The organism is Mycolicibacterium sp. XJ1819, assembly GCF_053483675.1.
On record NZ_JBEFST010000006.1, the window covers coordinates 113,764 to 226,252 of the forward strand.

Consider the following 112,489-nt stretch of genomic DNA (forward strand, 5'->3'; position numbering starts at 1 on the left):
AGGGCTCTCTGCGCTTCGGTGACAAGGTCGTGCTCGGCCGCGACAACGTCATCAACACCTACCTCGACATCGAGTTGGGTGACTCGGTGCTGATGGCCGACTGGGTGTATGTGTGTGATTTCGATCACCGGATGGACGACATCAACGTCCCGATCAAGGATCAGGGCATTCTCAAGGGCCCGGTGCGTATCGGCCCGGACACCTGGATTGCCACCAAGGTCACCATCCTGCGCAACACGACCATCGGCCGCGGCTGTGTGCTGGGGTCGCATGCGGTGGTCAAGGGCGAGATCCCGGACTACTCGATCGCCGTCGGCGCTCCGGCCAAGGTGGTCAAGAACCGCAAGCTGTCATGGGAGACGTCGGCGGCCCAACGCGCCGAACTCGCCGCCGCGCTGGCCGACATCGAACGCAAGAAGGCCTCGCGCTGACGTCGGCACGCGTCCGCCTGACTAGCGGTCGGGCAGCGCGTGCTCGACGATCATCCGTCGCCGGTGCGGTTCGCGCTCACGGCGTTTGGCCGCCAGGTAGACCTGTGCGGTCTCGTCGGCCACGGTGTGCCAGTCGAAGTCAGACGTGAGCCGCTCGCGTGCGGCGACCGCCATGCGCTGTGCGCCTTCGGGATCGTCGAGCACCGCGCGCACCGCGGCGGCCAGACCCGTGATGTCCCGCGGCGCGTGCGACATCCCGGTCTGCCCGTCGATCACCGCTTCGCCCAACCCCCCGACGTCGGAGGTCACCAGCGGAACTCCGGTCGCCGCCGCCTCCAGCGCCACGATGCCGAACGGTTCGTAATGGCTTGGCAGCACGGCGGCGTCGGCGGAGTGCAGGAGCCGCACGAGCTGTTCATGGTCCAGATGGCCGGCAAACGTTATCGCCCGCAGCACCTTGTGTTTTCGCGCCTGCTCGAGGAGCCACTGCTGTTGGGTGCCGGTGCCCGCGATGGTCAAGGTGGTGCCGGCATGGGTACGCCGGATGCGGGGCAGCGCGGCGATCAGGTCGTGGATGCCCTTCTCGTACTCCAACCGGCCGACGTAGACCAGGTGCGCGTGACCACCGCGGGGTCGCCGCCGCGCGAACGGCCACAGCGCGGCGTCGATGCCGTTGCGGATCACCCGGATCTCGGCCAGACCCGGGCCGAACAACTCGGTGATCTCGTCGCGCATCGACGCCGAACAGGTGATCAGCGAATCGGATTCGTGAACGAGCCAGGATTCCACCGCATGCACCTGGCGGCTGATGCGACCGGACACCCAGCCCGAATGCCTGCCGGCCTCGGTGGCGTGGATGGTGCACACCAACGGCACGTCGAAGAATTCGGCAAGGGCGATCGCGGGATGGCCGACCAGCCAGTCATGGGCGTGCACGACGTCGGGACGCCAGGGCCGCCCGCGATCGTCGGTGATGGCCAGGCCGGCGCGCACCATCGCGTGGCCCATCGCCAGCGTCCACGCCATCATGTCGCTGCCGAAGTCGAATTCGTGCGGATCCTGGGCGGCGGCGACGACCCGAACCCCCTCGGCGATCTCGTCGCTGGACGGGTGGGTGCTGGGGTCGGTGCCACTGGGCTGGCGGCTGAGCACGACGACCTGGTGGCCGGCCGCCGCCAGCGCGGTGGCCAGGTGATGCACGTGCCGGCCGAGCCCGCCGACCACCACGGGCGGGTACTCCCACGACACCATCAGGACTTTCACGGGCGCACGATTCGGGGCGGGGGCGTCATCGGGGCAACCTTCGTGCGTCCAGGGCGCCGAACAGTCCGTCGGCGCGATTCCAACCCTCGGCAAGCCGCTGCGCCTGCTCGGCGCGGCCCGAGGCCACGGCGTCGGCGATCTCGCGGGTCGCATGCGCGTGCAGATGCGCACGGTAGCGCGCGTAATCGGCGGCGGTGTCCTTGCTGACCATGAACGGCCAGTCGCTGGACACCGTCAGCAGCGTCTCGCGCAGGATCTGGTCGGCGACGAGGTTGCGCGCGGGCGGCGTGTCCGTCTCGCCCAGCGCCTTGTCCACCGTCGAGAGCGCGGTGTCGACGACCTCGTTGTTCAAGTGCACCAGGTCGGCGACCTGCTCACCGGCCCACACCTGCCAGTCCTTACCCGAACCCCAAGAGCTGGGCGGTAATTCGACCGAGGCGCCGATGTAGCCGTCGGCCACCGCATCGGAGAGCGTGCCGAGGCGGACACCGGCTTCGGGCAGCGCGCGAAGCACCCGGGCCAGCCACACCGGACCCTCATACCACCAGTGCCCGAACAACTCGGTGTCGAATGCCGCGATCACGTGTGCGGGTCTGCCGATTCGCGCGCTCTCGCTGACCAGGCGGCGCCTGACCACGTCGACGAAGTCGGCGACGTGCGCGTCGACCGCACGGTCGGCGCGCTGGGGGTCGTAGGGGGCCTTGGCATCCGAGGCCACATTGCGGCCGGTGACGCGCGCGGGCTTGAGCCCGGTGGTGTGGTCATAGGTGTGGAAGTCGCGGTAGGCGGAGTGGCCGGGATAGCCCGACTTCGGCGACCACACCCGGTAGCTGACCTGCAGGTCGCGACCGAACGCGATGACGTCCGACGAGGTCACCGGGCGCCCCAGTGCGGTGTCGCCGTGCAGCGACGGCCCGTCGACCATGAAGTGCCCGACACCGGCTGCGGCATAGTCGAATTCCATCCCGGGCGCGTATGCGCATTCTGGCGCCCAGATGCCCGCGGGGGTGTGGCCGAAGCGCTGGCCGGCGTCGGCCAGGCCTTCGCGCAGGGCGAACTCCCGCAGCCGCGGGTTCAGTAGCGGTTGGAACGGGTGGGCCAACGGCCCGCCGAGCAATTCGATCGTGCCGGCGTCGACGAGTTCACGCAGCAGCGGGCCGCCGCCGTGCGCCCACAGCGCCGCGAAGTCGTCGATGGCCCGCTCGGCCTCTTCGCACTCGCGAATACCGAACTGGCGCAACGGGTCACCGAGGGTGGTGGCCTCCAGGGCCCGCAACTGCCAATTGGCCAGCCAGTGGTGCATGCCGGTCAGGCAGTACGGGTCGTCGAGTTGGGCCGTCAGCACCGGTGTCATGCCCAGGGTCAACACGTGGCGGCGGTCCTCGGCGGCAAGCGCGCGAAGAACCCGCATCAGCGGGATGTACGCCGCCGACCAGGATTGATAGAGCCATTCCTCGCCGACCGGCCACCGGCCGTGGTGGGCGAGCCACGGCAGGTGGGTGTGCAGGACGAGCGTGAACTGCCCGGGAACGGGTTCGGTGAAGGTCACGGCCGCACCGCAATCGCCACCAGATCCAGGCTTTCGTCGATGTCGCGATCGGCCGCGTCGATCAGGTCGAAGTCGTCGATGCTGACCGACGCGACGTCGGCGAGCAGGTCGGCGGGCCAGGTTTGGTCGGCCAGGGCGCGGGCGATCTGGGCGTCGATCAGCGAGCCGCCGTGGCGTTCGTCGAGTTCGGCCAACCGCGGGCCGTGGAACACCCCCAACATCGTCTCGACGCAAAATCCTGCGGTGGTGAGCAATTCAGTCAGCTCGGTGGCGTTGAGCTCGCGGGTGTGGAACGGGTTGACTGGGGTGTCGCGGCCGGGGGAGAAGGTGATCCGGTTCGGTGTCGACATCATCAACTGGCCATCCGGTCGCAGCACGCGGAAGCATTCTTCGACGAATTGTGGCTGGTCCCAGAGGTGTTCGATGACCTGAAAGTTCACCACCGCATCGACGGCACCGTCCTCGAGCGGAAGTTCGGCCAGGTTTCCATGGCGCATCTCGATTCGCGGATACCGGGCGCGGACGTGGGCAACCGTCGCTTCGTCATAATCCAGCCCGATCACGTGGCGCGCCACGTCGGCGATCAGGTCGGCGCCGTACCCCTCGCCGCAACCGGCTTCCAGCACCGCGCGATCCGCGCAGCGGTCGGCCAGCCGCCGGTAGACGACTTCGTGGCGACGGAACCAGTAGTTCTCCTCCGCCAGTCCCGGAACCGTGCGTTCCCCGGTGAGGGGCAGATCCGGCGTGGTGGCAGCCCGGGGCCCCTCGCCGGCCGTCCCGGTTACGAATGCGCTCATCGCAAGGCAGGCTAACCCGGATCGGCCCGCCCGCGAACGGTTCATGGCCTACGTGCTGCTAGAACGCGAACTTCGACCCGCTATTGTGTTCCTGCGAACCACCATAGTTACCGGTCAGTAACATGGTGCTAGTTGCTTCAAGCGTGGTAGTGCAGGCCGGCCGCCCCGGCCTCTTCAAGGAGGACGAACCAGACTCATGACGAACATCGTGGTCCTGATCAAACAGGTCCCAGACACATGGTCGGAGCGCAAGCTCAACGAGGGTGACTTCACCCTCGACAGGGAGGCCGCCGACGCCGTGCTCGACGAGATCAACGAGCGCGCCGTCGAGGAGGCGCTCCTGATCAAGGAGAAAGAAGCCGCCAACGGCGTCGAGGGCACTGTGACGGTTCTCACAGCAGGTCCCGAGCGCGCGACCGAGGCGATCCGCAAGGCCCTCTCGATGGGCGCGGACAAGGCCGTACACCTGGTCGACGAGGGCATGCACGGCTCCGACATGGTGCAGACCGGTTGGGCCCTGGCCCGTGCGCTGGGCACCGTCGAGGGCACCGAACTGGTCATCGCCGGCAACGAATCCACCGACGGGGTGGGCGCCGCGGTGCCCGCGATCATCGCCGAGTACCTCGGCCTGCCCCAACTCACCCACCTGCGCAAGGTGTCGGTCGAGGACGGCAAGGTCACCGGCGAGCGCGAGACCGACGACGGCGTGTTCACCGTCGAGGCGCCGCTGCCCGCGGTGATCAGCGTGAACGAGAAGATCAACGAACCGCGTTTCCCCTCCTTCAAGGGCATCATGGCCGCCAAGAAGAAGGAAGTGACGACGCTGACGCTGGCCGAGATCGGCGTGGAGGCCGACGAGGTCGGTGTCGCCAACGCGGGCTCGCGTGTGCTGTCGTCGACCCCTAAGCCGCCGAAGACCGCGGGCGAGAAGGTCACCGACGAAGGTGACGGCGGTACCAAGATCGCCGAGTACCTGGTCGCTCAAAAAATTATCTAGCAGACATTCCTCCAGTACTTGAGAAACGAGACATAGCAATGGCTGAAGTACTTGTGCTCGTCGAGCACGCAGAAGGTGCACCCAAGAAGGTCACCGCCGAACTGATCACCGCCGCCCGGGTGCTGGGCGAACCGTCCGCCGTCGTGGTGGGTAAGCCCGGCACGGCCGAGCCCCTGATCGACGGACTGAAGGCGGCAGGCGCCGCCAAGATCTATGTGGCCGAGTCCGACGACGCGGAAAACTATCTGGTCACACCGTTCGTCGACGTGTTGGCGTCGCTCGCCGAGTCGGCCAGCCCCGCCGGTGTGCTGCTGGCGGCCTCCGCCGACGGCAAGGAGATCGGGGGCCGGTTGGCCGCCCGGCTCGGCTCGGGCATCCTCACCGACGTCGTCGAGGTCAAGGACGGCGCCAAGGGTGTGCACTCGATCTTCGGTGGCGCGTTCACCGTCGAGGCCGAGGTCACCGGCGAACTGCCCATCTTCACCGTCCGTCCGGGCGCCGTCGAGGCCGCGCCGGCCGACGGTGCCGGCGAGGTGGTCAACGTCGAGGGGCCGGCCCAGGCCGAGAATGCGACGAAGATCACCAGCCGCGAGCCCGCGGTGGCCGGTGACCGTCCGGAGCTCACCGAGGCCAGCGTCGTCGTCTCCGGCGGCCGTGGCGTCGGCAGCGCCGAGAACTTCTCGGTGGTCGAGGAACTGGCCGATGCGCTCGGTGGCGCGGTGGGCGCCTCGCGTGCGGCGGTCGACTCCGGCTACTACCCGGGCCAGTTCCAGGTGGGCCAGACCGGCAAGACCGTGTCCCCGCAGCTCTACATCGCGCTGGGCATCTCCGGTGCCATCCAGCACCGTGCGGGCATGCAGACGTCCAAGACGATCATCGCGGTGAACAAGGACGAGGAGGCGCCGATCTTCGAGATCGCCGACCTGGGCATCGTCGGTGACCTGTTCAAGGTCACACCGCAGCTCACCGAGGCGGTCAAGGCTCGCAAGGGCTGATCGTCAGCACGCACACCACGGAAACGCCCCGACGACCGTCGGGGCGTTTTCACATTCCGCGGTCGGTGATCACCGACTACGGATTTTCAAGGGTTCCGACGGCCGGCACCGGGTGCCACTGTGGTCGTGAACCAACGAAAGGGTGTTGACGATGAAGATCACAGTGTTCGGCGCTACCGGTCTGATCGGCTCGCAGGTGGCCCCGCGACTCACAGCGGCCGGCCACACCGTGGTTGCGGCCGTGCGCGACACCGGGGTGGACGTCCTCACCGGCGAAGGCCTGGCCGAGGCCCTGTCGGGCGCCGACGTGCTCATCGATCTGACCAACTCGCCGTCCTTCGCCGACGACGCGGTGCTCGAGTTCTTCACCACCTCGACCACCAACCTGGTCAAGGCGGCGACCGCGGCGGGAGTGGGCCACTACGTGGCGTTGTCGATCGTCGGCGCCGACGCCCTGCCGCAAAGCGGCTACATGCGTGCCAAAGTCGCTCAGGAGTCCATCATCGGGGACTCCGGCCTGCCCTACACCGTCGTGCGAGCCACCCAGTTCCACGAGTTCGCCGAATCCATCACCGAATCACTGACGGTCGATGGTGAGGTGCGCGCCCCCGACGGCCTGATCCAGCCGATCGCCGCCGAGGAGGTCGCCGCCGCGGTGGCGCAAGCCGCCCAGGAGCCCGCCCGCAACGGCCACATCGACATCGGCGGACCGGACAAGATCTCCTTCGCCGACCTCGCGACCACGGTGCTGCGGGCCAAGGGCGAGGACCGGCCGGTCGTCGTCACCTCGGACGCCACGTACTTCGGCACCCCGGTCGACGATTCCAGCCTGGTCACCGGGGGCGACGCGACGATCGCGTCGATCCGGTTCACCGACTGGCTCGCCCGTCGATGACCCGCGCCGGCAGCGACCTGAGCCGGGTTGTCGCCGAGCGCCGATCCATCCGGAAGTTCCTGCGCCACAAGCCCGTGCCGCGCGAGCTGCTCGACGAGGCGCTCGCGCTGGCGATGCGTGCGCCGTCGAACTCGAACATCCAGCCCTGGCGACTGATCTTGGCCACCGGGGCACGCCGGGACCGGCTGGCCGGGGCCTTGTCGGCGCGGGCGGCACAGGGGTTTCCGCAGACGATGGGTCTGCCGGAGAGCTTCGCGCCGTGGCGGCGCGAACTGGGCGCCCTGCTCTACGGTGCGATGGGAGTCGCGCGCGACGACCTCGAGGCGCGCCGCACCGCCCCGCTGCGCAACTGGGAGTTCTTCGGCGCACCGGTCGCCGGGGTGGTGTGTATGCATCGTGAGCTGGGGCTCGTCGACAGCCTCGGGGTCGGAATGTTCTTGCAGACGCTGGTCCTGGCGCTGACCGAACGCGGGTTGGGGGCGTGCGTCCAGGTCTCCATCGCCCACTTCCCGGACGTGTTGCACGAGCAGTTGGACATCCCCGACGAGCTCCGGCCGCTCTGCGGCCTGTCGATCGGGTACGCAGACTCCACCTTCGCGGCCAACCATCTGAGCATCCCGCGCAATGCGGTCGAGGAGAACGTGGTATTTCTCGGCTGAGGCCCGCAAACGGAGCCCGCGGAGCCGCCGTGCGGGGCGGGCGGCCGAAGCGTCTGCAACGGCATGTGCCGGCCGCCTGACCGCGCGATCAGGGGCGCCGACGGTCGGTGGCTAGAATTGAACGGTTATGGCCTCCCCGGAGTCGGTCTATCTCGATCACGCTGCCACCACCCCGATGCACCCCGCTGCTCTCGAGGCGATGACGGCGGTGCTGGCGACGGTCGGTAACGCGTCGTCGCTGCACGGAACGGGCCGGGTGGCCCGCCGCCGGATGGAGGAGGCACGCGAGGCGCTGGCCAAGCTGCTGGGCGCGCGGCCGTCGGAGGTGGTGTTCACCGCCGGCGGCACCGAGAGCGACAACCTCGCGGTCAAGGGCATCTACTGGGCCCGGCGAGACGCTCATCCGCGCTGTCGGCGCATCGTCACCACGCCGGTCGAACACCACGCGATCCTGGACTCGGTGCAGTGGCTCGCCGAACACGAGGGCGCCGAAGTCACCTGGCTGCCCGTCGAACCCGACGGTTCGGTGACCGCCGGCGCGCTGCGAGCGGCTCTGGAGGAACACGACGACGTCGCGCTGGTGACCGTGATGTGGGCCAACAACGAGGTGGGCACGATCATGCCGATCGCCGAATTGGCCGCGATCGCCGCGGAATTCGACGTGCCGATGCACAGCGACGCGGTGCAGGCCGTCGGCCAGGTCCCCGTCGACTTCGCCGCGAGCGGCCTGGCGGCGATGAGTGTCACCGCGCACAAGTTCGGTGGTCCCACCGGTGTGGGCGCGTTGCTGCTGCGCCGTGACACCGAGTGCGTGTCGCTGTTGCACGGTGGTGGCCAGGAACGGGACGTGCGTTCGGGCACACCGGATGTCGCCGGCGCCGTCGCGATGGCCGCCGCCGCGCAGGTGGCGGTCGGTGGGTTGGAAGCGCACAGCGCTCGGGTGCAGAAGCTGCGTGACCGGCTGATCGACGGAGTGTTGTCCGGGATCAAGGACGTGCATCTCAACGGGGCGAGAGGGACCGGTCGGCTGCCCGGCAACTCGCACTTCACCTTTCGTGGCTGCGAAGGCGATTCGCTATTGATGTTGTTGGACGCCAAGGGAATCGAGTGCTCGACCGGCTCAGCCTGCACCGCGGGCGTGGCGCAGCCGTCGCATGTGCTCACCGCGATGGGGGCCGACCCGGTCAGTGCGCGCGGTTCACTGAGGTTTTCGCTCGGTCACACCAGCACCGAATCCGACGTGGATGCCGCGCTCGCCGTGCTGCCCGGCGCGGTGGAAAGGGCGCGGCAGGCGGCGTTGGCCAGTTCGGGGGTCGTCGACTGATGCGGGTGCTCGTGGCGATGAGCGGCGGTGTGGACTCCTCGGTCGCCGCCGCGCGGATGGTCGATGCCGGACACGACGTCGTCGGCGTGCACCTCGCGCTCTCGTCGGCGCCGGGAACACTGCGGACCGGATCGAGGGGGTGCTGTTCGAAGGAGGACGCCGGCGATGCCCGACGCGTCGCCGATGTGCTCGACATCCCCTTCTACGTCTGGGATTTCGCCGACCGGTTCAAGCAGGACGTGATCGACGACTTCGTATCCTCCTACGCCCGCGGCGAGACCCCGAACCCGTGTGTGAGGTGCAACGAGCGAATCAAGTTCTCCGCCTTGGCGGCTCGCGCGCTGGCGTTGGGTTTCGACGCGGTGGCCACCGGTCATTACGCACGGCTGTCGGGCGGCCGGCTGCGTCGCGCCGTCGACGCCGACAAGGACCAGTCCTACGTGCTGGCGGTGTTGACCGCCCAACAGCTTCGGCACGCGGTGTTTCCGATCGGTGACACGCCCAAACCGCAGATCCGCCAGGAGGCGGCGCGCCGGGGTCTCACCGTGGCCGACAAGCCCGACAGTCACGACATCTGCTTCATCCCCTCCGGTGACACCAGGGCGTTTCTCGGCTCGCGGATCGGGGTGCGTCGCGGTGCGGTCGTCGACACCGGCGGCACGGTGCTGGCCGAGCACGACGGCGTACACGGCTTCACCATCGGACAACGCAAGGGGCTGGGCATCGCGGGGCCGGGCCCCGGCGGCGGGCCGCGCTATGTCACCGGCATCGACGCCGAGAACGGCACCGTGCGCGTCGGTGACGCCACCGACCTCGACGTGTGGACGCTGACCGGTGAGCGGCCGATCTTCACCTCCGGTGTGGCGCCCACTTCTCCGGTGGAGTGCCAGGTACAGGTCCGCGCGCACGGTGGCATCGCCGACGCCGTGGCCGAGGTGCGTGACGGTCGGCTGGTCGTCGACCTGCGTGCGCCGCTGCGCGGGGTGGCGCCGGGCCAGACGATGGCGTTGTACCGGCCCGACCCCGATGGCGACGAGGTGCTGGGCAGCGCGACCATCAGCCGCTGACAATCCCCGGTCAGTCGGGCACGTTGGCCAGGATGTTGGTCATCACGATGTCTGGCACGGAGCTGGGGAACCGGCACGCGGTGACCTCGGCCAGCACGACGTTCTTCACCCGGTAGTGGCGACCGCAGGCATCCGACGGACGCAACTGCAGGATGTCGGCGCCCGCCGACCAGTCGCCCACGAACATCGGCCCCAGACTTGTTGCCCCACAGTCATCGACGCGGGCCACCAGGTCGTCGAACGCGCGGCGCGCGGTGGCGCGATCGCGGTAAGCCGCCGCGCCCGCCGAGATCAGCCCGCCGCCAGGCGGGTTCTGGTAGGTGGTCTTGTGGAACTCCTCGACGTCGGGACCGAAGGTCTGCGTCTCGGCGAAAAACCATTGGCATTGTCGCGGTGTGGATTCGGTGAGCGGTTGGATGTCGACGGGGGACTTGTTGTCCATGCTCGGTATGACCGTGAGATCCTCGCCGGCCCCGGTGATCGCACGCATCTGATCCTGGTCGAGCATGATGGTCTCGACGTCGATCGGTGAGGCGGAGTCCTCGTCGATGCCCGGTGTCGCCCGCGTCGCGCCGCCGTGAACGGTTTGGGTACAGCCGACGGTCAAAATCGCCGCCGCGCACCACAGGACGACCTGACCGGCCGATACGGGCATGGCGCTCCCTCCACCCTTGCGGATCGAGACTATCCCGATCGAATACTGTCGAACGAGTGAGCGCATTCGCCGCCGCCACCGGCATCGGATCGTGGCCTGGGACGTCGGCACGCGCCGCCGCCGAGGTGATCGTCGGCGAATTGCATTCGTTGCCGCACGTGGTGGAACTGCCCCAGCGCGGGGTCGGTGCGGACATGATCGGCCGATGCGGCGCGCTTCTCGTCGACATCGGCATCGACACCGTGCCGCGCGGCTACCGCATCGCGCCGGGCCGACCCGCGGTGACCCGGCGGGCCGCGAGTTTTCTCGACGAGGATCTCGACGCGCTCGAAGAGGTCTGGGAGAAGGCCGGGCTGTCCGATGCCCAGAGAACCGTCAAGGTGCAGGCGAGCGGACCCATCACGTTGGCCGCTCAGCTGGAACTGCCCGGTGGCCACCGCGCCATCACCGATCACGGCGCGGTCCGCGACCTGGCCGCCTCGCTGGCCGAGGGGGTCGCGCGGCACCGCGCGCAGGTGGCCCGTCGGCTGGGCGCGACCGTGGTGGTGCAGTTCGACGAACCCGTCCTGCCCGCCGCGATGGACGGCCGGTTGACCGGGGTGACCAGCCTGACGCCGGTGCACCCGGTGGAGGAATCGGTGGCCATCGCCCTGCTCGACGATTGTGTGGCCACCGTCGGCGGCGAGGTGATGGTGCACAGCTGCTCGTCGGGCCTGCCGTGGAAAGTACTGCAACGCACCGCGATTCACGCTGTGTCGGTGGACATTTCGGCCCTGGCCGCCGCCGACCTCGACGGTGTCGCGGAGTTCGTCGATTCGGGGCGAACGGTGATGCTCGGTGTGCTGCCTGCGACCCCACCGGAGATCCACCCGTCGGCAGGCGAGGTCGCCGAGGCGGCGGTGGCGATCACCGACCGGCTGGGTTTCGCGCGCTCGACCGCACGCGAGCGGATCGGCGTCGCCCCGGCCTGCGGGCTCGCGGGCGCAGGGCCGACGTGGGCCCGGCGCGCCATCGAGCTCGCCCAAAAGGCCGCCGATGCCCTCGACGAAGATCCGGAGGCGGTCTGACCGGCGACATTGGCGGCGTCCGCGAACTCTGCCGCCAGATGTGGCAATCACATGCAAGAATGGCATCTACGACCACGTCATTAATCCTTGCCCGTCGCAGGAGCGCAATGGTGACCCGAACGAACCCTCGCCTGGTCGCAGGTGTCGGTGTGGTTTCGGCGTTCCTGCTGCTGGGCGGCCCCGCCGTCGCGACGGTGACCGCCGACCCCGGCGGCCCGCGAAACGACCGCGGAAGTTCGGACTCCCGCGGTGGGCCGGATCGCGGCCAGTCGAGGGGCAACGGCCCGAGGACCAACAGCGCAAACCGCGCCGATCGGCGCGACAACGACAACAGTGACAACGGCCGAGTCGTGGGCCCCGGCGCCCAACGCGGCGTCGTGCCGGACAACAACAGTGCCCGCGGTCCGCAGGTGTCACAAGCCCCGCCGGCGCGCGTGGGGTCCGGCCGGGACAGCCAGGAGGTCTTCGCGCCGAGCGTCCCGATCACCAGTGGCGGCTCGGGCGCCAGCGGTGACTCCGGCCCGGGCGAACCCTCCGGTTCAGACCGTCAGACCGGCGCGCAGACCGCCTTCGAACCGCCGCGCGTGACGTTCGGCAACGGACGCTCGCCCAGGATGCCCGAGGCTCGGCCCGAGCCGCGCTGGCAGGCACCAGCGCCGGTGCCCGCGCCGCCGCCGGCACCGCCGCCGGCGCCCCCCGCCGTGCCGCCGCCGCCACCGTCGTGGGTGGAACGGATCTCCTCCCCGCCGGCCATCACCAAGCAGTTCGGCGTCGTTTCGAACGCCGACTGGTCCGACCCGCTGTGGGGTATCGCAGGCCTGCTGCTGATACCGGCCGCCGGCGCCGCGCTCGGGTACCGGCAGGCCCGCGCCGCCCAAGCCGTGGACCGGTTACGACAGGGCTGAGCTGGTGCGCAGGTCCTTGCGCAGGATCTTGCCCGACGCCGACTTCGGGATCGCCTCGATGAACTCGACCTGGCGCACCTTCTTGTACGGGGCCACCTGACCGGCGACGAACGCCATCACCTCGTCCTCGGTCAGATCGGCTCCGGTCTGCTTGACCACGAACGCCTTTGGGATTTCCTCGCCCTCGTCGTCGACCACCCCGACGACCGCGGCGTCGGCGATCGCCGGATTGCTCAAGAGCACCGCTTCGAGTTCGGCCGGTGGCACCTGATAGCCCTTGTACTTGATCAGTTCCTTGAGCCGGTCGACGATGTACACGCAGCCGTTCGAATCGACCTGAGCCAGATCGCCGGTGTGCAACCAGCCGTCGGCGTCGATGGTCTCGCGGGTGGCCTTCTCGTTGTTGAGGTAGCCGGCCATCACGTTGGGCCCCTTGAACCAGAGTTCGCCGGTTTCGCTGAGACCCTGTGCGGGAACGGGGATCACCTCGCCGGTCTCCGGATTGACGATCTTGGACGCCGCATTCGAGATCGTCCACCCCACCGAACTCAACGGTGCGGTGGCGCCCATCTCGTGGGCGCCCGCGTCGAAGGGGGTGATGTGGCTGACGGGGCTCAACTCGCTCATCCCGTAGCCCTGCACCACCCGGCAGCCCAACCGCTCGGCGACGCGGTGGCCGAGGTCGGCGTCCAGCGGCGCCGCACCGGACATGACCACCTGTAGCGACGACAGGTCATAGGAGTCGACCAGCGGATGCTTGGCCAGCGCCACGGCGACGGGCGGGGCGATGAACGCGATCGTGCACTTGTGATCCTGGATGGTGGCCAGGAACTCGGCGAGGTCGAAGCTCGGCATGACGGCCAGCCGGGCGCGGGCGTGCAGCGCGGCGTTGAGCAGCACCGTCATCCCGTAGATGTGGAAGAACGGCAGCACCGCGAGGATCACGTCGTCGGCGACCATGCCGTGCAGGGGCTGGATCTGCGCGACGTTGGCCACCAGGTTGCGATGGGTGAGCATCACCCCCTTGGGGTTGCCCGTCGTGCCGGAACTGTAGGGCAGCACCGCCAGATGCGACGACGGGGCGAAGCTCACCCGCGGGGGCGGGGCGCCCGCGGCCAGCAGGTCGGCGGCGTTGGGGTGACCGGTGGCCGCCTGGCCGTCGCCATCGAGGACGACGAGGTCCGTGTCGGCGAAACCGACTGCGGCCGCAGCCTTTTTGGCCTGTGCCAGCAGCGGGGTCACGGTGATCAGCATCGTGGCCTTCGAGTCGGTCAGCTGCTTGGCGATGTCGTTGGCGGTGAACAGTGCGTTGATGGTGGTGGCCGTGGCGCCCGAGCGCAGGATGCCGTGGAAGGCGACGGCGAACGCCGAACTGTTGGGTGCCAGCAGGCCCACCACGTCCCCGACACCCTTGCCGCGGGCGGCCAGCGCGCCTGCGAAGGAGTCGATGCGGGCAACCATCTCGCGGTAGGTGGTCTGGCGACCCGACTTCGTGTCGACGAGCGCGACCCGGTCGAGGTCGGCTTCGGCATCGGGGTGGGCAAGGCCGCCGAACAGGAACTCGTAGACGCTGGTGGACGGGATGTCGACTTCGGGGAAGGGGCTGGCGAAGCTCATGGCTCCGATCGAACCATGGCCGACGCGTCGACGGTCACGCTTCGTCGAGCTGTCGGACGAGCTTCTTCGGCGCGACCATGCGGTAGGACGCGTCGACGAGTTCGCGCACCTCGTTCCAGTCGATTTCGGCGGCGGTGAGGTCCAGGCCCAGCCAGCCCGACGGGCCCAGGTAGGCCGGGTAGAAGAACCGGGGATCCTGCTCGAGGGCCCTGCGGTCGCTCTCGTCGACCTTGATCAGGATCGAGTGCGGGTACGGCACGTACTGGCCCTTGGTCTGGGTCTTGGCGTTACCGCCGTACATCGCGAACATCTTCGGCGCGCAGAACACCGGTCTGCCCCAGGAGACCTTCTCGAAGGCCTCGGGGAAGCCCAGCGCGATCGTGCGGACCTGCGCCAGTCCGGGGTCGTCGTCGCTGAACATGATCGGGTGCGGCATGGGGTCAGGGTAGCCAACCCGCCTGGTCGCGCGGGCGGCGCAGCCGGGCTGTCGCCGCCCTGGATTAGCCTGCGAGGGTGAGTTCGAAGGCAACCTCAAACCCCGAGACCACGCTGGCCGAGCAGTCCGAAGAAGCCCCCGACGCCGACCTGCGGCGGCGCTGGCAGGAGCTGGCCGACGAGGTGCGCGAGCATCAGTTCCGCTACTACGTGCGTGACGCCCCGGTCATCTCCGACGCCGACTTCGACGCGCTGCTGCGCGAACTGCAGGCCCTCGAGGACGAACACCCCGAGCTGCGGACCCCGGACTCGCCGACGCAGTTGGTGGGCGGCGCCGGTTTCGCGACCGTATTCACCCCGGCCGAGCACCTCGAGCGGATGCTCAGCCTGGACAACGTCTTCACGCCCGAGGAGCTGGCCGCGTGGGCTGCGCGCATCAGCGGCGAGATCGGTGACGACGCGCATTTCCTGTGCGAGCTGAAGATCGACGGTGTGGCGCTCTCGCTGGTCTACCGGGACGGCCGGCTGGAGCGGGCCGCCACCCGCGGCGACGGGCGCACCGGCGAGGACGTCACGCTCAACGCCCGCACCATCGACGACATCCCCGAAAGGCTCACCGGCACCAAGGAATTCCCGGTGCCGAAGGTGTTGGAGGTTCGCGGGGAGGTGTTTTTCCGGGTCGCCGACTTCGAAGAGCTCAACGCCGGCCTGGTCGCCGAGGGTAAGCCGCCGTTCGCCAATCCCCGCAACAGCGCCGCGGGGTCGCTGCGCCAGAAGAACCCGGCCGTCACCGCCAGGCGCAAGCTGCGGATGATCTGCCACGGCATCGGCCACACCGAAGGCTTCCGTCCCAAGACCCTGCACGACGCCTACCGCGCGCTCAAGGCGTGGGGGCTGCCGGTGTCGGAGCACACCGCGCGGGTGCGGGGCATGGCCGCGGTCACCGAGCGCATCGCGTACTGGGGAGAGCACCGGCACGAAGTCGAGCACGAAGTCGACGGGGTGGTGGTGAAGGTCGACGACGTGGCGCTGCAGCGCCGTCTCGGGTCGACCTCACGGGCGCCCCGGTGGGCGATCGCCTACAAGTATCCGCCCGAGGAGGCCCAGACCAAGCTGCTCGACATCAGGGTCAACGTCGGGCGCACCGGCCGGGTGACACCGTTCGCCTGGATGGAGCCGGTCAAGGTCGCCGGTTCCACGGTCAGTCAAGCCACCCTGCACAACGCCTCGGAGGTCAAACGCAAGGGTGTGCTGATCGGCGACACCGTGATGATCCGCAAGGCCGGCGACGTGATTCCCGAGGTGCTGGGGCCGGTGGTCGACCTGCGCGACGGCTCCGAACGCGAATTCGTCATGCCCACAACGTGTCCGGAGTGTGGCACCACACTGGCCCCCGCCAAGGAGGGCGACGCCGACATCCGCTGCCCCAACACCAGGTCGTGCCCTGCGCAGTTGCGGGAGCGGGTCTTTCACCTCGCCGGCCGCGGGGCCCTCGACATCGAGGGTCTCGGATACGAAGCGGCCGTCGCGCTGTTGAAGAGCGAAGTGATCACCGACGAGGGTGACCTGTTCACGCTCACCAGTGAAGACCTGTTGCGCACCGAGCTGTTTCGCACCAAGGACGGCAACCTGTCGGCCAACGGCAAGCGACTGCTGGTGAACCTGCACGAGGCAAAGTCGCGTCCGCTGTGGCGGGTGCTGGTCGCATTGTCGATCCGCCATGTCGGCCCCACCGCCGCGCGTGCGCTGGCCACCGAGTTCGGCAGCATGGAGGCGATCATGGCTGCCTCCGAAGAGCGGTTGGCCGCGGTCGAGGGGGTGGGCCCGACGATCGCGGCCGCGATCACCGAATGGTTCACCGTCGACTGGCACCGCGCGATCGTCGACAAGTGGCGCGCGGCGGGGGTGCAGATGGCCGACGAGCGCGACGACAGCGTCGAACGCCACCTCGAGGGCCTCTCGATCGTGGTCACCGGTTCGCTGGCCGGCTTCTCCCGCGACGACGCGAAGGAGGCCATCGTCGCGCGCGGCGGTAAGGCGTCGTCGTCGGTGTCGAAGAAGACGGCCTATGTGGTGGCGGGGGATTCGCCGGGTTCCAAGTACGACAAAGCCGTCGAACTCGGGGTGCCCATCCTTGACGAGGACGGCTTTCGCCGACTGCTGGAGGACGGTCCGGACGGCGTCTAGGGCGCTGGCGGCACCAGGCGCCGAAGCAGCGGTCGCACCACCAGAAGACAGACCACGACGACAGCCAGCATCGTCAGGGCGGGCCACGGTCCGACGAGGGCGCGTTGGTTGATCCAGACCGCCGCCACCGCGGCCGTGGCGAGCACCAGCACCGCCATGGTCACGTCGATACAGCGTCGGTAGGACCTGGGCGTGACGCTCGAACGGGCCGAGATCGCAATCACTGTCGCCGTCAACAGCGCCACCGGAAGTCCCAGCGCCAGCCCGACGAACGGTCCGAGGACGGTGCCGAGAACCGGAATCCCCGCCGTCCCACTGGCGGCCCCGGTGACGGCGGCGATGACAAGCCCGTAGAGAAACGTGCGCAGAAACACCCCGGACACGGCCATCCGTGCGGGCGGGGGTTCGAACCGGGGATCGGGGTGCCAGCCCGCCGCCGGTGTCCCAATTGTCATGCGCGTCAGTATCGCGCTCGGAACGCGATTTCGTCGGAAAACCGTGCGTGCGGGCCGTGCCTGCCGGCGTTTGTCGCCGGCACCGGCGGGGCACCCTGGAACGAACGGACAAGGAGAACTGATGGCGATCTGCGATACCTGTGGCAACGACTACGACAAGGCGTTCACCGTGACGTGGCCCGATGGGCGCAGCGCGACTTTCGACAGCATCGAATGCGCGGCGGCCGTAGTGGCGCCGGAGTGCGCGCACTGCGGGTGCCGGATCCTGGGGCACGGCATCGAGACACCCGAGGCGATATTCTGTTGCGCCCATTGCGCCCGCAAGGACAGCAACGCCGATGTCAACGATCGCTATCCGGTGCCCGCTGGCGGCTGATCAGCGGTAGCCGCGCCGCGTGTCCTCGACGATGCGGGGGTGCTCCAGCGTCGAGGGCGCCAATGACTGCGGGCCCATGTCGCCGGCGAACACCGTGGCCGCGTCGAGCACGCGTTGGTCGAGAAACCGCAGAGCGGGTGCGTCGGCCGGAACCGTGGGCGTCGGCGCGGTCGGGCCGCGGCGGGCCAGCGCGAAACCCCAGTCCCCGAACGTCGGAACGTGCACGTGATACGGGGTGACCGAGTACCCCGCGGCACGCACCGTCGAGATCGTGCGCCAGAACGCCGTCGGCGTGGAGAACGCGCTACCGGCCTGCACGGTCATCAAGCCGTCGGCGGCGAGCACCCGACGGACAAGCGCGTAGAACTCCACCGAGTACAGGCGGCCCAGAACGGGGGTGTCCGGGTCGGGCAGATCGACGATGACCGCGTCGAAGCCGGTGGGCGGCACGGCGCCGGGCGGCGGGTCACGCAGCCACCTCATCGCGTCGGCGATCACCACGTCGACGCGCGGATCGTCAAGTGCGCCGGCGTTCGCGTCGCGCAGCGTGGTGCGCGCGACCTCGACCACCGCCGGGTCCAGTTCGACCTGCACGATGGTGTCGACGCCGGGTTGCCGCAGCAGTTCTCGGGCCGCGAGCCCGTCGCCACCGCCGAGCACCAGCGCTGACGACGCCCCGTCGGCCAGCGCGGGATACACCAGGCTCTCCGTGTACCGGTATTCGTCGCGAGTCGAGAACTGAAGTCCGCCATCGAGATACAGCCGCATATCCGCACCGCGGCGGGTCACCACGATCTCCTGATAGGGCGAACGCTCGAATGCGACGATCGGGTCGGCGTACAACCGTTGGCGGGTGGAGGTCTGGATGCCGTCGGCGCGCGCCAGCAGGGTGACCAACAGCGCGAGCGCCGCAGCCAGCACGGCGACCGACATCGCGAACTCGCGGGCGCTGACCAGGCCCCGCAGCAGGAACACCGCCACCACCGTGGCGGCCACCACGTTGATGACGCCGGTGGCGGCGGCGCCGCGGATCATGCCCAGTTGCGGCAACAGGATGAACGGCCAGAGCAGACCCCCGATCAGCGCGCCCAGATAGTCGGCGGCGTTGAGGTTGGCCAGCACCCGTCCGGTGTCGGCCGCGCCGGTGGTGCGGCCCCGCTGGAGCAGCGTCATCAGCAGCGGCACCTCGGCGCCGACCAGGCAACCGATCAGCACCGTGCCCACACCGAGTACCCACAGGGAACCGCCGACGAAAGCGAAGGCGACATAAAGCGCCGCGGCCGACAGCCCGCCGATGACCGCGAGCAGCGTCTCGACGGCGATGAATGTCACTGCGGCGCGGTGCAACAGCGGTTTGACCAGCAGGGCCCCGGCGCCCAGGGCAGCGACATAGCCGGCCACGATCAGCGACATCTCGACGATGCCGCCGCCGTGCAGGCTGGCCGACAGGGTCAGCAACGCCAGTTCGTAGACGATGCCGCAGGCCGCGCAGGCCGCCACGGCCGCGAGCAGCAGCGCGCGCCAGCGGCCGGCGGATCCGGTCAGGCGCGGAGGTGTCTGCTCGGTCGCCGTCATGACAGCGCCGCGGCGTTCACCCCTCCCACCGCCAGCAGCGTCACCGCGGTGGCGATCGCCGCGGGATGCAGTCGATCCTCGTTAATCAGATCCCGAAAGCGACCCGGCACCAACGCTTCCAGCACCACCAGCGCGAGGCCCTGCAGCGCCACCCCGACCAGGCCGTAGACCGCCGCGTCGACCAGGCCCTGGCCCAGTTCGTTGGAACTGCCGACGATCGCGGTCACCACCACGATCGCCAGCGCCGCGTACATACCGCAGGCCACCGCCACGGCGTTGGGTCGCCGCTCGACGAAGACCAACCGGCGCAGGCTTCCCGGGGTGAGCAGGTCGGCAAGCACGAAGCCGGCCACCAGCACGGCGGCGCCGACGACGAAGTACAGCAGCGCGGCGAGCACGTTCTGCGCCAGGCTTTCGGTGCTGATGGTGCCGAACTCGACGGCCGTTGCGTACATCGGATCTCCTTCGTGGATTGGCTGGGTTGGTCTCGGTGAGCCGTTACTTGCTGCCGCCCGGACCGCCGGGGCTGCCGCCCGCACCGCCCGACGGGGCTCCGGGATAAAAACCCGGCCCCAGGAAGATGAATCCGCCCCCGCTGTATCTGCTGCCGCGGACGTCTTCGGCGCGGATGGTGCACGGGCGGTCGCCGTCGGGTCCGACGATCACGATGTCGTCGTCGTAGCGCAGGTATTCGACACCGCGATCGGTCGCGCGGGCTTCGGGTCTGCTGTAGGCGGCCAGCCGGTCGGCGACCTCGGCGGGCGATCCGGTGCACTCGTAGCTGCTGGCTTCCGCGCCGTGCGAGTACGCGGCGTAGTTCTCGGCCACGTGGGTGCGAATGTCCTTGTTGATCATGGAGATTCCGCTGAACAGGCAGATCAGGCCCGCGACGGCCAGACCGCCGGCCAGCCAGAACAGGCTCACCCGGCTCACAGTCGCCACCGGCTGTTCGTGTAGACCACCGTTCCGCCGCCCGACGATTCGGGGTACAGGTGCCACGTCTGCCAACGCCACCCGGCGCCGACCACCTCGGCGGCCAACACGGTCAGCGCAAAGTCGTCGCCGGGAAACGCCGCGCCCAACCAACCGGGCTCGCGCTCGCAGCGGGTGCGCAACCGTGCCGCGAAACTGCCGAAGCGCGACGGGGTGAGCGCCGCGGTGCGCGAGTGCAGCCGGTACCCGGGTGCCACGGCACGCTCGGGCAGCTTGGAGGCGGCCCGTGCGGTGCACGAAACCTCTTCGGAAAAAAGCTCATTGGAGCCGGTGACGGTGACGACGTGGGAGGCGCCGAGCACGCCGAGCACCAACTCACCGCCGTCGGGATGGGACAGTCGGGCGCTCACCAGGGGAGTCGAGGCCTCAGCGTTGAGCGCCAGGCGCAGCCCGGCCCCGGACACATCGACCGCGTTGACGGCCAGTTGGTGCAGAGGCAACGATGCGTCCTAAGTGGTCGGTGGCGGCGCGGGATACACAGTGAGTTCGCCGGGCAGCACCGGCTTTCCCACCGACACCTCCCAGGGCATGTCGGGCGCCCATCGTTCGAAGCCGAGCAGGCTCGTCTCGTTCTCGGCGGTGTAGTCGACGAACTCCATCTCGCCGCCGGCGGGCAGACCCGTGGTGCCTTCGGTGGTGTAAGAGGCGCGGCCGCGTTCGGTCTCGCGGTAGTTCACCCCGTCCACCGCCACGGCGCCTTCGGGCCGCAACGCGGGATCGCTGCGCCGCTGCCACATCACCAGTTCGAGGCGCCCCTCATCCTCCTCGACGCTCAGCCACAGCGGTTCGGATCCGCCCTCGAGGAGGTGTTCCCACCAGACGAACGGCCCCTGCCGCAACGTGACCGATCCGCGCACGACGTAGTCGATGCCGCCGTGGGCCACGATCGCGCCCGGTCCGAGTTGGCGCGGACCGAACTGCGGCATGGTGGCGGCGAACTTGAGCGGATCGTGGCGCTGCGCAGGAGGTTCGGGACGTTTCGGTCGGCGCAACGCGACCACCAGGACGACGATCGCCGCCGCGAGCAAGACGATGGCGAGCAGGATCAACAGGATGTCCACGCGGGGCCTTCCGTACAGCGTGCCGGGGCGATGTGGTCGTACGCCAACCGTAACAGCCGCGAGGCGGGGAAATTCAGCGCAGAAGTGTGGCGACGATGCCGGACAGATAGCCCAGCCGGGCCACCTCGGAGGGCCGGAATTGCGGGCCGCCTGGGCGGGCCAGGACCAGCGCGGTGCGGGGGTTGCCGAGGGGTGCCGCGGCCAGCGTGGTGTCCATATCGCGCCACAGTTGGGGCACCCAGTCGGCCTCGGCGTCCAACGCCTGGGCGTACTCGATCGGCAGCCACGGCGTTTCGGCGGTCTGGGTTTCGGGGGCGCCCGCGCTGCCGGCCACGCGTTGGGGACCCGACTCGGTCAACCGCAGCACGCTGCACCATCCGACCCGCAGCACCCGCGGCGCCCCGTCGACGAGCGCCTGCAGTTTGGCGCTCTTGGTGGTCGCCGCGGCGACCTGGTCGATCAACTCGAGTTCGCGGTGCGCCTCGAGCAGCCCGGTGTGCGGGCGGATGGAGTCGACGTACACACCGGTGAGCTGTTCGGCGGCGGTGATGAGCATGTCGGGCATCGCACCGGCGGGAAGCTCGACCACCAGATCGTCGATCGCGTATCCACCGGCGCGTTCCACCACGTCCAGCGACAGGATGTCGGCGCCCACCTCGCCGAGCGCGACCGCCAGTGAGCCGAGGCTGCCCGGTCGGTCCTCCAACTGGACCCGCAGCAGATAGGAACGCACGCGCAACACTGTCGCACAGCGGCCGTCGGACAGCAGCGCGAGCGCCGCTGTGGCGGTGACTAGGGTTGACGGCGTGTCAAAGATCTCCCGCGACGAGGTAGCCCAACTGGCGCGGCTGGCCCGCCTCGCCCTGACCGAGGACGAGCTCACCGGCTTCGCCGGTCAGTTGGAGGCGATCCTGAACCATGTGAGCCAGATCCAGGCCGTCGACGTCACCGGTGTCGACCCGACCGGCAACCCGCTGACCGACGTCAACGTGTTCCGTCCCGACCGGGTGCAGCGGTCGCTGTCCCAGGAGGAGGCGCTGGCGCAGGCGCCCAAGGCCGTCGACGGCCGGTTCGCCGTGCCGCGGATTCTGGGGGAGGCGCAATGAGCGACCTCATCCGCTTCGACGCGGCGACGCTGGCCGAAAAGATTGCCGCCAGGGAGGTGTCGTCGGCCGAGGTCACCCGCGCCTTTCTGGATCAGATCGCCGCGACCGACGACCGCTACCACGCGTTTTTGCACGTCGCGGAGCACCGCGCGGTGGCGGCCGCGGCGACGGTCGACGCCGCGGTGGCCGCGGGCGAGGACCTGCCGTCGCCGCTGGCCGGCGTGCCGGTGGCGCTCAAGGACGTGTTCACCACCGTCGACATGCCCACCACCTGCGGGTCGAAGATCCTCGAGGGCTGGATGTCGCCCTACGACGCCACGGTCACCGTGCGGTTGCGCGCGGCGGGCATCCCGATTCTGGGCAAGACCAACATGGACGAGTTCGCGATGGGCTCGTCGACGGAGAACTCCGCCTACGGGCCGACCCGCAACCCGTGGGACGTCGAACGCGTGCCGGGAGGCTCGGGCGGGGGCAGTGCCGCCGCGCTGGCGGCTTTCCAGGCGCCGCTGGCCATCGGCACCGACACCGGCGGCTCGATTCGCCAGCCCGCGGCGCTGACCGCCACCGTCGGGGTCAAACCGACCTACGGCACGGTGTCGCGCTACGGGTTGGTGGCGTGCGCGTCGTCGCTGGACCAGGGCGGGCCGTGTGCGCGCACCGTGCTCGACACCGCCCTGCTACATCAAATCATCGCGGGGCACGACGCCAAGGATTCGACCTCGCTGGGCGCCCAGGTGCCCGATCTGGTCGCCGCGGCCAGGGCCGGGGCGACCGGCGATCTGGCGGGCGTGAAGATCGGCGTGGTCAAGCAACTGCGCGGGGACGGCTATCAGCCCGGTGTGCTGGAGTCGTTCCGCGCCGCGGTGGATCAGTTGACCGCGCTGGGCGCCGAGGTCAGTGAAGTGGACTGCCCGCACTTCGAGTACGCGTTGTCCGCCTACTACGTGATCCTGCCGTCGGAGGTGTCCAGCAACCTGGCCAAGTTCGACGCGATGCGCTACGGGCTGCGCGTCGGCGACGACGGCACGCGCAGCGCAGAAGAAGTGATGGCCCTGACTCGCGCCGCCGGGTTCGGCCCGGAAGTCAAGCGCCGCATCATGATTGGCACATATGCACTGTCGTCAGGGTATTACGACGCCTATTACAACCAGGCGCAGAAGGTGCGTACGTTGATCGCCCGCGACCTCGACGCGGCATATGAGAAGGTCGACGTGTTGATCTCGCCGGCGACTCCGACCACGGCATTTCCGTTGGGGGAGAAGGTCGATGATCCGCTGACCATGTACCTGTTCGACCTGTGCACACTGCCGCTGAACCTGGCGGGCCACTGCGGGATGTCGGTGCCCTCGGGTCTGTCCCCCGAGAACAACCTGCCGGTGGGGCTGCAGATCATGGCGCCGGCGCTGGCCGACGACCGGCTCTACCGGGTCGGCGCGGCCTACGAGGCGGCGCGCGGACCGCTGCCGTCGGCGGTGTAGCCGCTGGACTGCTCGCGTCGGCAGGGGGCAGCGGGCAAGATGGACGTCATGCGTATCGGAGTGTTGACCGGTGGGGGCGACTGTCCGGGGCTGAACGCGGTGATCCGGGCGGTGGTCCGCACCTGTGACATGCGGTACGGCTCGTCGGTGGTCGGGTTTCAGGACGGCTGGCGGGGGCTGCTGGAGAACCGTCGCATCCAGTTGGCCAACGACGACCGCAACGACCGACTGCTGGCCAAGGGCGGCACGGTGCTGGGCACTGCTCGGGTGCATCCGGAGAAACTGCGCGCCGGACTCGACCAGATCAAGCAGACCCTCGACGACAACGGCATCGACGTGTTGATCCCCATCGGCGGCGAGGGCACGCTGACCGCCGCGCACTGGCTGTCCGAGGAGAATGTGCCCGTCGTCGGGGTGCCCAAGACCATCGACAACGACATCGACTGCACCGATGTGACGTTCGGCCACGACACCGCGCTGACCGTGGCCAGCGACGCCATCGATCGCCTGCACAGCACCGCCGAATCGCATCAGCGGGTGATGTTGGTGGAGGTGATGGGCCGCCACGCCGGCTGGATCGCGCTGAACGCGGGCCTTGCCTCCGGGGCGCACATGACCTTGATCCCCGAGCAGCCGTTCGACGTCGAAGAGGTGTGTCGGCTGATCAAAGGACGGTTCGTCCGGGGTGATTCGCACTTCATCTGTGTGGTGGCCGAGGGCGCCAAACCCGCCGAGGGCTCGATGCAGTTGCGTGAGGGCGGGCTCGACGAGTTCGGCCACGAGCGCTTCACCGGCGTCGCTGCGCAACTCGGGCTCGAGGTGGAGAAGCGCACCAACAAGGAAGTGCGGGTCACGGTTCTCGGGCACGTGCAGCGCGGCGGCACGCCGACCCCGTTCGACCGCGTACTGGCCACCCGTTTCGGGGTCAACGCCGCCGACGCCGCCCACGCCGGCGAGTACGGGATGATGGTCTCGCTGCGCGGGCAGGACATCGGCCGGGTGTCGCTGGCCGACGCCACCCGCCAACTCAAGCTGGTGCCGCAGAGCCGCTACGACGACGCCGCCGAGTTCTTCGGCTGATCACATCGTCGGCATCGCGAGTGTGAGCACCGCGATGTTGAGCACCAGAAACGCGATGGCCGAAACGAACTGCGGGCCGTAGTCGCCGGCGAGGACATGGGTGTAGACCGCGCACACGAAAAACAGGACGAGGCCAACCGCCGCGGCGACACCGAGCGGGTGAATCAGCAATCCGGCGGCAAGTCCGGCCGCGCCAACGGTTTTCAGCGTTCCGATCGGAAAACTCAGCCATGACGCCGGAACCCCCGCTTTAGCCATGCCGGCGAGGATCGGCTGAAAGTGGGCGAGTGCTGCCAGTCCCGAGAAGGCATTGGCTGCGATGGCAACGAGCGTCACCGTGACGTATGCGGTGGTCATGTCCGCTCCTCGGATAGTCACGTGCAGATGATTGTCACAATAAGTGATTATCACTTGCAGTGCTAGAGTTGGCGGGGTGAGCCACTTGACCGGCATCGCCGAGTTGCATCGTCGGATCCCGTTTCTGCTGTCTCAGCTGGGCGCGCACGTCGCCGAGGATTTTCTGCGTCGGCTTGCGCCCTACGGAGTTCAGCCACGCGCTTACGCGGTGCTCCAGGCGTTGACCGAGGAGGACGGGCAGTCGCAGCGGCGGTTGTCCGAACGGCTGGGCATTCACCGCAACGTGATGGTGACCATGGTCGACAAGCTGGAGCGGCAAGGGCTCGTCAAGCGGATGCCGCATCCGGCCGATCGGCGGGCGTTCGCCGTGACGCTCACCGAGCGTGCTCGTGAACTGATGCCGGCGCTGGACGCGGAGGTCAGCGCGCAGGAGGACGACATCACCGCGGGCCTCACCAGCACCGAGCGCGAAGGAATGTTGACCTACCTGCAACGGGTTTCTGCCCAGGCCGGGCTCATCCCCGGTGTTCACCCGAAGTTGGGCTGAGGACCCCCAACTAGACTCGGTGCCATGACCGTCGCCTCCGCCTCTGACCTGATCGACTACGACGACGTCATCGCCCGCTACGAGCCGGTGCTCGGACTGGAGGTGCACGTCGAACTGTCCACGGCCACCAAGATGTTCTGCGGGTGTGCCAACAGCTTCGGCGCCGAGCCCAACACCCAGGTGTGCCCGGTGTGCCTCGGACTTCCCGGCGCGCTGCCGGTGATCAACGAGGCCGCGGTGGAGTCGGCCATCCGTATCGGCCTGGCACTCAATTGCGAGATCGTGCCCTGGTGCCGATTCGCCAGAAAGAACTATTTCTATCCGGACATGCCGAAGAACTACCAGATCTCGCAGTACGACGAGCCGATCGCGATCAACGGTCACCTCGAGGTTCCGCTCGACGACGGCACCACCTGGCGCGTCGAGATCGAGCGGGCTCACATGGAGGAAGACACCGGCAAGCTCACCCACCTCGGCAGTGAGACCGGCCGCATCGAGGGCGCGACGACCTCGCTGATCGACTACAACCGCTCGGGTGTGCCGCTGATCGAGATCGTCACCAAACCGATCGAGGGCACCGGAGCGCGGGCGCCCGAGATCGCCCGTGCCTACGTCACCGCGCTGCGAGATCTGTTGCGCGGTCTGGGCGTATCCGATGTGCGCATGGACCAGGGGTCGATGCGCTGTGACAGCAACGTCTCGCTCAAGCCGATCGGCCAGAGGGAGTTCGGCACCCGGACCGAGACCAAGAACGTCAACTCTCTGAAGAGCGTCGAGGTGGCGGTCCGGTACGAGATGCGCCGCCAGGCAGCAGTTCTCGACGCGGGCGGCCATGTGTTACAGGAGACCCGGCACTTCCACGAAGACGGCTACACCTCACCGGGTCGCAGCAAGGAAACCGCCGAGGACTACCGTTACTTCGTCGAACCGGACCTCGAACCGGTGGCACCCGATGCCGAATGGGTTGAGCGGCTTCGCAAGACGATTCCCGAGCTGCCGTGGGTGCTGCGCAAACGCATCCAGCAGGACTGGGGGATCTCCGACGAGGTGATGCGCGACCTGGTCAACGCGGGCGCGGTCGAACTGGTCGCGGCCACGGTCGCCGAAGGCGCATCCAGCGAAGCGGCGCGGTCTTGGTGGGGCAACTTCCTGGTGCAGAAGGCCAATGAAAATGGGGTAGAACTCGACGCGTTGCCGATCAGTCCGGCCCAGGTCGCCGCCGTCATCAAGCTCGTCGAGGGCGGGCAGTTGTCTCACAAGCTGGCCCGACAGGTCGTCGAGGGGGTGCTCGCCGGCGAGGGCGAACCCGAGCAGGTCATGAAGGAGCGCGGCCTGGAGGTGGTGCGCGACGACTCGGCACTGCAGGCCGCGGTCGACGAGGCGCTGGCCGCCAACCCCGACATCGTCGAGAAGATCCGCGGCGGCAAGGTGCAGGCCGCGGGGGCGATCGTCGGCGCGGTGATGAAAGCCACCAAGGGGCAGGCCGACGCCGCCCGGGTGCGGGAGTTGGTCCTGGAAGCCTGTAGCTAGGGCAGTCGTCTAGCCAGTGCCGATGCCCAGTGCGGTGCGCGCGAACTGCTCGAGGCGATCACGCGGGTAGGTGTCGGGATCGGAGGCGGCCAACCGGCCCAGCATCTCGGCGAACGAGAGCATGGTGTGGCCGAGCAGCACCGGGTCCAGGTCGGCCAGCCGGGGGTCCAGCGCGATACCGGCCTTGGCGAGTTGTTCGGCCTGCTCCAGGATCGCCGACCGGGCCCGACGCAGATCGTGGCGATATTCGCGGGGAGCGCTGTCAGGCAGCGTGAGGATCAGCCGCCAGCGGGTCGGATTGGCCAGCACCCCCTCCAGAAACGCCGAGATGGTGGCCGCGTAGGCACCGGTGGGCCCGAGCACCGTCAAATCGTCGGGCATGGCCGCGCGCACCTGGGCCACCCCACGTTGATGTTCGCGACTCAGCAACGTCGCTACCAGCTCCGCACGCGTCCGAAACACCGTGTACAACACCGGTTTTCCGACCCCAGCAGCATCCGCGACCGCCTCCATGCTCAGCTCGTGCAGCTGGTTTTCGGCCAACACCGTCATCGCGGCGTCCAGCAACTGCTCGCGACGCTGTTCGGGCGGCAGGCGCGGCGCGTACTTGCGCCGGGCGGGGCGTGGACCGGTCATCCCGCCAATATTACGCCCCTGTTGTATTGGCGTCCGGCAATTGCTACGGTGGCGTTCTATTGCCGCGAATCCGGAGGTACCCATGGCGCAGCAGATGTCGATACGGCGCGACGACTACGGCTTTTTCGGCCCCGGCTCGCCCAGTTGGGCGGTGTGGGCCGCCCCGACGGCGCTGATCGGGTTCCAGCGTGCGGTGGTGCTCGAGCACTTCGACCCGTTCCTGGCGGCCGCGGTGGCCGACAGCGCGGGCATCTACACCGATCCGCACGGGCGACTTGACCGCACGCTGGCGTACTTCCTGACCGTCGCGGTGGCCGACGGGCGCACCGCCGTCGGCGTGGCCGACGCGTTGATGCGGGTGCACGCCAAAGTCAAGGGCATCGAACCCATCACCGGCTCGCGCTACAGCGCGAACAATCCGGACTCTCAGCGGTGGATCCACATCACCGGCTGGCACTCGGTGCTCAAGTGCTATGAGCGGTACGGACCCGGCCCGCTGACGGCAGCGGAAGAGGCGCGGTACTGGGCCGAGTCGCGTATCGCCGCGGAACTGCAAACCTGCCGACCCGGCGACGTGCCGTCGTCCCGGGACGAGGTGAGGCAGTACTTCGCCGACGTCCGGCCCACGTTGTGCACGTCCGAGCATGCGGACCGGGCGATGGACTACCTGCTGCACACGCCGCGCGATCGTGGGCTGCGACTGTGGGCGGGCAGTCGGGTGTTGGCGCCCGCCGCGATCGCCACCCTGCCGATGTGGATGCGCCGGATGGGTAACTTCGACCAACCGGCCGCCGTGGACGCCGCGCTGACCCCGATCGCGCGGGCATGGGTGAAGGCCTTGTCGGCGGGCAACTTTCGCCCGATGCTGGCCGTCGCGCGTCGCATCGCGCCCGCGACCGCGGAGGTGCTCGCCGCCCATTTGACCGCCGGCCCGCCGGCCCGGGAGCGCACCGTCACCCCTGCCGAGGTGCGCGAGCGACTGGTCGCCCCCGCGTAGTCACCCCGGGGCGAGGACGGTCAGGGCCTCCCATGCCGCGATCGCCGATTCGGCGATGGCCGACAGTTTGGCCCCGTCGGCGCCGTCGCGCGCCTGGATCGCCATGCCGTGATTGACGGTGTTGTAGAACGCGGCGAGGGCCGTCGCGTCGGTCCCGGCGGGCACGTCACCGTCGGCGATACCGCGCCGGATGCGCTCGCGAAAGTCGTGCTCGAGTGCCATGCGCCACTCGGCGAGATGTTCGTGGACGGTCTGGGCGCGATCGGTGATGGCCGCGAGCACGATCATGCAGCCCAAGGGTCTGCCCGGCCCGGCGAATGCGGAAGCTGCCCGCGGGCAACGGCTACGCGGCCTGGGTGGGGATCGGCGTCGTCGATGTGGCGGTCGCCGGCATGGTGCTGTTCGGCGAGGCCGTGACGCCCGCGCGGGCGTTGTGCCTGTCGATCATCGTGCTCGGCGTCGTTGGCCTGCGCCTGGTGGACGGGTAGCGCGACGATCAGGTCTTGTCCGCGTCGCTGCGCGGGAAACCGCCGCCCTGCGGGAAGAGCGGGAACACGACATCGTCGAGCTTCTCGGCGTCACCCATCGTCTTGTTGACCGTGGCGCCCCAGATGTTGGTGTCCGGAGACACCGCCAACGCCCAGGCGTGGCCGTGGGTGTCCTGGCGCACCACCTCGGGATCGCCGGTGACCGCGCCGGTGGCGGTGTCCATCCGGACCGCCACGGTCTGCTTGGTGTTGACGAGGTTCACCAGCACGGTGCCGTCGAGCGCCGCGCAGCCCGCCACGCCGGGACGGTCGGGCCAGGTCCACACCGTCGACACCGAGGAGTCCTTGGCGATGCGCTGAAGCCGGTCCCCGGTGGGCGTGCGGTCGGTGACATAGAGGGAATCGTCGGCCGGGTCGCGACACATGCCGCCGGCCGAGCCCATCCCCGACAACGCGGTGGTGGTCGGGGCCTGGTCGACCGTCGTCGGCTGCTCGATGCGCAGCACTTTGCCCGCCAGCGAACTCGGGTCGGCCGCCTGTGCCGGGTCGCCCGCGTCGCCGGTGAACACCAGCAGGGTGGTCGGGCTGCTGAACACCAATGCGCCGGTGTTGCCCGTGGCGCTCTTCGGGATTCCGGTGAGGATCGGTTTGGGGACATCGCCGTCGGCGACGCGCACGACCTGGTTGTCGGTCGGCGTGCTGATGTAGGCGTACATCAGCCGGTCCTGCGCATAGGTCGGCGACAACACGATGTCCATCAGCCCGCCGTCGCCGGCCGCGTCCACCGGGATCACGGTCTTGACCTTGGGTTCTGCCCGGACCGACACCTCCTTGACGGTGCCCGTGGTGCGTTCGGCCACTAGCGCCGACTGGCTGTCGGGCAGCATGATCAGCCCGCTGGTGCTCTCCAGACACCCCTGCATGACGCCCGGTGCCGGGCACTCCTTGGGGAAGGGCTTGGGCGGCAGCGGCGGCGGAGGCGGCGGTGTCGACTCCGGCCCCGGCCGCAGCTCGGGTTCGGTGGTGAACGGCTGAGACTGCAGATCGTCGAACTGGGCGCAACCCGAGCCGACCAGCAACGCCGCGCAGACCACGACGAACACCCCACGCATCGACCTGCGCACACCCATGCGAGCCAGGTTACGGATCATCCTGCGGTCCGCGCCACGCCCACCCCGCGCGCGAGCACCGCGAATAGGTGCCGAAAGCGCCGCGCCAATCCGGCGTTCACCGATGACTAGCACTTACCCTGGCAGGCGTGACCAGTCAACCCCATGACCCACGCGCCTGGCAGCGGCCCGACGACGCGGCTGGGCGGCCGGTGTCGGCAAGCCTGGTCGATCCCGAAGACGACCTGCCCTCGGCGAACTACGCGGGCGACTTCGAGACCACCGCGATCCCGCACTACGACTCGGCGGCGTCGGCCCCGGTCAATCCGGGATTCGGGCTGCTCAACGAACCCGAACCGCTGCCGTATGTGCAACCGGGCGGCAGGCACGCGATGGCCGGGGTGTCGCCGTATGCGGCGGAACCGACCGAGATCGGCCCGGACGCCGCCCCGGACCGCGCGGGCCGGCGCGGCACCCAGGACCTGGGCCTACTGGTGCTGCGGGTGGCGGTGGGCGCGATCCTGATCGCGCACGGACTGCAAAAGGCGTTCGGTCTGTGGGGCGGCCCCGGCCTGGACGGGTGGCAGAAGTCGCTGGAGTCGATGGGCTTTGACTACGCCGGCATCGTGACCTACGTCGCCACCGGCGGTCAGATCGCCGCGGGTGTGCTGCTGGTGCTCGGCCTGTTCACCCCGGTCGCGGCCGCAGGCGCGTTGGCGTATCTGGTGACCGGACTGCTGGCCGAGGCGATGACCGCCCACGAAGAGGCCCGGCTGTCGGCGTTTCTCACCGACGGGCACGAATACAAGGTCTTTCTGGTGTGCGCGGTGGCCGCCCTGATCCTCACCGGCCCCGGCCGGTACGGGTTCGACGCCGGACGTGGGTGGGCCCGGCGCCCGTTCGTCGGCTCGTTCATCGCGCTGGTGCTGGGCGTGGGGGCCGGCGTCGCGGTGTGGGTGCTGCTCAACGGCGGCAACCCGCTGGGGTGACCGCCTAACCCCGGTCGTAGGGGTCGGGCACCCGCCCGCCGCTGGCCTCGGTGAGCAGCGGCAGCGTCGCGAACGTCACCGCGGGCAACCGCAGCCGTCTGCCGTCCTTGAGTTGGGCCGACGCCCACGATTTCTCGAACCGCAGACCGGCGACGTCGTCCCATCGCACGGTCTCGCTGCCGAGCAGCGAGCGCGCCGTCACGGTGTCGCGGTCGACCACCGTGCGGTACCGGACGACGAGCAGCGAGAGCACCACCGGGATCGCGAGCAGCATCGCCGCCCACGGCGGACCGGCCAGCACCAGCGACAGCAGACCGAGCGCGATGAACCCGACCGCGAAGTGGGCCATCGGGGAGATTCTGATGACGACAGGGGCCTGGTCGGTGTCCGCGCTCACCGGGCCATCTTCGCATCGGGCCGGTCGGCACCGGCAATTTGACCTGTGACCAGTGCAGAGGCTACCGTCGATGGCTATGCAGGCCCCGGGATTGCTCGTAGTAATTGGGAAGCGCGTTGATGCCGCGCTTGCCCTCTGCCGGGCATAGCCACCAGCATCAACGCGCGACCCTCGTCCAGCAGCCCAGCTGACGGGGGTTTTTTCTTGCCCGACCACCGATTTGAGACCCTAGAAGCGAAATCCGGACCCGGATTGAGAGATAGAGAGACATCGTGAGCGCACCCACCACGCGATCACCTGGACGGCCGGCGACCGTGCCGAACGGGGAATCCTCCGCGCCCGCCGCGCAACCCACACCGAAGCGCGTCGCGCCGGAGGAACTCACCGGCGCGCAGGCGGTGATCCGGTCGTTGGAAGAACTCGACGTCGACGTGGTTTTCGGCATCCCGGGCGGCGCGGTGTTGCCTGTCTACGATCCGTTGTTCGACTCGCAGAAGCTGCGGCACGTGCTGGTCCGTCACGAACAGGGCGCCGGCCACGCCGCCAGCGGATACGCGCACGCCACCGGAAAGGTCGGGGTGTGCATGGCCACCTCCGGTCCCGGCGCGACGAACCTGGTCACCCCGCTGGCCGACGCGCACATGGACTCGATCCCGGTGGTCGCGATCACCGGTCAGGTGGGCCGCGGCCTGATCGGCACCGACGCGTTCCAGGAAGCCGACATCTCCGGCATCACGATGCCGATCACCAAACACAACTTCCTGGTGCGCAGGGGCGACGACATCGCCCGCGTCATGGCCGAGGCGTTTCACATCGCGTCGTCCGGTCGCCCGGGCCCGGTGCTGGTCGACATCCCCAAGGACGTACTGCAGGGGCCGTGCACGTTCAGTTGGCCGCCGCAGATGGACCTGCCCGGCTACAAGCCGAACACCAAACCGCACAACCGCCAGATCCGCGAGGCGGCCAAGCTGATCGCCGCAGCCCGCAAGCCGGTGCTCTACGTCGGCGGCGGCGTGATCCGTGGTGAGGCCACCGCCGAACTGCGCGAACTGGCCGAGGCCACCGGCATCCCGGTGGTCACCACGCTGATGGCCCGCGGAGCCTTCCCCGACAGCCATCCGCAGAACATGGGCATGCCCGGCATGCACGGCACCGTCGCCGCGGTGGCCGCACTGCAGCGCAGCGATCTGCTGATCGCGTTGGGCACCCGGTTCGACGACCGGGTGACCGGCAAACTGGACTCGTTTGCGCCCGAGGCCAAGGTCATCCATGCCGACATCGACCCGGCCGAGATCGGCAAGAACCGCCACGCCGACGTGCCGATCGTGGGCGACGTCAAGGCCGTGATCACCGACCTGCTCGCGGCGCTGCGCCGCGACGGCATCGCCGAGTCGATCACCATCGACAACTGGTGGGATTACCTGCGCGGCGTGCAGAGCACCTATCCGTTGAGCTACGGCCCGCAGAGCGACGGCAGCCTGAGCCCCGAGTACGTCATCGAGACGCTGGGCAAGATGGCCGGGCCCGACGCGATCTACGTCGCCGGGGTGGGCCAGCACCAGATGTGGGCGGCGCAGTTCATCTCCTACGAAAAACCCAAGACCTGGCTGAACTCCGGCGGTCTGGGCACCATGGGCTTCGCGGTGCCCGCCGCGATGGGCGCCAAGTTCGCCCGCCCCGATGCCGAGGTCTGGGCCATCGACGGCGACGGCTGCTTCCAGATGACCAACCAGGAGTTGGCCACCTGTGCGGTCGAGGGCGCACCGATCAAGGTCGCGGTGATCAACAACGGCAATCTCGGCATGGTGCGCCAGTGGCAGACCCTCTTCTACGAAGAGCGGTACAGCCAAACCGATCTGGCCACCCACTCGCGGCGAATCCCGGATTTCGTCAAGCTGGCCGAAGCGCTGGGTTGCGTCGGATTGCGTTGCGAGCGTGCCGAAGACGTCGAGGACGTCATCCGGCAGGCCAGGGAGATCAACGACCGGCCGGTGGTGATCGACTTCGTCGTCGGCGCCGACGCCCAGGTGTGGCCGATGGTGGCCGCGGGCACCGGCAACGACGAGATCATGGCGGCGCGCGGCATCCGCCCGCTGTTCGACGATCCAGAAGAGGGGCATGCCTGATGGCGACCAATGGATCGACGCCGACGCATACGCTGTCGGTGCTCGTCGAGGACAAGCCGGGTGTGCTGGCGCGGGTCGCGTCACTGTTCTCCCGGCGCGGTTACAACATCGAGTCGCTGGCGGTCGGGGCGACCGAACAGAAGAACATGTCGCGGATGACCATCGTGGTCAACGTCGAGGAATCTCCGCTCGAACAGATCACCAAGCAGCTCAACAAGCTGGTGAACGTGATCAAGATCGTCGAGCAGGAGGAGGACAACTCGGTGGCCCGCGAGTTGGCCCTGATCAAGGTGCGCACCGACGCGACCACCCGCGGTCAGGTCATCGAGGCGGTGAACCTGTTCCGCGCCAAGGTTATCGACGTCTCCACCGAGTCGCTGACCATCGAGGCGACCGGCACTCCCGACAAGCTGGAAGCTCTGCTACGGGTGCTCGAGCCGTTCGGGATCCGCGAACTCGTGCAGTCCGGCGTGGTGTCGCTGTCCCGCGGGCCGCGAAGTATCGGCACCGTCAAGTAGCCCGAAATATCAGTCAAACAGTTTGAACAGTAAGGAAAAAGCACAGTGGCAGTTGAGATGTTCTACGACGACGACGCGGACCTGACGATCATTCAGGGCCGCAAGGTCGGCGTCATCGGGTACGGCAGTCAGGGCCATGCGCACTCGCTGAGCCTTCGCGATTCGGGCGTCCAGGTGAAGGTCGGCCTCAAGGAGGGCTCGAAGTCGCGGGTCAAGGTCGCCGAGCAGGGCCTCGAGGTCGACACGCCCGCCGAGGTCGCCAAGTGGGCCGACCTCATCATGCTGTTGGCGCCCGACACCGCGCAGGCCGAGATCTTCAAGAACGACATCGAGCCCAACCTCACCGACGGCAACGCGCTGTTCTTCGGCCACGGCCTCAACATCCACTTCGACCTGATCAAGCCGCCCGCCAACGTCACCATCGGCATGGTGGCGCCGAAGGGGCCGGGCCATCTGGTGCGGCGCCAGTTCGTCGACGGCAAGGGCGTGCCCTGCCTGATCGCGGTCGACCAGGACCCCAAGGGTGAGGGCCAGGCGCTGGCCCTGTCGTACGCGAAGGCCATCGGCGGCGCCCGCGCCGGCGTGATCAAGACGACCTTCAAGGACGAGACCGAAACCGACCTGTTCGGGGAGCAGGCCGTGTTGTGCGGCGGCACAGAGGAACTGGTCAAGACCGGCTTCGACGTGATGGTGGAGGCCGGCTACGCACCGGAGTTGGCCTACTTCGAGGTGCTGCACGAGCTCAAGCTGATCGTCGACCTGATGTACGAGGGCGGCATCGCGCGGATGAACTACTCGGTGTCCGACACCGCGGAGTTCGGCGGCTACCTGTCGGGGCCGCGGGTGATCGACGCCGACACCAAGAACCGGATGAAGCAGATCCTCGCCGAGATCCAGGACGGCACCTTCGTCAAGAAGCTCGTCGCCAACGTCGAGGGCGGCAACAAGGAACTCGAGCGGCTGCGTCAGCAGAACGCCGAACACCCGATCGAGGTCACCGGCAAGAAGCTGCGCGAGCTGATGAGCTGGGTCGACCGCCCGCTGACCGACACGGCATAACCCGCGATTCGGCGTGGCTGGTCGCGCTGGCCGCGACCGACCACGCCGAAATCACTCGGGTCAGGGCCGGCGCTCGTGTCCGGGGTGGCCCTCGGTGCGGCGCCGGTCCTTCATCTCCGACTCGAACACGTGACGGCGGCCCTGCTGGAGCTCGTCGCGCACTCGGCGCTCGTGGTCGCGAAACACCGACCAGTAGGTGTCGTCGAATTCCTCGACGATCTGAAACGTCCAGCGGCCGTAGAGCACGTTGCGACCCACGAGTTCGCGGGCGAGCCGGTCGGCCACCGAGCCGTGGCCGGCTTCGCGCAGCTTGTCGCAGGCCTCGCCGAGCAACAGATCGGCACGGCCCATCAGCTGATGAAACGAGTACAGCTCGCCGCGGGCGCGTTCGACCCACTCCAACGCCTCCGAGACGGCGCCGACGGCCTCCACCGTCGCATCGTCGAGCCCGTCGGGGCGCTCGTGTTCGTTCTTCTGCTGCTCAGTCATGATCGGTAGGTACCCACTTTGCGGCCGGGGCCGACCAACTCGGCTTATCCTGTCGGCGTTGACGAGACTTCCCACCTCTGAGCGTGAAGACGCGGACGAGCCGAAATTCACCGTCCGCGTGGTCGCCGACCGCCTCGGCGTGCCGACCGCGACGCTACGCAGCTGGAATCGGCGCTACGGGGTGGGGCCGTCCGCGCACCGGCCCGGCCGCCACCGCCTCTACAGCGAGAACGACATCTCGGCGGTGCGGCAGATGCACGAGTTGATCGTGCACGGCGCCAGCCCGCGCAGCGCGGCGAGAGCGGCGATCGACTCGGTGCGGCCGTCCCACGGCGACTACTCCACGTTGTTGGCCGCCGCGTTCGAACTCGACGTGGTGGCCGTCGGCCTGCTGCTGGACCGGCACCTGCGCCATTTCGGTGTGGTGGGCACGTGGGATCACGTGGTGCGCCCGGCGTTTGCGGCCATCGAGGCTCAGCAGGCCGACGGCGTGGGCTGCATCGACGTCGAGCATGCGCTGTCGTGGGCGGTGTCGCGAGCGCTGCACCGGATGCCGGTCGCGCCGGCCGCCGGGTCGATCGTGTTGGCCGCTACCGCAGGCGAAGCGCACACGCTGGCGCTGGAGGCGCTGCGCGCCGCGCTGGCCGAGCGGGGAGTGGGCGCGCTGATGCTGGGCGCCGACGTGCCGCCCGTCGCGTTGTTCGACGCGGTCCGCCGCAGCGAGCGACCGGTGAGCGTGATGCTGTGGTCGCAAACCTCACGCACCGCCGATGCGCACACGCTCGCCGCGGTGGCCGCCGACGCAGACGTGCTGGTCGGCGGTCCGGGTTGGGGCCCGGCGCCGGTGCAGAGGCGATCGCCGGCAACGCTGGGCGACGCGGTCGACCATTTTCTGGCGACTGCATCGGTTTCGCATCGATCAAGTTAGGCTGAGTGGGTATGTACACCAGGTGCACCCGATGACATCCGCCGATGAGTCCGTGGTCCTTCTCGACGAGGACGGCCGACACATCGGCAGCGCCGCCAAGACCGCCGTGCACCACGCGGCGACCCCGCTGCACCTGGGGTTCTCCTGCTACCTGTTCGACGACGCCGGCCGCGTGCTGTTGACCCGCCGGGCCCTCGGCAAGCGGACCTGGCCGGGCGTGTGGTCGAACTCGTTCTGTGGCCATCCGGCGCCCGGCGAACACGTCGACGACGCGGTGCGCCGCCGCGCCCGCCAGGAACTCGGTGTCGCGATCGGTGCCCCGACCTGCGTGCTGCCCGACTTCCGCTACCGCGCGGTGGCCGCCGACGGCACCGTGGAGAACGAGATCTGCCCGGTGTTCGTGGCGCGTCTCGACGAGCAGATCGACGCCGACCCGCGCGAGGTCATGGACTGGATGTGGGTGACCTGGGCGCAGCTGCGGTCGACGGCCGGCCTGCCGTGGTCGATCAGCCCATGGGCGATCCAACAGATCCCGCTGCTGGAGGCCGCTACTTGTTCGGGTCGTGGCCCCAATTCATCAGCGAGTAGCGCCACGCCGATTCGGTGACGTCGCCTGACGGGCGCTGTGCCAGATGGCGCCGGGCGTAGTTAACCACCTTGCGCATGTGCGCGTAGTCACCGCCGGATTTCTGTCCGACATCCTTGGATTGCGGTGTGTCCAACCATTTTTCGAGCTCACTCGCCGTCATGTTCACGGTGTCGCCGAATTCGTCATAGATGGCGGTGTCGTCGGCTGCGGTGTCGGACATGGGTTACTCGGCCTTTTCCAGCGCATCGGGTTTGTGCACCGCGTCGCGCCCGCTGTTGTCGCTGCGCACGCGGTACTGCGGATCCTCGGGGCTTGCGCGCACGGTGCGGCCCGCTGCTTCGGTGTCGCTGGTGATCTTCTCCTGCACGGTGCCGGTGACGGTGGTGCCGTGGGTTTTCCACCGCACCGCGTCGCCCTTGCTGAATTCCTCGGTCATCAGAGCCGGATACCCGACGTGCCGGCCGGAAAACGCCGATCAGGTCCGAGTCCGTAGGTGATACAGCCGCTCGGCGTAGGCCAGGTCGTCGCGCCACAACCGGGCCGCCGCACGGCGCATGAACGGGGTGATCAGCGCGGCGCCGCGCAGCGAGAACGCGAACCCGGGCCGGTCGGAATGGGCGATGACGGCCTCCACCACCGCGGTGCGCGGCAGCCCGTCGGGGCCGGGGCCCAGCGGCGTGGCGTGCGTCTCGACCACGCTGCCCGCGCCCTCCCCGTCGACGATCCGCATGACGATCGCGCGGGGTTCGGGGCTGGTGAACTCCGCCACCACCGGAACGCCCAGCCGCCCGATCCGGAACGTGACCGCGACGAGGAAGCGGTCGGCGTCGTCGTCCAGGTCGTCGTCGGGGGCCGGGGAGTCCAGCACCTCCAGCCGGGTGAACGAGTACGGGTGAAACCAGGAGCCGTGCCACGGATCGAGGCGATTGGCGATGACATCGCGAGGCTCGCAGGTCCCCACGAGTCGCGCCACCGCCGACAGCCGCGCACCCTGCGGGCGGCGGGGCAGCACGGGCCGGTCGGTCGCGGCTTCGCGGCCGACGGCGTCCAGACGCACCCACGCGAGCACCCCGTCGTCATACGCCGGGTACGCCCGCCAGCCGCGCACCCGGTCACCGTCGAAACGCAAACCGTGCCAGGGGCAGATCAGCACGCCGCAGTCCACGGTGCCGGTGGTCAGGTCGGCGCCCAGGTGGGGACAGGCTGCGGGCCCGATCGTCAGCGCGCCGTCCGGACCGCGCCAGGTGACCAGTTCCACGCCGCCGACCGACGCGGCGACCGGCCGTCGGGTGATCGTCTCGCTCGCGGCGAAGGCATACCAGTTTCCGCTCGGTCTGCGTTGAGAGCGGCGCAGCGCCGCATTGATCACCGCGGGGTCGGCGTCCTGGTAGGTGGGCCGCTGGCGCGCCCACGCGGTGCGCGGAAGCATTTGGAACGGCGACGTTTTCGCCAGCCGTGAGGTCACCTCGGTGATCACGCCCATGACTGCTGCCGCCTTTCGCGGGTGGCCAGGCCGCGCAGCAGCGCCGAGCGGCCCTGGGTGGGCACGCTGTGCAACTCGTGGCCGCGGATGCCGAAGCGCGACAACAACACGTTGGCCGCCGACCACCCGGTGGTGGCGGCGCGTTCCATCAGCGCGACGGGAAGATCGATTCGGATGCCGTCACCGGCGAGCACCAGCCCGTCGTGCGGCGTGGCCACGGTCGGCCGGTCGGCGAAATCCCCCGGCGCGAAGCGGGGACAGTCCTCGCGGCACAGCACCCGTTCGGCGACCACGTTCGCCTTGCGCGTCTCCGGATAAAGCTCGTGCAGTCGGGCCAGCAGGTCCTGCCGCACGCCGTCGGGACTGCCGGTGAGGGCATACGAGTGCAGTTCGACCACCGAGCCGCCGGTGCGACGCGACCAGTCGGCGGCCTCGCGCTCGTAGCGTTCGAGCACGCTGACATTGTCCAGCGGTGGCCGACCGCCCGTCCCGAGGAACGCGGCGCGGTCGGGTCGGGTGTGGCGGTCCAGCCAGAGTCGCTGCACGACGAACGGCGCCGCGGTGCGCAGCGCCGCGACCTTAGCTCGCCAGCCGGCCTCGCCGAGCCCGCCCGAGTTCGCCACAATCCGTTGTAGCGCGGCCACATCGGTGGCCAGCACCACCGCGTCGGCGATGTATTCGTCGCCGCCCGCGGTGCGCACTGTGAACCGCGGCCCGGTGCGCACCTCGGTCACCGGTGCGCCGGTGTGCACGCCAACCCCCTGTGACTCCAGATAGCATCGCAGCGGATTCCACAGGGCCACATCGAAATTCGCGTTTGCCACATCGAAGGCGAGTCCCTCGCTGGAGCCCAGGAAGTAGATGTGGAACATGGTGGCGAGCTCGGCGGCGGACAACTCTTCGGGTCGAGAGAAGAAGCTGCGGGAGAACACCTCGAACGCGAGGTGTCGTGCCGCCTCGGGGAAGTTGATGTCCCGCAGGAAGGTGTCGGCGTCGTGGTGGTCGAGGTCTCGGTAGATCTGCGGAACCGAGACGGCCGCAAGCGGCGCCGCGGCGCGGGCGTTGAGCCCGACCAGGTCGCGGAGTCGGAACGTGGGACTGCGCAACGCGAAAGCCATCGCGTTCCACGGCGGGTTTCGCGGCAGGCCCCGAAACGAGTCGCGCCTACCCTCGGCGTCGACGAGCGGATAGTCCGGCACCGGGGTCAGCATCCCCAGTGTGGGATCAGTGCGGCGCAACAGCTTTCGTAGGTTGTAGTACTGCCGGAAGAAGGCGTGAAACCCGCGATTCATCGCGACCGGCGTGTCGTCGTCGAGCCGTTCGGTCCAGCCGCCGACGCGCCCGCCCAGGTAGGATTCGCGCTCGAGGACGTCGACGGTGACGCCGCGTTCGGCCAGTCCGGTGGCGGCGGACAGGCCTGCGATGCCCGCGCCAACGACCACCACGTGCGGCCGGCCCGCCAGCGCACCCGCGTCCGGCGCTCCGGCGGGGGCGGGACGGGTGACGCGCCGCGGATCGCTCATCGAGGTGCCTCGGCGAGGAAGGTGTGCACGATGTTGCGTTGCCAGCCGGGCATGGTGGCACTGCGGATATCGGTGAACCCGTTGCGCTGCAGGCGGGTACGAAATTCGTCGACACCGTCGAACCGATTCACGCTGCGCCGCAGATAGCGGTAGAGCGACGCGTCGCCGCTGCGCAGCCGACCGCTCGGGATGATGACCGTCGCACACACCGCGTTCCACACCACGCGGGCCAACCGCGAGTCACGCACCGAGTAGTCGTGCACCGCCAGTGTGGCCCCCGGGGCCAACAGCGACAGAAACCTGCGCAACTGTGCGTCCGGGTCTGCCAGGTTGCGCACGAGGTAGGCGGCGAAGACGCCGTCGAACGGCCCGGCGACCCCGGCCTCGGCGAGATCTTCGATGCGGCTGTGCACGAACCGCACCCGCGCGGGCCACCGTTTGGTCCTCGCCTGGTCCAGCATGCCCGCCGAGCCGTCGACGGCGACGATCTCGGCGTGTGGCGCCGCCGCCAGCAGCGCCGCGGTCGACGCGCCGGTACCGCAGCCCGCATCGAGCAGGCGCAGGCCGCGCCCGGAGTCGGGCAGCCCCATGCGCTGCGCCGAGATCCGCAGGTGCGCGTGGTATCCCGGGTTCGCACCGACCAGGCTGTCGTAGGCGGACGCCCCGGCATCGAAGGCGGCGGGGATGTCGGCCGGTTCGCCGGTGTCTGCGCGCGTCACGGGCTCTGCCTCTGCGTCTCGCGCAGTCGTTGGCGTTCCCACAGCAGCAGCACCGCGGTCACCAGCGCCCAGCCGAACAGGAAGTCCTCGACGGGAATGTCGAACGGGAACCGGATTCCGCTGGTGTGCCGTTCGTCGTAGATCACGATCGGCGCGCTGAGTTTCGTCAACCAACCGTCGACGGGGACCTGAAAGGCCACCACGATGAGCATCGAGATCCAGTAGGCGGCTCGGCGGAACAACCCCGTGCGCAGCACCGCAAACTCCCACCCGATGACCGCGATCACCGCCAGCACCGCGGGCAGTGTGTAGCCCAACCCGGTCATGAGACGCGCTCCGATCGCGCGCGTGACCGTCGCAGCCAACCGAGCATCGTGTCGACGGCGTTGTAGGTCAGCAGCCCGCACAGCGGAATCACCACGAAGAACAACAGTTCCTCGATGGGCATGGGGATGCCGGGCACGTCGACCCCGGTCACATACCGCGGGTTGTAGGTCCATACGTCGGCGGTGATCGCGACGAGGTCCCAGACGACGAACACCGCGGCGACCGGGACGATGGCGGCCGCGGTGCGCCGAATCCGCCGGTACACGCCCGCGCCCAGCAATTCCAGTGGGGCGGTGATGGCCAGGCAGGCGGCGAGCACGATCAGGTAATGCCAGCGGTCCATCGTCACGCGCCCCGCGCCCGTGCGCACAGCGCCTTGAGCAGTCCGGCGCCGCCGACCCGGATGCGTCGCCCCGCGCCCACGGTGGCCCGCTGGCTGAACACCGCGAAGTCGATCTCCTCGATGCGGTCCAGGATCTCGGAGTACAACGTCAGGGCGGCGGCCACACACGGGCGCGACCGCGGCCGCAGATGGGAAATGCCCTGGCGGGCATAGTCATACACCCGTCTGTTGAGGGAATGCTGATCGGCCAGCGCCCGGCGGACCTTCTCGTCGGTGCGCTGGTTGGCGTGACACCACATCAGCCGATCCCGGTCGACGTCGTAGGCCGCCAACTCGTCGGCCGGTAGATAGACCCGGCCGCGCTGCAGGTCCTCGTCGACGTCGCGCAGGAAGTTGGTGAGTTGGAACGCCTTTCCGAGCGCCGCGGCGTACGGTGCGGCCTCGTCACGCGGTCCGACGGTGCCCAGCACCGGCAGCAACTGCAGACCGATCACCTCCGCGGAGCCGTACATGTAGCGGTTCAGCGCGGCCCGGTCCGGATAGTCGGTGACCGTCAGATCCATCCGCATCGACCCGAGGAAGTCGTCGAACAACTGCCAGGGGATGCCGTACCTGCGTGCGCAGTGCACGACCGCCGCCAGTGACGGATCGTCTTCGTCGTTGCCGCCCTGCACCAATCGGTCGAACAACCGCGTCGCGAGCCGCTGCAACCGGTCGGCACGCTCGGCCATGCTGACGACCGGGTCGAAATCGTCGAGGATGTCGTCGGCGCGCCTGGCGAACCCGTACAGCGCGTGCACGGCGGGCCGCTGCTCGGGCGCGAGCATCCGGGTGGCCAGGAAGAAGGTGCGGCCGTGTTCGGCGTTGATGGTGCGGCAGCGGCGATAGGCGTCGCGCAGGGCGGGGTCACGCACGCCCGCGGCGTCGAGTTCGGAACCGATCATGTTGGCACCACCTCGGTACGGGGCCGCCGTGTGGGCATTCCGGTGATCCGGTCGGCGGCCAGTCGGCCGGACATCAGGGCGGTCGGCACCCCGACGCCGGGCACCGTCGACGAACCGGCCAGTACCACGTTGGGGATACCGCGAACCGTGTTGGCCGGCCGGAACGGACCGGTCTGGGCGAAGGTGTGTGCCAGCGCGAACGGTGTGCCCGCCGCCATGCCCTGCCGCGCCCAGCCCGCCGGGTCGACGACGTGCAGGGTCTCGGCGTCCACCCCGGCCTGCGGTAGCCGGGCGGTGACGACGTCCAGCATCTGCTCGACGTAACTGGCGCCCGTTGACGACCAATCCACCTTGCCCACATCGAGATTGGGCGCCGGTGCCAGGACGTAGAGCAGATCGCGTCCGGCCGGCGCCAGGCTGGCGTCGCCGGCGGTGGGGCGGGTCACCAGCAGCGACGGGTCGGTCATCGACCGGCCGTCGTCGATGATGTCGGTGAACGTCTGCTCCCACGCCTCGCCGAACAGGATGGTGTGGTGGCCGACGGCGTGAGGGCCGGGTTCGACGGCGCGGCAGCCGATGTGGGCGACCACCGCCGACGGTGCCGGCCGAAGCCGAAGAACGCGCCGTGGCGTGCGGCCGAGCAGCCGGTAGGTGTCGGGCAGTTCGGTGGTCAGCACCACCGCGTCGGCCTCGATCCGCTCGCCGGATTCGGTGCCCACGGCGACCACCCGCCCGTGGCGGCGTTCGAGCGCGGTGACCGCGGAGTCGTAACGGAATTCGACGCCGGCATCGGTGGCCGCGGCGGCCAGCGCATCGGGCAGCGCGCGCATGCCGCCGCGCGGGAAGTAGACACCTGCGACGGTGTCCATGTAGGCGATGACGGCATAGACCGCCAGCGCCCGGTGCGGCGGCACACCGGCGTAGAGCGCCTGGAAGGTGAACACGCGGCGCAGTTTTTCGTCGGCGATGAACCGGCGCACCATCGTGTCCCACCGGCGGAAGCCGCCGATCGCCGCCAGGCGGGCCAGTTGCGGGGTGAGCAGCGACAGCGGGGAGTCGAAGTTCGACCCGATGAAACCGTCGAACTCGACCTGGTAGAGCTTGGTCAGCCAGGCCCGCAGGCGCAGATACCCGTCGGCCGCCGCGGCGCCCGCGAAGCGTTCGATCTCGGCGGCCATCGCGTCGCCGTCGCTGTGCACGTGCAGCGCGCTGCCGTCGGCGAACGACGCGCGGTAGGCGGGTTCCACGGCAACCAGGTCCAGCCGGTCGTGGGTGGATTCGCCGACCGCGGCGAAGGTGTCGTCGATGATGTCGGGCATCGTCAGCACCGTCGGCCCGGTGTCGAGCCGGTAGCCGTCGATGTCGAGTCGGCCGACGCGGCCGCCGGGATGCGCGCCGCGCTCCACGACGGTGACCGCGCGGCCCCGACCCGCCAGGTGCAGGGCGGCGGACAGCCCGGCCAGTCCGGCGCCGACGACCACCACCCGATCGGTGCTGCCCTCGACGGTGCGCATCACGCGGCCCGCTCGGTGCAGGCCGCGGCCATCTGCGTCAGCGCGGAGCGGGTCAGCGGTGTCAGCTCCGCGGCGTCGATCAGGTCGCGTGCCCGGTCCAGACGCGAATCAATCTGCGCCTCAACGAATTCCACGGCACCAGAGGCGACGATCAGGGTGCGCCAGCGGTCGACGTCGGCGGCGCCGAGGTTTCTGGCGCTCATCAGTTCGGTCAGCTGACGGCGCAGCGACGCGTCGGCCAGGTGATAGGCGGCCACCACCACGCTGGTGGCCTTGTGCTCGGCCAGATCGCTGCTCGCCGGTTTGCCGGTGACCGCGGGCGCACCGAAGATGCCCAGCACGTCGTCGCGCAGTTGGAACGCCTCACCCACCGCTTCGCCGTACCCCCCGATCAGCGAAAGGGTGTTCTGATCACATCCCGCCATCGCCGCCCCGATCTCCAGTGGCCTGCGCACGGTGTAGTTCCCCGATTTGCGCCGCAGCACGTCGAGCACCCGGTCCCAGGCCGGGAACTCGGCCGCGTCGTTGACGAGGTCGGCGAACTGCCCGACCGCGAGTTCGGTGCGCATGGCGTCGTATCGCGGCCACGCCCGCGCCAGCGCAGTGCTGTCCAGTCCGCTTTCGCGCAGCATCTGTTGTGCCCACACCAGACACAGGTCGCCGAGCAGCACGGCGGCCGACTCGCCGAAGCGCTCCGAGCGTCCCGCCAACATGCGTTCGCGGTGCCACTGCGCGAACGTGACGTGGGCCGCGGGGCGGCCGCGGCGCAGCGCCGCACCGTCCATCACGTCGTCCTGTAACAGCGCGAAGGCGTGCAGCAGTTCGAAACTGGCGGCGGCGCGCAGTGCGCACGGGTCGTCCTCGGCGCCGCACAACCAGCCCAGGTAGGTGAATGTCGAACGCACACACTTACCGCCGTCGACGAACCCGACGAGCACGTCGGCGGCGATGTCGACCCGGGCATCGGCCAGATCGACCGCGCACCGGTCGGCGACGAAATCGGTCACCGCGGCCAGTGCCGCTCGGCGAAAGCTTTCCCGCCAGGCGTCGAAGGAAGTGCTCAGCAACCTCGGCAGGTAATCAGCGCAATGGGCAGGCGCCGCGAACGCCAGCACCGGCGCACGCGTGGGTCCGTTGATGCCGCTCAACCGGCGCCCTTCCTCGGTCGGATGACGTCGGATCCGCCCAAAGCCGGATCTCTCGGATCTATCGGGGTTTACCCGGATCGGTCTTTCTCAATCCGGCACCACCAGCAGTACCCCGTCGACGCATCGGTTATGCATCGAAAAAGCGACGTGGGGTGGCTCAGGGGGAGACGCTGGGCGTCTTGTCGATGCCGAACTCGCGGCGCAGTACCGCGCGGGCGGCGTAGTAGCCCGACATTCCGTGCACACCACTACCGGGCGGGGTCGCCGACGAACACAGGTAGACCTGGGGAATCGGCGTGGTCCACGGCACCACGCGCGGAGTCGGGCCGACGAGTGCGTGAAAGAGCGTGTTGCCGCCGACGCCGATGTCGCCGCCGACCAGGTTGGCGTTGTGCTCGGCCAGCCGGGCCGCCGGGATCGACCGCGCGGCCACCACGATGTCGCGGAATCCGGGCGCAAACCGTTCGAAGATCTCGGTGATGGCCTCGGTCTGGTCGGCGGGTGATCCCGACGGCACATGTGCATACGTCCACAGCGGACGTCGTCCCGCAGAATCCACGCGTGCCGGATCGGCGAGATGAGGCAGCGCTGCCAGCACCATCGGCCACTGCGCGTGTCGTCCCGCCGCCACTTCGCGCTCGGCGAGCGCCATCTGCTCGCGGGTGCCACCCATGTGCAACGTCGGGGCGTCGGCCAACCGCGCATCCGTCCACGGGATGTCGTCGGAGAGCACGAAGTCCACCTTCGCGACACCTGCGCCGAATGCGTAGCGGCGCAGCGCGTTGGCGTACCTGCCCGGCATCCGGTCGCCGTAAATCGACAGCAGCGCGGTCGGGGCGGTGTCGAAAAGCGTTACTCCGCTTGGTGGTTCAGTGATCTCCTGGCGCGCGGTGACGGTGCCGCCGTGCGCACGCAGGTCGGCGATCAGCGCGTCGGAGATGGCCTGGCTGCCGCCGACCGGGATCGGCCAGCCCACGGTGTGTGCGAGCATCGCCAGCATCAGACCCGCGCCGGTGCTGACAAACGACGGCAGTTCCGAGATGGCGTGTGCGGCAACGCCGGTGAACAAGGCACGGGCGTCGTCACCGGACAGCCGGCCCCACAGCGCGGTGCCGTGCACGAGCATCCGCCGCCCGATCGCGATCGCGGCGACCGGATCGGTCGGAATCGAGCGCTTGTCGCCGAGCAGCAGGTCGATGACCGACCGGTCGCGGTCGGTCAAGGGGCCGAGCAGCCGGCGCCAGGACTGACCGTGCTCGAGTTCGGCGCAGGTGCGGTCCAGGTCGTGATAGCCGATCGCCGCCGCCCGCCCCGGCAGGGGGTTGGCGTAGGAGATCTCGGGCACCCGCAGCGCCACCCCCCGGGCGGGCAGATCGAACTCGGCCAGAAACGGCGAAGCGAGCGCGAGCGGATGGACGGCCGAGCAGATGTCGTGCGAGACGCCTGAGAACTCGGGGTCGGGCAGCGTGCGCGCACCGCCGCCCAGGGTGGGCTGCGCCTCGAACACCTGCACCGACAGCCCCGCGCGAGCACAGATGACGGCCGCGGCCAGCCCGTTGGGTCCGCTGCCGACAACCGTGACGTCCACGCCCGCGATTCTCCCGCCCTCCGCCCGGTTGAAACTGCCCATTAGTCTGACCGCGTGAGTCTTCCTGTTGTTTTGATCGCCGACAAGCTGGCCGAGTCGACCGTCGCCGCCCTCGGTGACCAGGTGGAGGTCCGCTGGGTCGACGGCCCGGATCGACCCAAACTGCTGGCCGCGGTGCCGGACGCCGACGCCCTGCTGGTGCGCTCGGCCACCACGGTGGACGCCGAGGTGCTCGCCGCGGGCCCCAAGCTCAAGATCGTGGCCCGGGCCGGGGTGGGGCTGGACAACGTCGACGTGGACGCCGCCACTGCGCGCGGTGTGCTGGTGGTCAACGCCCCGACGTCGAACATCCACAGCGCCGCCGAACACGCGCTGGCCCTGATGTTGGCGGCGGCCCGCGAGATCCCGGCAGCCGATGCGTCGCTGCGGGAGCGCACCTGGAAGCGGTCCCAATTCTCGGGCACCGAGATCTTCGGCAAGACCGTCGGCGTGGTCGGGCTCGGCCGGATCGGGCAGTTGGTCGCCCAGCGGCTGGCAGCCTTCGGCACCCACGTGGTGGCCTACGACCCCTACGTGTCCGCGGCCCGCGCCGCCCAGCTCGGCATCGAGCTGTCGACCCTCGACGAGCTGCTGGGCCGCGCCGACTTCATCTCCGTGCACCTGCCCAAGACGCCCGAGACGGCCGGATTGATCGGTGCGGAGGCGCTGGCCAAGACCAAGCCCGGGGTGATCATCGTCAATGCCGCGCGCGGCGGGCTGATCGACGAGGACGCGTTGGCCGCCGCGGTGACGTCCGGGCACGTGCGCGCCGCGGGGCTCGACGTGTTCGCCAAGGAGCCGACGACCGAGAGCCCGCTGTTCGACCTGCCCCAGGTGGTGGTGACCCCGCACCTCGGCGCTTCGACACGCGAGGCGCAGGACCGGGCCGGCACCGACGTCGCCAAGAGCGTGAAGCTGGCGCTGGCCGGGGAGTTCGTGCCCGACGCGGTCAACGTCGGCGGCGGCGTCGTGGGGGAGGAGGTCGCCCCGTGGCTGGACCTGGTTCGCAAGCTCGGCCTGCTGGTCGGAGTGCTCAGCGAGGAACTCCCGGTGTCACTGTCGGTGCAGGTGCGCGGGGAACTTGCCGCCGAAGATATTGAGGTGCTCAAACTTTCGGCGCTGCGCGGACTGTTCTCGGCCGTCGTCGAGGACCCGGTGACCTTCGTCAACGCCCCGGCGATCGCCGCCGAACGTGGTGTACAGGCCGACATCACCACCGCCACCGAGAGCCCCAACCACCGCAGCATGGTCGACGTGCGGGCGGTGTACGCCGACGGGACCACCGCCAACGTGGCGGGCACGCTGACCGGTACCCAGTTGGTCGAGAAGATCGTCCAGATCAACGGGCGCAACTTCGACCTGCGGGCCGAGGGGGTCAACCTGATCGTCAACTACGCCGATCAACCGGGCACCCTCGGCAAGATCGGCACCCTGCTGGGCGCCGCCGACATCAACATCCATGCCGCCCAGTTGAGCGAGGACGCCGAGGGTCCGTACGCGACGATCCTGATGCGCGTCGACCGTGATGTGCCCGCCGACGTGCGCGACGCGATCACCCGGGCCGTCGACGCCAACCTGCTGGAAGTGGTTGACCTCTCGTGAAACTCGCAGTCATCGCAGGCGACGGCATCGGTCCGGAGGTGGTCGGCGAGGCCCTCAAGGTGCTCGACGCCGTGCTTCCCGGGGTGGCGAAGACGGAATACGACCTCGGGGCGAGGCGCTACCACGCCAGCGGTGAGGTGCTTCCGGACTCGGTGCTGGCCGAATTGCGCACCCACGACGCGATCCTGCTCGGGGCCATCGGCGATCCGTCGGTGCCCAGCGGTGTGCTCGAACGCGGTCTGCTGCTGCGCATCCGCTTCGAATTCGACCATCACATCAACCTGCGGCCCGGCCGGCTGTATCCGGGGGTGCGCAGCCCGTTGGCCGGTGATCCCGACATCGACTTCGTCGTGGTCCGCGAGGGCACCGAGGGCCCCTACACCGGGACCGGGGGCGCGATCCGGGTGGGCACCGCCAACGAAGTCGCCACCGAGGTGAGCGTCAACACGGCGTTCGGGGTGCGCCGCGTGGTGCACGACGCGTTCCGCCGGGCCCAGCAGCGGCGCAAGCACCTGACGCTGGTGCACAAGAACAACGTGCTGACGTTCGCGGGCGCGTTGTGGTGGCGCACCGTGCAGGAGGTGGCGCGCGACTACCCCGACGTCGAGATCGCCTATCAGCACGTCGATGCCGCGACCATCCACCTCGTCACCGATCCCGGGCGCTTCGACGTGATCGTCACCGACAACCTGTTCGGCGACATCGTCACCGACCTGGCCGCCGCGGTCTGCGGCGGGATCGGATTGGCGGCCAGCGGCAATATCGATGCGACGCGGACGAATCCGTCGATGTTCGAACCGGTGCACGGCAGCGCACCCGACATCGCCGGACAGGGCAAGGCCGACCCGACGGCCGCGATCATGTCGGTCGCCCTGTTGCTGGCCCACGTCGGTGAGACCGATGCGGCCGCTCGGGTCGACAAGGCCGTCGAGGCACACCTGGCCACCCGCGGCGACGAGGCGCTGTCCACCGCCGCCGTCGGTGAGCGGATCGCCGCGAATCTCTAGCGCGGCTTACCCGTCCTTCGGCGCGGGTTCGACGGGAACGACGGGCGTGGCAAGCAGCGGAAGAACCGCGCACGCCGCGAACGCGACCGGATAGCCGGCCGCCCCGATCAGCGCGCCGAACAGCGGGGCCGATGCAGCCGAAGCCAGGTGTTGGGTGGTGTTCTGGGCGCCGAGCGCCCGTCCGCTCCAAAACGGGCCGGCGATCTCGGCGATCGCGGTGAACGCCAATCCGTTGTCGGACACCGTGATCACCGAGGCGATGATCATCATCGCCACGCTGACCGGCGAGTCCAGCCAGTCTGTCAGCGCCAGCAGTGCCATCGCGAGCGCCGCTGACAGCGCGACCGCGCGGATCGGGCGCAGTCGCGAGCCCACCAGATCCGACCAACGGCCCGCGGCCACCCGCCCGGCGGCGCCGAGCACCTGCGCGGCGGTCACCGTCGCGCCCGCCGACGCGGCCGACCATCCACGCTCGGTCATCAGCCAGACCAACGTGAACGTCCACAGCACCGCCTGTGGCACCACCAGCAGCACCGAAACCGCGTGAATCCGCGCCAACACCGTCGATCCCCGGTAGGGGTTGGCCAGATCTTCGGCAGGCGCCTCCGATCGCGGGGGGCGCGGTGGATCGACCACGGCCACCGCGCACACCACCGCGGAGACCGCGCACACCGCCGCCGGGAAGAGCAGAGCCGCTGAGACACCGTGGCTTTCGGCCACCCGGGGGATGACCAGCGCGCCCACCCCCACTCCCAGCGGGGTGGCTGTCTGCCGGATGCCCATCACCAGACCGCGCTGGCGGGCCGGAAACCAGCCGACCACCAACCGCCCACTGGCCGAATTGCTGGAGGCGGCGGCCATTCCGCCGAGCAGCAGGAAGGTCCCGACCGCGAACAACGATTCCACCGAGGCCGCCGCGAACGCCGCCGCCGCGATCAGGGCCGAACCCAGCGACAGCGCCAGGCGCTCACCGACACGGTCGACCACATAACCCCATGCGATCAGCGTGATCACCAGGCCGAAGCCGGGCATCGACGACAGCAGGCCGGCCGCCGCGAGATCGAGGCCGCGCTCGTTGTGCAGGGTCGGTATGAGAAACGCCACACCGTTGATGAACACGTTCGCGCTGGTGGTCGTCGACAGCGCGATCACGAGCATCGACCAGCGCCTCGCGGCGCCGGTCGACGGGGTGGTCACCGGCTCATCGTCGCACAAGGATCTCACACTGCTGAATATGTATTCCATATACTGAGATGCGCTCATCCTCGGGAGCGGTGGTTCCGACGAAAAACAGCGCCGATTAGGCTGGCCGCATGCGTCTTGGTCGAATCGCCAGCCCCGACGGGGTCGCCTTCGTCAGCATCGAGGGGCCCGCCGATGACCCCGGCCAGGCGGTGGCCCGAGAGATCGCCGAGCACCCGTTCGGCACCCCGGACTTCACCGGCAGGCAGTGGCCGCTGGCCGACGTGCGACTGCTGGCCCCGATCTTGGCCAGCAAGGTCGTGTGCATCGGGAAGAACTACGCCGCACACGTGGCCGAGATGGCCGCCGCGGGCGGCGGGGAGTTCTCCGACCCGGTCATGTTCATGAAGCCGAACACCGCGATCATCGGCCCGAATGTGCCGATCCAACTGCCCGCCGACGCCGATCCCGTGCATTTCGAGGGTGAACTCGCCGTGGTCATCGGCAGGCCGTGCAAGGACGTTCCCGCCGCGCGGGCCGCCGACAGCATCCTCGGCTACACCATCGGCAACGACGTGTCGGCGCGCGACCAGCAGAAGAAGGACGGGCAGTGGACCAGGGCCAAGGGACACGACACGTTCTGCCCGATCGGGCCGTGGATCGACACCACGCTGGACCCGGCCGATCTGGAGTTGCGCACCGAGGTCAACGGTGAGGTCAGACAACGCAGCCGAACCTCGTTGATGATCCACGACATCGGAGCGATCGTGGAATGGGTCTCGGCGGTGATGACGTTGCTGCCCGGCGACCTGATCCTGACCGGCACACCCGAGGGCGTCGGCCCCATCGAGCACGGCGACACCGTTGCCATCACCGTCGAAGGTCTCGGCACGCTTACCAATCCCGTTGTGCGTAAAGGAAAGTCATGAGCGAATCGGTGCGAGTGCGGTTCTGCCCCTCCCCGACGGGCACACCTCACGTCGGCCTCGTGCGCACGGCGTTGTTCAACTGGGCCTACGCCCGCCACACCGGTGGCACATTCGTGTTCCGGTTGGAGGACACCGACGCCCAGCGCGACAGCGAGGAAAGCTATCTGGCACTGCTGGATGCCCTGAACTGGCTGGGCCTGGACTACGACGAAGGCCCCGACATCGGTGGGCCGCATGCCCCGTACCGGCAGTCCGAGCGCGGCGAGATCTACGGCGACGTGCTTGAGCGCCTGCTGGCCGCGGGGGAGGTGTACGAGGCGTTCTCGACGCCGGAGGAAGTGGAGGCCCGGCATCGGGCCGCAGGCCGAAATCCCAAGCTGGGCTACGACAACTTCGACCGCGACCTCACCGACGCACAGCGGGCGGCTTTTCGCGACGAGGGCCGCAGGCCGGTGCTGCGGCTGAGAATGCCCGACGAGGACATCGGCTGGAATGATCTGGTCCGCGGTGAGACCAACTTCGCGGCGGGGGTGATCCCCGATTTCGCGTTGACCCGGGCCAGCGGAGATCCGTTGTACACGTTGGTCAACCCGGTGGACGACGCGTTGATGAAGATCACCCACGTGCTGCGCGGTGAGGACCTGCTGTCCTCCACACCGCGTCAGATCGCGCTGTACCGGGCGCTCATCCGGATCGGTGTGACCGACAGTGTGCCCGAGTTCGCTCACCTGCCAAGCGTTCTCGGGGAGGGCAACAAGAAGTTGTCCAAGCGCGATCCGCAGTCCAACCTGTTCGCCCATCGCGACCGGGGGTTCATCCGCGAAGGGTTGCTGAACTACCTGGCGCTGCTGGGTTGGGGCATCGCCGACGACCGCGACGTGTTCACCCTCGACGAGATGGTGGCCGCATTCGACGTCGTCGACGTCAACTCCAACCCGGCCCGGTTCGACGAGAAGAAGGCCGAGGCCATCAACGCCGAACACATCCGGCGCCTGCCCGAACAGGACTTCACCGCGCGGTTGGCGGCCTACTTCGCCGACCACGGGTACGACACCGGGCTGACCGACGAGCAGTTCGCGGAGGCCGCCAAGCTGGTGCAGACGCGCATCGTGGTGCTCGGCGACGCGTGGCAGCTGTTGAAGTTCCTCAACGACTCCGAGTTCAGCCTCGACGAGAAGGCCGCGGCCAAGGAATTGCGCGGCGAGGCCGCGGCGGTGCTGGACGCCGCGTTGAGCGCGCTGGAAGGCGTGCAGCCGTGGAACACCGCCGGCATCGAAATAGGACTCAAGGCCGCGTTGTTGGAGGGTATGGCGCTCAAGCCGCGCAAGGCGTTCGGTCCGGTGCGGGTGGCCGCGACGGGAGCGTCGGTCAGCCCGCCGCTGTTCGAGTCGTTGGAACTGCTGGGGCGCGACCGCAGCCTGCACCGGTTGCGTGCGGGCCGGGACCGGGCGGCGGCCGCGGCGACGGAGGCCTGAGAAGGCGGCCGCGGATCTTTGGTAGTCTGCACGTCGGTCCGACACGACGGATGTGGGCTTCCCAGCCGATCGGCGGACCGCAAGAAAAAGCCTGTGACCTGCGGTTACGGGCTGCCAATGGGGTATGGTGTAATTGGCAACACAGCTGATTCTGGTTCAGCCGTTCTAGGTTCGAGTCCTGGTACCCCAGCCAGTCGGGCAATTATGCCGGCTTTCCCTCCTGGGCTATGCTGGCTGTCCGACACGTTCTGGCCCCCGTCGTCTAGCGGCCTAGGACGCCGCCCTCTCACGGCGGTAGCGTGGGTTCGAATCCCATCGGGGGTACAAAATCCGCATTCGTGCGGTGTATTTCACAGTCGGCGCGTCAACGCGTCGGCCGCCGCCAGAAGATCCGCTGCCCAACGCGCACCGGGGCGACGGCCCATCCGGTCGATGGGTCCTGACACCGACACCGCGGCGACCACCGCGCCACGGCCGTCGCGCACCGGCGCCGAGACGCTGGCCACTCCCGATTCGCGCTCGGCGACGCTCTGTGCCCAACCGCGCCTGCGGACTTCGGCCAGGGTTCGCTCGGTGAACTTCGCGGCGGGCAGCACCGCCTGTTGCGTCGCCTCGTCGGCATAGGCCAACAGCACCTTGGCGCCGGACCCCGCCGTCATCTCCAGCCTGGTACCGACGGGCACGGTATCGCGAAGCCCCGCAGGTGGTTCCAGCGCCGCCACGCAGATGCGTGAGGTGCCCTCCCGGCGGTAGAGCTGCACGCTCTCGCCGGTGAGCTCGCGCAGCCGCGGCAGCACCACTGCGCCCGCGGCCAACAGCGGATCGTTGACGTGCGCGGCCAGTTCGGTCAGCGCGGGGCCCAGTCGCCACCGGCCGTCGCCGTCACGGGCCAGCAGCCGGTGGGTCTGCAAACCCGCGGCCAGCCGGTGCGCCGTGGCCCGGGGCAGGCCGGTGCGGTCACACAACTCGGCCAGCCCGCACGGCGAGTCGGCGACCGCGTGCAGTACTCCCACCGCTTTGTCGAGAACGCCGATGCCGCTATCCTGTCTCATAAGGAGATACTAGCTTCCCAGATTGTGAGATAGACAAAATGGCCACCGAGATTGCCGACGCGTCCCGCGCGCGTACCGAACAGCCGCGCACGCTGGCCGAGAAGGTGTGGGACGACCACGTCGTCGCGCTGGGGGAGGGCGAGGGCGCAGCGCGCCAGCCGGATCTGATCTACATCGATCTGCACCTCGTGCACGAAGTGACCAGCCCGCAGGCCTTCGACGGGCTTCGGCTCAACGGTCGCGCCGTCCGCAGGCCGGATCTGACGATCGCCACCGAGGACCACAACGTGCCCACCATCGACATCGACAAGCCGATCGCCGATCCGGTCTCGCGCGTGCAGGTCGAAACGCTGCGACGCAACTGCGAGGAATTCGGCATCCGGCTGCACCCGATGGGTGACGCCGAACAGGGCATCGTGCACATCATCGGACCCCAGTTGGGGCTGACCCAGCCCGGGATGACGATCGTGTGCGGCGACAGCCATACCTCGACGCACGGTGCGTTCGGTGCGTTGGCGATGGGCATCGGCACCTCGGAGGTCGAGCACGTGCTCGCGACACAGACGCTGCCGCTGCGGCCGTTCAAGACCATGGCGGTCAACGTCGACGGTGAACTGCCCGCCGGCGTCAGCGCCAAGGACGTCATCCTCGCGGTGATCGCGAAGATCGGCACCGGTGGCGGGCAGGGCCACGTCATCGAATACCGCGGCAGCGCCATCGAATCGCTGTCGATGGAGGGCCGCATGACGATCTGCAACATGAGCATCGAGGCCGGGGCGCGCGCGGGCATGGTGGCACCTGATGAGATCACCTACGAATATCTGCGGGGCCGCCCGCACGCGCCGCAGGGCGCCGACTGGGACGCCGCGGTCGAGGCTTGGAACCGGCTGCGCACCGACGACGGCGCGCAGTTCGACACCGAGGTCTACCTCGACGCCTCGACGTTGAGCCCGTTTGTGACGTGGGGCACCAACCCCGGTCAGGGTGTGCCGCTGTCGGAGTCGGTGCCCGATCCCGAATTGATTTTCGACGAGGGTGAGCGCCTGACCGCCGAGAAAGCATTGACCTACATGGATCTTCGGCCTGGACAGGCGATGCGTGACATCGCGGTGGACACCGTGTTCGTCGGCTCGTGCACGAACGGCCGCATCGAGGATCTGCGGGTGGTCGCCGACGTGTTGCGCGGCCGCAGGGTCGCCGACGGTGTGCGGATGCTCATCGTTCCCGGTTCGCTGCGGGTGCGGGCCCAGGCCGAATCAGAGGGTCTCGGTGAGATCTTCGCCGCCGCAGGCGCGGAATGGCGGCAGGCCGGATGTTCGATGTGTCTGGGGATGAATCCAGATCAGCTCTCCCCGGGCCAGCGCTGCGCATCGACGTCGAATCGAAACTTCGAGGGCAGGCAGGGTAAGGGCGGCCGGACCCATCTCGTCTCACCGGCGGTCGCCGCCGCCACCGCCATTCGCGGGACCTTGTCCTCACCCGCGGATCTGACCGACTGACAGGAGATCGTCATGGAAGCTTTTCGCACGCACACCGGGATCGGCGTTCCGTTGCGCAGGTCCAACGTGGACACCGACCAAATCATCCCGGCCGTCTATTTGAAGCGCGTCACCCGAACGGGTTTCGAGGACGGTCTGTTCGCGCAGTGGCGGACCGATCCGACATTCGTGCTGAACCTGGCGCCGTTCGACCGGGGGTCGGTGTTGGTGGCAGGACCTGACTTCGGTACCGGTTCGTCACGAGAGCACGCGGTTTGGGCTCTGATGGACTACGGCTTCCGGGTCGTGATCTCGTCCCGCTTCGCCGACATCTTCCGGGGCAACGCGGGCAAGGCCGGCCTGCTCGCGGCGGAGGTGGCCCAAGACGATGTCGAAATTCTGTGGAAGCTGCTCGAGGAGCATCCCGGCATGGAAATCACTGTGAATCTTCAAGATCGGAATGTTATCGCCGGAACGGTCATGGTGCCGTTCAGGATTGACGACTACACGGCCTGGCGGCTGCTCGAAGGACTCGACGATATAGGCCTTACGCTGCGAAAACTCGACCATATCGAGACTTATGAGGCCCGCCGTCAGAGCTGGAAGCCGCGCACGTTGCCTGCCTGACATAACAATCACCGCGACTCGAATCTTCGCGCTTGGCGCCGGTTCTCCGGACACCCCGTAGGAGCTCAAGTGGGGCAAGCGGATTGAAAAAGTTCGCCACAGAGGCCCTGAAATTGCGCGTGGCTCTTGGAAATCACTGGTAGTTGGGTTTACCGTGTCCTCTAGTCGGTCCAAAAAGGACCACTGGCTTCGGAGGTTTTGCATGAACAAGGCAGAGCTGATCGACGTACTCACAGAGAAGCTCGGCACGGATCGTCGGACGGCAACCAATGCAGTGGAGAACGTTGTCGACACGATTGTCCGTGCGGTCCACAAGGGTGACAGCGTCACCATTACGGGCTTCGGTGTGTTCGAACAGCGTCGTCGTGCGGCACGCGTCGCGCGCAATCCACGTACGGGCGAGACGGTCAGAGTCAAGCCCACATCGGTGCCGGCATTCCGGCCCGGCGCACAGTTCAAGGCGGTTGTCTCTGGGGCGCAGCGCCTCCCGGCGGAGGGCCCCGCGGTCAAGCGTGGCGTGACGGCCGGCACGGCCAGGAAGGCGGCCAAGAAGACCGCCAAGAAGGCCGCGGCGAAGAAGACGGCCAAGAAGGCCGCAGCCAAGAAGACGGCCAAGAAGGCAGCGGCCAAGAAGACCGTCAAGAAGGCAGCAGCCAAGAAGGCGACCAAGCGGACTGCGGCCAAGAAGACCGCCAAGAAGGCCGCGGCCAAGAAGACCGCCAAGCGCAGTCCGGCCAAGAAGACCGCGAAGAAGGCCGCGGCCAAGAAGACCGCCAAGCGCAGCCCGGCCAAGAAGGCTGCGAAGCGGGCACCGGCCAAGAAGGGTCGCCGGTAAGTTCTCCGCTCAGGCACGCCGCGGGTTCTCGATACCCGCGGCGTGTCTGTGTGTTTCAGGAGTTCGGGGCGCTCACGTCTGCGCGGCCAGCGGAGGGCCCAGATGGTCGGCGGCGACCAGACGTCCGTCGTGCATCGACATCACCCAGGTGCTGCCCTTGCGGTTGAGGGACTTGTCTGGGCGTACGCCGTCGCGCTGGCACCACCACTGGACGAGATCCGGAATCACCTTGCCCTGGGTGGAGATCACCGGGGTGCCGCCGGCGGCGGCGATCTCGAGGACGCGGTGGCGGGCCGACTTTCGGTCCTTGGCGTAGGCCTCCTCGCTGAGCAGCGGTTCGCTGTGGATCGTCGTGCCCAGTTTTCGCGCCAACGGTTCGACGGTCTGCACGCAGCGCGCCCGGTCGGCGGCGTGGATGGTGTCCGCGCCGAACGCGAGCAATTGGCCGACGAGGCATTCGGCCTGTTCGCGTCCGTGCTTGTCGAGCGGACGCTCGCGGTCGTCGCCCTGGTAGCGAGATTTGCTGCCCGCGGTCCCGTGCCGGACGATCAGTACGGTGTTCGTACCGATGGGCCCTTTGAGGAAGCGACGTAACACCTTTCGGTCCTGCGGATAGCCGAGCTCTCGCATGGCGGCGGCGGCGGGTAGCCACTTGAGTTCGTCGACTTCGTCGTTCGGTGCGAATTCACCGCTGACGGCCCGCGCCGCCCAGTAGCGCACCTTCTTGACGCCTTGTTCGATCGGATAGCTGACGGCGGCGAGCCTGCGGCCGAGGTGGGCGGTGTAGCCGGTCTCCTCAGCGACTTCACGCACGGCGGTGACGGGTTCGGTTTCGCCCGGGTCGACTTTGCCTTTGGGCAGTGACCAGTCGTCGTAGCGCGGGCGGTGAATGATCGCCACCTCGACGTGGTCGTCGCGATCACCCGGCCGCCACAGCACCGCGCCCGCGGCGCGCACGGTCTCGATCCCGGAAGTCGCGTCGGGCGTAGGCTCCTTCGACGTCTCCTTCGACAACTCATCTCCTGCCGATCATCGGGACCCGACCGCTACTGCCGACCGACCTCACGGGTGCCTGCGACGTTCCATCAACCAGACCTGATGGTCGCGCACGGTCTGACCTTCGCGGGGCGAGGCCGTCCACCTGCCGTCCATGCCCAATTCCCAGCACCGGGTGGCCGGGTCGAGAGCGGACTCGAATATCGCGTTCAGTTCGGCGGTCAGCCTCGGGTCCTTGACCTGAGCCATCACCTCGACCCGCCGATCGAGGTTGCGGTGCATCATGTCCGCGCTGCCGATCCACAACTCGTCGATGGCCCGGAAGTGAAGGATGCGGGAATGCTCCAGGAAGCGGCCCAGTATCGAACGCACCGCGATGTTCTCGGAATACCCCGGTGCGCCCGGTCGCAGGGCGCAGATCCCGCGGACCACCACCTCGACGGGCACGCCCGCCTGCGAGGCGCGGTAGAGCGCATCGATCACCTGTTCGTCGACCAGGGCGTTGGCCTTCAGTCGAATACCCGATTCGGCACCGTCGAGTGTGGCGGCGATCTCCCGGTCGATCCGCTCGATGATGCCCTTGCGTACCCCCTGCGGCGCCACCAACAGGTTGCGGTAGGAGTCCTTGCGCGAATACCCGGTCAGCGAATTGAACAGGTCGGTGAGGTCCGCGCCGATGTCGGGCGCCGCGGTCAGCAGGCCGATGTCCTCGTACAACCGCGCGGTCTTGCTGTTGTAGTTGCCGGTACCGATGTGGCAGTAGCGCCGAATCGTCGAACCCTCACGGCGCACCACCATCGCGGTCTTGCAGTGCGTCTTGAGTCCCACCAACCCGTAAGCCACATGCACACCGGCCTGTTCGAGCTTGCGCGCCCACTTGATGTTGGCCTGCTCGTCGAAGCGGGCCTTGATCTCGACGAGCGCCACCACCTGCTTTCCCGCCTCGGCGGCGTCGATGAGGGCGTTGACGAGCGGGGAGTCACCCGAGGTGCGGTAGAGAGTCTGCTTGATCGCCAGCACGTTGGGATCGGCGGCGGCCTGTTCGATGAACCGCTGCACCGTGGTGGAGAACGAATCGTACGGGTGGTGCACGAGCACGTCGCCGTCGCGCAGCGTCGAGAAAATGCTCTTGGGGGTCTCGCGTTCGCCGAACGCCGGTGGGGTGGCGGGCACGAACGGCCGGTCCTTGAGCGCCGGCCGGTCCAGGTTGTAGATCTGCCAGAGCGCCGAAAGGTCGAGCAGTCCGGGCACCTCGATGACGTCGCCGGTGTCCACGTCGAGTTCGCGCAGCAGCAACTCGAGCATGCTTTCGGTCATGTCGTCGGAGACCTCAAGGCGCACAGGCGAACCGAAACGCCGACGGGCCAGCTCGCGCTCCAGCGCCTGCAGCAGATCCTCGTCGCGATCCTCCTCGACCTCGAAGTCCGCGTTGCGAGTGATGCGGAACGCGTGATGCTCGACGATCTCCATCCCGGGGAACAGCACCGGCAGAAACGCCGCGATCATCTCTTCCATCGGCAGGAACCGCACGATGTCCGAACCGTTCTCCCGGTGCGCGAGTTCGACGAACCGGTCGACGTTGTCGGGCACCTTGATCCGGGCGAAATGCTGTCCGCCGTCGTCGGGATGCTTCACGGTGACCGCGAGGTTCAGGCTCAGCCCGCTGACGAAGGGGAACGGATGAGCCGGATCGACGGCCAGCGGTGTCAGCACCGGAAAGACCTGCTCGTGAAAGTACGTGGAGAGCCGTGAGCGTTCCGCTGCATCCAGTTCGCTCCACGTGACGATCACGATGCCTTCGTCGGCCAGCGCGGGACGCACCGAGTCGAGGAACACGTGGGCGTGTCGGTCGGCGATCTGTTGGGTGCGCTCGTTGATGCGGCGCAACTGTTCGCGTGGCGACAGACCGTCGGCCGACCGCACCGACAGGCCCATCTCGTCGCGGCGTTTGAGCCCGGCCACCCGCACCATGTAGAACTCGTCGAGGTTGGAGGCGAAGATCGCAAGGAATTTCGCACGTTCCAGCAGCGGCAGCGATTTGTCGGCGGCCAGCGCCAGCACGCGGGAGTTGAAATCGAGCCAACTCAGTTCGCGGTTGAGGTAGCGGTCTTCGGGCAGCGCGTTCTCCACGGCGACCGGGGTGGCTGCCGGCGGTGCACCCGGCGCCGAATCCGGCGTTCCCGCGGAATCCGGCTTGCTCTGCCGCCCGCCCGCGGCGGTGGACTCGCCGTTCTCGACGGCAGTGCGGGCTTCGGCCTCGGTCATGTATCCGATGATTCCCTATCCACCGGTGGTCCTGCCACCGTGAACGGTCAAACGGTCAACTGCCGTTGACCTTGGCGCCGATGGCCCGCATCGTGGCGGCGCCCACCCCGAGCCGGCGGGCCGCCACCAGGTCCTCGGGGGTGTCGATGTCGCAGCGAAGGCCCGGCCAGGCCCCCGTCAGCTCCACCGCACCCGAACCGCGGTGGTGGCGGGCCGATTCAGGACCGAACCGCGGCTCCAGCGCGACGCCGAACGCGAGCAACGCCGTCGTGCCGGTGCCGTGCCGGTCGGCGACGAAGCCGCGCCGGTACTGGCGCGCCGCCGCAATGGCCTGGGCCAGTTCGTGTGACTGCAGAGCTGGCAGATCCCCCTGCAGCACAACAATATTCGGTGTCTGAGCGCGTATTTGGATTTCGGCTGCCGAGATCGCGTTGTTCAGCGGGTTGCGGTGACCCTGCGGGGTGGGGTCAGCGAGCACCTGCGCACCGAGTCGGCGCGCCGCGCCCGCAGCGACCTCGTCGGGGGTGACGACGGTGATTGCGCGCACCGCGGGTACCGCCGAAGCCGCGGTGATGGTGTCGATCAACATGGCCAGCACGACGTCCTCACGGGTGGCCGCCGAGAAGACCGGCGCCAGCCGCGTCTTGGCGATCGCGAGCCGTTTGACGGCGATCACCAGCCCGATATCGGCCTGCGATGACCCGCCCATGAGCGTCATCCTGCCAGCAGGCCGCACGTTAGGGTTGGGGCGTGGTCGTGGCTGCGGTACTGGGGGCCGGTGCATGGGGGACGGCGCTGGCCAAAGTGCTCGCCGATGCGGGCAGTGAGGTCAGGCTGTGGGCGCGCCGCCCGGAGTTGGCCGACGAGATCAACGTCACCCATCGAAACAGCACCTATCTGGGGGACGCCGCGCTGCCGACGGCGATTCGGGCGACCAGTGACCCCGCCGAGGCGCTCACCGGAGCCTGCACGGTGCTGCTGGCGGTGCCCGCCCAGTCGTTGCGTCCCAACCTCGAGCAGTGGACGGGGCTGATCGGCGACGACACCACACTGGTGAGCCTGGCCAAGGGCATCGAACTGAACACGCTGATGCGGATGAGCCAGGTGATCGTGCAGGTGACCGGCGCGGATTCGGCGCGCGTCGCGGTGGTGACCGGACCGAACCTGGCCAGCGAGGTCGTCGCCGAACAACCGGCCGCCACCGTGGTCGCCTGCAGTGACTCCGGGCGTGCGGTGGCGCTGCAGCGGGCGCTGGCCACCGGATACCTGCGGCCCTACACCAATGCCGACGTCGTCGGTGCCGAGATCGGCGGCGCGTGTAAGAACGTCATCGCGCTGGCCTGCGGCATGGCCGCGGGCGTGGGACTGGGCGAGAACACCGCGGCCGCCATCATCACCCGCGGGCTGGCCGAGATCATGCGGCTGGGAATCGCCTTGGGCGCCAAGTCCACCACCCTGGCCGGGCTGGCCGGCGTCGGTGACCTCGTCGCGACGTGCACGTCCCCGCACAGCCGCAATCGCTCGTTCGGCGAGCGACTGGGCCGCGGCGGCACGATGGAATCGGCGCTGCAAGCCACCCGGGGACACATCGCCGAGGGGGTGACGTCGTGCGAGTCGATCCTGGCGTTGGCGGCCAGCTATGACGTCGAGATGCCGTTGACCGACGCTGTGCAACGCGTCTGCCATCGCGGGCTGTCCGTCGACGAGGCCGTCGCCCTGCTGCTGGGGCGCAGTACGAAACCGGAATAGGCCCGTGAACGGCGAGTACGGCGAATATGGTGACTCCACCCGTTGTGTCAAAGCGGTTGGCGGACAGCCCGTGCCGGGCGCTCCGGTGTCGCCGGTCCCGGTTCCGGCCTCGGCCTACCACCTGTCGCCGGACGAGGACGACCCGCCGGACTTCTACGGCCGCAACTCCAATCCGACGTGGCGCAGCCTGGAATCGGCGCTCGCCGGCCTCGAGGGCGCTGCCGCGGCGCTGGCCTTCGGCTCGGGTATGGCGGCGATCGCCTCGACCCTGCGCGTGCTGTGCAGGCCCGGTATGAAGCTGGTGGTTCCCGCCGACGGTTACTATCAGGTCCGCCGATATGCCACCGAATACCTTGCTGCACAAGGTGTCACGGTTGTCGAATCGACCAGCGCCCAGATGTGCCAGGCGGCATCGGATGCCGACGTGGTGCTGGCCGAGACACCGGTGAATCCGCGGCTCGACGTCGTCGACCTGCATCGGTTGGCGATGGACTGCCGCGCCAGGGACGCCGTTCTCGTCGTCGACAACACCGCCGCGACACCATTGGCGCAGCAACCGTTGTCGCTGGGCGCGGACCTCGTGGTGGCCAGCGCGACCAAGGCGTTGTCGGGTCACAGCGACCTGGTTGCGGGCTACGTGGCGGGCAGCCAACCCGAACTGATGGCGGCGGTGGAACGGGAACGACTGCTGGCCGGACCGATACTCGGCCCGTTCGAGGCGTGGCTGGCGCTGCGGGGACTGGGCAGCGCCGGATTGCGGTTCGAGCGGCAGTGCCACAACGCCCAGGCGCTGGCGGTCATGCTGCACTCGCACCCGGCCGTGCGGTCGGTGCGGTATCCGGGTCTGCCCGACGACCCGTCGTATCCGGTCGCCACCACGCAGATGAAGCGGTTCGGGGGTCTGGTGGCCGTCGAACTCGCAGACGCCGCCGCGGTGCACGCGCTGGTGCAGCGCAGCGTGCTGATGATCGCGTCGACCAGTTTCGGCGGCATCCACACCTCGGTGGACCGGCGCGCCCGCTGGGGCGATGCCGTCGGCGACGGTTTCGCGCGCATCTCGCTGGGCATCGAGGACACCGACGATCTGCTCACCGACGTCGAACAGGCGCTTGCCTAACGTCTTCGCAGGTCAGCGCGCTCGGTAACCGGCCCATCGGCAGGGCGGTAGCCTCTCTAGGTTGTGAGTGCCCGCAATGAGTTCGGAGCCGCCCGGCGCGTCCGGGTCGCCGTCGTGTACGGCGGCCGCAGCTCCGAACACGCGATCTCGTGTGTTTCGGCGGGCAGCATTCTGCGCAACCTGGACCGCGAGCGCTTCGAGGCGGTCGCGGTCGGCATCACGCCCGACGGCTCCTGGGTGCTCACCGACGCCGAACCCGATGCACTGGCGATCAGCGACGGTCGGCTACCCGAGGTCACCAGCGCGTCGGGCACCGAACTGGCGCTGGCCGCCGATCCGGGGCGCGGGGGACAGCTGGTGTCGCTGGGGTCCGGGGTGGGCGAGGTGCTGACGACCGTCGACGTGGTGTTCCCGGTGCTGCACGGCCCTTACGGCGAAGACGGCACCATCCAGGGTCTGCTGGAACTGGCGGGTCTGCCCTATGTGGGCGCGGGCGTGCTCGCCAGCGCGGTGGGCACCGACAAGGAGTTCACCAAGAAGCTGCTCGCCGCCGCTGGGCTGCCCGTCGGCGATCACGTGGTGCTGGCTCCCAACACCGAGACGCCGGACCTCGACGAGTGCGAACGGCTCGGGCTGCCGGTGTTCGTCAAGCCCGCGCGCGGTGGCTCCTCAATCGGGGTGAGCCGGGTGACGGCCTGGGAGCAGTTGCCGTCGGCGATAGCGCTGGCTCGGCGCCACGACCCCAAGGTGATCGTCGAGGCGGCCATCGTGGGACGCGAATTGGAGTGCGGCGTACTGGAATTCCCGGACGGTCGGCTCGAGGCCAGCACAGTCGGAGAGATCCGGGTGGCCGGTGTGCGCGGCCGCGAAGACGGGTTCTACGATTTCGCCACCAAGTACCTCGAGGACGCCGCGGAACTCGACGTGCCCGCCAAGGTCGACGACGGCATCGCCGAGGCCGTGCAGTCGTTGGCGCTGCGCGCGTTCCGGGCGATCGACTGCCAGGGGTTGGCGCGCGTCGACTTCTTCCTCACCGATGACGGCCCGATCCTCAACGAGCTCAACACGATGCCGGGGTTCACCACGATCTCGATGTATCCGCGGATGTGGGCGGCCAGTGGTGTCGACTATCCGACGTTGCTGACCACGATGGTCGACACCGCGCTCAAACGCGGTACGGGCCTGCGGTAGCGGTTAGCCCACCGGCGCCGGGTCGATCGGTTTGGCCGGCAGGACCTGTGCGATCGTCTGCGAGATCACCTGGATGGGCGTCGGTCCCGACCCCGAGGGCAGCGTCAGCGCGACATACACCGGACGATCGACGGCGAACCAGGTGGCCCGACCCGCGTCGGGGTCATCGGCCGGCCCCGCCTCGGCCACCCGGAACCACTGCACGTCGTCGACGACCTGAAGCGCGGTGCCCACGACGAACTCCGCCGGCCGGTCCAGGCCGCAGCGCAGGATCACCGGCTCGCCATCCGGCTGCGCCCGCCAGGCCGCCGCGCCGACGGGCGCCGGCTCGGCCACGGGTGCCCGGCCGAAGTCGCCGAGGTCGTCGGGGAGCGCATCGACCAGCGACCGGCATTCGCCGCTGTCGGCGTCGGGTGCGGCCACGGTGACGACGGCAACGGGCCGATCGGCGGGCGAGCGCTGGCGCGCCACGGCGATGCCCAGTATCGCGATCAGCGACCCGACCGCCACCACGACCGCGGTGATCAGCACGGCCCGGGGCGGGCCATCGTGGGAATCGGGAGCCATGGCTCAAACTCTAGGACGGTCCGGTCGCATGCCGGCCCGGTGCATAGACTCCACGCCATGGCGAGCGACGAGTCCGCCGAGAGCCTGGCGGGCGTGGGCGAGTTCGCCGTCATCGACCGGCTGGTGGCCGGGCGCAGGCAACCGCCCACGGTGGCGCTCGGCCCCGGTGACGACGCCGCGGTGGTGTACGCCTCTGACGGCCGGACGGTGGTGTCCACCGACATGCTCGTCGAGGGCAGGCACTTCCGGCTGGACTGGTCGACGCCGCACGACGTCGGACGCAAGGCGATCGCCCAGAACGCCGCCGATCTCGAGGCGATGGGAGCGCGAGCGACCGCGTTCGTGGTGGCCTTCGGCGCGCCCGGTGACACCCCCGCCGCGCGCACCGTCGAACTGGCCGACGGGATGTGGCACGAAGCCGGGCTGCTCGGCGCCGGGATCGTCGGTGGCGATCTGGTCGGCGCGCCGCAGTGGGTGATATCGGTGACCGCGCTGGGGGATCTGGAGGGTCGCGAACCGGTTCGGCGTAGCGGCGCGAGACCGGGTGACACGGTGGCGGTGGCCGGCACACTCGGACGGTCAGCCGCGGGATATGCGCTGTGGCACAACGATATCCAACAGTTCAGTGACCTGAGGCGGGCGCATCTGGTGCCCCGGCCACCGTACGGACAGGGCCGGGTGGCCGCCGAGGCCGCCGCCACCGCGATGACGGATGTGTCCGACGGGTTGCTTGCCGACCTCGGCCACATCGCCGCGGCGTCCGGTGTCGTCGCCGACGTGTCGACGGCCGCGTTGGCCGCCGACCACGCCGCGCTGCGGTCTGCGGCCGAGGCGACCGGGGACGATCCGTGGCCGTGGGTGCTGGGCGGGGGCGAGGACCACGCGCTGGTCGCGACCTTCACCGGGGCGCCCCCGGAGGGCTGGCGGGTGATCGGCATCGTGGCCGACGGCCCACCCGGCGTGCTGGTCGACGGCGCCCAATGGCACGGTCGGACGGGCTGGCAGTCGTATTGACCAACCGCTCACGCTAGGTTGGGCTTTCGTGACCCCACAACCGTTGCACGAACTTGTCGAAGAAGGCTGGGCGCGAGCCCTTGAACCGGTGGCGGCTCAGGTCGCGCACATGGGGGAGTTCCTGCGAACGGAACTGGCGGCCGGGCACCGATACCTGCCTGCCGGCCCTAACGTGTTGCGCGCCTTCACGTTCCCGTTCGAGCGGGTCCGGGTCCTGATCGTCGGGCAGGATCCGTATCCGACCCCCGGCCACGCGGTGGGCCTGAGCTTCTCGGTCGCGGCCGACGTCCGACCGTTGCCGCGCAGCCTGGACAACATCTTCGCCGAATACGGTAAAGACCTCGGCCACCCGCCCCCGGCCACCGGAGACCTGACGCCGTGGGCCGAGCGCGGGGTGATGCTGTTGAACAGGGTGCTCACCGTTCGGCCCGGCAGTCCCGCGTCGCACCGCGGCAAGGGGTGGGAAGCGGTGACCGAGTGTGCGATCCGGGCGCTGGTGGCCCGGGGGCAGCCGCTGGTGGCGGTGCTGTGGGGCCGTGATGCCGCGACGCTGAAGCCGATGCTTCAGGGCAGCGACTGCGTGTCGATCGAATCCCCGCACCCGTCGCCGTTGTCGGCCTCGCGTGGCTTCTTCGGCTCGCGGCCATTCAGTCGAGCCAACGAACTGCTCGAGAAGATGGGCGCCGAACCCGTGGACTGGCGGCTGCCCTAGCGCCTAGCGCGCCCTCACCCCACGCCCGGGATCGGCGGCGGTGACGGGATCGCCGGAGGGGAGGGGATCGCGGGCGGCGAGGGGATGGCCGGCGGCGAGGGAACCTCGGGCACCGGCACCTCGAGCGTGCCATCCCCGTCGCCCTGCGCCGGTGCGGGCGGCAGTTCGGGCGCCGGCGTGGTCGCAGGGGGCGCCGGGGGCATCGTGGTCTCCACGGTCGTCTCCACCGTGGTCTCCACGTCGGACGTCGTCGTGGTGGTGGTGGTGTCCTCGCCCTCGGAGGAATCGCCGCCGCACGCGGTCAGCAGGGTCGCCACCGCGAAGCCGGAGGCGAACACGAACAGGGCCGGTCGCAATGATTTGTGTGCAGTCACGACTGCACGGCTAGCCCGACACCGGGCAGGCTAAACCCCGGGGCGTCAGCCGCGGGCGACCTTGCCGGCCTTGAGGCACGACGTGCAGACATTCATGCGCGTCTTGTTGCCGCCCGGGCGGGTGACGGCGCGCACGACCTGGATATTGGGATCCCAGCGACGGCTGTGCCGGCGATGGGAGTGCGACACCGACTTGCCGAAGCCGGGGGCCTTTCCGCAGACATCGCACACGGCAGCCATATCTAGAACTCCTCGGATCAGTACTTGGGGACCAGCAACCGCAGGTGGGTGGTCCGACAACCCGATCAGAATACCGGCACCGTGCAGGTATCGCCAAAATGGTGCCGTTGGGTCCACCGGGCGCGAAAGCGCCCCGGGAGCTGTCAGCAGAAGTGATTAGGCTGTCGCGAACGGCGCCGTGACGGGGTTTGGAGGTGGGCGTGTCGGCTCGACGGCTCGATGCCTCCACGCTGCGGAACTGGGCGCACCTCGCGGTCGGTGACCTGATCACCCACACCGACGAGATCAACCGGCTCAACGTGTTCCCCGTCGCCGACGCCGACACCGGGACGAACATGCTGTTCACCATGCGTGCGGCGTGGGCGCAGGCCGATGCGTGCGCCGACTCCGACGACGTCGCGAAGGTGGCGTCCGCGCTGGCTCGGGGCGCGTTGCACGGTGCGCGCGGCAATTCCGGGGTGATCCTGTCGCAGATCCTGCACGCGCTGGCCGACGTCACCGCCGCCGCGGCCGCCGACCGCGGCGGCCCGCTCATCGACATCGATCGCGCACAGTTCGCCGCGGCGCTGCGACAGGCCGTCGGCCTGGTGATCACCGCGATGGGTGAGTTGGTGCCCGGCACCGTGGTCTCGGTGCTCGCCGATGCCGCCGACGCCGCCGAACGCGCCGCGGCCGAGGACATTGATCTGGCCGATGTGGTGGCCGCGGCCGCCGACGCCGCGACCATCGCACTCGACAAGACCACCGGCCAGCTGGCGGTGTTGGCCGAGGCCGGCGTGGTGGACGCGGGCGGTCGCGGGCTGCTGGTACTGCTGGACGCGATGAGCACCGCGCTGACCGGGCACGCACCGCCGCGCGCGACCTACGTGGCGTCGCCGCCGATCGACGCGCCGGCCACTCACACGACCGCGTCCAGGCCTCCCCAGTTCGAGGTGATGTACCTGCTCAGCGGGTGTGATGCACCGGGTGTTCAGACCCTGCGCCACCGGCTGGATCAGCTGGGCGACTCGGTGGCCATCGCCCCCTCGGCGGGCGGAGCCGGCCAGTACTCGGTGCACGTGCACGCCGACGACGCCGGCGCCGCCGTCGAAGCGGGCCTGTCCGTGGGCATCCCCAGCCGGATCCAGATCACGTCGCTGACCGGCGGGGCGCATCCGGCCGGCGGTTGGGCCGCCGAACGGGCGGTGCTGGCGGTGGTCGACGGGGCGGCGGCCGAGAAACTGTTCGCGACCGAGGGCGCACAGGTGCTTCGCGCCGACGCCGAGGAGCCGGTCAGCGCGAAGCGGCTGCTGCATGCCCTGGTCAACGCCGGTGCGGGGCAGATCATGGTGCTGCCGAACGGTTACGTGGCGGCCGAGGAACTGGTCGCCGGGTGCACGGCGGCGATCGGCTGGGGCATCGATGTGGTGCCCGTGCACACGGCGTCGATGGTGCAGGGGCTGGCCGCGCTCGCCGTGCACGACGCCGACCGGCAGGCCGTCGACGACGGATACACGATGGCCCGTGCGGCCGCGGCCGCACGGCACGGGTCGGTGCGGGTGGCCACCGAGGCGGCGTTGACCTGGGCGGGCGCCTGCAAACCGGGCGACGGGCTGGGCATCTCCGGTGACGAGGTGCTCGTCGTCGGCAAGGACGTCACCGCCGCGGGCGCGGGCCTGATCGACCTGCTGCTGGTGGCCGGCGGTGAACTCGTCACGGTGCTGACCGGCGCCGATGTCGACCCGGCCGTCGGCGAGGCGCTGCAGCGCCACGTCCACCACAAGCACCTCGGCGCCGAACTGGTGGCCTACCACACCGGTCACCGCGGCGACGCGCTGCTGATCGGGGTCGAGTGACCGTGGCCAGTCTGTCCGACCGGCTCGACTACATCCTCGGCGCCAAGGCCGCCGGGACGTTGGCGGAGCAGTTGGGCATCCACACGGTCAACGACCTGCTTCGGCACTACCCGCGCAAGTACAGCGACGGCACCACGGTGCTCGGCGAAGGCGAGTCCCTCGAACCGGGCGAACACGTCACGTTCGTCGACCGCATCAGCGACGTGGATGTCCGGGTGACCAACCGCTCGCCGCGACGCGAGTACATGGTCGTCACCCTCGGTGACCGCAGGCCGAAGGTGACCGCGACCTTCTTCAACGTCAAGTACCTCAAGAAGACCTTGACGGAGGGCGCGCGGGTGATGCTGTCCGGGGAGGTCGGCTACTTTCGGGGAACGCTGCAACTGACCCATCCCGCGTTCCTCGTCCTGCACGCGGGCGGTCGGGTCTCGGGCACCAAGTCGCTCAAGTCCATCGCGTCGGCCACCGGGGCCACCGGCGACGAGTTGTTGGCCGCCTTCGACCGCGACTTCTTCCCGATCTATCCCGCGACCTCCAAGCTGCAGACCTGGGAGATCTACGCGTGCGTGCGCCAGGTTCTCGACGTGCTGGACCCGGTCGCAGAACCGTTGCCGGAAACGTTTCTGCGGCAACACGATCTGATCTCCGAAGATCAGGCGCTGCGCGCGATCCACACCGCCGAGAAAGCGGTGGAACGCGACGCCGCCGTCGCGCGTCTTACTTTCGACGAGGCGATCGGCTTGCAGTGGGCCCTGGTGCAACGACGGTTCAGCGACCTGAGCGGGACCGGCCCCGCCGCGCCCCGTCGCGACGACGGTCTGGTCGGCGCCCTTGACGAGCGCCTGCCGTTCGAATTGACCGGTGGCCAGAAGGAGGTGCTCGACGTCATCTCCGCTGAGTTGGCCGGGACCCGCCCGATGAACCGCATGCTGCAGGGTGAGGTGGGCTCGGGCAAGACCATCGTGTCGGTGCTGGCGATGCTGCAGATGGTCGACGCCGGCTATCAGTGCGCACTGCTCGCGCCGACGGAGGTCCTGGCCGCCCAGCACGCCCGCTCGGTTCGTGACGTGCTGGGTCCGCTGGCGATGGCGGGCCAACTCGGCGGCGACGAGACAGCCACCCGCGTCGCGTTGCTCACCGGGTCGATGTCGGCGCAGCAGAAGCGGGCCGTGCGCGAGGAGGTCGCCGGCGGCCAGGCGGGCATCGTCATCGGCACCCATGCGTTGCTGCAGGACGCCGTCGAGTTTCACCGGCTCGGCATGGTGGTGGTCGATGAGCAACACCGGTTCGGCGTGGAGCAGCGAGATCGATTGCGCAGCAAGGCCCCTGACGGCATAACGCCGCACCTACTGGTGATGACGGCGACGCCGATACCCCGTACGGTCGCGCTCACCCAGTACGGCGATCTTGAGACGTCGACACTGCGTGAACTGCCGCGGGGCCGACAACCGATCAGCACCACCACGATCTTCATCATCGAACATCGCAAGTGGCTCGACCGGGCCTTCGAGCGGATCGTCGAGGAGGTCGGTCAGGGACGCCAGGCCTACGTGGTCGCCTCCCGCATCGACGAGAACGACAAGCCCCCCGACGACGTCGACGACGACGATGACCAGAAGCGCGCGGTGCCGCCACCGATCACGGTGTACGAACTGTTCGAGCGGTTGAGCAGCGGTCCGCTGTCGGGACTGCGGCTGGGTCTCATGCACGGCCGGTTGCCCGCCGACGAGAAGGACGCGGTGATGGCCGCGTTCCGGGCGGGCGAGATCGACGTGCTGGTGTGCACGACCGTCATCGAGGTGGGCGTCGACGTGCCCAACGCCACCGTGATGCTGGTGATGGACGCCGATCGGTTCGGCATCAGCCAGCTGCACCAGTTGCGTGGACGGATCGGCCGCGGTGAACACCCGAGCCTGTGCCTGCTGGCCACCCACCTGCCGACGACCTCCAAGGCCGGGGCGCGTCTGGAGGCCGTCGCCTCCACCATCGACGGCTTCGAGCTCGCGAACCTGGACCTCAGGGAGCGCCGCGAGGGAGATGTGTTGGGAGTCAGTCAATCCGGGCGACCCATCACGTTGCGGTTCCTGTCGCTCTTCGACCACCTCGAGATCATCTTGGCGGCCCGCGAGCTGTGCGGGGCGCTCTACGAGAACAATCCGGACCATCGCGGAATGGATCTGTTGGCGGCGCCGTTCGTCGACACCGACCGCGTCGAGTACCTGGACAAGACATGAGCCGACGGCGCCTGCTGTGGCTGGCGGCGATCGTCGCGGTCGCGGTGCTGGTGGCCGTGCAGGCCGTCTGGTCCTCGCGCGACCGCGATACCTTCGTCGCCCAGGCCGGCCTGCCCACCGTGGCACCCGGCGCCGACGTGCTCGCCGGCGTCGCGGTGATACCGGCGCGGATCCGCGGATATGACTATCGCCGTGACGCGTTCGGTGAGGCGTGGACCGACGAGAACTCCGCGCCGGGCGGATTCAACGGCTGCGACACCCGAAACGACATCCTCGAGCGTGACCTGGTCGACAAGACTTACGTGTCGATCAAGCGCTGCCCCAACGCCGTTGCCACCGGCACGTTGCTCGATCCCTATACCAACGCCGAGGTGGCGTTCACGCGCGGTGAGAAGACCGGGGCGGCCGTGCAGATCGACCACATCGTGCCCCTGGCCCTGGCCTGGGATCTGGGCGCGCGCGCCTGGGACGACGAGTTGCGGGTGCGGTTCGCCAACGATCCGGCCAATCTGCTGGCGGTCGAGGGACAGGCCAATCAGGACAAGGGCGATCAGGAACCGGCCGCCTGGATGCCGGCCAATCGGGCGTTCCACTGCGCCTACGCGGTGCAGTTCGTCGGGGTGCTGCGCGGCTACCGGTTGCCCGTGGACGCGCGCTCGGCGCAGGTGCTGCGCGACGCCGGGCACACGTGCCCCTCAGGGTGACCCAGCCCTGGGTAGTTGAATCTGCAAGGCACTGTTGCCGAAACACGTCCGCGTCCTCCGCAGCCGGATATCGTCTGGGCAGACATGGAGGTGGAGGCCATGTATCTGACTCAGGGGTTGCGGCGCGCCGCGCAGATCCGTCCACGGGAAGAATCCACGGTGTTCGGAGAGCGACGCCGCGTCTGGGCGGACACCGCCGATCGCGTCGCGCGGGTCGCCGGTGGGCTCAGAGACGTCGGCGTGGGGCCAGCCGATCGTGTCGCGATCCTGGCACTCAACAGCGACCGATACTTCGAACTCCTCTACGCCATTCCCTGGCTCGGCGCGGTGATGGTGCCGGTGAACACCCGGTTGGCCACGGCCGAGATCCGGCATGTTCTCACCGATTCCGGGGCACGTGTGCTGTTCGTCGACGCCGCGATGTACGAGCATGCCGCCGCACTGTCCGAACAGACACCGACCGTCGAGGCGCTGTTCTATCTCGACGACGACGCGCCGCCACCCGGTACGCGGCCGTACGAGGAGCTTGTCGCCGCACCGGCCGTCGAAGATGCGGGCGTCGGAGGCGACGCGCTGGCCGGCCTGTTCTACACCGGCGGCACCACCGGAACGTCCAAGGGCGTGATGCTCAGTCACCACAACCTGGTGTGGAACATGATGAACGTCATCGCCGGGATGAATTACCACCAGGACATGACCTACCTGCATTCGGCGCCGATGTTCCACCTGGCCGACGGCGGCGCGACCTTCGGCGTCAGCGCCTGCGGGGGCCGTCATGTTTTCGTCCCGCGCTTCGATCCCGCCGACTGCCTGCGGACGATGGAGCGGGAGAGGGTCACTCACGCCGTGTACGTGCCGACCATGATCAACATGCTGGTCAACTTCTCCGCGGTGGGCGACTTCGACCTCTCCAGCCTGTCGTACCTCACCTACGGTGCGTCACCGATGCCGGAAGCCGTGCTGCGCAAGGCCCTTGAGGTGTTCCCGAACTGCAACTTCATTCACGCCTACGGCATGACCGAGGCGGCGCCGGGGCTCACCCTTCTCCCGCCGCGCTACACCACGCTCGACGGACCGTACGCGGGCCGCAGCAAGTCATGCGGGCAGGCGGTGTTCACGGCCGAGGTGAGAATCGTCGACGAAGACCGTCGCGAACTGCCGCGCGGCGCGACCGGTGAGGTGGCCGCCAGGGGACCGATGATCATGCTGGGCTACTGGAACAAGCCCGAGGAGACGGCGGCCGTCCTGCAGGACGGCTGGTACTACAGCGGCGATGCCGGCTACATGGACGACGAGGGGTTCGTCTTCATCGTCGACCGACTCAAGGACATGATCATCTCGGGCGGTGAGAACGTCTACTCGGTCGAGGTCGAGAACGCGATCTCGCTGATGCCGGAGGTCGCCGAAGTCGCGGTGATCGGCATTCCACACCCCAAGTGGGGCGAGTGTGTGCACGCCGTCGTCGTGCCGAGGGCCGGTGCCGAGTTGACCGCTGACGCCGTGATCGCCCATTGCGCCACGCAGATCGCCGGTTACAAGTGCCCGCGTTCGGTGGAGTTCCGCACTGCGTCGCTTCCGCTGTCCGGTGCCGGCAAGGTGCTCAAACGCGAACTACGGGAAGCTTTCTGGAAGAACTACTAGATCACCGCTGACTCGCGGTGACATGTACCGGGACGTTGGCCCAGCCGGCCACATTGGCCATCGCGACGCGGCGAAGGCCGGCGGTGTCGACTTCGTATTCGGGCATCAGATCCAGCATCACCTCGAGGGCGATCCGGCCCTCCATCCGGGCCAGGGCGGCGCCGAGGCAACTGTGGATGCCGTACCCGAAATTGATGTTGTGCCCGGACGGAATTCGGTCGATGTCGAACCGGTCCGGGTCGGCGAAAACACGTTCGTCGCGGGTGGCCGACCCGTTGATCAGCATGACGATGCTGCCGGCGGGGATGGTGGCGCCGTGCAGCGACACGTCGCGTGTGCTGTAGCGCAACTGGTACTGCGAGGGTGCCTCGTAGCGGAGCAATTCCTCGAATGCGGACGGGATCTTGCTTCTGTCCTCACGCAGTGTGCGCCACTGATCGGGGTTCGCGGCGAAAGTGACCACGGCGTTGCCGATCAGTTTGACGACCGTTTCGGCGCCCGCGCCGCCGAGCATCGAGGCGAACGCGACGATCTCCTCGTCGGTCAGCCTCGCGACGTCGTCACCGCGCATCACGTCGACCTGGGTGAGCCGGCTGATCATGTCGTCGCCCGGATTGGCTCGGCGTTCGCAGACCAGTTCGTAATAGAACATGCCGATCGCCTGCGCGGCCTCCAAGCCGGCTGGCGGGACGTGGAAATCTCCGGCGTGCCGTTCCAGTTGCCTGTCCATCCACAGCCGGAGCTGTTGTCGATGTTCGGGAGGCACGCCCAGCAGTGTGCTGATGATCTCGACCGGGAAGAGCGCCCCGAAATCGGCCACCGCGTCGAATGCGGCCGGGTCGACCGCGGCTGCGGCGTCGGTGATCGTCTCGCGGATCATCGGTTCGAGGGCGGCGACCGCCTGCGGCGTGAACACCTTGTTCACCAACTTGCGCATCACCGTGTGTTCGGGCGGGTCCATCATGATGATCATCGGCGGCTGTGTCGGATCGGGTTCGGCCAGATACATGTCCAGCGTGATGCCCCTGGCCGACGAGTAGGTGTCGAAATCCTTCAGCGCCGGTTCGACGTCCGCGTAGCGCGACAGCGCCCAGAAGCCGTACTTGTCATTGTGATAGACCGGCGCTTCGTCGCGAAGACGACGGTAGGTGCTGAAGGGCGCGGTGAAGAAGTCATCGGAGAACGGGTCAAACTCCACCGCGTCGTCCGGAAGCGTCGAATCCGTCACCGTGGTCATACCGTCTCCAATCCCGTTTCCTCCGTGGGTCGTTGGGGTTCTGCCAGCTTGCCGACCTGAGCCGCGGTGAGGTGGCCCGCGCGGTGCAGCCAGATCAGCGTGTCGCGGAAGGTGTCCACGACACTACGGAAAGCGACCCCGAGTTCGCGGGTGGTGCGCTCGGTCTCGGCGCCGGGCCACCGCGTCGTGAACTCCGCAGTGTCCCTGGTCAGCGGAAAGTCGAAATCGTGGATGCGTTTGGCCGCGTCACACATCGAACCTGCCGCGCGTACCAGGCGGCCCGGCACTCGTACGCGACGCAGGCGGCTGCCGGTGAGGTGCTCGATAAGGGTGTAAACCTCTGGCCACGAGAGCATTTCGGTGGTCGCCGCGTAGCGATGCTGGCCGGGTGCCAGCTCGAGCAGTTTCACGTGCAAAGCAGCGAGATCGCGCACGTCGACAGTCTGCAAGCCACTCGATGTGATCAGCGCGACGTCGTTGACCCAGGAGGGTATGCCTTTGCTTGCCGCGCTCATGCCGGGATCGTCGGGTCCGATGATTCCGGCCGGGTAAGAGATGCGGATCGGGGCCCCGTCCTGCTGCAGTCGCCGCGCGTAAACCTCCCCGTGCACCTTCGACCGCGCATAGGCGGTGTTGGCGGTCGCGACCGGGAGATCCGGTGACAGGGGTGGCCCGCCGGGGGTGAAGAACACCCCCAGGCTCGACACGTGGACGATGCTGGACAGGCCCCGTTGCACGGCACCGCCGATCACCAGTTCGACGCCGCGGGCGTTGGCTTCCTCCACCAGTCGTGCGGTCGAGCGGCGCAGGTCCACCAGCGCGGCGGTGTGGACGACGCCGTCGCAGCCGGTGAGCGCGTCGTCGACCCGGTCCGGGTCCGTCATGTCACCGACGACGACCTCGGGTACGAACCCGTCAGCGTCGAACACCCGCCGCGCCTTCGCCGGGTCGCGCACCAGCAGCCGGACATCGTGGCCCGCGGCGGCCAGCGCACGCACGGTGTGCGAGCCGGTGAAACCGGTGCCGCCCGTCACAAGTACCTTCACCACGCACCCCCGCCGTCCCCCTGGCAGTAGGTGCAGTATGAACCCGCCGAGGCCGGGTGGGGCGGGTAATCGGCTATTCGCGAGCCGCGCGGCGTCCTAGCCCGTGAGAAATGCTTGCAAGCGAAACTTAAGTGCCGGTGTAGGTTTCAGGATCGGGGCGGAAGCGGGTCCCGTCGTCCATCGCGTTGAGCGTGGCCATCTGATCGTCGGTCAGCTCGAAGTCGAAGACCTCGCGGTTGGACTTGATCCGCTCCGCGGACTTCGACCGCGGAATGACGACATTGCCGAGCTGCAGGCTCCACCGGATCAGCACCTGCGCGGGCGTCTTTGCGTGCGCCTGGGCGATCTCGACGATCGTCGGATTGTCCAGCAGCTTGCCGACGCCCAGCGGTCCGTACGCCTCGGTGACGATGCCGTAGTCGGCGTTCACCGCGCGCAGCTCGGCCTGATTGAGCAGCGGGTGCAATTCGATCTGGTTGACCGCGGGGGTGAAGAACGACAGGTCGATGATGTTCGACAGGTGCTCGGCGTGGAAGTTGCACACCCCGATCGAGCGGGTTTCACCGAGCTCCTTGCGCTTCATCAACCCGCCCCAGCTGTCGACGTACCTGCCGTGCTCACCGGCGGGCCAGTGGATCATGTACAGGTCGACATACTCCAGATCCAGCCGCTGCAGGCTGGCCTGCAGCGCTTCCTGGGAGGACTTGAACCCCAGATCGGCGGTGGCCAGCTTGGTGGTGACGAACAGCTCCTCGCGCGGCACCCCGGAGGCCTTGATGGCGCGGCCCACCGCTTCTTCGTTGCCGTAGGCCGACGCGGTGTCGATCAGTCGGTAGCCCGCCTCCAGCGCCGCCGAGACCGCCTGTTGGGTCTCGGCGTCCGACAGTTCACCGACACCCAGCCCGAGCACCGGCATCGTGTTGTCGTCGTTCAGCGTGACCGTGGGGATCGCAGCCGCGTCACCTTGCGAGGAGACCATCTCACCTACCCTGTGAAGTTGAAGGTCCGTGGGTCCGGGCCCAGCCGAGTTCCGTCGCCCAGCGAAGACACGGACGCCATGTCCTGCTCGCTCAGCTCGAAATCGAACACGTCGAAGTTGCTCACGATTCTCTCGGGGGTCACCGATTTCGGGATGACTATATTGCCGAGTTGCATATGCCACCTAATCAGCACCTGTGCGGGCGTCTTCTCGCACCGCTCGGCGACGGCGGTGACGGTGGGATTGTCCAGCAGTGAACCCTGCCCCAGCGGGCTCCACGCCTCCGTCGCGATGCCGAGTTGAGCGTGCATTTTTCGCAAGTCCTGCTGCTGTAGCAGCGGATGCAGCTCGATCTGGTTGACGGCGGGCACGATTCCGGTCTCGTCGACCAGGACCCGCAGGTGCTCGGGTTCGAAGTTGCTCACCCCGATCGAGCGGATCCTGCCCTCCTCGCGCAGCCGGGCGAACGCCTTGAAGGTGTCGACGAAGGCGTTCTTCGCCGGTGTCGGCCAGTGGATCAGGTACAGGTCCAGATAGGAAAACCCAAGCCGCTCCATGCTGCGGTCGAACGCGCTCAGCGTGGAGTCGTAGCCCTGATCGGAGTTCCACAGCTTGGTGGTGACGAACACCTCTTCGCGCGGCACCGGAGACTTCTTCAGCGCCTGACCCACCTCGCGTTCGTTCTGATACGCCGCCGCGGTGTCGATGTGGCGGTAGCCGGCGTTGAGCGCGGCGGTCACCGCCTGCTCGGTGGCCTCCGGCGGGGTCTGCCAAACTCCGAGCCCAACCTGAGGTATCGCATTACCGTCGTTCAGCGTGATCGAGGGAGCTGCCATGAGTTCGAGTCTGCCAGTACCGCCCGGCGCGACGGGCGGCCGCGGTGAGGTGATCGTGAACGCGCTCGCGGGTGCCACGCTGCGGGCGCTGCCGCGGATCCCCGCCGGAGTCAAACGCGCGCTGCTGGGCTGGCGTTCGGTCAGCGTCGACGGAAACACGTTGGACACCACGCTGCAGCTGATGCTCGCCGGTCAGCGGCTCACCGGCATCGACGGGCTGATGTCGGACGGGGATGTCGAGGCGGCGCGGTCGCGGCTGGAGGCGGTGTCGGCGGGCTTCAAACAGGACCCGCCCGTCGCCGCGGTGACGAACCTGTCGATTCCCGGCCCGGCCGGCCCCGTCCGAGCCCGCCACTACCGGCCCGTCGACGCCGATCGGCAACCGCTGCTGGTCTTCTACCACGGCGGCGGCCACGTCATCGGCAGCCTCCAGACCCACGACGACCTGTGCCGCCACATCTGTCGTGAGGGCGGAGTCCACGTGCTGTCCGTCGACTACCGGCTGGCTCCCGAGCACAAGGCCCCGGCGGGCTCCGACGACGCGTTCGCCGCGTTCACCTGGGCGCTCGACCACGCCGCCGACCTGGGTGCCGACCCGGACCGGGTGGCGGTCGGCGGGGACAGCGCCGGCGGCAACCTGGCCGCGCTGGTGTCGCTGCGGGCCCGCGACGAAGGCGCGCGGTTGCCCGCCCTGCAGTTGCTGTATTACCCGGTGACCAACTACCGCGATCAGACGCGATCCCAGACGCTGTTCGCGTCCGGGTTCTTCCTCACCAAAAGCGATCTCGACAGCTTCCGCGCGCATTTCCTCGACGGCGCCGACGTCGATGCCGCCGACCCGCGCGTCTCGCCGCTGCTCGCCGAGGACCACTCGGGGCTGCCGCCGGCGCTGCTGCTGACCGCCGGTTTCGACCCGCTTCGCGACGAGGGCAGGCGCTATGCGGACACGTTGCGCGCGGCGGGCGTGCCGGTCGACTATCGCGAATTCGGTTCGCTGGTGCACGGCTTCGCCAACTTCTTTCCGCTCGGCGGCGACAGCGCGACGGCGACCGCGGCGTCGATTTCGGCGCTGCGGGCCCATCTCACCCGCACCTGAGGTCCGCCGCGAACCCGTCGGTACTCTTGTCGCGTGGCCGCGAAACCGAAGAAGACCGCCAAATACGACCTGAAGGCAGCCGACCGCAAGCGAAACCTGCTCGTGCAGATCGGCCTGACCGCGATCGTGGTCCTGTTCGCCGTCGGAGTGGTGCTCTACATCGTGATGACGAAAGAGGACAAGCCGGCCGCCGGCGAGGCCCACCCGATCCGGGTGTCGTCGGCCGACGTCATCACCGAAGAGGGCAGCTCCGACCCCAAGGCCGTGATCTCGCTCTACGAGGACTTCCTGTGCCCGGCGTGCGGCAACTTCGAGCAGCAGTTCGGCCCCACGATCAACAAGCTGATCGACACGGGCGCGGTGGCCGCCGACTATCACATGGTCTCGATCCTGGACCGGCAGGGCCAGGGCTATTCCACTCGCGCGGCCAACGCCGCCTACTGCGTGGCCGACGAGTCCACCGACGCGTTCCGCCGCTTCCACGCCGCGCTGTTCGCCCAGCAGCCGCCGGAGGGCGTCGGTCCGTTCCCGGACAACGCCCGGTTGATCGAGGTGGCCCGGCAGGCCGGTGTCACCGGCGGGGTGCCCGACTGCATCCGCAGCGAGCGCTACGCCGAGATGGTGAAGGGGCTGGCCACCGCCACCGGCGTGAAGGGGACGCCGACCATCCGGATCAACGGTGAGGACTACAGCCCGACCACACCCGATGCGCTGATCGAGAAGGTGCAGGAGATCGTCGGCCCGGTGCCCGCGCTGGCCGGAGGCGCACCCCCGCCCGCGGCCGATCCGACCCCGCTCGCGCCGCCTCCCGGTCCGGCGCCCGCTCCCGCGCCGTGACGGTGGCCGCGTCCGCCGCCGTGGAACCGGACGGATCCGCCCCGACGACGTCGATGGGTGCGCCGGTGGGCAGGGCGAGCGCGGTATGGGTTCTGACAGCGGGTGTCCTCGGCCTGGCCGCGGCGCTGGCGTTGACGGTCGAGAAGATCGAGATCCTGATCAACCCCGACTACGTGCCGTCCTGCAGCATCAACCCGGTGCTGTCGTGCGGGTCGGTGATGATCACCCCGCAGGCCTCGGTGTTCGGCTTCCCCAACTCGCTGATCGGGGTCGTGGCGTTCAGCGTCGTCGTCGTCACCGGTGTGCTGGCGCTGGCCCGTGTCGAGCTGCCGCGCTGGTACTGGGCCGGACTGGCCATCGGCGCGCTGTTGGGCACCGTGTTCGTGCACTGGCTGATCTATCAGAGCCTGTATCGCATCGGGGCGCTGTGCCCGTACTGCATGGTGGTGTGGGCGGTGACGATCCCGCTGCTGGTCGTGGCGTCGTCGATCGCGCTGCGCGCGCAGGTCACTCGCGGAGTGCTCGCGCACCTGCACACCTGGCGGTGGTCGCTGACCGCGTTGTGGTTCACCGGCCTGGTCCTGCTCATTCTCGTGCGCTTCTGGGATTACTGGTCCACGCTGCTGTAAGCGGCGACGGACGGCAGCGACCGGCGGGTTAAGGTACGGCGTGATCTCGAAAATCTTGGTGGCCAATCGCGGTGAGATCGCGATTCGCGCGTTCCGGGCGGCCTACGAGATGGGAATCACCACGGTCGCGGTCTACGCGCATGAAGACCGCAATTCGTTACACCGACTCAAGGCCGACGAGTCCTACCAGATCGGCGAGACCGGTCATCCGGTGCGCGCGTACCTGTCGGTCGACGAGATCATCCGCGTCGCCCAACACGCCGGCGCCGACGCCGTCTACCCCGGGTACGGCTTCCTGTCGGAGAACCCCGATCTGGCCGCGGCGTGCGCGGCGGCCGGCATCACGTTCGTCGGACCCGACGCCGAGATCCTCGAGCTGACCGGCAACAAGGCGCGCGCGGTGGCCGCGGCCCGCGAGGCCGGGCTGCCGGTGCTGGATTCTTCGCAGCCGTCGGCGTCGGTCGACGAACTCGTGGCCGACGCGGAGTCGATGGAGTTCCCGCTGTTCGTCAAGGCGGTGTCCGGCGGCGGCGGGCGCGGCATGCGGCGGGTCACCGACGCCGAGTCGCTGCCGGAGGCCATCGAGGCGGCCAGCCGGGAGGCGGAGTCGTCGTTCGGCGATGCGACGGTCTACCTCGAGCAGGCGGTGGTCAACCCCCGTCACATCGAGGTGCAGATCCTGGCCGACCAGCACGGCAACGTGATGCACCTGTTCGAGCGCGACTGCAGCGTGCAGCGCCGCCACCAGAAGGTCGTCGAGTTGGCGCCCGCGCCAAACCTGCCCGCCGAGCTGCGCGACCGGATGTGCGCCGACGCGGTCACCTTCGCCCGCCACATCGACTACACCTATGCCGGCACCGTCGAATTCCTGCTCGACGAGCGTGGTCACTACGTGTTCATCGAGATGAACCCGCGTATCCAGGTCGAGCACACCGTCACCGAGGAGATCACCGACGTCGACCTGGTCGGTTGCCAGTTGCGCGTCGCCGACGGGGAAACGCTGGAGGCCATCGGGTTGAGTCAGGAGACGCTGCAGATCCGTGGCGCCGCATTACAGACCCGCATCACCACCGAGGACCCGGCCAACGGATTTCGCCCCGACACCGGGCGCATCAGCAGCTACCGGTCACCCGGTGGTGCGGGGATCCGCCTGGACGGGGCCGCGCACCTGGGCGCCGAGGTCGGCGCCCACTTCGACTCGCTGCTGGTCAAGTTGACGTGCCGGGGCCACGACTTCGGGGCGGCGGTGGCCAGGGCGCGACGTGCGCTCGCCGAGTTCCGGGTGCGGGGCGTCTCGACGAACATCCCGTTCCTGTTGGCCGTCGTCAACGACCCGGACTTCCGGGCGGGCCGGGTCACCACGTCGTTCATCGACGACCGGCCCTACCTGCTGACCGCCCACACCCCGGCCGACCGCGGCACCAAGATCCTCAACTATCTGGCCGACGTGACGGTCAACCAGCCACACGGGCCGCGACCGTCGTCGGTCTACGCGCGCGACAAACTGCCCGACGTCGACATCACGGCGGCGCCGCCGCCGGGCTCCAAACAGCGCCTGACCGAGCTGGGCCCCGAGGGGTTCGCCCGCTGGATGCGGGAATCCAAGGCCGTCGGCCTGACCGAGACCACGTTCCGCGACGCGCATCAGTCGCTGCTGGCCACCCGGGTGCGCACCACCGGGCTGCTGGAAGCATCGCCGTACGTCGCGCGGATGATGCCACAGCTGCTGTCCATCGAATGTTGGGGCGGCGCGACTTACGATGTGGCGCTTCGGTTTCTGAAGGAAGACCCCTGGGAGCGGCTGGCCGCGCTGCGCGAGGCGATTCCCAACATCTGCCTGCAGATGCTGCTGCGTGGGCGCAACACCGTCGGCTACACACCGTATCCGGAGTCGGTGACCAAGGCGTTCGTCGAGGAGGCGACCGCGACGGGCATCGACATCTACCGCATCTTCGACGCGCTGAACAACGTCGAGTCCATGCGCCCCGCCATCGATGCGGTGCGCGAAACCGGTACGGCCATCGCCGAAGTGGCGATGAGCTACACCGGCGACCTGTCGGACCCCGCCGAGAACCTCTACACCCTGGACTACTACCTCAAGCTGGCCGAGCAGATCGTCGACGCCGGCGCGCATGTACTAGCCATCAAGGACATGGCCGGGCTGTTGCGGCCGCCGGCCGCCGCGACGCTGGTCGGCGCGCTGCGCAGCAGGTTCGATCTGCCGGTGCACGTGCATACCCACGACACGCCAGGCGGGCAGTTGGCCACCTATGTCGCGGCCTGGCAGGCAGGCGCGGACGCCGTCGACGGCGCCGCCGCACCGTTGGCGGGCACCACCAGCCAGCCGGCGTTGAGTTCGATCGTGGCCGCGGCGGCGCACACCGAATACGACACCGGGATATCGCTGCCCGGGGTGTGCGAGCTGGAACCGTACTGGGAGGCGCTGCGAAAGGTGTACGCGCCCTTCGATGTTGCCGCCTCCGGTCCTCCTTCGCCGACCGGTCGGGTGTATCACCACGAGATCCCCGGTGGTCAGTTGTCGAACCTGCGTCAGCAGGCGATCGCGTTGGGGCTCGGCGACCGGTTCGAGGAGATCGAAACCAACTACGCTGCGGCCGACCGTATCCTGGGCCGGCTGGTGAAGGTGACCCCGTCGTCGAAGGTGGTCGGCGACCTGGCGCTGGCGCTCGTCGGCGCGGGGGTCAGCGCCGACGAGTTCGCCTCGGAACCATCACGATTCGACATTCCGGAATCAGTCATCGGGTTCCTGCGCGGTGAGCTGGGCGACCCGCCGGGCGGGTGGCCCGAACCGTTCCGGACCAAGGCGCTGGACGGCCGCCCGCCGGCCAAGCCCACCGCGGAGCTCAGCGCACAGGACGAGGCGGCGTTGGCCGAGCCCGGCGTGACCCGTCAGGCCACGCTCAACCGGCTGCTGTTTCCGGGGCCTACAGAGGAATTCCAGGCCCACCGCGAGCTCTACGGCGACACCTCCAGCCTGTCGGCCAACCAGTTCTTCTACGGCCTGCGCCACGGCGACGAGCACCGGGTGCGGCTGGAACGCGGTGTGGAGTTGCTCATCGGCCTCGAGGCCATCTCCGACCCCGACGAACGCGGTATGCGCACCGTGATGTGCATCTTCAACGGACAGCTGCGACCGGTGATCGTGCGCGACCGCAGCATCGCCAGCGCGGTGCCCGCCGCGGAGAAGGCGGACCGGACCAACCCCGATCACGTCGCCGCCCCGTTCGCCGGGGTGGTGTCGGTGGCGGTGGCCGAGGGCGACCGGGTCGAGGCCGGCCAGACCGTCGCGACCATCGAGGCGATGAAGATGGAGGCCGCGATCACCGCGCCCAAGGCGGGCGAGGTCAGCCGGGTGGCGGTGGCCGCCACGGCTCAGGTCGAAGGTGGCGATCTGCTGGTGGTGGTCAGCTGACCCGCATCGTCGCCGGCGAGCTGGGTGGTCGTCGAATCACGGTGCCACGCAGCGGAACCCGACCGACCTCCGATCGAGTGCGCGAGGCGTTGTTCAACCTGTTGACGGCGCGTATCGAGCTGACCGGCGCGACGGTGCTCGATCTGTACGCCGGCTCGGGTGCGCTGGGTCTGGAGGCGTACTCGCGCGGGGCGGCGTCGGCGGTCTTCGTGGAGTCCGATCAGCGGGCGGCCGCCGTCGTCGAGAAGAACATCGCCGCGCTCGGCGTCGCCGGGGCGACGGTGCGGCGTGCGCCGGTCGCGACCGTGCTACGCGCGGGCAGCAGCAGACCGGTCGATCTGGTCTTCGCCGACCCGCCCTATGACATCGACGCCGCCGAGGTCGAGATGGTGCTCACCGTGCTCGTCGACGGCGGCTGGACCGCCCCGGGCACGGTGGTCGTCGTCGAACGCCCGGCGTCGGCGCCGGCGCTGACGTGGCCGGACGGGTGGCGGGTGTGGCCGTCGCGCACCTACGGTGACACCCGCCTGGAGATCGCGTCTGAGCTGCCCTGATACCGTCACGCTCATGAGCGGCGCGGTATGCCCGGGCTCCTTCGACCCGGTGACACTCGGCCACGTCGACGTCTTCGAGCGTGCGGCGGCGCAGTTCGACGAGGTCGTGGTGGCGGTGCTGATCAACCCCAACAAGAAGGGGATGTTCGACCTCGACGAGCGCATCGCGATGATCGAGGAGTCCACCACGCACCTGCCGAATCTGCGGGTGGAGTCGGGCGAGGGGCTCGTCGTCGATTTCGTGAGGTCGCGGGGCCTGACCGCGATCGTCAAGGGGCTGCGCACCGGCACCGACTTCGAATACGAACTGCAGATGGCTCAGATGAACAAGCACGTTGCCGGCGTCGACACCTTCTTCGTCGCGACGGCCCCGCGGTTTTCGTTCGTGTCCTCGTCGTTGGCCAAGGAGGTCGCGTCCATGGGCGGCGACGTCTCGGAGTTGTTGCCCGGCCCCGTCAACACCCGGCTTCAGGAGAAGCTGCAGGGTTAGCTCGCCGGCCTCCCGGGTAAGCAGTCGACGGCGCACAGCCCTGCGCACAGACCACCAATATCCAGGAGCACCACCATGGCGAAGACCTTCGTCCAGTCGACCGACGACGTCGTCAAATTCCTCACCGACCAGCACAACCTGATCAAGGACATGTTCGACGACGTGCTCAGCGCGTCCGACGACAAGGCCCGCGAGAAGGCGTTCACCGACCTGCGCCAACTGCTCGCGGTGCATGAGACCGCCGAGGAGATGGTCGTCCATCCGCGTGCCCGCCATGTCATCGCCGACGGCGAGGCCGTGGTCGACGCCCGGCTCAAAGAAGAGCACGAGGCCAAGGAGTTCTTGTCGCGCCTGGAGAAGATGGACATCGGGTCCAAGGATTTCCTCACCGAGCTCACCAAGTTCCGTGACGACGTCGTCGAGCATGCGGCGCTCGAGGAACTCGAGGAATTCAGCCATCTGCAGAAGAACCTCGACAGCGACGACCTCGAGCGGATGGCCGGTGCCGTGCAGGCCGCCGAGGCCATCGCACCGACGCGCCCGCACGCCGGCGTGGAGTCGGCCAAGGCCAACTTCGCCGTCGGCCCGTTCGCGTCGATGCTCGACCGCGCACGGGACGCGATCGGCGCGGCGCTGCGCTGAACGTGTTGCCAAATTCGCCGAAACTGTATTCCAGCAGGCCGCCGCCCGCGTTTTGTCTGCTGGAATACAGTTTCGCGGAATTTCGGCGACACACCGACCCAGGTAGCTGAGTCACAGACGTAACACCAGGCACACTGGTCACTGTCAACTACGCCTGGAGGGTGTTGCCGTGTACCGAGTTTTTGAAGCGCTCGACGAGCTGGGCGCAATAGTCGAAGAAGCGCGCGGCGTGCCGATGACGGCCGGCTGCGTGGTGCCCCGCGGCGATGTCCTCGAGCTCATCGACGACATCAAGGACGCCATCCCCGGCGAACTCGACGACGCCCAGGATGTGCTGGACGCCCGCGACGCGTTGCTGCGCGAGGCCAAGGAGCACGCCGACTCGATGGTGTCGACGGCGTCGGCGGAGGCCGACTCGCTGGTCAACCACTCGCGCGCCGAGGCCGACCGGTTGCTCGCCGACGCCAAGGCGCAGGCCGACCGGATGGTCGCCGAGGCCCGCCAGCACAGCGAACGGATGGTCACCGAGGCACGCGAGGAGGCCACCCGCCTGGCCGCCACCGCCAAGCGCGAGTACGAGGCCAGCACCGGCCGGGCCAAGACCGAGGCCGACCGGCTCATCGAGAGCGGCAACCTCGCATACGAGAAGGCCGTGCAGGAAGGCATCAAGGAGCAGCAGCGGCTGGTCGCCCAGACCGAGATCGTCAACACCGCGACGGCGGAGGCGACCCGGCTCATCGACTCCGCCCACGCCGAGGCCGACCGGCTGCGTGGCGAGTGCGACATCTACGTCGACAGCAAGCTGGCCGAGTTCGAGGAGTTCCTCAACGGAACCCTGCGCTCGGTGGGCCGCGGCCGCCACCAGCTACGCACCGCCGCGGGCACCCACGACTACGCAGCGCGGTAGTTCGCCCGGCGCTCGCCGTAGAATGGGAACATATGGCGACGCATGCGAGCGCGGCGGCGCGCCGCGCATCTGAATCACCGCTCGTCCTCAACGTCTCCCGGCTGGGCAGGCGACCGGGGGCGATGCTGACCCTCGCCGAGACCGTGGCCAGCCCGTCGCGCATCGGGCTGGACCTGGTGGCGATCGAGAAGGGCGCTTCGTTGACCCTCGATCTGCGCATCGAGTCGGTCTCGGAGGGTGTGCTGGTCAGCGGCACGGTGTCGGCCCAGACCACGGGGGAGTGCGCCCGGTGCCTCACGCCGGTCACCGGCCAGGTCGAGATCGAGCTGGCCGAGCTGTTCGCCTATCCGGACAGCATCACCGACGAGACCACCGAGGACGACGAGGTCGGCCGGGTCAGCCAGGGCCCCGGCGCCGACACCGTCGACATCGAGCAGCCGATCATCGATGCGGTCGGGCTGGCGCTGCCGTTCGCGCCGCTGTGCGGTCCCGACTGCACCGGCCTTTGCGCGCAGTGTGGTGTGCGACTGGCCACCGCCGAGCCCGGACACCACCACGAGCAGATCGACCCGCGGTGGGCCAAGCTCGCGGACATGTTCGACAATGAGGGCCGTGACTGACCGGACGCCGCTGCTCGACGCGCTGGGGGTGTCGCTACCCGACGAACTGCTCACGCTCGCGCTGACTCACCGCAGCTTCTCCTACGAGCACGGCGGGCTGCCGACCAACGAACGACTGGAGTTCCTGGGCGACGCGGTGCTCGGGCTGACGATCACCGAGGAGCTGTACCGGCGTCATCCCGACCGCCCCGAGGGCGACCTGGCCAAGTTGCGCGCCAGCATCGTCAACACCCAGGCGCTCGCCGAGGTCGCGCGCCAGCTCTCCGACGGCGGGCTGGGCGCCTACGTGTTGCTGGGCAAAGGCGAGGAGAACTCCGGGGGTGCGGACAAGGCCAGCATTCTCGCCGACGGTCTCGAATCACTGCTCGGCGCAATCTATCTGGAGCACGGCATCACGATCGCGCGCGACGTGATCCTGCGGTTGTTCAGCAAGCTGCTCGACACCGCGCCGACACTGGGCGCCGGTCTGGACTGGAAGAGCAGCCTGCAGGAGTTGACCGCGGCGCGTGGGCTGGGCGCACCGTCCTACGTGGTCACCTCGACGGGTCCGGACCACGACAAGGAGTTCACCGCGACGGTGATCGTCACCGACATCGAGTACGGAAAGGGCGTCGGCCGCAGCAAGAAAGAGGCCGAACTCAAGGCGGCCGCGGCGGCCTGGACCGCTCTCGAGGCCGCAGACGTCGATGCCTGAACTGCCCGAAGTCGAGGTCGTTCGGCGAGGGTTGGCCGCGCATGTGGTGGACCGGACCATCATTGCGGTGCGCGTACATCACCCGCGTGCGGTGCGCCGCCACGAGGCGGGCCCGGCGGACCTGACCGCGCGTCTGCTCGGGTCGCGGATCGTCGGCACCGGCCGCCGCGGCAAGTACCTGTGGCTGGCGTTGGACGACGGGTCGGCGCTGGTGGTTCACCTCGGGATGAGCGGGCAGATGCTCCTGGGCAGCCTGCCCGACGAGCGTCATCTGCGCATCGCGGCGCTGCTCGACGACGGCACCGCGATGAGCTTCGTCGACCAGCGCACGTTCGGGGGCTGGCTGCTGGCCGATCTGGTGACCGTCGACGGCAGCGAGGTTCCGGTGCCCGTCGCACACCTGGCCCGCGACCCGCTGGACCCGTCATTCGACCGCGATGCCGTCGTTACGGTGTTGCGCCGCAAGCACTCCGAGATCAAGCGTCAGCTGCTGGACCAGACGGTGGTTTCGGGTATCGGCAACATCTACGCCGACGAGGCGCTGTGGCGTGCACGCATCAACGGCGCGCGACTGGCCTCGGCGCTGACCCGTCGCCAGTTGGCCGGTGTGCTCGACGCGGCGGCCGAGGTGATGACCGAGGCGCTGGCCCAGGGCGGCACGTCGTTCGACTCGCTGTATGTCAACGTCAACGGCGAGTCCGGCTACTTTGAGCGGTCGCTGGACGCCTACGGCCGCGAGGGTGAGCCATGCCGGCGCTGCGGCGCGGTGATGCGGCGGGAGAAGTTCATGAACCGCTCGTCGTTCTACTGCCCGAAATGCCAGCCCCGCCCGCGACTCCGCCGCCAAGACCCCGCCGAACGTTGATTACCGCGCCAAAAATTGGCGAAATCTCGCGCGGTAATCAACGTTCGGCCCCCTGTGTGGGGACGCGGTAGAAAGAGATCGTGACAGAACTGTGGGTGGAGCGCACCGGGGTGCGCCGCTATATCGGGCGCAGCGCGCGCGGCGCCGAGGTGCAGGTCGGCAACGAGGACGTCGAGGGTGTGTTCACTCCCGGTGAGCTGATGAAGATCGCGCTGGCCGCGTGCAGCGGCATGGCCAGCGACGCGCCGCTGCGTCGACGACTCGGCGACGACTACCGCACGACGATCAGGGTCTCCGGCGCCGCCGACCGCGAGCAGGAGCGCTACCCGCGGCTCGAGGAGCAGATGGAACTCGATCTGTCCGGCCTCTCGGAAGGTGAGCGGGCGCGGGTGCTCACCGTCGTCGAGCGCGCCATCGACCAAGTCTGCACGGTGGGTCGCACCCTGAAATCCGGGGCGGAAGTGACGTTTGAGGTCAATGATGCAGGAGTTAGCTGAGGTACGCCTCACCGCCTGGGTGCACGGGCATGTCCAGGGGGTCGGGTTTCGATGGTGGACCCGGTCACGGGCGTTGGAACTCGGCCTGACCGGATACGCCGCCAACAGGCCTGACGGCCGAGTGCAGGTGGTCGCGCAGGGCCCGCGCGAGAACTGTCAACGCCTACTTGACCTGCTGCGAAGCGGTAAAACGCCCGGTCGCGTCGACAACGTCGTCGCCGACTTCACAGAATCACGCGACTCGCTAGAAGGCTTCACCGAGCGATAGCCCACTCGCCGGTAGTGTGGCACGTCGTGCACCTCAAGAGTCTGACGCTGAAGGGCTTCAAGTCCTTTGCTTCGCCCACGACTCTGCGCTTCGAGCCGGGAATCACCTGCGTCGTCGGCCCCAACGGGTCGGGCAAGTCCAACGTCGTCGACGCGCTCACCTGGGTGATGGGCGAGCAGGGCGCCAAGACGCTGCGCGGCGGCAAGATGGAGGACGTCATCTTCGCCGGGACCTCGTCACGGCCACCGCTGGGCCGCGCCGAGGTCACCGTGACGATCGACAACTCCGACAGCTCGCTGCCGATCGAGTACTCCGAGGTGTCGATCACCCGCCGGATGTTCCGCGACGGCGGCAGCGAATACGAGATCAACGGCACCAGTTGCCGACTGATGGATGTACAGGAACTGCTGTCGGACTCGGGCATCGGCCGTGAGATGCACGTGATCGTCGGGCAGGGCAAGCTCGCCGAGATCCTGGAATCGCGTCCGGAGGACCGCCGCGCGTTCATCGAGGAAGCCGCCGGCGTGCTCAAGCACCGCAAGCGCAAGGAGAAGGCGGTCCGCAAGCTCGACGCGATGTCGGCGAACCTGGCGCGGCTGACCGACCTGACCACCGAGTTGCGACGCCAACTCAAGCCGCTGGGCAGGCAGGCCGAGATGGCCCGTCGCGCCCAGACCATCCAGGCCGATCTGCGCGACGCACGGCTGCGGCTGGCCGCCGACGACCTGGTCACCCGCACCGCCGAATTCGAGAACACCAACCAGGCCGAGACCACGCTGCGGCGCGAACACGACGAGCTGACCACCCGGCTGGAGGCCAAGACCGTCGAGTTGAATTCGCACGAGACCGAGGTCGGCACTCTCAGCGAGCGTGCAGAAGCCGCCCAGCAGACCTGGTTCGCGCTGTCCGCGCTGGCCGAGCGGGTGAGCGCGACGGTGCGCATCGCCAGCGAACGCGCCCAACACCTCGAGGCCGAACCGGAGGCGTCCACCGGCCCCGATCCCGACGAACTCGAGGCTCGCGCCGAGGAGGTGGCCGCCCAGGAGCGCCAGCTGCTCGACGAGCTGGCCGAGTCGAAGGCGCGACAGGAGGCGGCCCGCGCCGAGCTCACCGAGCGCGAACGGGTGGCCGCCGAGGCTGAACGCGCCCATCTGGCCGCAGTCCGCGCGGAGGCCGACCGTCGCGAGGGGTTGGCCCGGCTGGCGGGTCAGGTCGACACCATGCGCACCCGGGTGGAATCCATCGACGAGACCGTCGCGCGGTTGTCCGGGACCATCGAGGAGGCTGCGGCCAAGGCGCAACAGGCGCAGGCGGAATTCGAGAATGTGCAGCGGCGCGTCGGTGAGCTCGACGCCGGTGAGGTGGGCCTCGACGAGCAGCACGACCGCTCGGTCGCCGCGCTGCGGCTGGCCGACGAACGCGTTGCCGAACTGCAGGCGGCCGAGCGCGCCGCGGAACGACGGGTGGCCTCGCTGCGGGCCCGCATCGAGGCGCTGTCGGTCGGCCTGGACCGCAAGGACGGCGCCGCGTGGCTGCAGAAAAACCTCGGTGGCTCAGGGCTTTTCGGATCCATCGCAAATCTGCTCAAAGTGCGGCCGGGCTACGAGGGGGCGGTGGCTGCTGCACTGGGCGCCGCGGCCGACGCCGTCGCCGCCGAGAACCTCGGCGCGGCCCATGCCGCGGTCGCGGCGCTGAAGAACTCCGACGGTGGGCGCGCGGCGATCGTGCTCGGCGACTGGCCCCATGACGCCGCACCGCCCGCGGGCCCGCCGCCCGCCGACGCGGTGTGGGCGGTGGACCTGGTCGAGGCCCCGCCGCGGCTGCGGGGCGCGGTCAGCGCCATGCTCTCGGGCGTCGCGGTGGTTCGCGACCTGCAGACGGCACTCGATGTGGTGGCGGCGCGACCGAACCTGCGTGCGGTCACCGCCGAGGGAGATCTCGTCGGCCCCGGCTGGGTCAGCGGCGGATCGGACCGCAAACAGACCACGCTCGAGATCGCCTCGGAGGTCGAGAAGGCCCGCGAGGAGTTGGCCGAGGCGGAGAACCAGACCGGCGAACTGTCCGCGGCGCTGTCCGGTGCGCTGGCCGAACAGTCCGCGCGCCAGGACGCCGCCGAGCAGGCGCTGGCCGCGCTCAACGAATCCGACGCCGCGATCTCGGCTATCTACGAACAACTGGGCCGGCTGGGCCAGGACGCCCGCGCCGCCGACGACGAGTGGCAGCGACGCGTCAAGCAACGCGACGAGTTGGAGGCGGGCCGCGCGCAGACCCTCGAGGAACTCGTCGAACTCGAGCAGCGGCTGCACAACGCGCAGCAGGAGCCCACCGTCGACGCCGAACCCGTCGACCGGCAGGAGTCGATGGCCGAGGCCGAGGCCGCCCGCGCGGCAGAAGTCGAGGCGCGGCTGGCCGTGCGCACCGCCGAGGAGCGCGCCAACGCCGTTCGTGGACAAGCTGATTCACTTCGCCGCGCGGCCACCGCCGAGCGTGAGGCGCGGTTGCGCGCGCAACGGGCGCGCGAAGCGCGGATGCACGCGGCGGCCGTCGCGGCCGCGGTCGCCGAGTCCGGACGCCTCATCGCGCACCGGCTCGGCGTCGCGGTGACGGTGGCGTCGCGAGCGCGCGACGAGGTCGCCGCCGAACGGCAGCGCCGGGCGGAGGCCCTGGCCAGGGCCCGCGAGGAGGTCGGCGAACTGAGCACCAGGATCGCCGCGCTGACCGACTCGTTGCACCGCGACGAAATGGCCAAAGCCCAAGCGGCACTGCGCATCGAGCAACTCGAGCAGCACGTCCTCGAACAGTTCGGCATGGCGGCCGCGGACCTGGTCGCCGAATACGGCCCCGACGTGCCGCTGCCGCCGTCGGAACTGGAGATGGCCGAATACGAGCAGGCCCGCGAACGCGGGGAGCAGGTGACCGCCCCCGCACCCATGCCGTTCGACCGGCCCACCCAGGAACGACGCGCCAAGAAGGCCGAACGCGAACTCAACGAACTGGGCCGGGTGAACCCGCTGGCGCTGGAGGAGTTCGCCGCGCTGGAGGAGCGCTACAACTTCCTGTCCACCCAACTGGAGGATGTCAAGGCGGCCCGCAAGGACCTGCTCGACGTCATCGACGACGTCGACGCGCGCATCCTGCAGGTGTTCACCGAGGCCTACACGGACGTGGAACGCGAGTTCCGCGAAGTGTTTTCGACGCTGTTCCCCGGTGGCGAGGGCCGGCTGTTGCTCACCGAACCCGACAACATGCTCACCACCGGCATCGAGGTCGAGGCCCGCCCGCCGGGCAAGAAGATCAAGCGGCTCTCGCTGTTGTCGGGTGGGGAGAAGTCGCTGACGGCGGTCGCGATGCTGGTGGCGATCTTCCGGGCCAGGCCCTCGCCGTTCTACGTGATGGACGAGGTCGAGGCCGCGCTCGACGACGTCAACCTGCGCCGCCTGCTCAGCCTGTTCGAGCAGTTGCGCACCCAGTCGCAGCTGATCGTCATCACCCATCAGAAGCCGACCATGGAGGTCGCCGACGCCCTGTACGGGGTGACCATGCGCGACGACGGCATCACCGCGGTGATCAGCCAGCGGATGCGCGGTCAGGAACTCGTCGGCGCCGCCAATTAGCGACTTGTGCGCGTTGACAACGCCCGTCAGCGCAACAAAATGCGCACAAATCGCGTCTGAAACAATGGCGGCGTGACGGAAGGTCTGTGGATCGCGGTCGCGGTCATCGCTGTTGTGCTGGTTGCCGCGCTGATCATCGGTTTGGTGCGCTACCGGCGCAGGCAGATCAGGTTGTCCTCCCCGGACACCGCCACACCCGTCGACCGCTCCGGCGGCTACACCACCTCATCGGGCATCACCTTCGCGCAGTCGGCGCCGGCCGAACCGGTCGAACGGATCGACACCACCGGGCTTCCCGGCGTCGGTGACGACGCCGCCGTCCCACGCGACGCGCCGAAACGACCGATCGCCGACGTCGCGCTTCCTGAGCCGCCCCAGCCGCCCGTTGTAGAGCCACCCGTCGTCGAGCCGAAGCCCACCGACGAGATCGCCCCGACCGAGGGCCGGCTGGAGCGCCTGCGGGGACGGCTGGCGAAATCGCAGAACACCCTCGGCCGCAGCATGCTGGGCCTGCTCGGCGGCGGTGACCTCGACGAGGACTCCTGGGAGGCGATCGAGGACACCTTGCTGATCGCCGACCTGGGGCCCGTCGTCACCGAATCGGTGGTCGGCGCGCTGCGGTCACGAATGGCCAGCCGCAACGTCCGCACCGAAAGCGAGGTGCGCGAGGTGCTGCGCGAGGTCCTCATCACCGAACTGCGACCCGACCTGGACCGGTCCATCAAGGCGCTGCCGCACGCCGACAAACCGTCGGTGCTGCTGGTGGTCGGGGTCAACGGCACCGGCAAGACGACGACCGTCGGCAAGTTGGCGCGGGTGCTGGTCGCCGACGGGCGGCGGGTGGTGCTCGGCGCGGCCGACACCTTCCGCGCCGCGGCCGCGGACCAACTGCAGTCCTGGGCGTCGCGGGTGGGCGCGCAGGTGGTGCGCGGCCCCGAGGGGGCCGATCCGGCGTCGGTGGCGTTCGACGCGGTGGACAAGGGCATCGAGTCGGGCGCGGACGTCGTCGTCATCGACACCGCGGGCCGGTTGCACACCAAGACCGGCCTGATGGACGAACTGGGCAAGGTCAAGCGCGTGGTGAGCCGGCGCGCCGAGGTCGACGAGGTGCTGCTGGTGCTGGACGCGACGATCGGGCAGAACGGTTTGCCGCAGGCCCGGGTGTTCGCCGAGGTCGTGGACATCACCGGGGTGGCGCTGACCAAACTCGACGGCACGGCCAAGGGCGGCATCGTATTCCGCGTGCAGCAGGAACTGGGCGTGCCGGTCAAACTGGTCGGTCTCGGCGAGGGGCCCGACGACCTGGCGCCCTTCGAACCGGCGGCCTATGTCGACGCGTTGCTCGGCGAGACGCGCGGTGAAACACGAGCGTAACCGTGCGGGCCGGTGCGTTCACATTCCGGAAACGTCAGCGCATCACCGGCGAAACGGCGGCGTTTGAGTCTTCTCGGGAGGCCGATGCTTTCGGCGCACTTCCCAAGGAGGTTCACACAAAGTGGTTTCAGCCTTACCTCTAGCTCTACCCGACGACGCCTTCGCACCGTTCGGCCCCGACGGGCTGAGTTCGGGCGACACGGCGTGGGTGCTCGCCGCGGCGGCGCTCGTGTTGTTCATGACACCGGGCCTGGCGTTCTTCTACGGCGGACTGTCCCGCCAGAAGTCGGTCCTCAACATGATGATGATGTCGTTCGGGTCGCTGGGCCTGGTCAGCGTCATCTATGTGCTGTGGGGCTACTCGATGTCGTTCGCGTCGGCACACACCGGGCAGAGCGACATCCTGGGGATCTTCGACAACCCGTTCTCGTTGTTCGGCCTGAGTCAGCTGTTGGAGACCAGAGAAGTCGCCGGCGAGTCGCTGTTCGTGCTCGGCGGGTTCGGCTCGGTGCCCGCCATCGTCTGGGCCGGATTCCAACTGACCTTCGCGGTGATCACCGTGGCGCTGATCAGTGGCGCGGTGGCCGAGCGGGTGAAGTTCGGCACCTGGCTGGTGTTCGGCGGGCTGTGGGTGACCCTGGTGTATTTCCCTCTGGCGCACATGGTCTGGGGCGGAGGCCTGTTGTCGGGCGCCGAGAACAGCATCGCGTCGTGGCTGTTCGGGTACGACGCTGACGCGGGGGCGGCCAACGTCGCACCGATCGACTTCGCGGGCGGCACCGTCGTGCACATCAACGCCGGGATGGCGGCGCTGGTGCTGGTGATCCTGATCGGCAAGCGCACCAACTTCGGCAGGATGGCGTTTCGCCCGCACAACATCCCGTTCGTGATGCTCGGCGCGGCGATCCTGTGGTTCGGCTGGTACGGCTTCAACGTCGGGTCCGAAGGCGCCGCGGACATGATCGCCGGACAGGTGTGGGTCAACACGACCGCGGCCACCGCGGCGGCAATGCTGGGCTGGTTGGTGGTGGAGCGCATTCGTGACGGCCACGCCACCAGCGTCGGCGCCGCATCGGGCATCGTCGCCGGTCTGGTCGCGATCACCCCGGCCTGCGGGGCACTGTCACCGGTCGGGTCGCTGATCCTGGGTGCCGTCGCGGGCATGCTCTCGGCGTTGGCGATCAGCCTGAAGTACAAGCTCGGCTACGACGACTCACTCGACGTGGTGGGCGTGCACCTGGTGTCGGGGCTGTGGGGCACCGTCGCCATCGGCCTGCTGGCCACCGAAACGGGCCTGTTCTACGGCGGCGGCGCGGCGCAGTTGGTCGTACAGGTTGTGATCGCCGCGGCGGCAGTGGTGTTCACTGGCATCATGACCGCCATCATCGCCTTCGTCGTGAAGCCGATGGGGTGGCGCGTCAGCAAGGAAGACGAGGACACCGGCATCGATGAGACCCAGCATGCCGAAACGGCTTATGAACTCGTCTGATCGGCAACAATTTCATCGGAAGGGATCGACCACATGAAGCTGATTACTGCGATCATCAAGCCGTTCACGCTCGAAGACGTGAAGACCGGTCTCGAACAAACGGGCATCCTCGGTATGACCGTCAGTGAGGTGCAGGGCTACGGCCGGCAGAAGGGGCACACCGAGGTGTACCGCGGCGCGGAGTACTCCGTGGACTTCGTGCCAAAGGTGCGGGTGGAGGTCGTGGTCGACGACGCCGCGGTCGACAAGGTGGTGGACGTGATCGTGCAGGCCGCGCGCACCGGCAAGATCGGCGACGGCAAGGTGTGGGTCAGCCCCGTCGAAACGGTGGTGCGGGTCCGCACCGGCGAACGCGGAGCCGACGCCCTTTGAGTTCCGCGCGCAACTGAGAAGTGGACTCCTGACCATGCCCGTGTCCGGTCGATGGTCAGGGGAAGACAACGAAATGGCAACGCAGAAACCAGATCCCGCCGCCGGAGCGCCTCGAGGAGGAACTCCGGCGGCGGCCGGAGTCGGTGGCCCGTCGGCTCCGGTGGGTACCCCGCGGCCAGCGACGGACCTGACCGCCGCCGCCGAGCAACTCGTCACCGGCAGCGCTCAACCTCTGGAGCCGGCGGCGCTGCGGCGGGCTTTGTTGGAGCTGCACGAATTCTGGTTCACGGCAAAGGCGGCCGAGATCGGTGTCACCGAGACCAGCGGCTTCGCGATCGTCGCGACCGGTGGGCTCGGGCGCGGCGAGCTGGTGCCGTACTCCGATCTGGACCTGATGCTGCTGCACGACGGCATGCCGCGCGAGCAGGTCGGCCGGATCGCGGAGCTGCTGTGGTACCCGTTGTGGGACGCCAACATCCGCATCGATCACAGCGTGCGCACGGTGCCGGAGGCGTTGGCTGTCGCCGGTGAGGACATCTCGGCCGGGCTGGCGATGCTGGAGGCCAGGCACATCGCGGGCGATCCAGCATTGTCGTCGTCGCTGATCGGCGGGGCCCGGCGGCAGTGGCGCACCGGAATCGCTTCGCGCTTCGAAGAACTGGTGAATCAGACCGAAGCGCGCTGGCAGCGCAGCGGGCAGATCGCACACCGCGCCGAGCCGGACCTCAAATGCGGTCGCGGGGGGCTGCGCGATGTGCAACTGCTCAACGCGCTCGCGATCGCGCAGTTGGCCGACGTGTACCCGAACCGGTCGTCGGCGTCGCTGATCGCCAGCCTGGGTGACGCGCACATGGCGCTGCTCAACGTCCGCACCGAACTGCACCGGGTGTCCGGCAGTGGGCGCGAACTGCTGCTGGCTCAGCACGCCGACGAGATCGGCGCCGCGCTGCACATCGGCGACCGGTTCGACCTGGCCCGCATGCTTTCCGATGCGGCCCGCACGATCAGCTTCTACGTCGACGCGGGGTTGCGTACCGCGGCGAACGCGCTGCCCCGCCGGGGTTTGGCGGCATTCCGTCGTCCCGTTCGCCGCCCCCTCGACGAGGGCGTCGTCGAGTTCGCCGGGGAGGTCATCCTGGCCCGCGACGCCCGGCCCGAGCGCGACCCCGGACTGATCCTGCGGGTGGCGGCCGCCTCGGCCGCGACCGGGCTGCCGATGGCGGCGGCCACGCTGGGCCGGCTCGCCGAGAGCGCGCCCGAACTGCGCGCCCCGTGGCCGCGTCAGGCGCTCAAGGACCTGTTGGTGATGCTCGCGGCGGGCCCGGCGGTGGTGGCCACCATCGAGGCGCTCGACCGCACCGGCCTGTGGGGCAGGCTGTTCCCGGAATGGGGAGCGGTGCGCGACCTTCCGCCGCGCGATATCATCCACATCTGGACAGTCGACCGTCATCTGGTCGAAACCGTCGCGCAGGCAAGCGCTTTCACCACCCGCGTGTCCCGCCCGGATCTGCTGCTGCTCGGTGCGCTGTGTCATGACATCGGCAAGGGCCGCGGCGGCGACCACAGCGTCATCGGCGCGGAATTGGCCACCCAGATCGGCACCCGGTTGGGGTTGTGGCCCTCCGACGTCGAGTTGTTGTCCAAGTTGGTGCGTCATCACCTGCTGCTTCCGCACACCGCGACCCGTCGCGACCTCCAGGACCCCGACACCATCGCGGCGGTGGCCGACGCACTCGACGGCGACCTCGTGCTGCTGGAGTTGCTTGCCGTGCTGACCGAAGCGGACTCGCTGGCCACCGGTCCGGGCGTGTGGGGGGACTGGCGGGCGTCGCTGGTCGGCGACTTGGTGCGCCGGTGCAGGCTGGTGATGGCCGGTGAGCCGCTGCCGCAGCCCGATCCCATTGACCCACACTATCTTTCGCTGGCCTCTGATGTGGGCGTGCACGTCGAACTCAGCCCCGGCGACGGCGCGCACATCTACCACGTCACGATGATCGCGCCGGACCGCCCCGGGCTGCTGTCCAAGGCCGCGGGCGTGCTGGCCCTCAACGCGCTGCGGGTGCACTCCGCGTCGGTCAACGGCCACCAGGGTACGGCGATCAACACGTTCGTCGTCTCGCCCCATTTCGGATCCCCGCCGGCGGCCGGGCTGTTGCGGCAGCAGTTCATCCTGGCCCTGGACGGCGAACTGGACGTGCTGGCGTCGCTGGACAAACGCGACGACGACTCCGCGCAGCACGGCGCCACCCGCGCCGGGCAGGTGCCAGACGCGGTGCCGATCAGCCACGCGCCCGCACCGCCGCGCGTGCTGTGGGCGACCGGAGCGACGCCTGGTGAGCTGGTGGTGCAGGTCCGCAGCACCGACCGCGCCGGGTTGTTGGCGCGGCTGACCGCCGTCTTCGAACGTGACGACGTGGACATCGCGTGGGCGAAGGTCACCACCATGGGCTCGTCGGTGGTCGATGTGTTCGGCATCACGGTGGCGGGCGACAGCGCGATCGTGCGTGAGGCGATCGAGCGCGACCTGTATGCGGCGCTGCCCGCACCTCCGAAGCGGAAATCCGACGCCGGTTAGGCTGGACAGCGTGTTTGAATCGCTGTCCGACCGGTTGACCGGCGCCCTGCAGGGGCTGCGTGGCAAGGGACGGTTGACCGACGCCGATATCGACGCGACCACCCGCGAGATACGGCTGGCGCTGCTGGAAGCCGACGTGTCGCTACCCGTGGTGCGTGACTTCGTGGCCCGCATCAAGGAACGCGCCAAGGGCGCGGAGGTGTCCGAGGCGCTCAACCCCGCCCAGCAGGTCGTCAAGATCGTCAACGACGAACTGATCGCCATCCTCGGCGGCGAGACGCGCCAGCTGGCGTTCGCCAAGACCCCGCCGACCGTGATCATGCTCGCGGGCCTGCAGGGCTCTGGTAAGACCACGCTGGCCGGCAAACTCGCGAAATGGCTTCGCGGACAAGGTAACAGGCCGCTGTTGGTGGCGTGTGACCTGCAGCGGCCGGGCGCGGTCAGCCAGCTGCAGATCGTCGGCGAACGCGCGGGCGTCGACGTGTTCGCCCCGCATCCCGGGGTGGGCCCGGAGGGCCAGGCCGAGGGAGCGGCGCCCGGTGACCCGGTCGCGGTGGCCGCTGCCGGCCTGCAGGAGGCCAAGGACAAGCTCTACGACGTCGTCATCGTCGACACCGCCGGCCGGTTGGGCATCGACGAGGAGTTGATGAGCCAGGCCGCCGCGATCCGCGACGCCGTCAACCCCGACGAAGTGCTGTTCGTGCTCGACGCGATGATCGGCCAGGACGCCGTCACGACGGCCGAGTCGTTCCGTGAGGGCGTCGGGTTCACCGGCGTGGTGCTGACCAAGCTCGACGGCGACGCGCGCGGCGGTGCGGCGCTGTCGGTGCGCGAGATCACCGGCGTGCCGATCCTGTTCGCGTCGGCGGGTGAGAAGCTCGAGGACTTCGACGTCTTCCATCCCGACCGGATGGCCAGCCGCATTCTCGGCATGGGCGACGTGCTCACGCTGATCGAGCAGGCCGAGCAGGTCTTCGACGCCCAGAAGGCCGAGGAGGCCGCCCACAAGATCGGCAGCGGTGAGCTGACGCTGGAGGACTTCCTCGAGCAGATGCTGGCGATCCGCAAGATGGGCCCGATCGGCAACCTGTTGGGCATGCTGCCCGGCGCCGGCCAGATGAAGGACGCGCTGGCCGCCGTCGACGACAAATCCCTGGACCGGTTGCAGGCGATCATCCGGGGCATGACACCCGAGGAGCGCGCCGACCCCAAGATCATCAACGGGTCGCGCCGGTTGCGCATCGCCAACGGGTCCGGCGTGACCGTCGGCGAGGTCAACCAGCTGGTGGAGCGGTTCTTCGAGGCGCGCAAGATGATGTCGCAGATGGCGGGCCAGATGGGCATGCCGTTCGGTCGCAAGTCGTCACGCAAGGGCGGCAAGAACAAGAAGAAGGGCAAGGGCAAGAAGGGCGGGCGGGGGCCGACGCCGCCGAAGGTACGCAATCCGCTGGCCGCCGGGCTGCCGGGCGGTTTCCCCGACCTGTCCGACATGCCGAAGGGGCTCGACGAGCTGCCCCCGGGTCTGGCCGACATCGACCTGTCGAAGCTGAAGTTCCCGAAAAATTGACCCGGCTACACGTCCGCGGCCGCGGCTTGCCCGACGCCGGGCCGGTGGAATGGTGGATCGTCGACGAGCCCTCGGGCGAAGAGCACCTGCGCCGCGGCGTGCTCAGCGCCGAACCGGTGGCGGATGCGGTAACCGTTTTCGACGGGGGCTGGATTTTGCCCGGTCTGGTCGACGCGCACTGCCACGTCGGCCTCGGCGAACACGGAGCGCTGGACAACCTCGACGACTGCATCGCGCAGGCTGAAGTCGAACGCGACGTCGGTGCGCTGCTGCTGCGCGACGCCGGTTCGCCCATCGACACCCGTCCGCTGGCCGAGCACGACGACCTGCCGGAGATCATCCGCGCGGGCCGCCACCTCGCGAAACCCAAGCGCTACCAGCGCGGGTTCGCGATCGAACTCGACGACCCGGCGCAGTTGCCGAACGCGGTGGCCGAGCAGGCCCGCTTCGGTGACGGCTGGGTGAAGCTGGTCGGCGACTGGATCGACCGCGACATCGGCGACCTCGCGCCGTTGTGGTCCGACGACGTGCTCAAGGCCGCGATCGACGCCGCCCACGCCAACGGGGCCCGGGTGACGGCGCACGTGTTCGGCGAGGACGCGCTGCCGGGGCTGATCACCGCAGGCATCGACTGCATCGAACACGGCACCGGGCTGACCGACGACACCATCGACTTGATGGTCGAGCACGGCACCGCGTTGGTGCCGACGTTGATCAACATCGAGAACTTCCCCGGCATCGCCGACGCGGCCGCCAGGTATCCGGCCTACGCGCGCCACATGCGGGATCTTCACGACAAGTGCGCGGCACGGGTGGGGGCCGCGCGGGAGGCCGGCGTGCCGATCTATGCCGGCACCGACGCGGGCAGCATGGTCGCCCACGGGCGCATCGCCGATGAGGTCGAGGCGCTCAAGGGCATCGGGATGAGCCCGACGCAGGCGCTGGGGGCGGCGTGCTGGGACGCCCGCGACTGGCTGGGCCGGCCCAGCTTGCAGCACGGCGCCCAGGCCGACCTGGTGTGCTACCGCGAGGATCCGCGTACCGGCGCGGGCATTCTCAACAACCCGGACCTGGTGATCCTGCGCGGGCGCGCCTACACCTGACCGCGAAACTGCATTCCGGCCGGTCCGTTCTCGCACTTTCGCTGCGCCGGTGCGGTTTCGCGGAGGTTACTGGCGAAAGCCCCAGTCGAACAGGTCGATGGCCTGACCGTAGAGGTCGCCGGTGCCGTACAGCTGCGCGACCACCAGCCGCCGCCCATTGCGGGCAGCCGCAGCGACATACGTGTTGCGCGCGAGGTTGGTGTAGCCGGTCTTGCCGACCAGCGTGCCGGGGTAGCGCTTCAACAGCTTGTTCTGATTGGTGATGGTTTTGGGCCCGTCATCGGTGGGGAACAGCGACGACGGTTGTTGCACGATCGCGGCGAAGGCCGGATACCGCAGCGCGGCACGGTAGATCACCGCGAGATCGTTGGCCGTGGTGACCGATTCCATGCCGGGGCCGTCCAACCCCGACGGTGACGACGCCTTCGTGGCACGCGCCCCCAACGCCGCGGCTTTGGCGTTCATCCTCGCTGTAGCGCCCCGGTAACCGCCCAAGCCGTCGGCAAGCACATTGGCCGCGTCGTTGCCCGACACCAGCATCAGCCCGTCGAGCAGTTGACGCACCGTATAAGACCGGCCCGCCTTCACCCCCGCGCATGAGCATTCGACATCAGCGGCGGCCTGGCTGGCGCGGATCACCCCGTTGAGCGGCAGGTGATCGAGCACCACCATCGCCAGCAGTGCCTTGATCGTGCTGGCCGGGGCGTGCGGCTCATAAGGGTTGCGGGAGGCCAGGATCCGGCCGGTGTCGAGATCGGCCAACACCCACGACTGGGCGGGACCGTCCGGCACCGCGACGGCCCCCGCCGGCCCGACACCGGACTGCGCGGACGCCAGGGGAGCGGCCACCACCGCCGCGCTCAGCGCAATAGCCAACGCGGCCAGCAGCTTTCGCATGGCCGCCGAGCGTAACCGCCGCGTTACCCGCTACGGTCTCGGCAGCGTTGCGATTCGGCAACGCCGCCGGTCAGAGCGAACCGACACCGGTGTTCGGCGCCAACGCGAACCCCCAGTCCAGCAGCGCGGCCGCCTGGTCCCAGTAGGTGGGGCCGCCGGGTTCGTCCATGCCGAACATCAACGCGATGACCAGCCGCTTACCGTGACGAGCGGCCGCGCCGACGAAGGTCTTCTTGGCGATGTCGGTGTAGCCGGTCTTGCCGCCGAGGGTGCCCGGATAGCGCTTGAGCAGCTCGTCCTGGTTCACCAGGACCTTGTCGCCGGTCTCGGTCGGGAACACTGCGGAGGGCTGGGCGGTGATCTGCGCGAACACCGGGTCAGCCATCGCGGCGCGGAAGATGACCGCGAGGTCGTGCGGCGAGGACCACATCGCGATGCCCGGCCCGTCCAGACCCGACGGGGAACCGGCGTTGGTTCCGAACGCGCCGAGCAGCGCCGCTTTGCCGTTCATCTTCATCACCGCGGTCTCGTGGCCGCCGAGCATGGTGGCCAGCGTGTTGGCGGCGTCGTTGCCGGACACCAGCAGCAGCGCCTCGAGCAGCTGGCGCACGGTGTAGACCTGGCCGGGGGCCACCCCCGCGCAGTTGCATTCGACCACGGTGTCGGCCTCGTTGGCGACGATGGTGGCGTCCAGCGGCAGCTCGTCGAGGACGGTCAGCGCCAACAGCACCTTGATGGTGCTCGCGGGGGCGTGCTGGCCGTATTCGTCGCGCGCGGCGAGCACCGCCCCGCTGTCCATATCGGCGATGATCCAGGCCTGCGCCGGTCCCTCGGGTACCGGCACCGAACCCGGCGGCTGGCTGACGCCGACGGGCGCGGACGACGCCGTCGGGGCGAGCGCCGTCAGGACGCAGACGATCGCCGCGGTCAAAACGGCCACATACTTGCGCATGGGCAGCGAGCGTAGTCGTGTTGAATCGACGCATGTTGAGCCTGGAGGAGATTTCGGATCGCTTGGAGATCCAGCAGTTGTTGATCGACTACTCGACCGCCATCGACCAGAAGCAATTCGACGACCTCGACCGGGTGTTCACCCCGGACGCCTACATCGACTACCGGGTGACCGGGGGCATCGACGGCAAGTTTCCGGAGGTGAAAGCCTGGCTCAAGGAGGTGCTGCCGAACTTCCCGGCGTACTACCACATGCTGGGCAACGTCGATATCCGCATCTCTTACGATGCGGCCGGCGACCGCGCGACCTCGCGGGCGATCTGCTTCAACCCGATGGTGATGGGTGGCGGGGACCAGGGGGAGGCCAGGCAGGTGTACTTCGTCGGCATCTGGTACGTCGACGAGTTCGTGCGCACCGCCCAGGGATGGCGGATGAGCCGACGAGTGGAGGAAAAGTGTTTCGACAAACTGATCTGACCGGGACCGCGAGGTGACCGACCGCTCGGCTGTCTCCGTCAAAACCGTGGTCGACCTGCTCAACGAGGTGGACATGGCGGGTTTGACCGCCGCGGTTCGCACACTGTCGACCGAGGAGATCGTCGAGATCCTCGAACGGCTCGACCGCAGGCAGCGCGCGGTGCTCTACCGGGTGCTGCCCAAACCGGTGGCCGTGGACGTGTTCGAGGACCTCGACCCCAGCCTGCGTGGCGAGTTGGTCGGGGCCCTACAGGACGACACGGTCGCCGCGCTGTTCGCCGACCTGACCCCCGACGACCGCGTCGAACTGCTCGACGAACTCCCCGCCGGCGTGGTGCGTCGGCTGTTGCAGGGGCTGCCCCCGGCCGAACGCGCGATGACCGCCGACATCCTCGGCTATCCGCACGGATCGATCGGCCGCCGGATGAGCCCCGAGTTCGTCTCGGTGCGGCCGCAATTCACCGTGGCGCAGGCATTGGAACGGGTCTCCAGTCACCTCGAGGACGCCGAGACCGTCTACACCCTGCCGGTCACCGACGACCAGCGGGTGCTGGTGGGTGTCGTGCGCCTGCGAGACCTGCTCGGCGCCGCATCCGAGACGACGATCGGCGAGGTGATGCGCCCGGCGCACTGGGCCGTCGCCACCGACAACGCCGAGGCGACCGCGCGCCGGTGCGCCGATCTCAAGCTGCTGGCGCTGCCGATCGTCGACAACGAAACCCGCCTGGTCGGGATCCTCACCGTCGACGACGCGTTACGCATCCTCGAAGACGCCGACTCCGAAGACCAGGCCCGCATCAGCGGTGTGGAACCGCTGCGGCGTCCGTACCTCAGCGCGCCGGTGGCCAACCTGGTCCGATCACGGGTGGTGTGGCTGCTCGTGCTGGCCATCGGCGCCACGCTGACCGTGCAGGTGCTGGAGGTGTTCGAGGCCACGCTCGCCGAGGTGGTGGCGTTGGTCCTGTTCGTCCCGCTGCTGATCGGCACCGGCGGCAACACCGGCAACCAGGCCGCCACCACGGTCACCAGGGCGCTGGCACTCGGCGACGTCGGCCCCGCCGACCTGTTCAAGGTGATGTTCCGGGAGTTCCGGGTGGGGTTCGCGCTGGGCCTGCTGCTGGGTGGGGCGGCCTACCTGCTGACCAGCCTGGTCTACGACCCGGCGCTGGGCGCCGTGATCGGGCTGGCCCTGCTGACGGTGTGCACCATGGCGGCCACGGTGGGCGGGGTGATGCCGTTGGTGGCCAGGGCGATCGGCGCCGACCCGGCGGTGTTCTCCAACCCCTTCATCACGACCTTCGTGGACGCCACCGGCCTGCTGATCTACTTCCTGATCGCCAAGGCCGTCCTCGGTATCTGACCCGACTCAGCGCGTGAGCTTGCCCGCCGCCCGGCTGAGGCGGTCCGAAACGCGAACGGAGAACAGCGGATTGAAGATGTCGGTGCGTAACCGCGTCAGTGTGGAACTGGTCAAGCGCCACTGTCCGTCGGTTTTCTGGTAGGTCTCGTGGTAGTGGCCGTAGCCGTCGAGGTTCAGCGCGGGCGCCAGCCGGACGACGTCGTTGAGCGCCCACACCCCGCGGGCGGTGGTCGGCGAGGTCAGTTCGATCTCCGGTGCGTGCACCTGATGCACGGTCGGCTGCTTTTCCAGCGTTTTACGCACGAACGCGACGAATTCGTCGGCGCCGACGATGACCTTGCCGCCGGCCTCGGAGGTGTCGCTGCGGAAGTCGTCTGCGAACAGCGCGCGCCACGCATCCCAGTCCTTGGTGTCCAGGTAGCGGCAGTACCGGGCCTTGAGTTGTTTGAGGGCCTCGATCTCGAGAAGCTCGCGAAGAATGGTGGCGTCGTCGGCGGGATTCACCGGCCGAGCGTGACATTGCTCGGCTCGACTGTAAAGGCAGCGCGCGATTTCGCCCGCTAGCGGGTGTTCTGGCACAATGAATGACTGTCTGCCATGCGACCCGCTCGAAGCGATCCGCCTCCGGCTCCTCGCTGGGCGCTTGTGTGGCGGTCACACACGTAAGGCAAAACCGGATGCGGACAAATCCGTCGGCATCGCTGAATTGCAGCGTGGCAATCACAGGAGAAGACGCTCAATCATGGCTGTCAAGATCAAGCTCACCCGGCTTGGCAAGATCCGCAATCCCCAGTACCGCATCTCGGTCGCCGACGCCCGCACCCGCCGCGACGGCCGCGCGATCGAGGTCATCGGCCGGTACCACCCCAAGGAAGAGCCCAGCCTCATCGAGATCGACTCGGAGCGGGCCCAGTACTGGCTCAGCGTCGGTGCCCAGCCCACCGAACCCGTCCTGGCGTTGCTGAAGATCACCGGTGACTGGCAGAAGTACAAGGGCTTGCCGGGCGCCGAGGGCACGCTGAAGGTCAAGGAAGCCAAGCCCAGCAAGCTGGATCTGTTCAACGCGGCGTTGGCCGAGGCCGAGGGTGGTTCGGCCGCCGAGGCGGCCCAGCCCAAGAAGAAGAAGGCACCCGCCAAGAAGGCCGCCGAGAAGGCTGACAAGGCCGAAGACAAGGCCGACAAGACCGAAGACAAGGCCGAGAAGGGCGAACCTGCGGCAGCGCCGGTCAAGGACGAGTCCGAGCCCGCCGCTGAGGGTGCCGACGCCACCGTCGAGGGCGCCGCCGGCGAGGGCGCTGAAGCCTCGGGCAAGTCCGAGTCGGCCGAGAGCTGAGCGGCGTGGGCTCTGTTGTGGTCGACGCCGTCGAGCATCTGGTCCGCGGAATCGTGGACAACCCGGACGACGTCCGCGTCGACATGGTGACCAACCGCCGCGGTCGCACCGTGGAGGTGCATGTGCATCCCGACGACCTCGGCAAGGTCATCGGCCGTGGCGGCCGCACTGCGACGGCGCTGCGCACGCTGGTGGCCGGCATCGGCGGCCGCGGTATCCGCGTCGACGTGGTGGACACCGACCAGTAGCTTGCCGACGGGCTGCAGCGATGGACCTCGTTGTCGGGCGGGTGGTGAAGGCCCACGGCGTCACCGGCGAGGTCGTGGTGGAGGTCCGCACCGACGACCCCGATAGCCGCTTCACGGCCGGGAGCACGCTGCGTGGCAGACCCGCCAAGGGCGGAGAAGAACGCCACTTCGTCATCGAGTCCGTGCGCGCGCACGGCGGTCGACTGCTCGTGCGGATCGCGGGGGTGACCGACCGCGATTCCGCCGACGCGCTGCGCGGCATCGTGTTCGTCGTCGATTCGGCGGACCTGCCGCCCATCGAGGAACCCGACGAGTACTACGACCATCAACTCGAGGGTCTGGCGGTGCGCACCACCGATGGGGTGCCGGTGGGCACCGTCGCCGAGGTACTGCATACCGCCGCGGGCGAACTGCTTTCGGTGCGCAGCGACGAGCGCGAAGTGCTGGTGCCGTTCGTCAAGGCGATCGTGACGTCGGTGTCGCTGTCGGATCAGGTGATCGAGATCGACCCGCCCGACGGACTTCTCGAGCTCGGGTGACCCATGCGCATTGACGTGGTGACGATCTTTCCGGAATATCTCGATCCGCTACGCCAATCCTTGCCGGGCAAGGCGATCGAGGCGGGCATCGTCGAGTTGGGCGTCCACGATCTGCGGCGCTGGACCCATGACGTGCACCGCTCGGTGGATGACACCCCGTACGGCGGCGGTCCGGGCATGGTGATGAAGGCGCCGGTCTGGGGCGAGGCGCTCGACGAAATATGTTCGGAACAGACGCTTCTGGTGGTCCCCACCCCTGCAGGCCGGCTGTTCACCCAGGCCGACGCCGAACGGTGGAGCGCAGAGCAGCATCTGGTGTTCGCCTGCGGGCGCTACGAGGGCATCGACCAGCGGGTCGTCGACGATGCGGCGCGCCGGATGCGTGTGGAGGAGGTGTCGATCGGTGACTACGTGCTGCCCGGCGGTGAGTCGGCGGCGCTGGTGATGATCGAGACCGTCGTCCGACTGCTTCCCGAGGTGCTGGGCAATCCCGCGTCACATCAAGACGATTCGCATTCCGACGGGTTGCTGGAAGGGCCGAGCTACACCCGGCCGCCGAGCTGGCGCGGGCTGGACGTGCCCGAGATCCTGCTCTCCGGCGACCACGCGAAGATCGCCGCCTGGCGCCGCGAGCAGAGCCTGCACCGCACGCGTGAGCGCCGTCCCGACCTGCTGGACTAGATTCGCCCGCCGGGGAACATGGTCTTGACGGCCTCGGTGATCGTGTCGCGTGCGGTCACGTCGTCGGTGGGTTGCATCGAGCCGATCGCCATCACGTAACGCCGATCCGGGCCGATCACGCCCGTCGACAGGTGGACCCAGTTGGCGCCGTTCCAGCAGCAGAACCAGCCCTGTTTGACCGCGACGGGTTCGGCGTTGAGCCCGTCGGGGATGCCGAACCGCTGCGGATACACGCCGCCGGGAACCGTGCCGTCCGGTGCGGTCGGGGTGTGCCGCGCCAGGTCCGACAGGATGATGTTCGCCTGCTCGGGCGGCAACCCGCCGGCGCCGGACAGCAACATGTCGTAGTAGTGGACGATGTCGGCGGTCGTGCTCAACGTGTTGAACCAGCGCCCGTTGTAGGGCGCGGTGGTGGCGTTCAGGCCGTAGCGGTCCTTGATCCGGCCGATGACGTCGCTGCCGCCGCTGCGGTTCCAGAAGACCTCGGCCGCGCTGTCGTCGGAGGCCCGCAACATCACGTCGAGGCCCTCGCGGTCCTCGGGGGACAGTTGTGTCTTGCCCTCGGCCACCTGCAGCAGCAGGTCGTCGGCGATGAACACCTTGACCACCGACGCGATCGGCATCGCCATCGCGTTGCCGTTGGACACGGTCTGGCCGGTATTGCGATCCAGCACCGTGACCGTGAGGTCGGCGCCTGAGGCCGCGGCGGCCGCGGTGGCCTGCTCGGTTCGCTCCTGCAGCCCCTTGAACGTGGCGGCCGGTTCGTCGGGCGGCGCCTCGGGAAGCGGGGCCATGTTGCCCTGAGGTGCGATGACGATCAGGGGCTCGCCCGCGGGCTGCGCGGGCGGGGTGCCGTACACCAGGGCCTCGCAGCCGGACCCGACCAGTACCGCAACGCTGACCGCTGTCACCGTGGTGACCAGCTTCGACGGCCGTCGCCGCATCGCCCTCCCTCGTCCGCTTGAGCGTGCAGAAGCAGTTCATGAGCCTCGCTGAAGATTCCCTGCTCTGCCGTACCCGCTGTTCATCAGCCTAACCGTCGGTGGCCCGGCGCGCGGTGTCCGCCGGGCCAGCGTTTCGCGCTCGACTATGCTCGCGTACGCCTGGATTTCGCCCGGCAGGGGCGGGTCTGGCACAATTGAGCAGTTGTCCGCGCGGGTCCGAGTGCGCCCGCTGCGAGATGCACCCCGATACGCCCGATAGATCGGCCCGGCGTCGCGTCATTTTCGCGACAGAAGCGCCGGCAGCCGCCAACACGCAAGGAAGTGTCACCGATGAACACGCTGGACTTCGTCGATAAGGCGTCGCTGCGCGACGACATCCCGGACTTCGGCGCCGGCGACACGGTAAACGTGCACGTGAAGGTCATCGAGGGCTCCAAGGAGCGCATCCAGGTCTTCAAGGGTGTCGTGCTGCGTCGGCAGGGCGGTGGTGTCCGGGAGACCTTCACCGTGCGCAAGGAGAGCTACGGCGTCGGCGTCGAGCGGACCTTCCCGGTGCACTCACCCAACGTCGACCGCATCGAGGTCGTCACCCGCGGTGACGTGCGCCGCGCCAAGCTGTACTACCTGCGCGAACTGCGTGGCAAGAAGGCGAAGATCAAGGAAAAGCGCTGACTGCGCCCGCGGGTCGCGTCGGCCCCGGGGCCTGACCCGTGGAACGTGAGCGGCGCGGGGGTGAACACCGTGCTGGCTACCCTGATGCGGTGACCGGATCCTCTATCGACCCCGACCAGCCCGTCGAGCCAACGCTCGAGGACGCCGAACCGGACAACGAGGGCGAGCAGCCCAAGAAGAAGCACGGCGCCGTCCGCGAATTCGCGATCCTCGTCTCGATCGCGCTGGTCCTGTATTACGTCATGCTGACGTTCGTCGCGCGCCCCTACCTGATCCCCTCGGAGTCGATGGAGCCGACGCTGCACGGCTGCCCCGGTTGCACGGGCGACCGCATCATGGTCGACAAGCTGACCTACCGGTTCACGTCGCCGGAGCCCGGCGACGTGATCGTGTTCAAGGGCCCGCCGAACTGGAGCATCGGCTACAAATCCATCCGCTCCGACAACACCGCACTGCGCTGGGTGCAGAACGCGCTGTCGTTCGTCGGGTTCGTCCCGCCCGACGAGAACGATCTGGTCAAGCGCGTCATCGCGGTGGGCGGGCAGACCGTCGAGTGCCGGGCGAGCACCGGGTTGACCGTCGACGGCCAACCCCTCGACGAGCCGTACCTCGACCCGACCACGATGTCGGCGGACCCGAAGATCTATCCGTGCCTGGGTAATGAGTTCGGACCGGTGAAGGTGCCCGAGGACCGGCTGTGGGTGATGGGGGACAACCGCACCCACTCGGCGGACTCGCGTGTGCACTGCACCAACAGCCCCGCCGACGCGCAACGCGGCCTGTTGTGCACGGGTGACCCACAGGCCGGAACCATCCCGGTAGACAATGTGATCGGAAAGGCACGGTTCATCGCCTGGCCGCCGTCGCGGTGGGGCGGGGTGGCCAGCCCGAACCCGCAGGTGAATTCTCAGTCGCAATAGGAGTGCAGTTGCCGCCGACCTGGCCTCCGCGAACCGTGATCCGGAAGTCCTCGGGGCTGCGGACCCTGGAATCCGCGCTGTATCGCAGCGGGCTGGGCCCGGTGGCGGGCGTCGACGAGGTCGGCCGCGGGGCGTGCGCGGGGCCGTTGGTGGTGGCCGCCTGTGTGCTCGGCCCGAACCGGCTGGAAAGCCTGTCGGCCCTCGACGACTCGAAGAAACTCAACGCCGCCGAACGCGAGCGATTGTTCCCGCTGATCCGGCGTTACGCACTGGCCTACCACGTGGTGTTCATCCCGTCGGTGGAGGTGGATCGGCGCGGGGTACATGTGGCCAACATCGAGGGGATGCGACGGGCGGTGGCGGGCCTGTCGGTGCGGCCCGGTTACGTGCTCTCCGACGGATTCCGGGTGCCAGGCCTGCCGGTGCCCTCCTTGCCGGTGGTCGGAGGCGATGCGGCGGCCGCGTGTATCGCGGCGGCCAGTGTGCTGGCCAAGGTCAGTCGCGACCGGCTGATGGTCAAGCTGGAGAACGAGCATCCCGGCTACGGCTTCGCCGATCACAAGGGGTACAGCACTCCGGCGCACAGCGCGGCGCTGGCCGAACTGGGGCCGTGCGGTCAGCACCGCTACTCCTTCATCAACGTGCGCCGCCTGGTCAGGGTCGACGGCGAACTGGTGCCCGCCGGTCCGTGAAAGGAGCCCGAGCGGCAGAGCCGATTGGAGTGGGGGAAGATGGAACAACATGGACGTGAAGGACAGCTGAGCCGATGAGTGCCGAAGATCTCGAGAAGTACGAGACCGAGATGGAGCTCTCGCTCTACCGCGAATACAAGGACATCGTCGGACAGTTCAGCTATGTCGTGGAGACCGAGCGGCGCTTCTACCTCGCCAACCACGTCGAACTGGTTCCTCGCAACTCCGAGGGCGAGGTCTATTTCGAACTGCGACTGACCGATGCCTGGGTGTGGGACATGTACCGGCCCGCGCGCTTCGTCAAACAGGTCCGGGTCATCACGTTCAAGGACGTCAACATCGAGGAAGTCGAAAAGCCCGAGTTGCGACTGCCGGAGTGAGTTCGGCCCACCTGGATCTCTATCTTCATAAAGATTGCGATTCTGGCCGATTGTGGGGCGCAGAGGGTTCATCATTGACGCGTCGGCCAGGGGGCGCTGCCATCGTCGCCACCCCGAGGAGGCCAGGTGGCTGATTGCCGCGTGCACGACCTAATGTTTGCTCTGCATTGATTCCCTCGTGACCCGCTCGCCCGTGGGTAGACGCATACCGTTCAGTTGTTTCACTCTCTAGACAGTAAACGGCACACTGTCTCAGATTAGGCTCTTGAACAGCGGCTAGACATATGGCAGCCTTACTCAGCAAACGATATTGTCAACGTGAAGACCCCTGCACCCCCGGGTCCGGAGCACTCCTCGCGTAGGCGCCCGTCGAACCTTCGGGAGTAATTGACCCAAAAATATGTTCCCACGTAGAGTCGTGCACCGTCGTCCAACACACGGTTGGAGTGGGATCGGCTTGTCATTCCGAGCAGCGGTGTGTGTCTCAGCGC

The 112,489-nt window shown here is 68.7% G+C and carries 116 protein-coding genes and 2 tRNA genes (1 of these 118 cut by a window edge); 72 read left to right on the top strand and 46 right to left on the bottom strand.

Translation table 11 applies throughout. The features are described 5' to 3' along the window. A protein-coding gene (locus ABQE89_RS08225; RefSeq protein ID WP_448415809.1) for an acyltransferase crosses the window boundary here: on the top strand, positions 1-431 show its 3' portion. It extends 307 nt beyond the left edge of the window; 431 of the gene's 738 nt are visible here — the last part of the coding sequence; its start codon lies beyond the left edge, outside the window; the stop codon is at positions 429-431. 21 nt (positions 432-452) lie between these two features. Here ABQE89_RS08225 and ABQE89_RS08230 read toward each other — a convergent pair whose 3' ends face one another. Genes ABQE89_RS08230 through ABQE89_RS08240 form a run of 3 tightly spaced genes read right to left on the bottom strand, consistent with a single transcriptional unit; the run spans position 453 to position 4,040 of the window. Continuing rightward, positions 453-1,694 (bottom strand): glycosyltransferase family 4 protein, encoded by a 1,242-nt coding sequence (locus ABQE89_RS08230; protein WP_448415810.1) that lies wholly within the window; start codon positions 1,692-1,694, stop codon positions 453-455. A 25-nt stretch (positions 1,695-1,719) separates the two neighbouring features. After that, positions 1,720-3,243 carry a 1,4-alpha-glucan branching protein domain-containing protein gene (locus tag ABQE89_RS08235; protein WP_448415811.1) on the bottom strand — a complete coding sequence of 508 codons (1,524 nt, stop codon included), beginning with the start codon at positions 3,241-3,243 and terminating at the stop codon, positions 1,720-1,722. Beyond that, entirely contained in the window at positions 3,240-4,040 is an 801-nt protein-coding gene (locus tag ABQE89_RS08240) for a class I SAM-dependent methyltransferase (protein WP_448415812.1), read from the bottom strand. Before ABQE89_RS08240 ends, ABQE89_RS08235 begins: the two co-directional genes overlap by 4 nt. A 196-nt stretch (positions 4,041-4,236) precedes the next feature. Here ABQE89_RS08240 and ABQE89_RS08245 point away from each other — a divergent pair, with 196 nt between their 5' ends. The 6 genes from ABQE89_RS08245 to mnmA all read left to right on the top strand — a co-directional run bounded on the left by ABQE89_RS08245 (position 4,237) and on the right by mnmA (position 9,977). Beyond that, positions 4,237-5,037 (top strand): electron transfer flavoprotein subunit beta/FixA family protein, encoded by an 801-nt coding sequence (locus ABQE89_RS08245; RefSeq protein ID WP_448415813.1) that lies wholly within the window; start codon positions 4,237-4,239, stop codon positions 5,035-5,037. 38 nt (positions 5,038-5,075) lie between these two features. After that, a complete protein-coding gene (locus ABQE89_RS08250; RefSeq protein ID WP_448415814.1) occupies positions 5,076-6,032 on the top strand; it encodes an electron transfer flavoprotein subunit alpha/FixB family protein in 957 nt (318 codons plus the stop codon). 151 nt (positions 6,033-6,183) lie between these two features. Beyond that, on the top strand, positions 6,184-6,927 hold the full coding sequence (locus ABQE89_RS08255) for an SDR family oxidoreductase (protein ID WP_448415815.1): 744 nt from the start codon (positions 6,184-6,186) through the stop codon (positions 6,925-6,927). Beyond that, positions 6,924-7,586: a nitroreductase gene (locus tag ABQE89_RS08260; protein WP_448415816.1), complete on the top strand. Its 663-nt coding sequence runs from the start codon at positions 6,924-6,926 to the stop codon at positions 7,584-7,586. Before ABQE89_RS08255 ends, ABQE89_RS08260 begins: the two co-directional genes overlap by 4 nt. A gap of 127 nt (positions 7,587-7,713) precedes the next feature. Then, positions 7,714-8,910 (top strand): cysteine desulfurase family protein, encoded by a 1,197-nt coding sequence (locus ABQE89_RS08265; RefSeq protein ID WP_448415817.1) that lies wholly within the window; start codon positions 7,714-7,716, stop codon positions 8,908-8,910. After that, positions 8,910-9,977: a tRNA 2-thiouridine(34) synthase MnmA gene (mnmA, locus tag ABQE89_RS08270; RefSeq protein ID WP_448415818.1), complete on the top strand. Its 1,068-nt coding sequence runs from the start codon at positions 8,910-8,912 to the stop codon at positions 9,975-9,977. Before ABQE89_RS08265 ends, mnmA begins: the two co-directional genes overlap by 1 nt. A gap of 10 nt (positions 9,978-9,987) precedes the next feature. Here mnmA and ABQE89_RS08275 read toward each other — a convergent pair whose 3' ends face one another. Next, positions 9,988-10,632, bottom strand: coding sequence for a sensor domain-containing protein (locus ABQE89_RS08275; protein ID WP_448415819.1), 645 nt, complete (start codon positions 10,630-10,632; stop codon positions 9,988-9,990). Positions 10,633-10,688: 56 nt separating this feature from the next. Between ABQE89_RS08275 and ABQE89_RS08280 the strand changes: the two genes are divergently transcribed. Further along, on the top strand, positions 10,689-11,699 hold the full coding sequence (locus ABQE89_RS08280; protein WP_448415820.1) for a methionine synthase: 1,011 nt from the start codon (positions 10,689-10,691) through the stop codon (positions 11,697-11,699). 110 nt (positions 11,700-11,809) lie between these two features. Further along, positions 11,810-12,604: a hypothetical protein gene (locus ABQE89_RS08285; protein ID WP_448415821.1), complete on the top strand. Its 795-nt coding sequence runs from the start codon at positions 11,810-11,812 to the stop codon at positions 12,602-12,604. Here the strand turns inward: ABQE89_RS08285 and ABQE89_RS08290 are convergent. Both ABQE89_RS08290 and ABQE89_RS08295 read right to left on the bottom strand, forming a co-directional pair. Next, a complete protein-coding gene (locus tag ABQE89_RS08290) occupies positions 12,590-14,221 on the bottom strand; it encodes a 4-coumarate--CoA ligase family protein (protein ID WP_448415822.1) in 1,632 nt (543 codons plus the stop codon). The genes ABQE89_RS08285 and ABQE89_RS08290 overlap by 15 nt on opposite strands. Positions 14,222-14,255: 34 nt before the next feature. Further along, the gene (locus tag ABQE89_RS08295; RefSeq protein ID WP_448415823.1) at positions 14,256-14,657 is read right to left on the bottom strand and encodes an MmcQ/YjbR family DNA-binding protein; all 402 of its coding nucleotides are present in this window, start codon (positions 14,655-14,657) and stop codon (positions 14,256-14,258) included. Positions 14,658-14,734: 77 nt separating this feature from the next. On the opposite strand from ABQE89_RS08295, the gene ligA reads away from it, so the two are divergent. Beyond that, the gene (gene ligA / locus ABQE89_RS08300; protein ID WP_448415824.1) at positions 14,735-16,843 is read left to right on the top strand and encodes an NAD-dependent DNA ligase LigA; all 2,109 of its coding nucleotides are present in this window, start codon (positions 14,735-14,737) and stop codon (positions 16,841-16,843) included. Here ligA and ABQE89_RS08305 read toward each other — a convergent pair. Beyond that, entirely contained in the window at positions 16,840-17,298 is a 459-nt protein-coding gene (locus tag ABQE89_RS08305; RefSeq protein ID WP_448415825.1) for a hypothetical protein, read from the bottom strand. The genes ligA and ABQE89_RS08305 overlap by 4 nt on opposite strands. A 121-nt stretch (positions 17,299-17,419) precedes the next feature. Here ABQE89_RS08305 and ABQE89_RS08310 point away from each other — a divergent pair, with 121 nt between their 5' ends. Further along, positions 17,420-17,674, top strand: coding sequence for a metallothionein (locus ABQE89_RS08310; RefSeq protein WP_448415826.1), 255 nt, complete (start codon positions 17,420-17,422; stop codon positions 17,672-17,674). Here the strand turns inward: ABQE89_RS08310 and ABQE89_RS08315 are convergent, their stop codons facing one another. The 6 genes from ABQE89_RS08315 to ABQE89_RS08340 all read right to left on the bottom strand — a co-directional run bounded on the left by ABQE89_RS08315 (position 17,675) and on the right by ABQE89_RS08340 (position 22,045). Beyond that, the gene (locus ABQE89_RS08315) at positions 17,675-19,249 is read right to left on the bottom strand and encodes a polyamine aminopropyltransferase (protein WP_448415827.1); all 1,575 of its coding nucleotides are present in this window, start codon (positions 19,247-19,249) and stop codon (positions 17,675-17,677) included. It lies immediately after the preceding gene. Further along, the gene (locus ABQE89_RS08320; protein WP_448415828.1) at positions 19,246-19,704 is read right to left on the bottom strand and encodes a DUF350 domain-containing protein; all 459 of its coding nucleotides are present in this window, start codon (positions 19,702-19,704) and stop codon (positions 19,246-19,248) included. The genes ABQE89_RS08315 and ABQE89_RS08320 overlap by 4 nt, the downstream gene beginning before the upstream one ends. A gap of 43 nt (positions 19,705-19,747) precedes the next feature. Beyond that, a complete protein-coding gene (locus ABQE89_RS08325; RefSeq protein WP_448415939.1) occupies positions 19,748-20,182 on the bottom strand; it encodes a DUF4247 domain-containing protein in 435 nt (144 codons plus the stop codon). After that, positions 20,179-20,682 (bottom strand): DUF2617 family protein, encoded by a 504-nt coding sequence (locus tag ABQE89_RS08330; RefSeq protein WP_448415829.1) that lies wholly within the window; start codon positions 20,680-20,682, stop codon positions 20,179-20,181. The genes ABQE89_RS08325 and ABQE89_RS08330 overlap by 4 nt, the downstream gene beginning before the upstream one ends. A gap of 9 nt (positions 20,683-20,691) precedes the next feature. Continuing rightward, a complete protein-coding gene (locus ABQE89_RS08335; protein ID WP_448415830.1) occupies positions 20,692-21,303 on the bottom strand; it encodes a DUF4178 domain-containing protein in 612 nt (203 codons plus the stop codon). Between the two features lie 73 nt (positions 21,304-21,376). Then, positions 21,377-22,045, bottom strand: a complete 669-nt coding sequence (locus ABQE89_RS08340; protein WP_448415831.1) for an ACT domain-containing protein — start codon at positions 22,043-22,045, stop codon at positions 21,377-21,379. Between the two features lie 64 nt (positions 22,046-22,109). Between ABQE89_RS08340 and gatC the strand changes: the two genes are divergently transcribed. Genes gatC through ABQE89_RS08355 form a run of 3 tightly spaced genes read left to right on the top strand, consistent with a single transcriptional unit; the run spans position 22,110 to position 24,967 of the window. Further along, entirely contained in the window at positions 22,110-22,409 is a 300-nt protein-coding gene (gene gatC, locus ABQE89_RS08345; RefSeq protein WP_448415832.1) for an Asp-tRNA(Asn)/Glu-tRNA(Gln) amidotransferase subunit GatC, read from the top strand. Then, on the top strand, positions 22,406-23,887 hold the full coding sequence (gene gatA, locus ABQE89_RS08350; RefSeq protein WP_448415833.1) for an Asp-tRNA(Asn)/Glu-tRNA(Gln) amidotransferase subunit GatA: 1,482 nt from the start codon (positions 22,406-22,408) through the stop codon (positions 23,885-23,887). The genes gatC and gatA overlap by 4 nt, the downstream gene beginning before the upstream one ends. A gap of 48 nt (positions 23,888-23,935) precedes the next feature. Next, entirely contained in the window at positions 23,936-24,967 is a 1,032-nt protein-coding gene (locus tag ABQE89_RS08355; RefSeq protein WP_448415834.1) for an ATP-dependent 6-phosphofructokinase, read from the top strand. On the opposite strand, the gene ABQE89_RS08360 is transcribed toward ABQE89_RS08355, so the two are convergent. Then, on the bottom strand, positions 24,968-25,324 hold the full coding sequence (locus ABQE89_RS08360; RefSeq protein ID WP_448415835.1) for a DoxX family protein: 357 nt from the start codon (positions 25,322-25,324) through the stop codon (positions 24,968-24,970). 76 nt (positions 25,325-25,400) lie between these two features. Here ABQE89_RS08360 and ABQE89_RS08365 point away from each other — a divergent pair, with 76 nt between their 5' ends. Together ABQE89_RS08365 and gatB are read left to right on the top strand one after the other, a co-directional pair. After that, positions 25,401-25,871, top strand: coding sequence for a MarR family winged helix-turn-helix transcriptional regulator (locus tag ABQE89_RS08365; RefSeq protein ID WP_448415836.1), 471 nt, complete (start codon positions 25,401-25,403; stop codon positions 25,869-25,871). 24 nt (positions 25,872-25,895) lie between these two features. Beyond that, complete coding sequence (gene gatB / locus ABQE89_RS08370) at positions 25,896-27,401, top strand: Asp-tRNA(Asn)/Glu-tRNA(Gln) amidotransferase subunit GatB (RefSeq protein WP_448415837.1); 1,506 nt, start codon at positions 25,896-25,898, stop codon at positions 27,399-27,401. Between the two features lie 9 nt (positions 27,402-27,410). Here gatB and ABQE89_RS08375 read toward each other — a convergent pair whose 3' ends face one another. Further along, positions 27,411-28,037, bottom strand: coding sequence for a TetR/AcrR family transcriptional regulator (locus tag ABQE89_RS08375; RefSeq protein ID WP_448415838.1), 627 nt, complete (start codon positions 28,035-28,037; stop codon positions 27,411-27,413). Between the two features lie 58 nt (positions 28,038-28,095). Here ABQE89_RS08375 and ABQE89_RS08380 point away from each other — a divergent pair, with 58 nt between their 5' ends. After that, a complete protein-coding gene (locus ABQE89_RS08380) occupies positions 28,096-29,034 on the top strand; it encodes an oxygenase MpaB family protein (RefSeq protein WP_448415940.1) in 939 nt (312 codons plus the stop codon). Here ABQE89_RS08380 and ABQE89_RS08385 read toward each other — a convergent pair whose 3' ends face one another. Next, on the bottom strand, positions 29,035-29,322 hold the full coding sequence (locus ABQE89_RS08385) for a TetR family transcriptional regulator C-terminal domain-containing protein (RefSeq protein WP_448415839.1): 288 nt from the start codon (positions 29,320-29,322) through the stop codon (positions 29,035-29,037). Between the two features lie 29 nt (positions 29,323-29,351). Here ABQE89_RS08385 and ABQE89_RS08390 point away from each other — a divergent pair, with 29 nt between their 5' ends. Next, a complete protein-coding gene (locus ABQE89_RS08390; RefSeq protein ID WP_448415840.1) occupies positions 29,352-29,522 on the top strand; it encodes a DMT family transporter in 171 nt (56 codons plus the stop codon). Positions 29,523-29,530: 8 nt separating this feature from the next. On the opposite strand, the gene ABQE89_RS08395 is transcribed toward ABQE89_RS08390, so the two are convergent. Next, entirely contained in the window at positions 29,531-30,652 is a 1,122-nt protein-coding gene (locus ABQE89_RS08395; RefSeq protein WP_448415841.1) for a PQQ-dependent sugar dehydrogenase, read from the bottom strand. Between the two features lie 128 nt (positions 30,653-30,780). Here ABQE89_RS08395 and ABQE89_RS08400 point away from each other — a divergent pair, with 128 nt between their 5' ends. Next, the gene (locus ABQE89_RS08400) at positions 30,781-31,620 is read left to right on the top strand and encodes a DoxX family protein (RefSeq protein WP_448415842.1); all 840 of its coding nucleotides are present in this window, start codon (positions 30,781-30,783) and stop codon (positions 31,618-31,620) included. Between the two features lie 4 nt (positions 31,621-31,624). Here the strand turns inward: ABQE89_RS08400 and ABQE89_RS08405 are convergent, their stop codons facing one another. Continuing rightward, positions 31,625-31,969 carry a PH domain-containing protein gene (locus ABQE89_RS08405; RefSeq protein ID WP_448415941.1) on the bottom strand — a complete coding sequence of 115 codons (345 nt, stop codon included), beginning with the start codon at positions 31,967-31,969 and terminating at the stop codon, positions 31,625-31,627. Positions 31,970-32,289: 320 nt separating this feature from the next. Between ABQE89_RS08405 and ABQE89_RS08410 the strand changes: the two genes are divergently transcribed. The 3 genes from ABQE89_RS08410 to ilvC are packed head-to-tail and all read left to right on the top strand — an operon-like array spanning position 32,290 to position 35,720. After that, entirely contained in the window at positions 32,290-34,143 is a 1,854-nt protein-coding gene (locus tag ABQE89_RS08410; RefSeq protein ID WP_448415843.1) for an acetolactate synthase large subunit, read from the top strand. Further along, a complete protein-coding gene (ilvN, locus tag ABQE89_RS08415) occupies positions 34,143-34,661 on the top strand; it encodes an acetolactate synthase small subunit (RefSeq protein WP_448415844.1) in 519 nt (172 codons plus the stop codon). Before ABQE89_RS08410 ends, ilvN begins: the two co-directional genes overlap by 1 nt. Positions 34,662-34,718: 57 nt before the next feature. Continuing rightward, positions 34,719-35,720: a ketol-acid reductoisomerase gene (gene ilvC, locus ABQE89_RS08420; protein ID WP_448415942.1), complete on the top strand. Its 1,002-nt coding sequence runs from the start codon at positions 34,719-34,721 to the stop codon at positions 35,718-35,720. A 60-nt stretch (positions 35,721-35,780) separates the two neighbouring features. Here ilvC and ABQE89_RS08425 read toward each other — a convergent pair whose 3' ends face one another. Beyond that, positions 35,781-36,209 carry a hypothetical protein gene (locus ABQE89_RS08425; RefSeq protein ID WP_448415845.1) on the bottom strand — a complete coding sequence of 143 codons (429 nt, stop codon included), beginning with the start codon at positions 36,207-36,209 and terminating at the stop codon, positions 35,781-35,783. Positions 36,210-36,267: 58 nt separating this feature from the next. Here ABQE89_RS08425 and ABQE89_RS08430 point away from each other — a divergent pair, with 58 nt between their 5' ends. Continuing rightward, the gene (locus tag ABQE89_RS08430; protein WP_448415846.1) at positions 36,268-37,137 is read left to right on the top strand and encodes a MerR family transcriptional regulator; all 870 of its coding nucleotides are present in this window, start codon (positions 36,268-36,270) and stop codon (positions 37,135-37,137) included. Between the two features lie 31 nt (positions 37,138-37,168). After that, a complete protein-coding gene (idi, locus tag ABQE89_RS08435; protein ID WP_448415847.1) occupies positions 37,169-37,744 on the top strand; it encodes an isopentenyl-diphosphate Delta-isomerase in 576 nt (191 codons plus the stop codon). Here the strand turns inward: idi and ABQE89_RS08440 are convergent. From ABQE89_RS08440 to ABQE89_RS08490, 11 genes are all read right to left on the bottom strand, one after another. Next, positions 37,686-37,946 carry a DUF3140 domain-containing protein gene (locus tag ABQE89_RS08440; RefSeq protein ID WP_448415848.1) on the bottom strand — a complete coding sequence of 87 codons (261 nt, stop codon included), beginning with the start codon at positions 37,944-37,946 and terminating at the stop codon, positions 37,686-37,688. The genes idi and ABQE89_RS08440 overlap by 59 nt on opposite strands. 3 nt (positions 37,947-37,949) lie before the next feature. Next, positions 37,950-38,162, bottom strand: coding sequence for a hypervirulence associated TUDOR domain-containing protein (locus tag ABQE89_RS08445; protein WP_448415849.1), 213 nt, complete (start codon positions 38,160-38,162; stop codon positions 37,950-37,952). A 39-nt stretch (positions 38,163-38,201) separates the two neighbouring features. Then, on the bottom strand, positions 38,202-39,209 hold the full coding sequence (locus ABQE89_RS08450; RefSeq protein WP_448415850.1) for a Rieske (2Fe-2S) protein: 1,008 nt from the start codon (positions 39,207-39,209) through the stop codon (positions 38,202-38,204). Continuing rightward, complete coding sequence (locus ABQE89_RS08455) at positions 39,200-40,732, bottom strand: FAD-dependent oxidoreductase (RefSeq protein WP_448415851.1); 1,533 nt, start codon at positions 40,730-40,732, stop codon at positions 39,200-39,202. The genes ABQE89_RS08450 and ABQE89_RS08455 overlap by 10 nt, the downstream gene beginning before the upstream one ends. After that, positions 40,729-41,451 carry a class I SAM-dependent methyltransferase gene (locus ABQE89_RS08460; protein ID WP_448415852.1) on the bottom strand — a complete coding sequence of 241 codons (723 nt, stop codon included), beginning with the start codon at positions 41,449-41,451 and terminating at the stop codon, positions 40,729-40,731. The genes ABQE89_RS08455 and ABQE89_RS08460 overlap by 4 nt, the downstream gene beginning before the upstream one ends. Next, on the bottom strand, positions 41,448-41,777 hold the full coding sequence (locus ABQE89_RS08465; RefSeq protein WP_448415853.1) for a lycopene cyclase domain-containing protein: 330 nt from the start codon (positions 41,775-41,777) through the stop codon (positions 41,448-41,450). The genes ABQE89_RS08460 and ABQE89_RS08465 overlap by 4 nt, the downstream gene beginning before the upstream one ends. Further along, positions 41,774-42,121 carry a lycopene cyclase domain-containing protein gene (locus ABQE89_RS08470; RefSeq protein WP_448415854.1) on the bottom strand — a complete coding sequence of 116 codons (348 nt, stop codon included), beginning with the start codon at positions 42,119-42,121 and terminating at the stop codon, positions 41,774-41,776. The genes ABQE89_RS08465 and ABQE89_RS08470 overlap by 4 nt, the downstream gene beginning before the upstream one ends. Before the next feature lie 2 nt (positions 42,122-42,123). Then, a complete protein-coding gene (locus tag ABQE89_RS08475) occupies positions 42,124-43,065 on the bottom strand; it encodes a phytoene/squalene synthase family protein (RefSeq protein ID WP_448415855.1) in 942 nt (313 codons plus the stop codon). Next, entirely contained in the window at positions 43,062-44,579 is a 1,518-nt protein-coding gene (crtI, locus tag ABQE89_RS08480; RefSeq protein ID WP_448415856.1) for a phytoene desaturase family protein, read from the bottom strand. Before crtI ends, ABQE89_RS08475 begins: the two co-directional genes overlap by 4 nt. Beyond that, positions 44,579-45,727, bottom strand: coding sequence for a polyprenyl synthetase family protein (locus ABQE89_RS08485; protein WP_448415857.1), 1,149 nt, complete (start codon positions 45,725-45,727; stop codon positions 44,579-44,581). Before ABQE89_RS08485 ends, crtI begins: the two co-directional genes overlap by 1 nt. A 157-nt stretch (positions 45,728-45,884) precedes the next feature. Further along, the gene (locus ABQE89_RS08490) at positions 45,885-47,315 is read right to left on the bottom strand and encodes a phytoene desaturase family protein (protein ID WP_448415858.1); all 1,431 of its coding nucleotides are present in this window, start codon (positions 47,313-47,315) and stop codon (positions 45,885-45,887) included. Between the two features lie 54 nt (positions 47,316-47,369). Here ABQE89_RS08490 and serA point away from each other — a divergent pair, with 54 nt between their 5' ends. Beyond that, positions 47,370-48,956, top strand: a complete 1,587-nt coding sequence (serA, locus tag ABQE89_RS08495; protein WP_448415859.1) for a phosphoglycerate dehydrogenase — start codon at positions 47,370-47,372, stop codon at positions 48,954-48,956. Beyond that, positions 48,953-49,963, top strand: coding sequence for a 3-isopropylmalate dehydrogenase (locus tag ABQE89_RS08500; RefSeq protein WP_448415860.1), 1,011 nt, complete (start codon positions 48,953-48,955; stop codon positions 49,961-49,963). Before serA ends, ABQE89_RS08500 begins: the two co-directional genes overlap by 4 nt. Positions 49,964-49,969: 6 nt before the next feature. On the opposite strand, the gene ABQE89_RS08505 is transcribed toward ABQE89_RS08500, so the two are convergent. Further along, positions 49,970-51,121: an MFS transporter gene (locus tag ABQE89_RS08505; RefSeq protein ID WP_448415943.1), complete on the bottom strand. Its 1,152-nt coding sequence runs from the start codon at positions 51,119-51,121 to the stop codon at positions 49,970-49,972. 155 nt (positions 51,122-51,276) lie between these two features. On the opposite strand from ABQE89_RS08505, the gene ABQE89_RS08510 reads away from it, so the two are divergent. The 4 genes from ABQE89_RS08510 to ABQE89_RS08525 all read left to right on the top strand — a co-directional run bounded on the left by ABQE89_RS08510 (position 51,277) and on the right by ABQE89_RS08525 (position 53,873). After that, positions 51,277-52,074: a fumarylacetoacetate hydrolase family protein gene (locus ABQE89_RS08510; RefSeq protein ID WP_448415861.1), complete on the top strand. Its 798-nt coding sequence runs from the start codon at positions 51,277-51,279 to the stop codon at positions 52,072-52,074. Beyond that, positions 52,071-53,549 carry a glutamate--tRNA ligase gene (gene gltX / locus ABQE89_RS08515; RefSeq protein WP_448415862.1) on the top strand — a complete coding sequence of 493 codons (1,479 nt, stop codon included), beginning with the start codon at positions 52,071-52,073 and terminating at the stop codon, positions 53,547-53,549. The genes ABQE89_RS08510 and gltX overlap by 4 nt, the downstream gene beginning before the upstream one ends. A 118-nt stretch (positions 53,550-53,667) precedes the next feature. Further along, a tRNA-Gln gene (locus ABQE89_RS08520) sits at positions 53,668-53,742 on the top strand. A gap of 58 nt (positions 53,743-53,800) precedes the next feature. Then, a tRNA-Glu gene (locus tag ABQE89_RS08525) sits at positions 53,801-53,873 on the top strand. Positions 53,874-53,899: 26 nt separating this feature from the next. Here ABQE89_RS08525 and ABQE89_RS08530 read toward each other — a convergent pair. Continuing rightward, positions 53,900-54,601: an IclR family transcriptional regulator gene (locus ABQE89_RS08530; RefSeq protein ID WP_448415863.1), complete on the bottom strand. Its 702-nt coding sequence runs from the start codon at positions 54,599-54,601 to the stop codon at positions 53,900-53,902. Between the two features lie 38 nt (positions 54,602-54,639). On the opposite strand from ABQE89_RS08530, the gene leuC reads away from it, so the two are divergent. From leuC to ABQE89_RS08545, 3 genes are all read left to right on the top strand, one after another. After that, entirely contained in the window at positions 54,640-56,100 is a 1,461-nt protein-coding gene (gene leuC, locus ABQE89_RS08535) for a 3-isopropylmalate dehydratase large subunit (protein WP_448415864.1), read from the top strand. Between the two features lie 12 nt (positions 56,101-56,112). Further along, positions 56,113-56,706, top strand: coding sequence for a 3-isopropylmalate dehydratase small subunit (gene leuD / locus ABQE89_RS08540; RefSeq protein WP_448415865.1), 594 nt, complete (start codon positions 56,113-56,115; stop codon positions 56,704-56,706). 202 nt (positions 56,707-56,908) lie between these two features. Beyond that, entirely contained in the window at positions 56,909-57,541 is a 633-nt protein-coding gene (locus ABQE89_RS08545) for an HU family DNA-binding protein (RefSeq protein WP_448415866.1), read from the top strand. A gap of 72 nt (positions 57,542-57,613) precedes the next feature. Here ABQE89_RS08545 and mutT1 read toward each other — a convergent pair whose 3' ends face one another. The 3 genes from mutT1 to cofC are packed head-to-tail and all read right to left on the bottom strand — an operon-like array spanning position 57,614 to position 61,511. Next, positions 57,614-58,555, bottom strand: a complete 942-nt coding sequence (gene mutT1, locus ABQE89_RS08550; protein WP_448415867.1) for an 8-oxo-(d)GTP phosphatase MutT1 — start codon at positions 58,553-58,555, stop codon at positions 57,614-57,616. A 48-nt stretch (positions 58,556-58,603) separates the two neighbouring features. Further along, positions 58,604-60,802 carry an RNA degradosome polyphosphate kinase gene (locus ABQE89_RS08555; RefSeq protein ID WP_448415868.1) on the bottom strand — a complete coding sequence of 733 codons (2,199 nt, stop codon included), beginning with the start codon at positions 60,800-60,802 and terminating at the stop codon, positions 58,604-58,606. A 55-nt stretch (positions 60,803-60,857) separates the two neighbouring features. Continuing rightward, on the bottom strand, positions 60,858-61,511 hold the full coding sequence (cofC, locus tag ABQE89_RS08560) for a 2-phospho-L-lactate guanylyltransferase (RefSeq protein WP_448415869.1): 654 nt from the start codon (positions 61,509-61,511) through the stop codon (positions 60,858-60,860). A gap of 41 nt (positions 61,512-61,552) precedes the next feature. On the opposite strand from cofC, the gene ABQE89_RS08565 reads away from it, so the two are divergent. From ABQE89_RS08565 to ABQE89_RS08575, 3 genes are all read left to right on the top strand, one after another. Beyond that, positions 61,553-62,551, top strand: a complete 999-nt coding sequence (locus tag ABQE89_RS08565) for an NAD(P)H-dependent glycerol-3-phosphate dehydrogenase (protein WP_448415870.1) — start codon at positions 61,553-61,555, stop codon at positions 62,549-62,551. A gap of 4 nt (positions 62,552-62,555) precedes the next feature. Beyond that, on the top strand, positions 62,556-63,668 hold the full coding sequence (locus ABQE89_RS08570; RefSeq protein ID WP_448415871.1) for a cystathionine gamma-lyase: 1,113 nt from the start codon (positions 62,556-62,558) through the stop codon (positions 63,666-63,668). 63 nt (positions 63,669-63,731) lie between these two features. Beyond that, positions 63,732-64,859: a D-alanine--D-alanine ligase family protein gene (locus tag ABQE89_RS08575; protein WP_448415872.1), complete on the top strand. Its 1,128-nt coding sequence runs from the start codon at positions 63,732-63,734 to the stop codon at positions 64,857-64,859. A 3-nt stretch (positions 64,860-64,862) separates the two neighbouring features. On the opposite strand, the gene ABQE89_RS08580 is transcribed toward ABQE89_RS08575, so the two are convergent. Then, complete coding sequence (locus ABQE89_RS08580) at positions 64,863-65,426, bottom strand: DUF3515 domain-containing protein (RefSeq protein WP_448415873.1); 564 nt, start codon at positions 65,424-65,426, stop codon at positions 64,863-64,865. A gap of 57 nt (positions 65,427-65,483) precedes the next feature. Here ABQE89_RS08580 and ABQE89_RS08585 point away from each other — a divergent pair, with 57 nt between their 5' ends. Next, positions 65,484-66,440: a thiamine-phosphate kinase gene (locus ABQE89_RS08585; protein ID WP_448415874.1), complete on the top strand. Its 957-nt coding sequence runs from the start codon at positions 65,484-65,486 to the stop codon at positions 66,438-66,440. A 28-nt stretch (positions 66,441-66,468) separates the two neighbouring features. Beyond that, positions 66,469-67,152 (top strand): uracil-DNA glycosylase, encoded by a 684-nt coding sequence (locus ABQE89_RS08590; RefSeq protein WP_448415875.1) that lies wholly within the window; start codon positions 66,469-66,471, stop codon positions 67,150-67,152. A gap of 14 nt (positions 67,153-67,166) precedes the next feature. On the opposite strand, the gene ABQE89_RS08595 is transcribed toward ABQE89_RS08590, so the two are convergent. Together ABQE89_RS08595 and rpmB are read right to left on the bottom strand one after the other, a co-directional pair. Beyond that, a complete protein-coding gene (locus ABQE89_RS08595) occupies positions 67,167-67,526 on the bottom strand; it encodes a hypothetical protein (protein WP_448415876.1) in 360 nt (119 codons plus the stop codon). Positions 67,527-67,571: 45 nt separating this feature from the next. Beyond that, the gene (gene rpmB, locus ABQE89_RS08600) at positions 67,572-67,766 is read right to left on the bottom strand and encodes a 50S ribosomal protein L28 (protein WP_448415877.1); all 195 of its coding nucleotides are present in this window, start codon (positions 67,764-67,766) and stop codon (positions 67,572-67,574) included. 200 nt (positions 67,767-67,966) lie between these two features. On the opposite strand from rpmB, the gene ABQE89_RS08605 reads away from it, so the two are divergent. The 4 genes from ABQE89_RS08605 (at position 67,967) to ABQE89_RS08620 (ending at position 74,180) form a co-directional block, all read left to right on the top strand. Further along, positions 67,967-69,601: a fatty acid kinase ATP-binding subunit FakA gene (locus ABQE89_RS08605; protein ID WP_448415878.1), complete on the top strand. Its 1,635-nt coding sequence runs from the start codon at positions 67,967-67,969 to the stop codon at positions 69,599-69,601. 2 nt (positions 69,602-69,603) lie between these two features. Further along, positions 69,604-71,835, top strand: coding sequence for an ATP-dependent DNA helicase RecG (recG, locus tag ABQE89_RS08610; RefSeq protein WP_448415879.1), 2,232 nt, complete (start codon positions 69,604-69,606; stop codon positions 71,833-71,835). Further along, on the top strand, positions 71,832-72,539 hold the full coding sequence (locus ABQE89_RS08615; RefSeq protein ID WP_448415880.1) for an HNH endonuclease family protein: 708 nt from the start codon (positions 71,832-71,834) through the stop codon (positions 72,537-72,539). The genes recG and ABQE89_RS08615 overlap by 4 nt, the downstream gene beginning before the upstream one ends. Positions 72,540-72,623: 84 nt before the next feature. Further along, entirely contained in the window at positions 72,624-74,180 is a 1,557-nt protein-coding gene (locus tag ABQE89_RS08620; RefSeq protein WP_448415881.1) for an acyl-CoA synthetase, read from the top strand. 1 nt (position 74,181) lies between these two features. Here ABQE89_RS08620 and ABQE89_RS08625 read toward each other — a convergent pair whose 3' ends face one another. The 4 genes from ABQE89_RS08625 to ABQE89_RS08640 all read right to left on the bottom strand — a co-directional run bounded on the left by ABQE89_RS08625 (position 74,182) and on the right by ABQE89_RS08640 (position 78,278). Beyond that, positions 74,182-75,417, bottom strand: coding sequence for a cytochrome P450 (locus ABQE89_RS08625; RefSeq protein ID WP_448415882.1), 1,236 nt, complete (start codon positions 75,415-75,417; stop codon positions 74,182-74,184). Then, positions 75,414-76,463: an NAD-dependent epimerase/dehydratase family protein gene (locus tag ABQE89_RS08630; protein WP_448415883.1), complete on the bottom strand. Its 1,050-nt coding sequence runs from the start codon at positions 76,461-76,463 to the stop codon at positions 75,414-75,416. Before ABQE89_RS08630 ends, ABQE89_RS08625 begins: the two co-directional genes overlap by 4 nt. 127 nt (positions 76,464-76,590) lie before the next feature. Continuing rightward, positions 76,591-77,442: an aldo/keto reductase gene (locus ABQE89_RS08635; RefSeq protein ID WP_448415884.1), complete on the bottom strand. Its 852-nt coding sequence runs from the start codon at positions 77,440-77,442 to the stop codon at positions 76,591-76,593. A gap of 5 nt (positions 77,443-77,447) precedes the next feature. Then, entirely contained in the window at positions 77,448-78,278 is an 831-nt protein-coding gene (locus tag ABQE89_RS08640) for an aldo/keto reductase (protein ID WP_448415885.1), read from the bottom strand. Between ABQE89_RS08640 and ABQE89_RS08645 the strand changes: the two genes are divergently transcribed. From ABQE89_RS08645 to ABQE89_RS08740, 20 genes are all read left to right on the top strand, one after another. After that, positions 78,277-79,374, top strand: coding sequence for an alpha/beta hydrolase (locus tag ABQE89_RS08645; protein ID WP_448415886.1), 1,098 nt, complete (start codon positions 78,277-78,279; stop codon positions 79,372-79,374). The two genes, ABQE89_RS08640 and ABQE89_RS08645, sit on opposite strands and share 2 nt — an antisense overlap. A gap of 33 nt (positions 79,375-79,407) precedes the next feature. Next, positions 79,408-80,211 carry a DsbA family protein gene (locus ABQE89_RS08650; protein ID WP_448415887.1) on the top strand — a complete coding sequence of 268 codons (804 nt, stop codon included), beginning with the start codon at positions 79,408-79,410 and terminating at the stop codon, positions 80,209-80,211. After that, entirely contained in the window at positions 80,208-80,840 is a 633-nt protein-coding gene (locus ABQE89_RS08655; protein ID WP_448415888.1) for a vitamin K epoxide reductase family protein, read from the top strand. The genes ABQE89_RS08650 and ABQE89_RS08655 overlap by 4 nt, the downstream gene beginning before the upstream one ends. Positions 80,841-80,880: 40 nt before the next feature. Next, positions 80,881-84,273 carry a pyruvate carboxylase gene (locus ABQE89_RS08660; protein ID WP_448415889.1) on the top strand — a complete coding sequence of 1,131 codons (3,393 nt, stop codon included), beginning with the start codon at positions 80,881-80,883 and terminating at the stop codon, positions 84,271-84,273. Next, complete coding sequence (rsmD, locus tag ABQE89_RS08665; RefSeq protein WP_448415944.1) at positions 84,270-84,827, top strand: 16S rRNA (guanine(966)-N(2))-methyltransferase RsmD; 558 nt, start codon at positions 84,270-84,272, stop codon at positions 84,825-84,827. Before ABQE89_RS08660 ends, rsmD begins: the two co-directional genes overlap by 4 nt. A 13-nt stretch (positions 84,828-84,840) precedes the next feature. Then, positions 84,841-85,317: a pantetheine-phosphate adenylyltransferase gene (gene coaD / locus ABQE89_RS08670; protein WP_448415890.1), complete on the top strand. Its 477-nt coding sequence runs from the start codon at positions 84,841-84,843 to the stop codon at positions 85,315-85,317. A gap of 75 nt (positions 85,318-85,392) precedes the next feature. Next, positions 85,393-85,959: a hemerythrin domain-containing protein gene (locus ABQE89_RS08675; RefSeq protein ID WP_448415891.1), complete on the top strand. Its 567-nt coding sequence runs from the start codon at positions 85,393-85,395 to the stop codon at positions 85,957-85,959. Positions 85,960-86,128: 169 nt separating this feature from the next. After that, positions 86,129-86,866, top strand: coding sequence for a cell division protein SepIVA (gene sepIVA / locus ABQE89_RS08680; RefSeq protein ID WP_448415892.1), 738 nt, complete (start codon positions 86,129-86,131; stop codon positions 86,864-86,866). Positions 86,867-86,898: 32 nt separating this feature from the next. Further along, positions 86,899-87,486 carry a YceD family protein gene (locus ABQE89_RS08685; RefSeq protein ID WP_448415893.1) on the top strand — a complete coding sequence of 196 codons (588 nt, stop codon included), beginning with the start codon at positions 86,899-86,901 and terminating at the stop codon, positions 87,484-87,486. Then, a complete protein-coding gene (gene rnc / locus ABQE89_RS08690; protein WP_448415894.1) occupies positions 87,470-88,180 on the top strand; it encodes a ribonuclease III in 711 nt (236 codons plus the stop codon). The genes ABQE89_RS08685 and rnc overlap by 17 nt, the downstream gene beginning before the upstream one ends. Further along, on the top strand, positions 88,173-89,045 hold the full coding sequence (mutM, locus tag ABQE89_RS08695) for a DNA-formamidopyrimidine glycosylase (RefSeq protein WP_448415895.1): 873 nt from the start codon (positions 88,173-88,175) through the stop codon (positions 89,043-89,045). The genes rnc and mutM overlap by 8 nt, the downstream gene beginning before the upstream one ends. A gap of 80 nt (positions 89,046-89,125) precedes the next feature. Next, a complete protein-coding gene (locus ABQE89_RS08700) occupies positions 89,126-89,542 on the top strand; it encodes an OsmC family protein (RefSeq protein WP_448415896.1) in 417 nt (138 codons plus the stop codon). Then, positions 89,526-89,810: an acylphosphatase gene (locus ABQE89_RS08705; RefSeq protein ID WP_448415897.1), complete on the top strand. Its 285-nt coding sequence runs from the start codon at positions 89,526-89,528 to the stop codon at positions 89,808-89,810. The genes ABQE89_RS08700 and ABQE89_RS08705 overlap by 17 nt, the downstream gene beginning before the upstream one ends. A gap of 26 nt (positions 89,811-89,836) precedes the next feature. Then, complete coding sequence (gene smc / locus ABQE89_RS08710) at positions 89,837-93,424, top strand: chromosome segregation protein SMC (protein ID WP_448415898.1); 3,588 nt, start codon at positions 89,837-89,839, stop codon at positions 93,422-93,424. A gap of 72 nt (positions 93,425-93,496) precedes the next feature. Then, positions 93,497-94,798: a signal recognition particle-docking protein FtsY gene (ftsY, locus tag ABQE89_RS08715; RefSeq protein WP_448415899.1), complete on the top strand. Its 1,302-nt coding sequence runs from the start codon at positions 93,497-93,499 to the stop codon at positions 94,796-94,798. A 121-nt stretch (positions 94,799-94,919) separates the two neighbouring features. Continuing rightward, the gene (locus tag ABQE89_RS08720) at positions 94,920-96,287 is read left to right on the top strand and encodes an ammonium transporter (protein WP_448415900.1); all 1,368 of its coding nucleotides are present in this window, start codon (positions 94,920-94,922) and stop codon (positions 96,285-96,287) included. Positions 96,288-96,320: 33 nt separating this feature from the next. Continuing rightward, a complete protein-coding gene (locus ABQE89_RS08725) occupies positions 96,321-96,659 on the top strand; it encodes a P-II family nitrogen regulator (RefSeq protein ID WP_448415901.1) in 339 nt (112 codons plus the stop codon). 73 nt (positions 96,660-96,732) lie between these two features. Next, complete coding sequence (locus tag ABQE89_RS08730) at positions 96,733-99,234, top strand: [protein-PII] uridylyltransferase (protein WP_448415902.1); 2,502 nt, start codon at positions 96,733-96,735, stop codon at positions 99,232-99,234. 10 nt (positions 99,235-99,244) lie between these two features. Further along, complete coding sequence (gene ffh, locus ABQE89_RS08735) at positions 99,245-100,801, top strand: signal recognition particle protein (protein ID WP_448415903.1); 1,557 nt, start codon at positions 99,245-99,247, stop codon at positions 100,799-100,801. Then, complete coding sequence (locus ABQE89_RS08740; protein WP_448415904.1) at positions 100,798-101,904, top strand: amidohydrolase family protein; 1,107 nt, start codon at positions 100,798-100,800, stop codon at positions 101,902-101,904. Before ffh ends, ABQE89_RS08740 begins: the two co-directional genes overlap by 4 nt. Before the next feature lie 66 nt (positions 101,905-101,970). Here the strand turns inward: ABQE89_RS08740 and ABQE89_RS08745 are convergent, their stop codons facing one another. Together ABQE89_RS08745 and ABQE89_RS08750 are read right to left on the bottom strand one after the other, a co-directional pair. Continuing rightward, a complete protein-coding gene (locus ABQE89_RS08745; RefSeq protein WP_448415905.1) occupies positions 101,971-102,801 on the bottom strand; it encodes a D-alanyl-D-alanine carboxypeptidase family protein in 831 nt (276 codons plus the stop codon). A 70-nt stretch (positions 102,802-102,871) separates the two neighbouring features. Then, positions 102,872-103,753: a D-alanyl-D-alanine carboxypeptidase family protein gene (locus tag ABQE89_RS08750; RefSeq protein ID WP_448415906.1), complete on the bottom strand. Its 882-nt coding sequence runs from the start codon at positions 103,751-103,753 to the stop codon at positions 102,872-102,874. Between the two features lie 32 nt (positions 103,754-103,785). On the opposite strand from ABQE89_RS08750, the gene ABQE89_RS08755 reads away from it, so the two are divergent. Together ABQE89_RS08755 and mgtE are read left to right on the top strand one after the other, a co-directional pair. Then, entirely contained in the window at positions 103,786-104,229 is a 444-nt protein-coding gene (locus tag ABQE89_RS08755; RefSeq protein ID WP_448415907.1) for a nuclear transport factor 2 family protein, read from the top strand. A 13-nt stretch (positions 104,230-104,242) separates the two neighbouring features. Next, on the top strand, positions 104,243-105,589 hold the full coding sequence (gene mgtE, locus ABQE89_RS08760) for a magnesium transporter (protein ID WP_448415908.1): 1,347 nt from the start codon (positions 104,243-104,245) through the stop codon (positions 105,587-105,589). 6 nt (positions 105,590-105,595) lie between these two features. On the opposite strand, the gene ABQE89_RS08765 is transcribed toward mgtE, so the two are convergent. Beyond that, positions 105,596-106,093: a nuclear transport factor 2 family protein gene (locus ABQE89_RS08765; protein WP_448415909.1), complete on the bottom strand. Its 498-nt coding sequence runs from the start codon at positions 106,091-106,093 to the stop codon at positions 105,596-105,598. A 238-nt stretch (positions 106,094-106,331) separates the two neighbouring features. Here ABQE89_RS08765 and rpsP point away from each other — a divergent pair, with 238 nt between their 5' ends. The 4 genes from rpsP to trmD are packed head-to-tail and all read left to right on the top strand — an operon-like array spanning position 106,332 to position 108,390. Beyond that, the gene (gene rpsP, locus ABQE89_RS08770; RefSeq protein ID WP_448415910.1) at positions 106,332-106,922 is read left to right on the top strand and encodes a 30S ribosomal protein S16; all 591 of its coding nucleotides are present in this window, start codon (positions 106,332-106,334) and stop codon (positions 106,920-106,922) included. A 5-nt stretch (positions 106,923-106,927) separates the two neighbouring features. Beyond that, entirely contained in the window at positions 106,928-107,170 is a 243-nt protein-coding gene (locus ABQE89_RS08775) for an RNA-binding protein (RefSeq protein ID WP_448415911.1), read from the top strand. 20 nt (positions 107,171-107,190) lie between these two features. Continuing rightward, positions 107,191-107,709, top strand: coding sequence for a ribosome maturation factor RimM (gene rimM / locus ABQE89_RS08780; protein ID WP_448415912.1), 519 nt, complete (start codon positions 107,191-107,193; stop codon positions 107,707-107,709). Positions 107,710-107,712: 3 nt separating this feature from the next. Next, positions 107,713-108,390 carry a tRNA (guanosine(37)-N1)-methyltransferase TrmD gene (gene trmD, locus ABQE89_RS08785; RefSeq protein WP_448415913.1) on the top strand — a complete coding sequence of 226 codons (678 nt, stop codon included), beginning with the start codon at positions 107,713-107,715 and terminating at the stop codon, positions 108,388-108,390. Here the strand turns inward: trmD and ABQE89_RS08790 are convergent. Further along, on the bottom strand, positions 108,387-109,334 hold the full coding sequence (locus ABQE89_RS08790; protein WP_448415914.1) for a serine hydrolase: 948 nt from the start codon (positions 109,332-109,334) through the stop codon (positions 108,387-108,389). The genes trmD and ABQE89_RS08790 overlap by 4 nt on opposite strands. 330 nt (positions 109,335-109,664) lie before the next feature. Between ABQE89_RS08790 and rplS the strand changes: the two genes are divergently transcribed. The 4 genes from rplS to ABQE89_RS08810 all read left to right on the top strand — a co-directional run bounded on the left by rplS (position 109,665) and on the right by ABQE89_RS08810 (position 111,998). Beyond that, the gene (gene rplS / locus ABQE89_RS08795; RefSeq protein WP_448415915.1) at positions 109,665-110,006 is read left to right on the top strand and encodes a 50S ribosomal protein L19; all 342 of its coding nucleotides are present in this window, start codon (positions 109,665-109,667) and stop codon (positions 110,004-110,006) included. 89 nt (positions 110,007-110,095) lie between these two features. Next, positions 110,096-110,926, top strand: a complete 831-nt coding sequence (gene lepB / locus ABQE89_RS08800) for a signal peptidase I (RefSeq protein WP_448415916.1) — start codon at positions 110,096-110,098, stop codon at positions 110,924-110,926. Between the two features lie 8 nt (positions 110,927-110,934). Next, the gene (locus ABQE89_RS08805; protein WP_448415917.1) at positions 110,935-111,618 is read left to right on the top strand and encodes a ribonuclease HII; all 684 of its coding nucleotides are present in this window, start codon (positions 110,935-110,937) and stop codon (positions 111,616-111,618) included. 74 nt (positions 111,619-111,692) lie between these two features. Continuing rightward, positions 111,693-111,998: a DUF2469 domain-containing protein gene (locus ABQE89_RS08810; RefSeq protein ID WP_448415918.1), complete on the top strand. Its 306-nt coding sequence runs from the start codon at positions 111,693-111,695 to the stop codon at positions 111,996-111,998. Positions 111,999-112,489 lie beyond the last annotated feature (491 nt).

What these genes read in the sequence shown, in the direction of transcription:
- ABQE89_RS08240 (WP_448415812.1), bottom strand. Translation starts at nt 4,040, where the DNA reads ATGAGCGCATTCGTAACCGGGACGGCCGGCGAGGGGCCCCGGGCTGCC.
- ABQE89_RS08245 (WP_448415813.1), top strand. Translation starts at nt 4,237, where the DNA reads ATGACGAACATCGTGGTCCTGATCAAACAGGTCCCAGACACATGGTCG.
- ABQE89_RS08250 (WP_448415814.1), top strand. Translation starts at nt 5,076, where the DNA reads ATGGCTGAAGTACTTGTGCTCGTCGAGCACGCAGAAGGTGCACCCAAG.
- ABQE89_RS08255 (WP_448415815.1), top strand. Translation starts at nt 6,184, where the DNA reads ATGAAGATCACAGTGTTCGGCGCTACCGGTCTGATCGGCTCGCAGGTG.
- ABQE89_RS08260 (WP_448415816.1), top strand. Translation starts at nt 6,924, where the DNA reads ATGACCCGCGCCGGCAGCGACCTGAGCCGGGTTGTCGCCGAGCGCCGA.
- ABQE89_RS08265 (WP_448415817.1), top strand. Translation starts at nt 7,714, where the DNA reads ATGGCCTCCCCGGAGTCGGTCTATCTCGATCACGCTGCCACCACCCCG.
- mnmA (WP_448415818.1), top strand. Translation starts at nt 8,910, where the DNA reads ATGCGGGTGCTCGTGGCGATGAGCGGCGGTGTGGACTCCTCGGTCGCC.
- ABQE89_RS08275 (WP_448415819.1), bottom strand. Translation starts at nt 10,632, where the DNA reads ATGCCCGTATCGGCCGGTCAGGTCGTCCTGTGGTGCGCGGCGGCGATT.
- ABQE89_RS08290 (WP_448415822.1), bottom strand. Translation starts at nt 14,221, where the DNA reads ATGAGCTTCGCCAGCCCCTTCCCCGAAGTCGACATCCCGTCCACCAGC.
- ABQE89_RS08295 (WP_448415823.1), bottom strand. Translation starts at nt 14,657, where the DNA reads ATGCCGCACCCGATCATGTTCAGCGACGACGACCCCGGACTGGCGCAG.
- ABQE89_RS08305 (WP_448415825.1), bottom strand. Translation starts at nt 17,298, where the DNA reads ATGACAATTGGGACACCGGCGGCGGGCTGGCACCCCGATCCCCGGTTC.
- ABQE89_RS08310 (WP_448415826.1), top strand. Translation starts at nt 17,420, where the DNA reads ATGGCGATCTGCGATACCTGTGGCAACGACTACGACAAGGCGTTCACC.
- ABQE89_RS08315 (WP_448415827.1), bottom strand. Translation starts at nt 19,249, where the DNA reads ATGACGGCGACCGAGCAGACACCTCCGCGCCTGACCGGATCCGCCGGC.
- ABQE89_RS08320 (WP_448415828.1), bottom strand. Translation starts at nt 19,704, where the DNA reads ATGTACGCAACGGCCGTCGAGTTCGGCACCATCAGCACCGAAAGCCTG.
- gatA (WP_448415833.1), top strand. Translation starts at nt 22,406, where the DNA reads ATGAGCGACCTCATCCGCTTCGACGCGGCGACGCTGGCCGAAAAGATT.
- ABQE89_RS08355 (WP_448415834.1), top strand. Translation starts at nt 23,936, where the DNA reads ATGCGTATCGGAGTGTTGACCGGTGGGGGCGACTGTCCGGGGCTGAAC.
- ABQE89_RS08360 (WP_448415835.1), bottom strand. Translation starts at nt 25,324, where the DNA reads ATGACCACCGCATACGTCACGGTGACGCTCGTTGCCATCGCAGCCAAT.
- gatB (WP_448415837.1), top strand. Translation starts at nt 25,896, where the DNA reads ATGACCGTCGCCTCCGCCTCTGACCTGATCGACTACGACGACGTCATC.
- ABQE89_RS08375 (WP_448415838.1), bottom strand. Translation starts at nt 28,037, where the DNA reads ATGACCGGTCCACGCCCCGCCCGGCGCAAGTACGCGCCGCGCCTGCCG.
- ABQE89_RS08385 (WP_448415839.1), bottom strand. Translation starts at nt 29,322, where the DNA reads ATGATCGTGCTCGCGGCCATCACCGATCGCGCCCAGACCGTCCACGAA.
- ABQE89_RS08390 (WP_448415840.1), top strand. Translation starts at nt 29,352, where the DNA reads ATGCGGAAGCTGCCCGCGGGCAACGGCTACGCGGCCTGGGTGGGGATC.
- ABQE89_RS08395 (WP_448415841.1), bottom strand. Translation starts at nt 30,652, where the DNA reads ATGGGTGTGCGCAGGTCGATGCGTGGGGTGTTCGTCGTGGTCTGCGCG.
- ABQE89_RS08405 (WP_448415941.1), bottom strand. Translation starts at nt 31,969, where the DNA reads ATGGCCCACTTCGCGGTCGGGTTCATCGCGCTCGGTCTGCTGTCGCTG.
- ilvN (WP_448415844.1), top strand. Translation starts at nt 34,143, where the DNA reads ATGGCGACCAATGGATCGACGCCGACGCATACGCTGTCGGTGCTCGTC.
- ilvC (WP_448415942.1), top strand. Translation starts at nt 34,719, where the DNA reads ATGTTCTACGACGACGACGCGGACCTGACGATCATTCAGGGCCGCAAG.
- ABQE89_RS08425 (WP_448415845.1), bottom strand. Translation starts at nt 36,209, where the DNA reads ATGACTGAGCAGCAGAAGAACGAACACGAGCGCCCCGACGGGCTCGAC.
- idi (WP_448415847.1), top strand. Translation starts at nt 37,169, where the DNA reads ATGACATCCGCCGATGAGTCCGTGGTCCTTCTCGACGAGGACGGCCGA.
- ABQE89_RS08440 (WP_448415848.1), bottom strand. Translation starts at nt 37,946, where the DNA reads ATGTCCGACACCGCAGCCGACGACACCGCCATCTATGACGAATTCGGC.
- ABQE89_RS08445 (WP_448415849.1), bottom strand. Translation starts at nt 38,162, where the DNA reads ATGACCGAGGAATTCAGCAAGGGCGACGCGGTGCGGTGGAAAACCCAC.
- ABQE89_RS08450 (WP_448415850.1), bottom strand. Translation starts at nt 39,209, where the DNA reads ATGGGCGTGATCACCGAGGTGACCTCACGGCTGGCGAAAACGTCGCCG.
- ABQE89_RS08455 (WP_448415851.1), bottom strand. Translation starts at nt 40,732, where the DNA reads ATGAGCGATCCGCGGCGCGTCACCCGTCCCGCCCCCGCCGGAGCGCCG.
- ABQE89_RS08465 (WP_448415853.1), bottom strand. Translation starts at nt 41,777, where the DNA reads ATGACCGGGTTGGGCTACACACTGCCCGCGGTGCTGGCGGTGATCGCG.
- ABQE89_RS08470 (WP_448415854.1), bottom strand. Translation starts at nt 42,121, where the DNA reads ATGGACCGCTGGCATTACCTGATCGTGCTCGCCGCCTGCCTGGCCATC.
- ABQE89_RS08475 (WP_448415855.1), bottom strand. Translation starts at nt 43,065, where the DNA reads ATGATCGGTTCCGAACTCGACGCCGCGGGCGTGCGTGACCCCGCCCTG.
- crtI (WP_448415856.1), bottom strand. Translation starts at nt 44,579, where the DNA reads ATGCGCACCGTCGAGGGCAGCACCGATCGGGTGGTGGTCGTCGGCGCC.
- ABQE89_RS08505 (WP_448415943.1), bottom strand. Translation starts at nt 51,121, where the DNA reads ATGCTCGTGATCGCGCTGTCGACGACCACCAGCGCGAACGTGTTCATC.
- ABQE89_RS08510 (WP_448415861.1), top strand. Translation starts at nt 51,277, where the DNA reads ATGCGTCTTGGTCGAATCGCCAGCCCCGACGGGGTCGCCTTCGTCAGC.
- gltX (WP_448415862.1), top strand. Translation starts at nt 52,071, where the DNA reads ATGAGCGAATCGGTGCGAGTGCGGTTCTGCCCCTCCCCGACGGGCACA.
- ABQE89_RS08530 (WP_448415863.1), bottom strand. Translation starts at nt 54,601, where the DNA reads ATGAGACAGGATAGCGGCATCGGCGTTCTCGACAAAGCGGTGGGAGTA.
- leuC (WP_448415864.1), top strand. Translation starts at nt 54,640, where the DNA reads ATGGCCACCGAGATTGCCGACGCGTCCCGCGCGCGTACCGAACAGCCG.
- leuD (WP_448415865.1), top strand. Translation starts at nt 56,113, where the DNA reads ATGGAAGCTTTTCGCACGCACACCGGGATCGGCGTTCCGTTGCGCAGG.
- ABQE89_RS08545 (WP_448415866.1), top strand. Translation starts at nt 56,909, where the DNA reads ATGAACAAGGCAGAGCTGATCGACGTACTCACAGAGAAGCTCGGCACG.
- ABQE89_RS08555 (WP_448415868.1), bottom strand. Translation starts at nt 60,802, where the DNA reads ATGACCGAGGCCGAAGCCCGCACTGCCGTCGAGAACGGCGAGTCCACC.
- cofC (WP_448415869.1), bottom strand. Translation starts at nt 61,511, where the DNA reads ATGGGCGGGTCATCGCAGGCCGATATCGGGCTGGTGATCGCCGTCAAA.
- ABQE89_RS08580 (WP_448415873.1), bottom strand. Translation starts at nt 65,426, where the DNA reads ATGGCTCCCGATTCCCACGATGGCCCGCCCCGGGCCGTGCTGATCACC.
- ABQE89_RS08585 (WP_448415874.1), top strand. Translation starts at nt 65,484, where the DNA reads ATGGCGAGCGACGAGTCCGCCGAGAGCCTGGCGGGCGTGGGCGAGTTC.
- rpmB (WP_448415877.1), bottom strand. Translation starts at nt 67,766, where the DNA reads ATGGCTGCCGTGTGCGATGTCTGCGGAAAGGCCCCCGGCTTCGGCAAG.
- ABQE89_RS08615 (WP_448415880.1), top strand. Translation starts at nt 71,832, where the DNA reads ATGAGCCGACGGCGCCTGCTGTGGCTGGCGGCGATCGTCGCGGTCGCG.
- ABQE89_RS08620 (WP_448415881.1), top strand. Translation starts at nt 72,624, where the DNA reads ATGGAGGTGGAGGCCATGTATCTGACTCAGGGGTTGCGGCGCGCCGCG.
- ABQE89_RS08625 (WP_448415882.1), bottom strand. Translation starts at nt 75,417, where the DNA reads ATGACCACGGTGACGGATTCGACGCTTCCGGACGACGCGGTGGAGTTT.
- ABQE89_RS08635 (WP_448415884.1), bottom strand. Translation starts at nt 77,442, where the DNA reads ATGGTCTCCTCGCAAGGTGACGCGGCTGCGATCCCCACGGTCACGCTG.
- ABQE89_RS08645 (WP_448415886.1), top strand. Translation starts at nt 78,277, where the DNA reads ATGAGTTCGAGTCTGCCAGTACCGCCCGGCGCGACGGGCGGCCGCGGT.
- ABQE89_RS08640 (WP_448415885.1), bottom strand. Translation starts at nt 78,278, where the DNA reads ATGGCAGCTCCCTCGATCACGCTGAACGACGGTAATGCGATACCTCAG.
- coaD (WP_448415890.1), top strand. Translation starts at nt 84,841, where the DNA reads ATGAGCGGCGCGGTATGCCCGGGCTCCTTCGACCCGGTGACACTCGGC.
- ABQE89_RS08675 (WP_448415891.1), top strand. Translation starts at nt 85,393, where the DNA reads ATGGCGAAGACCTTCGTCCAGTCGACCGACGACGTCGTCAAATTCCTC.
- ABQE89_RS08685 (WP_448415893.1), top strand. Translation starts at nt 86,899, where the DNA reads ATGGCGACGCATGCGAGCGCGGCGGCGCGCCGCGCATCTGAATCACCG.
- rnc (WP_448415894.1), top strand. Translation starts at nt 87,470, where the DNA reads ATGAGGGCCGTGACTGACCGGACGCCGCTGCTCGACGCGCTGGGGGTG.
- mutM (WP_448415895.1), top strand. Translation starts at nt 88,173, where the DNA reads ATGCCTGAACTGCCCGAAGTCGAGGTCGTTCGGCGAGGGTTGGCCGCG.
- ABQE89_RS08705 (WP_448415897.1), top strand. Translation starts at nt 89,526, where the DNA reads ATGCAGGAGTTAGCTGAGGTACGCCTCACCGCCTGGGTGCACGGGCAT.
- ABQE89_RS08725 (WP_448415901.1), top strand. Translation starts at nt 96,321, where the DNA reads ATGAAGCTGATTACTGCGATCATCAAGCCGTTCACGCTCGAAGACGTG.
- ABQE89_RS08730 (WP_448415902.1), top strand. Translation starts at nt 96,733, where the DNA reads ATGGCAACGCAGAAACCAGATCCCGCCGCCGGAGCGCCTCGAGGAGGA.
- ABQE89_RS08745 (WP_448415905.1), bottom strand. Translation starts at nt 102,801, where the DNA reads ATGCGAAAGCTGCTGGCCGCGTTGGCTATTGCGCTGAGCGCGGCGGTG.
- ABQE89_RS08750 (WP_448415906.1), bottom strand. Translation starts at nt 103,753, where the DNA reads ATGCGCAAGTATGTGGCCGTTTTGACCGCGGCGATCGTCTGCGTCCTG.
- ABQE89_RS08755 (WP_448415907.1), top strand. Translation starts at nt 103,786, where the DNA reads ATGTTGAGCCTGGAGGAGATTTCGGATCGCTTGGAGATCCAGCAGTTG.
- rpsP (WP_448415910.1), top strand. Translation starts at nt 106,332, where the DNA reads ATGGCTGTCAAGATCAAGCTCACCCGGCTTGGCAAGATCCGCAATCCC.
- rimM (WP_448415912.1), top strand. Translation starts at nt 107,191, where the DNA reads ATGGACCTCGTTGTCGGGCGGGTGGTGAAGGCCCACGGCGTCACCGGC.
- trmD (WP_448415913.1), top strand. Translation starts at nt 107,713, where the DNA reads ATGCGCATTGACGTGGTGACGATCTTTCCGGAATATCTCGATCCGCTA.
- ABQE89_RS08790 (WP_448415914.1), bottom strand. Translation starts at nt 109,334, where the DNA reads ATGCGGCGACGGCCGTCGAAGCTGGTCACCACGGTGACAGCGGTCAGC.
- rplS (WP_448415915.1), top strand. Translation starts at nt 109,665, where the DNA reads ATGAACACGCTGGACTTCGTCGATAAGGCGTCGCTGCGCGACGACATC.
- ABQE89_RS08810 (WP_448415918.1), top strand. Translation starts at nt 111,693, where the DNA reads ATGAGTGCCGAAGATCTCGAGAAGTACGAGACCGAGATGGAGCTCTCG.